At 67.9% G+C, this 115343-nt stretch carries 101 protein-coding genes and 1 tRNA gene (2 of these 102 only partly in view); 55 read left to right on the forward strand and 47 right to left on the reverse strand.

Annotated features, from left to right (window positions below; genetic code table 11):
- The 3 genes from glgX to N7I30_RS06675 all read left to right on the forward strand — a co-directional run.
- On the forward strand, positions 1 to 1857 hold the 3' portion of the coding sequence (gene glgX / locus N7I30_RS06665) for a glycogen debranching protein GlgX (protein WP_498637607.1). The gene continues 204 nt to the left of window position 1, outside the view; 1857 of the gene's 2061 nt are visible here — the last part of the coding sequence; the start codon falls outside the window, past its left edge; the stop codon is at positions 1855 to 1857.
- Between the two features lie 122 nt (positions 1858 to 1979).
- Positions 1980 to 3848 carry a DNA mismatch repair endonuclease MutL gene (mutL, locus tag N7I30_RS06670; protein ID WP_498637609.1) on the forward strand — a complete coding sequence of 623 codons (1869 nt, stop codon included), beginning with the start codon at positions 1980 to 1982 and terminating at the stop codon, positions 3846 to 3848.
- Positions 3849 to 3945: 97 nt separating this feature from the next.
- A complete protein-coding gene (locus N7I30_RS06675) occupies positions 3946 to 4158 on the forward strand; it encodes a DUF2093 domain-containing protein (RefSeq protein ID WP_040325093.1) in 213 nt (70 codons plus the stop codon).
- Positions 4159 to 4177: 19 nt separating this feature from the next.
- On the opposite strand, the gene lpxK is transcribed toward N7I30_RS06675, so the two are convergent.
- The 6 genes from lpxK to N7I30_RS06705 form a co-directional block, all read right to left on the reverse strand.
- Positions 4178 to 5206, reverse strand: coding sequence for a tetraacyldisaccharide 4'-kinase (gene lpxK / locus N7I30_RS06680; RefSeq protein ID WP_498637837.1), 1029 nt, complete (start codon positions 5204 to 5206; stop codon positions 4178 to 4180).
- Positions 5206 to 6534 carry a lipid IV(A) 3-deoxy-D-manno-octulosonic acid transferase gene (gene waaA, locus N7I30_RS06685; RefSeq protein ID WP_498637611.1) on the reverse strand — a complete coding sequence of 443 codons (1329 nt, stop codon included), beginning with the start codon at positions 6532 to 6534 and terminating at the stop codon, positions 5206 to 5208. Before waaA ends, lpxK begins: the two co-directional genes overlap by 1 nt.
- Positions 6531 to 7304: a lysophospholipid acyltransferase family protein gene (locus tag N7I30_RS06690; protein ID WP_498637613.1), complete on the reverse strand. Its 774-nt coding sequence runs from the start codon at positions 7302 to 7304 to the stop codon at positions 6531 to 6533. The genes waaA and N7I30_RS06690 overlap by 4 nt, the downstream gene beginning before the upstream one ends.
- A gap of 54 nt (positions 7305 to 7358) precedes the next feature.
- Entirely contained in the window at positions 7359 to 7595 is a 237-nt protein-coding gene (locus tag N7I30_RS06695; RefSeq protein WP_009208313.1) for a DUF4170 domain-containing protein, read from the reverse strand.
- Positions 7596 to 7705: 110 nt separating this feature from the next.
- A complete protein-coding gene (locus N7I30_RS06700) occupies positions 7706 to 8503 on the reverse strand; it encodes a 3'(2'),5'-bisphosphate nucleotidase CysQ (protein ID WP_498637615.1) in 798 nt (265 codons plus the stop codon).
- Positions 8500 to 9843, reverse strand: coding sequence for a TldD/PmbA family protein (locus N7I30_RS06705; RefSeq protein WP_498637617.1), 1344 nt, complete (start codon positions 9841 to 9843; stop codon positions 8500 to 8502). The genes N7I30_RS06700 and N7I30_RS06705 overlap by 4 nt, the downstream gene beginning before the upstream one ends.
- A 119-nt stretch (positions 9844 to 9962) precedes the next feature.
- Between N7I30_RS06705 and N7I30_RS06710 the strand changes: the two genes are divergently transcribed.
- Complete coding sequence (locus N7I30_RS06710) at positions 9963 to 11855, forward strand: monovalent cation:proton antiporter-2 (CPA2) family protein (RefSeq protein WP_498637619.1); 1893 nt, start codon at positions 9963 to 9965, stop codon at positions 11853 to 11855.
- Positions 11856 to 11919: 64 nt separating this feature from the next.
- On the opposite strand, the gene N7I30_RS06715 is transcribed toward N7I30_RS06710, so the two are convergent.
- The gene (locus N7I30_RS06715; protein WP_024349249.1) at positions 11920 to 12138 is read right to left on the reverse strand and encodes a hypervirulence associated TUDOR domain-containing protein; all 219 of its coding nucleotides are present in this window, start codon (positions 12136 to 12138) and stop codon (positions 11920 to 11922) included.
- A 176-nt stretch (positions 12139 to 12314) separates the two neighbouring features.
- Between N7I30_RS06715 and N7I30_RS06720 the strand changes: the two genes are divergently transcribed.
- Positions 12315 to 13445: a DNA topoisomerase IB gene (locus N7I30_RS06720; protein WP_498637622.1), complete on the forward strand. Its 1131-nt coding sequence runs from the start codon at positions 12315 to 12317 to the stop codon at positions 13443 to 13445.
- Between the two features lie 16 nt (positions 13446 to 13461).
- On the opposite strand, the gene N7I30_RS06725 is transcribed toward N7I30_RS06720, so the two are convergent.
- From N7I30_RS06725 to N7I30_RS06745, 5 genes are all read right to left on the reverse strand, one after another.
- Positions 13462 to 14334 (reverse strand): patatin-like phospholipase family protein, encoded by an 873-nt coding sequence (locus tag N7I30_RS06725; RefSeq protein ID WP_498637624.1) that lies wholly within the window; start codon positions 14332 to 14334, stop codon positions 13462 to 13464.
- Positions 14335 to 14339: 5 nt separating this feature from the next.
- Positions 14340 to 15671 (reverse strand): M16 family metallopeptidase, encoded by a 1332-nt coding sequence (locus N7I30_RS06730; protein ID WP_498637626.1) that lies wholly within the window; start codon positions 15669 to 15671, stop codon positions 14340 to 14342.
- A 28-nt stretch (positions 15672 to 15699) separates the two neighbouring features.
- Positions 15700 to 17154, reverse strand: coding sequence for a M16 family metallopeptidase (locus N7I30_RS06735; protein ID WP_498637628.1), 1455 nt, complete (start codon positions 17152 to 17154; stop codon positions 15700 to 15702).
- A gap of 109 nt (positions 17155 to 17263) precedes the next feature.
- Positions 17264 to 17824 carry a 16S rRNA (guanine(966)-N(2))-methyltransferase RsmD gene (gene rsmD, locus N7I30_RS06740; protein ID WP_370195711.1) on the reverse strand — a complete coding sequence of 187 codons (561 nt, stop codon included), beginning with the start codon at positions 17822 to 17824 and terminating at the stop codon, positions 17264 to 17266.
- A 6-nt stretch (positions 17825 to 17830) separates the two neighbouring features.
- The gene (locus N7I30_RS06745; RefSeq protein WP_498637630.1) at positions 17831 to 19459 is read right to left on the reverse strand and encodes a pseudouridine synthase; all 1629 of its coding nucleotides are present in this window, start codon (positions 19457 to 19459) and stop codon (positions 17831 to 17833) included.
- 192 nt (positions 19460 to 19651) lie between these two features.
- Between N7I30_RS06745 and N7I30_RS06750 the strand changes: the two genes are divergently transcribed.
- Entirely contained in the window at positions 19652 to 20134 is a 483-nt protein-coding gene (locus N7I30_RS06750; protein ID WP_498637632.1) for a nucleoside deaminase, read from the forward strand.
- A 62-nt stretch (positions 20135 to 20196) separates the two neighbouring features.
- On the opposite strand, the gene N7I30_RS06755 is transcribed toward N7I30_RS06750, so the two are convergent.
- The 4 genes from N7I30_RS06755 to N7I30_RS06770 all read right to left on the reverse strand — a co-directional run bounded on the left by N7I30_RS06755 (position 20197) and on the right by N7I30_RS06770 (position 26200).
- Complete coding sequence (locus N7I30_RS06755; RefSeq protein WP_188075054.1) at positions 20197 to 20880, reverse strand: hypothetical protein; 684 nt, start codon at positions 20878 to 20880, stop codon at positions 20197 to 20199.
- 181 nt (positions 20881 to 21061) lie between these two features.
- The gene (gene ileS, locus N7I30_RS06760) at positions 21062 to 24073 is read right to left on the reverse strand and encodes an isoleucine--tRNA ligase (RefSeq protein ID WP_498637634.1); all 3012 of its coding nucleotides are present in this window, start codon (positions 24071 to 24073) and stop codon (positions 21062 to 21064) included.
- A 238-nt stretch (positions 24074 to 24311) separates the two neighbouring features.
- A complete protein-coding gene (locus tag N7I30_RS06765) occupies positions 24312 to 25292 on the reverse strand; it encodes a bifunctional riboflavin kinase/FAD synthetase (RefSeq protein WP_498637839.1) in 981 nt (326 codons plus the stop codon).
- Positions 25292 to 26200 carry a TIGR01459 family HAD-type hydrolase gene (locus N7I30_RS06770; protein ID WP_498637636.1) on the reverse strand — a complete coding sequence of 303 codons (909 nt, stop codon included), beginning with the start codon at positions 26198 to 26200 and terminating at the stop codon, positions 25292 to 25294. Before N7I30_RS06770 ends, N7I30_RS06765 begins: the two co-directional genes overlap by 1 nt.
- Before the next feature lie 282 nt (positions 26201 to 26482).
- Between N7I30_RS06770 and groES the strand changes: the two genes are divergently transcribed.
- The 11 genes from groES (at position 26483) to N7I30_RS06825 (ending at position 36476) form a co-directional block, all read left to right on the forward strand.
- Positions 26483 to 26779, forward strand: coding sequence for a co-chaperone GroES (gene groES / locus N7I30_RS06775; protein ID WP_024349261.1), 297 nt, complete (start codon positions 26483 to 26485; stop codon positions 26777 to 26779).
- A gap of 83 nt (positions 26780 to 26862) precedes the next feature.
- Complete coding sequence (gene groL / locus N7I30_RS06780; RefSeq protein ID WP_009208296.1) at positions 26863 to 28518, forward strand: chaperonin GroEL; 1656 nt, start codon at positions 26863 to 26865, stop codon at positions 28516 to 28518.
- Between the two features lie 133 nt (positions 28519 to 28651).
- Positions 28652 to 29071, forward strand: coding sequence for an RrF2 family transcriptional regulator (locus N7I30_RS06785; RefSeq protein ID WP_498637639.1), 420 nt, complete (start codon positions 28652 to 28654; stop codon positions 29069 to 29071).
- Between the two features lie 204 nt (positions 29072 to 29275).
- Positions 29276 to 30046, forward strand: coding sequence for a sulfite exporter TauE/SafE family protein (locus N7I30_RS06790; RefSeq protein WP_498637641.1), 771 nt, complete (start codon positions 29276 to 29278; stop codon positions 30044 to 30046).
- 95 nt (positions 30047 to 30141) lie between these two features.
- Positions 30142 to 30324 carry a CsbD family protein gene (locus tag N7I30_RS06795; RefSeq protein WP_187392159.1) on the forward strand — a complete coding sequence of 61 codons (183 nt, stop codon included), beginning with the start codon at positions 30142 to 30144 and terminating at the stop codon, positions 30322 to 30324.
- A gap of 272 nt (positions 30325 to 30596) precedes the next feature.
- The gene (locus N7I30_RS06800) at positions 30597 to 31055 is read left to right on the forward strand and encodes a (2Fe-2S)-binding protein (protein ID WP_009208293.1); all 459 of its coding nucleotides are present in this window, start codon (positions 30597 to 30599) and stop codon (positions 31053 to 31055) included.
- 4 nt (positions 31056 to 31059) lie between these two features.
- Entirely contained in the window at positions 31060 to 33216 is a 2157-nt protein-coding gene (locus N7I30_RS06805; RefSeq protein ID WP_498637644.1) for a xanthine dehydrogenase family protein molybdopterin-binding subunit, read from the forward strand.
- 26 nt (positions 33217 to 33242) lie between these two features.
- Entirely contained in the window at positions 33243 to 33926 is a 684-nt protein-coding gene (locus N7I30_RS06810) for an Isoquinoline 1-oxidoreductase subunit (protein WP_498637841.1), read from the forward strand.
- Positions 33927 to 34098: 172 nt separating this feature from the next.
- A complete protein-coding gene (gene fumC / locus N7I30_RS06815) occupies positions 34099 to 35487 on the forward strand; it encodes a class II fumarate hydratase (RefSeq protein WP_024349268.1) in 1389 nt (462 codons plus the stop codon).
- Between the two features lie 204 nt (positions 35488 to 35691).
- Positions 35692 to 36072, forward strand: coding sequence for a DoxX family protein (locus N7I30_RS06820; protein ID WP_035694448.1), 381 nt, complete (start codon positions 35692 to 35694; stop codon positions 36070 to 36072).
- Positions 36073 to 36185: 113 nt separating this feature from the next.
- Positions 36186 to 36476, forward strand: a complete 291-nt coding sequence (locus tag N7I30_RS06825) for a hypothetical protein (protein ID WP_498637647.1) — start codon at positions 36186 to 36188, stop codon at positions 36474 to 36476.
- A gap of 59 nt (positions 36477 to 36535) precedes the next feature.
- On the opposite strand, the gene hisG is transcribed toward N7I30_RS06825, so the two are convergent.
- The 7 genes from hisG to N7I30_RS06860 all read right to left on the reverse strand — a co-directional run bounded on the left by hisG (position 36536) and on the right by N7I30_RS06860 (position 42527).
- Positions 36536 to 37237 carry an ATP phosphoribosyltransferase gene (hisG, locus tag N7I30_RS06830; RefSeq protein ID WP_024349271.1) on the reverse strand — a complete coding sequence of 234 codons (702 nt, stop codon included), beginning with the start codon at positions 37235 to 37237 and terminating at the stop codon, positions 36536 to 36538.
- A complete protein-coding gene (locus N7I30_RS06835; protein WP_498637649.1) occupies positions 37234 to 38379 on the reverse strand; it encodes an ATP phosphoribosyltransferase regulatory subunit in 1146 nt (381 codons plus the stop codon). The genes hisG and N7I30_RS06835 overlap by 4 nt, the downstream gene beginning before the upstream one ends.
- Before the next feature lie 4 nt (positions 38380 to 38383).
- Positions 38384 to 39946 carry a histidine--tRNA ligase gene (gene hisS, locus N7I30_RS06840; RefSeq protein WP_498637651.1) on the reverse strand — a complete coding sequence of 521 codons (1563 nt, stop codon included), beginning with the start codon at positions 39944 to 39946 and terminating at the stop codon, positions 38384 to 38386.
- Between the two features lie 409 nt (positions 39947 to 40355).
- Entirely contained in the window at positions 40356 to 40643 is a 288-nt protein-coding gene (locus N7I30_RS06845) for a GIY-YIG nuclease family protein (RefSeq protein ID WP_024349275.1), read from the reverse strand.
- A gap of 322 nt (positions 40644 to 40965) precedes the next feature.
- Entirely contained in the window at positions 40966 to 41253 is a 288-nt protein-coding gene (locus tag N7I30_RS06850) for a GIY-YIG nuclease family protein (RefSeq protein ID WP_498637653.1), read from the reverse strand.
- 357 nt (positions 41254 to 41610) lie between these two features.
- Positions 41611 to 42267: a DNA-3-methyladenine glycosylase I gene (locus tag N7I30_RS06855; protein WP_498637655.1), complete on the reverse strand. Its 657-nt coding sequence runs from the start codon at positions 42265 to 42267 to the stop codon at positions 41611 to 41613.
- A 65-nt stretch (positions 42268 to 42332) separates the two neighbouring features.
- Complete coding sequence (locus N7I30_RS06860; protein ID WP_024349277.1) at positions 42333 to 42527, reverse strand: hypothetical protein; 195 nt, start codon at positions 42525 to 42527, stop codon at positions 42333 to 42335.
- 427 nt (positions 42528 to 42954) lie between these two features.
- Here N7I30_RS06860 and N7I30_RS06865 point away from each other — a divergent pair, with 427 nt between their 5' ends.
- Entirely contained in the window at positions 42955 to 43818 is an 864-nt protein-coding gene (locus tag N7I30_RS06865; protein ID WP_498637656.1) for a L,D-transpeptidase, read from the forward strand.
- Between the two features lie 148 nt (positions 43819 to 43966).
- Positions 43967 to 44701 (forward strand): L,D-transpeptidase, encoded by a 735-nt coding sequence (locus N7I30_RS06870; protein WP_228238449.1) that lies wholly within the window; start codon positions 43967 to 43969, stop codon positions 44699 to 44701.
- 65 nt (positions 44702 to 44766) lie between these two features.
- On the opposite strand, the gene glcF is transcribed toward N7I30_RS06870, so the two are convergent.
- The 4 genes from glcF to N7I30_RS06890 form a co-directional block, all read right to left on the reverse strand.
- Positions 44767 to 46110 carry a glycolate oxidase subunit GlcF gene (gene glcF / locus N7I30_RS06875; RefSeq protein ID WP_498637658.1) on the reverse strand — a complete coding sequence of 448 codons (1344 nt, stop codon included), beginning with the start codon at positions 46108 to 46110 and terminating at the stop codon, positions 44767 to 44769.
- A 63-nt stretch (positions 46111 to 46173) separates the two neighbouring features.
- Complete coding sequence (gene glcE, locus N7I30_RS06880; protein WP_498637660.1) at positions 46174 to 47415, reverse strand: glycolate oxidase subunit GlcE; 1242 nt, start codon at positions 47413 to 47415, stop codon at positions 46174 to 46176.
- Positions 47416 to 47417: 2 nt separating this feature from the next.
- Complete coding sequence (locus N7I30_RS06885) at positions 47418 to 48911, reverse strand: FAD-linked oxidase C-terminal domain-containing protein (RefSeq protein WP_187392085.1); 1494 nt, start codon at positions 48909 to 48911, stop codon at positions 47418 to 47420.
- 79 nt (positions 48912 to 48990) lie between these two features.
- Complete coding sequence (locus tag N7I30_RS06890) at positions 48991 to 50289, reverse strand: DUF3422 family protein (RefSeq protein WP_009208277.1); 1299 nt, start codon at positions 50287 to 50289, stop codon at positions 48991 to 48993.
- Between N7I30_RS06890 and N7I30_RS06895 the strand changes: the two genes are divergently transcribed.
- From N7I30_RS06895 to N7I30_RS06920, 6 genes are all read left to right on the forward strand, one after another.
- On the forward strand, positions 50279 to 51229 hold the full coding sequence (locus N7I30_RS06895) for a (Fe-S)-binding protein (protein ID WP_498637662.1): 951 nt from the start codon (positions 50279 to 50281) through the stop codon (positions 51227 to 51229). The genes N7I30_RS06890 and N7I30_RS06895 overlap by 11 nt on opposite strands.
- A 111-nt stretch (positions 51230 to 51340) precedes the next feature.
- Positions 51341 to 52777 carry a LutB/LldF family L-lactate oxidation iron-sulfur protein gene (locus tag N7I30_RS06900; protein ID WP_498637664.1) on the forward strand — a complete coding sequence of 479 codons (1437 nt, stop codon included), beginning with the start codon at positions 51341 to 51343 and terminating at the stop codon, positions 52775 to 52777.
- Positions 52774 to 53448, forward strand: a complete 675-nt coding sequence (locus tag N7I30_RS06905; RefSeq protein WP_498637666.1) for a LutC/YkgG family protein — start codon at positions 52774 to 52776, stop codon at positions 53446 to 53448. Before N7I30_RS06900 ends, N7I30_RS06905 begins: the two co-directional genes overlap by 4 nt.
- Before the next feature lie 134 nt (positions 53449 to 53582).
- Positions 53583 to 53954, forward strand: coding sequence for a VHL beta domain-containing protein (locus N7I30_RS06910; protein ID WP_498637668.1), 372 nt, complete (start codon positions 53583 to 53585; stop codon positions 53952 to 53954).
- 130 nt (positions 53955 to 54084) lie between these two features.
- Positions 54085 to 54750, forward strand: coding sequence for a LysE family translocator (locus tag N7I30_RS06915; protein WP_370193780.1), 666 nt, complete (start codon positions 54085 to 54087; stop codon positions 54748 to 54750).
- 92 nt (positions 54751 to 54842) lie between these two features.
- Positions 54843 to 55055: a hypothetical protein gene (locus N7I30_RS06920; RefSeq protein WP_024349289.1), complete on the forward strand. Its 213-nt coding sequence runs from the start codon at positions 54843 to 54845 to the stop codon at positions 55053 to 55055.
- Positions 55056 to 55168: 113 nt separating this feature from the next.
- Here the strand turns inward: N7I30_RS06920 and N7I30_RS06925 are convergent, their stop codons facing one another.
- A complete protein-coding gene (locus N7I30_RS06925) occupies positions 55169 to 55966 on the reverse strand; it encodes an SDR family NAD(P)-dependent oxidoreductase (protein WP_498637670.1) in 798 nt (265 codons plus the stop codon).
- Positions 55967 to 56095: 129 nt separating this feature from the next.
- Between N7I30_RS06925 and N7I30_RS06930 the strand changes: the two genes are divergently transcribed.
- The 4 genes from N7I30_RS06930 to N7I30_RS06945 all read left to right on the forward strand — a co-directional run bounded on the left by N7I30_RS06930 (position 56096) and on the right by N7I30_RS06945 (position 60944).
- The gene (locus tag N7I30_RS06930; RefSeq protein ID WP_498637673.1) at positions 56096 to 56842 is read left to right on the forward strand and encodes a 16S rRNA (uracil(1498)-N(3))-methyltransferase; all 747 of its coding nucleotides are present in this window, start codon (positions 56096 to 56098) and stop codon (positions 56840 to 56842) included.
- Positions 56843 to 56972: 130 nt separating this feature from the next.
- Positions 56973 to 58346, forward strand: coding sequence for a glutamate--cysteine ligase (locus tag N7I30_RS06935; protein WP_024349292.1), 1374 nt, complete (start codon positions 56973 to 56975; stop codon positions 58344 to 58346).
- A gap of 169 nt (positions 58347 to 58515) precedes the next feature.
- Positions 58516 to 59526, forward strand: a complete 1011-nt coding sequence (locus N7I30_RS06940; RefSeq protein WP_498637675.1) for a hypothetical protein — start codon at positions 58516 to 58518, stop codon at positions 59524 to 59526.
- 110 nt (positions 59527 to 59636) lie between these two features.
- Entirely contained in the window at positions 59637 to 60944 is a 1308-nt protein-coding gene (locus tag N7I30_RS06945) for a hemolysin family protein (protein WP_188075076.1), read from the forward strand.
- Between the two features lie 98 nt (positions 60945 to 61042).
- On the opposite strand, the gene N7I30_RS06950 is transcribed toward N7I30_RS06945, so the two are convergent.
- Positions 61043 to 61321 carry a DUF1127 domain-containing protein gene (locus N7I30_RS06950; RefSeq protein WP_187392073.1) on the reverse strand — a complete coding sequence of 93 codons (279 nt, stop codon included), beginning with the start codon at positions 61319 to 61321 and terminating at the stop codon, positions 61043 to 61045.
- Positions 61322 to 61496: 175 nt separating this feature from the next.
- On the opposite strand from N7I30_RS06950, the gene N7I30_RS06955 reads away from it, so the two are divergent.
- A complete protein-coding gene (locus tag N7I30_RS06955; RefSeq protein WP_024349296.1) occupies positions 61497 to 62450 on the forward strand; it encodes a LysR family transcriptional regulator in 954 nt (317 codons plus the stop codon).
- 31 nt (positions 62451 to 62481) lie between these two features.
- Here N7I30_RS06955 and N7I30_RS06960 read toward each other — a convergent pair whose 3' ends face one another.
- Positions 62482 to 63294 carry a pentapeptide repeat-containing protein gene (locus tag N7I30_RS06960; protein ID WP_498637678.1) on the reverse strand — a complete coding sequence of 271 codons (813 nt, stop codon included), beginning with the start codon at positions 63292 to 63294 and terminating at the stop codon, positions 62482 to 62484.
- A gap of 147 nt (positions 63295 to 63441) precedes the next feature.
- On the opposite strand from N7I30_RS06960, the gene xseA reads away from it, so the two are divergent.
- The 3 genes from xseA to N7I30_RS06975 all read left to right on the forward strand — a co-directional run bounded on the left by xseA (position 63442) and on the right by N7I30_RS06975 (position 67399).
- Complete coding sequence (gene xseA, locus N7I30_RS06965; protein ID WP_498637680.1) at positions 63442 to 65079, forward strand: exodeoxyribonuclease VII large subunit; 1638 nt, start codon at positions 63442 to 63444, stop codon at positions 65077 to 65079.
- A 215-nt stretch (positions 65080 to 65294) separates the two neighbouring features.
- Positions 65295 to 66062, forward strand: a complete 768-nt coding sequence (locus N7I30_RS06970) for a glycosyltransferase family 25 protein (RefSeq protein ID WP_498637682.1) — start codon at positions 65295 to 65297, stop codon at positions 66060 to 66062.
- Between the two features lie 32 nt (positions 66063 to 66094).
- Positions 66095 to 67399: an O-antigen ligase family protein gene (locus N7I30_RS06975; protein WP_498637684.1), complete on the forward strand. Its 1305-nt coding sequence runs from the start codon at positions 66095 to 66097 to the stop codon at positions 67397 to 67399.
- 107 nt (positions 67400 to 67506) lie between these two features.
- On the opposite strand, the gene N7I30_RS06980 is transcribed toward N7I30_RS06975, so the two are convergent.
- Positions 67507 to 67583: transfer RNA gene (locus N7I30_RS06980), tRNA-His, on the reverse strand.
- Positions 67584 to 67848: 265 nt separating this feature from the next.
- Complete coding sequence (locus N7I30_RS06985) at positions 67849 to 68310, reverse strand: phasin (protein WP_009208261.1); 462 nt, start codon at positions 68308 to 68310, stop codon at positions 67849 to 67851.
- A 322-nt stretch (positions 68311 to 68632) separates the two neighbouring features.
- On the opposite strand from N7I30_RS06985, the gene N7I30_RS06990 reads away from it, so the two are divergent.
- The 4 genes from N7I30_RS06990 to N7I30_RS07005 all read left to right on the forward strand — a co-directional run bounded on the left by N7I30_RS06990 (position 68633) and on the right by N7I30_RS07005 (position 76559).
- Complete coding sequence (locus N7I30_RS06990; protein WP_498637686.1) at positions 68633 to 72637, forward strand: PAS domain S-box protein; 4005 nt, start codon at positions 68633 to 68635, stop codon at positions 72635 to 72637.
- Between the two features lie 243 nt (positions 72638 to 72880).
- The gene (locus tag N7I30_RS06995) at positions 72881 to 73924 is read left to right on the forward strand and encodes a Fe(3+) ABC transporter substrate-binding protein (protein ID WP_498637688.1); all 1044 of its coding nucleotides are present in this window, start codon (positions 72881 to 72883) and stop codon (positions 73922 to 73924) included.
- Positions 73925 to 74066: 142 nt separating this feature from the next.
- Positions 74067 to 75758 carry an ABC transporter permease gene (locus N7I30_RS07000; protein WP_498637690.1) on the forward strand — a complete coding sequence of 564 codons (1692 nt, stop codon included), beginning with the start codon at positions 74067 to 74069 and terminating at the stop codon, positions 75756 to 75758.
- A 144-nt stretch (positions 75759 to 75902) separates the two neighbouring features.
- Positions 75903 to 76559: a hypothetical protein gene (locus N7I30_RS07005; protein WP_498637692.1), complete on the forward strand. Its 657-nt coding sequence runs from the start codon at positions 75903 to 75905 to the stop codon at positions 76557 to 76559.
- A gap of 87 nt (positions 76560 to 76646) precedes the next feature.
- On the opposite strand, the gene N7I30_RS07010 is transcribed toward N7I30_RS07005, so the two are convergent.
- Positions 76647 to 78608, reverse strand: coding sequence for an acetoacetate--CoA ligase (locus tag N7I30_RS07010; protein WP_498637694.1), 1962 nt, complete (start codon positions 78606 to 78608; stop codon positions 76647 to 76649).
- Positions 78609 to 78797: 189 nt separating this feature from the next.
- Between N7I30_RS07010 and N7I30_RS07015 the strand changes: the two genes are divergently transcribed.
- Together N7I30_RS07015 and N7I30_RS07020 are read left to right on the forward strand one after the other, a co-directional pair.
- Positions 78798 to 80666, forward strand: a complete 1869-nt coding sequence (locus N7I30_RS07015) for an AsmA family protein (RefSeq protein WP_498637696.1) — start codon at positions 78798 to 78800, stop codon at positions 80664 to 80666.
- A gap of 88 nt (positions 80667 to 80754) precedes the next feature.
- Positions 80755 to 81951 carry a hypothetical protein gene (locus N7I30_RS07020; protein WP_498637698.1) on the forward strand — a complete coding sequence of 399 codons (1197 nt, stop codon included), beginning with the start codon at positions 80755 to 80757 and terminating at the stop codon, positions 81949 to 81951.
- 33 nt (positions 81952 to 81984) lie between these two features.
- Here the strand turns inward: N7I30_RS07020 and N7I30_RS07025 are convergent, their stop codons facing one another.
- The 8 genes from N7I30_RS07025 to N7I30_RS07060 all read right to left on the reverse strand — a co-directional run bounded on the left by N7I30_RS07025 (position 81985) and on the right by N7I30_RS07060 (position 89413).
- A complete protein-coding gene (locus N7I30_RS07025) occupies positions 81985 to 82806 on the reverse strand; it encodes an ABC transporter permease subunit (protein ID WP_024349307.1) in 822 nt (273 codons plus the stop codon).
- A gap of 1 nt (position 82807) precedes the next feature.
- Positions 82808 to 83770: an ABC transporter permease subunit gene (locus N7I30_RS07030; protein ID WP_155898374.1), complete on the reverse strand. Its 963-nt coding sequence runs from the start codon at positions 83768 to 83770 to the stop codon at positions 82808 to 82810.
- A gap of 2 nt (positions 83771 to 83772) precedes the next feature.
- Positions 83773 to 84918, reverse strand: coding sequence for an ABC transporter ATP-binding protein (locus N7I30_RS07035; RefSeq protein WP_498637701.1), 1146 nt, complete (start codon positions 84916 to 84918; stop codon positions 83773 to 83775).
- Between the two features lie 110 nt (positions 84919 to 85028).
- A complete protein-coding gene (locus tag N7I30_RS07040; RefSeq protein ID WP_498637703.1) occupies positions 85029 to 86129 on the reverse strand; it encodes a polyamine ABC transporter substrate-binding protein in 1101 nt (366 codons plus the stop codon).
- A gap of 127 nt (positions 86130 to 86256) precedes the next feature.
- Positions 86257 to 86733 (reverse strand): GNAT family N-acetyltransferase, encoded by a 477-nt coding sequence (locus tag N7I30_RS07045; protein ID WP_498637704.1) that lies wholly within the window; start codon positions 86731 to 86733, stop codon positions 86257 to 86259.
- Positions 86734 to 86803: 70 nt separating this feature from the next.
- Positions 86804 to 87586 (reverse strand): aspartyl/asparaginyl beta-hydroxylase domain-containing protein, encoded by a 783-nt coding sequence (locus tag N7I30_RS07050; protein WP_024349312.1) that lies wholly within the window; start codon positions 87584 to 87586, stop codon positions 86804 to 86806.
- A gap of 143 nt (positions 87587 to 87729) precedes the next feature.
- Entirely contained in the window at positions 87730 to 89148 is a 1419-nt protein-coding gene (locus N7I30_RS07055; RefSeq protein ID WP_498637706.1) for a helix-turn-helix domain-containing protein, read from the reverse strand.
- A gap of 121 nt (positions 89149 to 89269) precedes the next feature.
- Positions 89270 to 89413 (reverse strand): hypothetical protein, encoded by a 144-nt coding sequence (locus N7I30_RS07060; RefSeq protein WP_154653355.1) that lies wholly within the window; start codon positions 89411 to 89413, stop codon positions 89270 to 89272.
- Positions 89414 to 89801: 388 nt separating this feature from the next.
- Here N7I30_RS07060 and aceA point away from each other — a divergent pair, with 388 nt between their 5' ends.
- The 9 genes from aceA (at position 89802) to N7I30_RS07105 (ending at position 101302) form a co-directional block, all read left to right on the forward strand.
- Complete coding sequence (aceA, locus tag N7I30_RS07065; protein ID WP_024349314.1) at positions 89802 to 91106, forward strand: isocitrate lyase; 1305 nt, start codon at positions 89802 to 89804, stop codon at positions 91104 to 91106.
- Between the two features lie 180 nt (positions 91107 to 91286).
- Positions 91287 to 91547: an SMc00767 family acetate metabolism repressor gene (locus tag N7I30_RS07070; RefSeq protein WP_498637709.1), complete on the forward strand. Its 261-nt coding sequence runs from the start codon at positions 91287 to 91289 to the stop codon at positions 91545 to 91547.
- Between the two features lie 212 nt (positions 91548 to 91759).
- Positions 91760 to 93301 (forward strand): glutamine synthetase family protein, encoded by a 1542-nt coding sequence (locus N7I30_RS07075; RefSeq protein WP_187392056.1) that lies wholly within the window; start codon positions 91760 to 91762, stop codon positions 93299 to 93301.
- 3 nt (positions 93302 to 93304) lie between these two features.
- Complete coding sequence (locus N7I30_RS07080; protein WP_498637711.1) at positions 93305 to 94588, forward strand: NAD(P)/FAD-dependent oxidoreductase; 1284 nt, start codon at positions 93305 to 93307, stop codon at positions 94586 to 94588.
- A gap of 112 nt (positions 94589 to 94700) precedes the next feature.
- Positions 94701 to 95090 (forward strand): response regulator, encoded by a 390-nt coding sequence (locus N7I30_RS07085; protein ID WP_370194175.1) that lies wholly within the window; start codon positions 94701 to 94703, stop codon positions 95088 to 95090.
- A gap of 117 nt (positions 95091 to 95207) precedes the next feature.
- Positions 95208 to 96695, forward strand: coding sequence for a glucose-6-phosphate dehydrogenase (gene zwf / locus N7I30_RS07090; RefSeq protein WP_498637713.1), 1488 nt, complete (start codon positions 95208 to 95210; stop codon positions 96693 to 96695).
- Positions 96696 to 96706: 11 nt separating this feature from the next.
- Positions 96707 to 97414 (forward strand): 6-phosphogluconolactonase, encoded by a 708-nt coding sequence (pgl, locus tag N7I30_RS07095; protein WP_498637715.1) that lies wholly within the window; start codon positions 96707 to 96709, stop codon positions 97412 to 97414.
- 31 nt (positions 97415 to 97445) lie between these two features.
- Entirely contained in the window at positions 97446 to 99263 is a 1818-nt protein-coding gene (gene edd, locus N7I30_RS07100; protein ID WP_498637717.1) for a phosphogluconate dehydratase, read from the forward strand.
- 77 nt (positions 99264 to 99340) lie between these two features.
- Complete coding sequence (locus N7I30_RS07105; RefSeq protein ID WP_498637719.1) at positions 99341 to 101302, forward strand: polysaccharide biosynthesis protein; 1962 nt, start codon at positions 99341 to 99343, stop codon at positions 101300 to 101302.
- A 107-nt stretch (positions 101303 to 101409) separates the two neighbouring features.
- Here the strand turns inward: N7I30_RS07105 and N7I30_RS07110 are convergent, their stop codons facing one another.
- Together N7I30_RS07110 and N7I30_RS07115 are read right to left on the reverse strand one after the other, a co-directional pair.
- Positions 101410 to 103356, reverse strand: a complete 1947-nt coding sequence (locus N7I30_RS07110; protein WP_498637721.1) for a GumC family protein — start codon at positions 103354 to 103356, stop codon at positions 101410 to 101412.
- A 179-nt stretch (positions 103357 to 103535) separates the two neighbouring features.
- Positions 103536 to 104498, reverse strand: a complete 963-nt coding sequence (locus N7I30_RS07115; protein ID WP_498637723.1) for an endo-1,4-beta-xylanase — start codon at positions 104496 to 104498, stop codon at positions 103536 to 103538.
- A gap of 230 nt (positions 104499 to 104728) precedes the next feature.
- Between N7I30_RS07115 and N7I30_RS07120 the strand changes: the two genes are divergently transcribed.
- On the forward strand, positions 104729 to 106042 hold the full coding sequence (locus N7I30_RS07120) for a lipopolysaccharide biosynthesis protein (protein ID WP_498637725.1): 1314 nt from the start codon (positions 104729 to 104731) through the stop codon (positions 106040 to 106042).
- Here the strand turns inward: N7I30_RS07120 and N7I30_RS07125 are convergent.
- The 3 genes from N7I30_RS07125 to N7I30_RS07135 are packed head-to-tail and all read right to left on the reverse strand — an operon-like array spanning position 106014 to position 108976.
- Positions 106014 to 106898, reverse strand: a complete 885-nt coding sequence (locus tag N7I30_RS07125) for a DUF6492 family protein (RefSeq protein ID WP_498637727.1) — start codon at positions 106896 to 106898, stop codon at positions 106014 to 106016. The two genes, N7I30_RS07120 and N7I30_RS07125, sit on opposite strands and share 29 nt — an antisense overlap.
- A gap of 27 nt (positions 106899 to 106925) precedes the next feature.
- A complete protein-coding gene (locus N7I30_RS07130; protein WP_498637729.1) occupies positions 106926 to 107723 on the reverse strand; it encodes a WecB/TagA/CpsF family glycosyltransferase in 798 nt (265 codons plus the stop codon).
- A complete protein-coding gene (locus N7I30_RS07135; protein ID WP_498637731.1) occupies positions 107723 to 108976 on the reverse strand; it encodes a glycosyltransferase family 4 protein in 1254 nt (417 codons plus the stop codon). Before N7I30_RS07135 ends, N7I30_RS07130 begins: the two co-directional genes overlap by 1 nt.
- Before the next feature lie 211 nt (positions 108977 to 109187).
- Here N7I30_RS07135 and N7I30_RS07140 point away from each other — a divergent pair, with 211 nt between their 5' ends.
- Complete coding sequence (locus tag N7I30_RS07140; RefSeq protein WP_498637733.1) at positions 109188 to 110168, forward strand: glycosyltransferase family 2 protein; 981 nt, start codon at positions 109188 to 109190, stop codon at positions 110166 to 110168.
- Positions 110137 to 111441: an O-antigen ligase family protein gene (locus N7I30_RS07145; protein WP_498637735.1), complete on the forward strand. Its 1305-nt coding sequence runs from the start codon at positions 110137 to 110139 to the stop codon at positions 111439 to 111441. The genes N7I30_RS07140 and N7I30_RS07145 overlap by 32 nt, the downstream gene beginning before the upstream one ends.
- On the opposite strand, the gene N7I30_RS07150 is transcribed toward N7I30_RS07145, so the two are convergent.
- On the reverse strand, positions 111431 to 112639 hold the full coding sequence (locus tag N7I30_RS07150) for an acyltransferase family protein (RefSeq protein WP_498637737.1): 1209 nt from the start codon (positions 112637 to 112639) through the stop codon (positions 111431 to 111433). The genes N7I30_RS07145 and N7I30_RS07150 overlap by 11 nt on opposite strands.
- Positions 112640 to 112848: 209 nt before the next feature.
- Here N7I30_RS07150 and N7I30_RS07155 point away from each other — a divergent pair, with 209 nt between their 5' ends.
- The 4 genes from N7I30_RS07155 to N7I30_RS07170 all read left to right on the forward strand — a co-directional run.
- The gene (locus N7I30_RS07155) at positions 112849 to 113316 is read left to right on the forward strand and encodes a DUF2948 family protein (protein ID WP_009208227.1); all 468 of its coding nucleotides are present in this window, start codon (positions 112849 to 112851) and stop codon (positions 113314 to 113316) included.
- Positions 113317 to 113407: 91 nt separating this feature from the next.
- On the forward strand, positions 113408 to 114700 hold the full coding sequence (gene hisD / locus N7I30_RS07160) for a histidinol dehydrogenase (protein WP_498637739.1): 1293 nt from the start codon (positions 113408 to 113410) through the stop codon (positions 114698 to 114700).
- Between the two features lie 7 nt (positions 114701 to 114707).
- On the forward strand, positions 114708 to 115196 hold the full coding sequence (locus N7I30_RS07165) for a UPF0262 family protein (RefSeq protein WP_370195330.1): 489 nt from the start codon (positions 114708 to 114710) through the stop codon (positions 115194 to 115196).
- A gap of 100 nt (positions 115197 to 115296) precedes the next feature.
- Positions 115297 to 115343, forward strand: the start of a protein-coding gene (locus tag N7I30_RS07170) for an arsenate-mycothiol transferase ArsC (protein ID WP_498637741.1). It continues 433 nt past the right edge of the window; only the first 47 of its 480 coding nucleotides appear in the window; it begins with the start codon at positions 115297 to 115299; the stop codon falls past the right edge of the window.

The raw sequence follows: 115343 nt of genomic DNA on the forward strand, positions 1-115343 counted from the left end.
CCGGGGCTGGCGGCCGGCGCCCGCTACGGCCTTCGTGCGCTTGGCCCCTACCGACCGATGGACGGCCATCGCTTCGATCCGTCCAAGCTCCTCGCCGATCCCTATGCGGTGCAGCTCGACCGCCCCTTCCTCTATCATCCGGTGCTGGCAGCGCCGCCCGAGCGCCAGCTCGACAGCGCGCCCTACATGCCGCGGGCGCTCGTCACCGCGCTCGATCGCAATGCCGCGCCCCTACCATTCGCCGCCCCCGGCCTGACCTACGAGGTGCTGGTCCGCGCCTATTCCCAGCGCCATCCCGATGTCCCGGCCGAAATCCGCGGCACCGTCGCCGCCCTCGCCGAACCGGTCTTCCTCGACCACATGGAAAAGCTCGGCGTCGAGACCGTCGAACTGATGCCCCTCGCCGCCTGGATCGACGAGGGCCACCTTTCGGCACACGGCCTGACCAATGCCTGGGGCTACAACCCGATCACCCACATGGCGCCCGACCCGCGGCTTGCGCCGGGCGGCTTTCCCGAGATCCGCCGGGTGGTCGATGCGCTCCATGCGCGCGGCATCAAGGTGCTGCTCGACGTGGTGCTGAACCATTCCGGCGAGGGCGACGAGGACGGGCCGACGGTCTGCTATCGCGGCCTCGACAATCTCCTCTACTACCGCCATGCCGAGGACGAGCCGGGCCTGCTCGTCAACGACACCGGCACCGGCAATACCCTCGCCACCCACCGCGAACCGGTGGCGCGGCTGTGCATCGACGTGCTGCGGACCTGGGTCGAGGCGACCGGCCTCGACGGCTTCCGCTACGATCTCGCCCCGGTGATGGGACGGCTGGACGACGGCTTCTCCACCGACGCGCCCTTCTTCCGCATGCTCGCCGCCGATCCCGTCCTGAAGCACCGCATCCATGTCGCCGAACCCTGGGACATCGGCCCCGGCGGCTATCAGGTCGGCCGGTTTCCCAGGCCCTGGTTCGAATGGCAGGACAAGTTCCGCGACGATGTCCGCCGCTTCTGGCGCGGCGATGCCGGCATGGTCGGGGCGCTGGCGACGCGCCTCGCCGGCTCGGCCGATCTCTACGACCGCGACGGCCGCCGTCCGTCGAGCGGCGTCAATTTCATCGCCGCCCATGACGGCTTCTCGCTCGCCGACATCGCCGCCTATGCCGACAAGCACAACGCCGCCAATTGCGAGGGCAATCGCGACGGCCACAACGACAACCACTCCTGGAACAACGGCGTCGAGGGCGACACCGACGATCCTGCGGTCATCGAGGCGCGCGGCAAGGACATCCGCGCCATGCTGGCGACGCTGATGGTCGCGCGCGGCACGCCGATGCTGGTGGCCGGCGACGAATTCGGCCGCAGCCAGGGCGGCAACAACAATGGCTATGCCCAGGACAACGAGATCACCTGGCTCGACTGGGCACGGGCCGATACGGATCTCGCCGCCTTCGTCGCCCGGCTGTCGCAACTGCGCCGTGCCCATCCGGCGCTGAATGCCGATCGCTTCCTCACCGGCCGCCCGGTCGAGGGCGGCGACGTCGAGGACGTCGTCTGGCTGCGCGAGGATGGCGCCCCGATGGAGCCCGGCGACTGGTCCGACCCGGAAAGGCGCTTCCTCGGCATGTCGGTCTATGCGCCGCGCGGCGCCGACGACATCGAGAGCGAGCGGGCGGTGATCTATCTCAATGCCGGCGACGCCGACATCGCGGTCACGCTGCCACCGCCGCGCGCCGACCACGCCTATTGCCTGCATCTCCAGTCGGACTGGCCGCATCTCGAACCCCGGCGCATCGACGCGGCGGACGGGCTGATCGTCCAGCCGCGCTCGGTGTTCGTCATCCTCGAGGAGCGGCTCTGATTGCCGCGCCGTCCACAGGCGTGGCACCGGACCGGTTTGCTGCGGCCCCGGCGAGCCGGTAAGAACGGCAGGCGCGCGGCGATGCTCCGCGCCCCCTTGACCGCGAACCGGGCCCGTGTCCCATGCCCATCCAGCAGCTCTCCGATGCCCTGATCGACCAGATCGCCGCCGGCGAAGTCGTCGAGCGGCCGGCCAGTGTCGTCAAGGAACTGGTCGAGAACGCCCTCGACGCCGGCGCAAGGCGCATCGAGATCGCCACGGCCGGCGGCGGCAAGAACCTCATCCGCATCAGCGACGACGGCTGCGGCATTCCGGCCGCCGAGATGCCGCTGGCGGTCCGCCGTCACTGCACCTCCAAGCTCGCCGGCGGCCTCGACGCCATCGGCACCCTCGGCTTTCGCGGCGAGGCCCTGCCCTCGATCGGCTCGGTCGGCCGGCTCAGCCTGAAGTCGCGGGCCGCCGGCAGCGACGAAGCCTACGAGATCTGCGTCGAGGCGGGGCGTCCGTCCGAGCTGCGCCCCACCGCCCTGTCGCGCGGCACGGTGATCGAGGTTCGCGATCTCTTCCACGCCGTGCCCGCCCGGCTGAAATTCCTGAAGAGCGACCGGGCCGAATCCGGCGCCATCACCGAGATCGTCCGGCGCATCGCCATCGCCTTTCCGGGCGTCCGCTTCGAGCTGTCCGGCCCCGATCGCACGACGACGGTGTTCGAGGCGGTGCCCGGCGACGCACCGCTGCCGCGCATCGCCGACGTCTTGACCCCGGACTTCGCCGACAATGCCATCCCCGTCGACGCCATGCGCGAGGACGTGCGGCTGCGCGGCTTTGCCGGCATCCCGACCTACAATCGCGGCAACGGCCAGCAGCAATTCTTCTACGTCAATGGCCGCCCGGTCCGCGACAAGACGCTGCATTCGGCCCTGCGCGGCGCCTATGCCGACGTTCTGGCCCGCGACCGCCATCCCGTCGCGGTCCTGTTTCTCGACCTCGACCCGGCCCTTGTCGACGTCAATGTCCATCCGGCCAAGGCCGATGTGCGGTTCCGCGATCCCGGGCTGGTGCGCGGCCTGATCGTCGGCTCGCTGCGCCAGGCCTTCAACGAAGCCGGCCTGCGTTCGGCGACCACCAACGCCTCCGGTCTGATGGCCCGCTTCCGGGGCGCCGCCCCGGCCGAGCCGGCACCGGTGACGCCCGCCCCGCGCCGTTTCGACGGCTTCGCGCCAGGCGGCTTCGCCGCGCCGCGCCAGGCCGCCTATGCCGCCGAGGCCTCGCCCTACCGGCCCCTCGATATGGGCGCCGATGCCGCGACCCTCGACCGCGGGCCTGACGCAGGCTCCGTTGCCACGACGGCGCCCGTCGCCTCCGCTGCCGCGGACACCGAGCCCACCGAGGACGGGGCGAACGGGGCCGACCACCCCCTCGGCGCGGCAAAGGCGCAGTTTCATCGGAATTTCATCGTGTCGGAGACCGAGGACGGCATCGTCATCGTCGACCAGCACGCCGCCCATGAGCGTCTCGTCTACGAGGCGCTGAAGACGGCCCTGCATGGCCGCCCGCTTGCCTCGCAGCTGCTGCTGATCCCGGAGATCGTCGATCTGCCCGAGGACGACGTCGATCGCCTCGCCGAGCAGGCGGAGACCTTCGCCCGCCTCGGCCTCGGCATCGAGCGCTTCGGTCCCGGCGCGGTGGCCGTGCGCGAGACGCCGGCCATCCTCGGCAGCGTCGATTGCCAGCGCCTGGTGCGCGATCTCGCCGACGAACTCGCCGAGGCCGGCACCGCCGACGCCGTGCGCGGCCGCATCGACCATGTCGCCGCGACCATCGCCTGCCACGGCTCGGTGCGCTCGGGACGGTTGATGAAGCCGGAAGAGATGAACGCGCTCCTGCGCGACATGGAGGCGACGCCCGGTTCGGGCCAGTGCAATCACGGCCGGCCGACCTTCATCGAGCTGAAGCTCGCCGACATCGAGAAGATGTTCGGTCGCCGCTGAGCGCGGCGCGGTGCCATTTGACGGCTCCCCGGCCCGGCGTTAGTCAGAAGCCGACCGACCGGCTGGCGATGCCGGTCCACCGACAGCGGAGACATCCATGAACCGCATGGAGAATGGCGGCGAGGCGAAGCTGCGCTACGGCACGCCCGATTTTCAGGTCGTGCGGCCCGGCGCCTATGTGCGCTGCGCCGTGACCGGGGAGGCGATCCCGCTCGACCTGTTGCGCTACTGGAGCGTCGAGCGCCAGGAAGCCTATGTCGACGGCGAGGCCTCGTTCCGCCGCGAAAAGGAAGTCGCCGGCAAGGGCTGAGACGGGCAGCTCCCGCCGGTCAGCCGAATTTGCGGCGGCGGAAGGCGCGCCGCGTGTCGCGGATGATGCGGGCGCCGAGGCTCTGCGGCGCAAAGCCGAGCGCCACGTCGAGCACCTCGCATTCCTTCAGGAACAGCTGCATGGCGGCGGATCCGGTCGCCAGCCGCACCGCATCCTTGCGCGTCGTCACCATCTGCAGGCCTTCGCGCCAGGCCGAGGCCGACAGATCGTCCATATCGTCGCTGGAAAAGACATGGTGGTCGGGAAAGTCGCGGGTCTCGACGATCTCGGCGCCGAGCGCGGTCAGGCTGGCGTAGAATTTCGCCGGATCGGCGATGCCGGCGAAGGCCAGCACCCGCAGCCCGGCAAAGCGGGCGCCGTTCTCCGGCTCCAGCGCCGCCTCGAAGATCGGCTTGTTGCCCCGCGCCGTCTGCCGGATGACGGCGTCGCCGGCGTCGCCTTCGCCGATCACCAATAGTGCGTCGGCAAAGCGGATCTGGTCGATAAGCGGCGCGCGCACCGGCCCGGCCGGCACCACGGCGCCATTGCCGAGACCGCGCCGCGCATCCACCGCGATCAGCGCGAAGTCGATCGCCAGCCGGGCGCTCTGGAAGCCGTCATCCATGATGATGAAGTCGACGCCGCGCTCGGCGAGCAGCTTTTGCGCGGCCTGCCGGCGGTTCACCGCGACGCAGGTCGGCGCGACGCTCGCCAGGAGCAGCGGCTCGTCGCCGACCTCGGCCGCGCTGTGATGCGCCGGATCGACCAGCACCGCGCCGCGGCTGGCCCGCCCGTGGCCGCGCGACACGAAGCCGGGGCGCAGCCCCTCGGCGAGCGCGGCGCGCCCGAGCGCCATGGCGGTCGGCGTCTTGCCGCCTCCCCCGACGGTAAAGTTTCCGACGCACAGTACCGGCACCCCGACATCGGCGCGCTCGCCGTGCTCCAGATTGCGCCGGGCCACGCGCCCGTAGACCGCCGCCGCCGGTGCCAGCATCAGGCTCTGCCAGGCTTTCGGCCGCCACCAGAAGGGCGGCGTCTCGGCCCGCATCATCGCGGCGCCGCCGGACGGTTGCAGCGGTCGAGGCCCACCGACAGCTTCAGCGGATGCAGGAACGGCTGCAGCGCCTGCATGGTCCGCGGCAGCGCGCCGCGCATCTCCTCTACCGTCGTCGCCGAGGCGCGCTTCATGCGGGCGAGCGCGGCGGGATCGTCGAGGATCTGCGCAAGGCAGGCCGCCAGCGTGTCGCTGTCGCGCACGATCTTGGCGCCGCCATTCTTCAACAGCCGCTGATAGGCGTCGCGGAAGTTCTGGACATAGCGGCCCGACAGGATCGCGGTGCCCAGCATCGCTGCCTCGAGCGGGTTCTGGCCGCCCTCGCCGGTCACCGACTTGCCGAGAAAGGCGATGTCGGTGAGCCGCAGATAGAGCCCCATCTCGCCCATCGTGTCGCCGAGCAGGATATCGGTGTCCGCATCGGGAAGGTCGCCGCGGCTCCGCCGCGCGACCTTGAGGCCGGCGCCGGTCAGTTCGGCCTCGATCTCGTCGCCGCGCGTCGTGTGGCGCGGCACGATGATGCTCAGAAGGCCGGGATGGCTTGCGGCCAGCTTGCGGTGCACCTCGCCGGCCAGCGTCTCCTCGCCGGCATGGGTGGAGAGCGCCGCCCAGCGTGGGCGCGCGCCCAGCGCCGCGATCATCTCGTCCAGCGCCGCGCCGGGGCTTGGCGGTGGAGCGGTATCGGCCTTCAGATTGCCCGCCACCGAGACCGCCCGCGCGCCCAGGAGATGGAAGCGCTCGCCGTCCACATCCGACTGGGCGACCACATGCGCCAGTGTTTCCATCAGCGCCTCGGCCAGCCACGGCGCCGACTTCCAGCGCTTGAAGGACCGGTCCGACAGGCGCGCATTGACCAGCACCTGCGGGATGCGCCGCCGGTTCAGCTCCATCAGCGTCGTCGGCCAGATCTCGCTCTCCGCCACGATCGCCACGTCCGGGCACCAATGGTCGAGGAAGCGGTGGATGGAGGGGCCGAGATCCAGCGGCACATATTGGTGGATGACGCAGTCGCCGAGCCGTTCGGCGACCAGCGTCGCCGAGGTCATCGTGCCGGTGGTCATCAGGACGGAGATGCCGTCGGCCGCGATCGCCCGCACCAGCGGCGTGACCGCGGCGCTTTCACCGACGCTCGCCGCATGCACCCAGACCAGCGGACCGGCCGGGCGCTCGACGCTGGCATGGCCGTAGCGTTCGCGGCGCCGCAAGGGGTCTTCCTTGCCCCGCGAGGTGCGGTAGCCGACATAGGGGCCGAGCAGCGGATAGACGAGCGTGCCCGCCGCCCGATAGGAGGCGAGTGCGGCGCGTGCCAGGAAATCGCTCACGCAACCCTCCCGACAAGCCGCTCGGCCGCGACATTCGCCGCCTCGATCGCCAGCGTGATCTCGCGGCGCTTGGCCTCCATCTCCTCCGCGTCGGCATCGGCCGCCACATGGATCGGATCGCCGACCACCACCGCAATGCGGCCGAAGGGCAGCGGCACCGTCGTCTTGTCCCAGGAACTCTCGACGACGTAGCGCCGGCTGGTGACCGCCGCCGACGGCAGGACCGGCCGGCCGGAAATCCGCGCCAGCGTGACGATGCCGAGCCCCGCGTCGCGCGGCACGCCCTTCGGCACGTCGGCGATCATGCAGACGCCGAATCCGCGGGCGAGATAGCGGCGCAGCGCGATCAGCGCCTTGGCCCCGCCCTTCTGGGCCCGCACCGGCCCGGCGCGTCCGCCCGAGCCGCGCACCGTCTCGATGCCGAAGCGCGCGACCACGGCAGCGTTCATCTCCGCGTCTGCATTGCGCGACAGGAGCGCGACATAGGGCAGTTCGGCCGGCCGGAAGAACGGCGCCAGGAGATGCTGCCCGTGCCACAGGCCGACGATGGCCGGATGCTCGGCGGTCAGCCGGGACCGCCAGTCGGTCGAGCCGGTGGCTTCCCTCTGGGTCGCATGGACGAGACGCAGGCCGCGATAGATCGCGCTGCCGCCGACCGCCATGGTCGCCGGGCTGCGGAGCAGGCGCCGGACGCGCTTGCGCCACGCGCGCAGGGTCCCCCGCGGGCGTTTCGGCGGAGCGCCGTCCTCGCCGGTTCGAGCCTGTGCCATCAATTCATCCGACATCGACGTCAGCCTGACCGCCTGTCCGGGGACAGACCGATCTCACTGCTTGTCCGGGTCCATCAGCCGGTGCATGTGGACGATGAAATACCGCATGGCGGCGTTGTCCACGGTCTGCTGCGCCTTCGACCGCCAGGCGGCCAGGGCCGAGGCGTAGTCGGGAAAGATGCCGACGATGTCGAGATTGTCGAGGTCCTTGAAATCGACGCTCTGGAGATCGTCCAGTTCGCCACCGAAGACCAGGTGAAGAAGCTGCTTGGGTTTCTGCTCTTCCATCATGTCCTCTTTCGTCCTGCACCGCGCCGCGCGCGGCGCAGACTGGGGTGTTGTTACCGGGTGCAGCCTTGTCCTGCACCAAAATACCGTCCGCTCCAAGGCGGCGGCGCCGTTCAGTCAGGAACGGCCTCGGCGAGCCTTTGCAGCCGCGGCATCGCCGCCAGCGAGGCGGCCATCAGGATCTCGTGCCGGCGCCCCTCGCTGCGATAGACGGTCGGCAGGCCGGCCCGGCCGCACAGAAGGCCGCCGGCCCGCTCGATCAGGAGATCGGCGGCGGCGATGTCCCAGTCGCTGGCGCGCGGCCGGATCAGCGTCCCGTCGAGCCGCCCGCAGGCCACCAGCGCCAGCCGGTAGGCCAGCGACGGCACGGCCTTCTCGCTGGCGAAGGCTTCGCCATCGGAGGCCTCGACGCGCTTGCGCATGGAATCGGGCATCGCCAGCCGCATCCGCTCGCCCGGTCCCGGCTCGGCGACAGCGCAAGGGGCCCCGTTCATCAGCGGCGTCCCGTCGGCGGTCACCTCGAAGATCTCGCCCATCGAGGGCGCCACGATGACGCCGACCACCGGGCGGCCGTTCTCGACGACGGCGATCGACACGCACCAGGTGTCCTCGCCGCGCAGATAGGCCCGCGTGCCGTCGATCGGATCGACCACGAAGAAGCGGCTGCCGGTGCCCTCCCTTGCGTCGCCCGGCTGCATCTCCTCCGACACCCAGCCATAGTCCGGCCGGGCGCCCACCAGCGTGTTGCGCAGCATCAGGTCGACGGCGAAATCCGCCTCGCTGACCGGCGAATTGCCCTCCTTCCACCAGACCTTCGGGTCGCGGCGAAAGAAGCCGAGCGCGATCTCGCCGGCCTCGACGGCCGCCGCCTTCACCAGTTCCAGATCGTCCTGGTAGCCCGACAAGATCACGCGCCCGCCACGGTCATGGAGCCGATCCGCAGGGTCGGCACCACGGTGGAGAACCGTTCGTCGAGATCGTCCGCCGCCGTCAGCGAGGCCAGCATGTCGGTGAGGTTGCCGGCGATGGTCAGCTCGGACACCGGCGTGGTCAGCTCGCCATTCTCGATCAGATAGCCCGAGGCGCCGCAGCTGTAGTCGCCGGTCACCAGATTGGTGCCGTGGCCGATCAACTCGTCGATATAGAGCCCCGTGCCGGTCTCGCGGATCAGCGCCTCGCGCGACATCTGCCCGGGCGACAGGAGGACGTTGCTCGACGAGGGCGACACGCCGTTGCCGCCGCGCGCTGCGCGGCCGTTGCTCTGAAGGCCGAGCTCCGTCGCCGTCGCCGTGTCGAGCAGCCAGTTGCGCAGGATGCCGTTCTCGACCAGCGCCATCGGCGCGCCGCGCACGCCCTCGCCGTCGAAGGGACGCGAGCCCGGCCGCCGCGGCAAGAGCGGGTTGTCGGTCAGCGTGAAGCTCTCCGGCAGGATCGCCTGCCCCATGCGGTCCTTCAGGAAGCTCGTGCCGCGGGCGATCGCGGCGCCGTTGACCGCGGCCACGATGCTGCCGATCAGCCCCCGCGCGATGCGCGGATCGTAGAGGATCGGCATGCGACCGGTGGCCGCCGTGCCGGGATTCAGGCGCCGCACGGTCCGCTCGCCGGCGCGCCGGCCGATGGCTTCGGGATCGTCGAGATCGGCGTAGTGGATGCGGGAATCGAAATCATAGTCCCGCTGCATGCCGACGCCGGTGCCGGCAATGACGCTGATCGAGCGCGAAAAGCCCGAGCGCATGCGATGGCCGGCAAAGCCCGACGAGGTCGCCAGCACGAGACCAGCCGCCCCCGCCGAGACCGAGGCGCCGCCGGAATTGGTCACGCCGGCAACGCCGCGCGCGGCCTCTTCCATCGCCAGCGCCTCGTCGATCATCGCCGTCGTCGCCAGATCGGTGTCGTCGTAGAGATCGAGACCGGGATCGTCGCGGCCGTCGGCCAGGCGGTCGGCATCGGCGAGCCGCGAGAAGGGATCTTCCGGCGAGACCTTCGCCATGGCGATTGCCCGCTCGACCAGCGGCTGCGGATCGCTGTGGATGTCTCCCGAGACGGTGGCGACGCGCCGACCGACGAAGACGCGGAGCGACATGTCCTCGCTCTCGGAATTCTCCGTATCCTCGACCGCGCCGAGCCGGACCGAAACCGATCGCCCGAAGGAGCGGACCACCGCCACGTCGCAGGCGTCGGCCCCGGCCTTTCGTGCGGTCTCGATGAGCCGCTCGGCGACCGAAAGGAGCCGCGTGCTGTCGTCGTCCATGAACCTGCCTGCTGGTGTTCGTCACCGAACCATTTATTGTGCGATGCCATAGCCATCAAGGCGTCATTGCACGCGATTGCAGCCGGCCGCGCGTGCAGCAACCGGGAACGGGAGCTTCGGTGGAGCACACAACCTCGATCTTTCTGGAAGTCGTGCTGCTGCTGGGCGGCGGAATCGTCGCAGGCACGCTGTTCCAGCGCATCGGGCTCGGCACGGTTCTGGGCTATCTGTTTGCCGGCATTCTGCTCGGCCCGGTCTTCCGCGTCGTCGCCGATGGCGAGGAGATCCTGCATATCGGCGAACTCGGCGTCGTCTTCCTGCTGTTCATCATCGGACTGGAACTGAAGGTCGGCCGCCTGTGGGCGATGCGGCGCCAGATCTTCGGCCTCGGTCTTGCCCAGGTGGTGCTGTCCGGCCTGGTGCTGGCGGGCGTCGCCTTCCTGTTCGACTTCTCGTGGCAGGCGAGCGTGCTGATCGGCTTCGGCCTCGCTTTGTCCTCCACCGCCTTCGGCCTACAATTGCTCGACGAGGCCGGCGAGACAAATACCCGCCACGGCCAGTCGGCCTTTTCGATCCTCCTGTTCCAGGATCTGGCGGTGGTGCCGCTTCTGGCCGCGATCCCCTTCCTGGCGCCGGCCTCGGGCGACACGGCGATCGACCCGACCGAGATCGCCATCTCGATCGGTGCGGTCGCGGCCCTGGTGGTCGGCGGGCGCTACCTGCTCAATCCGCTGTTCCGCCTCATGGCCACCTCCGGCGCCCGCGAGGTGATGCTCGGCGCCGCGCTCTTCGTGGTGCTGGGATCGGCCATGCTGATGGAGGCGGCCGGCTTCTCCATGGCCATGGGCGCCTTCATCGCCGGCGTACTCCTGGCCGAATCCACCTATCGCCACGAGCTCGAAGCCAATATCGAGCCGTTCCGCGGCCTGCTGCTGGGCCTGTTCTTCATGGGGGTCGGGCTGTCGCTCGATCTGGCCGTCGTCATGCGCGACTGGCTGGCGATCCTCGCCCTGACGCCGGCGCTGATGCTGGCGAAGGCGGCGATCATCTATCTCCTGTCGCGGGCCTTCGGCGAAACCGGCAACACCGCCACCCGCGTCTCCGGCCTGCTCGCCCAGGGCGGCGAGTTCGGCTTCGTGCTGTTCACCGCCGCCTCGGCGGGGCTGCTCATCTCCGAGGCGACGGCTTCGTTCCTCATCGCCATCGTCACCCTGTCGATGATGCTGACGCCGCTGACCACCTGGCTCGGACGCCGGCTCAGCGCCGAGGCGAATGGCGACGAGGAGGTGCTGGACGAGGATTTCGCCGGCGCCGGCGCCTCGGTGCTGATGATCGGCTTCTCGCGCTTCGGGCAGATGACGGCACAGGTGCTGCTGTCGAGCGGTACCGACGTGACCATCATCGATTCCTCGGCCGAGCGCATCCGCACGGCGGAGGCATTCGGCTTCCGCATCTATTTCGGCTCGGGGCTGCGCAAGGACGTCCTGGAAGCGGCCGGCATCCGCAAGACGCGGCTGGTCGCCATCTGCACCAACAAGCGCGAAACCACCGACCGGATCGTCGATCTGATCCGCGCCGATTTTCCCAATGTCCGGCTCTATGTGCGCGCCTATGACCGCAGCCACGCTTTGTCGCTGCGCGCCCGCGGCGTCGACTACGAGATCCGCGAGACGGTGGAATCTGCCCTCGCCTTCGGACGGGCGACGCTCGACGCCCTGGGTATCGAGGACGAGCTGGCCGACCGGATCACCGAGGATGTGCGCCGGCGCGATCTCGCGCGCCTGAAGCTTCAGGAGGCCGAGGGCTTCTATGCCGGCACCGACATGATCACCAACCGCGTCGTCACGCCCGAACCGCTGGTCAAGCCGCGCCCGGCCCTCAAGGACATCGAGCGCTCGCCGAGTGATGACGACGCCGGCGCGAGCCCGGAGGACGGGGCGCCGATCAAGCGCCGCCGCGGCCGCCCCTTCCGCGGGCGCCGTCGCGACTTCGGCAAGATCCAGTCGCGCTGACACGCGACAGGCCGAAGCATCACCCGCCGACCCCGACCCTGCGAGGCACCCGGGGAGCCGGAGCTCAGTCCGGCTTGGACAGCTCCGATTCCGACTTCAGCACCCGGCTGCCATCCTCCTGCTCGATCATGTAGGCGGGGTTGTCCGCGTCGGCATTGCGGGTGATCTCGCTGCCCTCGATCGTGCGCGTGACCTTTTCGGTGAAGGTGTCGCTGACCTTCCCGGTGCCGGTCCCGGCCCCCCAGTTCCATTCGACCCATTCGCCCTTGCGGTACTTCGCCATCGCTCGCCTCCTGTTGATTGGATAGGCGCGAAGCGATTTCGCAGCGGATGCGTTCCCGCAGGGCTTTACGTCCGGGCCGGCCAAATCGCCGCAGACCGGGCGCGGAACCGGAGTCCGAAGGCCGCCGTTTGCAGACTCGTCCCGGCCCTTGCGGCCTTCCATCCATCGGCCACGTCATGAACCCTCGCCTTGCCTATCACGCCGAACAATTCGGCCTCGCCCTCACCGATCCGCACCGGTTCGAGGTCGAGCGCCGCAAATGCGGCAAGGGGTTCAAGATCTGCTTCTCCAACGGCGAACCGATCGCCGACAAGCGCCTGCGCAAGCGGGTGAAGGCGCTCGCCATTCCCCCGGCCTGGACCGAGGTGAAGATCTGCATGGACGAGAGCGGTCACATCCAGGCGATCGGGCGCGACGAGAAGGGCCGGCTGCAATATCGCTATCACGACGAATGGGTGAATGTGCGCGACGCAGTGAAGACCGAGCGGCTGCTGCGCTTCGGCCATGCCCTGCCCCGGCTGCGCCGCCGGGTCGGGAAGGACATGCGACGCCGCAAGCTCGACCGCCTGACCACCTCGGCCATCGCCACCCGGCTGATCGACCTGACCGCCATGCGGCCCGGCCACGAGAAATATGCCAGCGATGGCGGGCGCGGCGTCGCGTCCCTGCGCAAGGACAATCTGCGCATCGTCAAGAAGGCGGCGGTGCTGAAGTTCGTCGCCAAGTCCAACAAGCCGCAGCGCATCGAGATCCTCGACCGGCCGATGGTCAAGTCGCTGAAGCGGGTCCGCAAGGGCAAGGGCAAGCGCCTGTTCCGCTTCCCCGATGCCCGCAAGGAGCAGCGCGAGCTGACCGCCAACCTCCTCAACGACTATCTGCACGAGGCCGCCGACGCGCCGGTCTCGGCCAAGGACTTCCGCACCTTCCACGGCTCGGCCGAGGCGCTGCGCTATCTGGTCGAGGATGCCGGGGACAAGGTGAACAGCAAGTCGAAGCGCAAGCGCGCCGTCGCCGCAGCCATGCGCTCGGTCTCCACGGTCCTGCGCAACACGCCGGCGGTTGCCCGCGCGTCCTATGTCCACCCGCAGATCGTCGCCGCCTTCGAGGCCGGCGAATTGTCGCCCGACCTCCTGAAGGGTCGCTGCCGCGAGGGTCTCACCCGCGTCGAGACCGGGCTGATGCGCTTCCTGGAACAGGCGGCTCGCAAGCCGGTCACGGCCGGGCAGGACGAGGCCATGAGCGAGGCGGAGGAAATGCCGCCGCAAACCGGGCGGCTGGACGAGCGGATTCTCGAAGCCGCCGAGTAGGCGGCGACGGCGCGGCCTATCCGGCCTTTACCGACGTGACCCCGTGCTGACGCCGGCCGCTGTTCCTGGACGAGAGCAGCGCGTCGAGCGACCGCTTGGTCTCTTCCTTCACCGGGCTGGTCTCGTCGAGGATCTGCTTGGTGCGCAGGAAGTCGAGGACGCCGTAATGTGACACCGGCGGGCAGATCAGGAGGTCCGGCGGATGCATGTGGACCTTGGTGTCGATGATCGACTGCATCATCAGCTGCGAGGCGCCGAACAGCGCCTCCAGCGGCGTCGGCATGATGTCCGGCCCGCCCTTCGGTCCGCCATTGACGTCCACGGCAATGATCTTGTCCACCTTGCCCTGCAGCCGGTCGAAGGGCAGCGGGTTGAAGATGCCGCCATCGATCAGGATCCGCCCGTCCCGGCGGACCGGCCGGAAGACGGCCGGCAGCGCAGCCGTCGCCGCCAGCGCGCTGAACAGTTCGCCGGAATCGATCTCGCATTCCAGCTTGCCGTAGAAATCGGTGGTCATCACCCCGAGCGGGATCTTCAGCTCGCTGAAATGCAGCGGCAGGTCGAGCGGCAGGAAGGCCCGCACGACACGCTCCGCATTGAGCTGGCCGAGACGCAGTCCGCCATCGGCGAGGAATTCCTGGAAGCTGCCCGGACGGGTGCGCCAGAGTCGCCCGAAGACAAGGCTCTTGCCGGCAAAGCAGTCGAGGACGAAGTCGCGGACGTCGCGGCCGCTCATGCCCGAGGCGCGGCCGGCGCCCATGATGGCGCCGATCGACGAACCGACGATGCGATCCGGCACGAGCCCAAGTTCGTCGAAGGCTTCGAGCACGTGGATATGGGCGAGCCCGCGCGCGCCGCCGCCGCCGAGGGCGAGCCCGAGCGTCGTCACCGCCGTCAGGCTCCCGCGGGACCGACGGTGATGATAGTCGGCGGCGCCGACAGCAGCGCCTCGGCCTGCGCCTTGACGTCGTCGAGCGTGACCGCGTCGATCAGGTCCTGGCGCTTGTCGATATAGTCGATGCCGAGATCGTCGAGCTGGATGCCCAGCAGCGTCGAGGCGATCGCCGCCGAGGAATCCAGATTGCGGATGGCATAGGCGCCCTTCACATAGGCTTTCGCTTTTGCCAGTTCCTCGGCCGTCGGGCCGTTTTCGGCGAGATCGGCCAGCTGCTCGCGGATGATCGCGATGCTCTCCTCGGCCTTTTCCGCCCGCGTCGCGGTGCTGATGCCGAGCACCGCCGCATGGTCGTAGCTGGCCAGGAACGAGCCGGCGCCATAGGCAAGGCCGCGCTTCTCGCGGATTTCCTCGTAAAGCCGCGACGTGAACGAGCCGCCGCCCAGGATATGGTTCATCAGATAGGCGGCGAAAAACTCGTCATCGTCGCGCATCACGCCCGGCAGGGCCATCTGGATCGTCGTCTGCGGTACCGCCAGGTCGACGGCCTCGGTCTTGCCGAGGACCGGCTGGACATCGGCGACGGGCTTCAGCTCGGGTGTCTCGGGCAGCGCGCCGAAGACCTCGTCGAGCCGCTTGCCGAGTTCGTCCGGCGTGATGTCGCCGACGACGCCGACATAGAGATTGTCCCGCGCGAAGATGCGCTTTCTGAACGCCTTGAGGTCGTCAGCGCCGACCGTTCCCAGCGTCTCCAGCGTGCCCTTGGTCGGCCGCGCATAGGGATGATCGGCGAAGACCGTGCGCGAGAACGCCTTGCCGGCGAGCTCGCCGGGGTCGTTCTGCTCGGCGAGGATCCCGGCCATGATCTGGCCGCGGATCCGCGCCACCGGCTCCTCGTCGAAGCGTGGATCGTTGATCGATGCCTTCAGCAGCGCGAAGGCGTCGTCATTGACCTCGGTGATGGTCCGGAAGCTGCCTGAGAAATTGTCGAGGCTGGCGTCGTAGCTCAGCGACACGCCGAGATCGTCGAGCCGCGCCTGGAATTCCTGGCTGTCGATGTCGCCGGCGCCCTCGTCGAGGAGACCGGACATCAGGTTCGCAGTGCCTTCCTTGCCGGGCTCGTCCTGGGTCGAGCCGCCGCCCTTGAAGGCGAATTTCATCGCGATCAGCGGATTGGTGTGATCCTCGACGAGCAGCGCCTTGATGCCACCGGGACTGGTGACCGTCTGGATATCGACGGCCTCGGCGGTGCCGACCGATGCGAAGGACAGGCTGAACGACAGGGCCAGGGCGGCGATCGTGCCACCGAGCGCGGGGACGAATGACTTCAACGGGGGATTCCTTCTGCGAAGGGGAAGATCAGGAGCGCGTGTCGGCATCCGGCTGGGCCTCGGGTCTGAGATAGCCGGTGACCGAGCGCTGCGGCCGCAGATATTTGCGGGCGACGGCGTTGACGTCCTCGACGGTCACCGCCTCGATGCGCTCGGGCCATGCCTCCACATCCTCGATGGTGCGGCCGGTGGCCAGGGCCGCGGCGTAGCGGCGGGCCATGGAGGTCTGGCTGTCGCGCAGATAGATCATATTCTTGCGCACCCGGTTCTTGGCCCGGTCCAGTTCCGCCTCGGTGACGCCGTCTTCGATCAGCGTCGCGATTTCCTCGTCGAGCGCCGCCTCGACGGCATCGAGGGAGGCGCCGTCGCGCGGCGTTCCATAGACCACGAACTGGGCCTCTTTGAGCGCCGTGCCGCCGTAATAGGTGCCGGTGGCGGCCGCCAGCGCCCGGTCGACGACCAGTCCGCGATAGAGGCGGCTGGTGGTGCCGCCGCCCAGAATGTCCGCCAGAATGTCCAGCGCCTCGGCCTCGCCGTTCTCGTCCGTCGTTTCCGACGGCACCAGATAGGCGGTCTGCAGCGACGGCTGTGTGACGCGCGGATCGGTCAGCGTGACGGTGCGCTCAGCCAGCGGCTCCGGCTCGACCGGACGGACCCGGTCGCCCGGATCGGCGCGCCGCTCGACCTTGCCGTAGGTCTCGGCGACGAGATCGCGGACCTCGGCCACGTCGACGTCACCGGCGATCAGCAAGGTCGCGTTGTTCGGCGTATAATATTTGTCGTAGAAGGCGATCGCGTCGTCGCGCGTCAGGCCTTCCATCTCCTGCCGCCAGCCGATCACCGGCGTGCCGTAGGGGCTGTTCTGAAACAGCGCCGCCTGCACGGCTTCCGAGAGCTGCGAGCCCGGATCGTTGTCGATCCGCATGCGGCGCTCCTCGAGGATGACGTCGCGTTCCGGCAAGACCGCCTCCTCGGAGAGAACGAGGTTCTCCATCCGGTCGGCTTCCATCTCCATCACCATCGCCAGCGCGTCGGCCGGCACCTGCTGGTAGTAGCCGGTGTAGTCGGAGGTGGTGAAGGCGTTCTCCTGGCCGCCGATATCGGCGACGCGGCGCGAATACTCGCCGGTGGGGTGATTCTTGGTGCCCTTGAACATCAGGTGTTCGAGGAAATGCGCGATGCCGCTCTTGCCAGGGGCCTCGTCCGCCGAGCCGACATGGTAGTAGACCATCTGGGTGACGATCGGCGCCCGATTGTCGGGCAGCACCACGACCTGCAGGCCGTTGTCGAGGGTGAAGGTGGTGAGATCCGGCCCGTTTTCGCGCGCCGCGGTCTCGGGCGTGGTCGGCGCCGTGTCGGACGGGTCGGTCACCTCGGCCTGCGCCGGGGCCGGCTCTGTCTGCGCACCAGCCGACAGCGTCAGGGGCAGCACGAAAGCGACGGCGAGCGCCGGCAGGCCGATGGGGCGGAAGTGATGCGTCATCGTTCGGTCTGATCCTCGTTGTTGCACCCTGTTGCAAGCCTCGCGACTATGCCGGATGCTGAGAATCCTTGCCAATTAAGGTTTGTTTAGGTCGCCGTGAGGATGGCAGTCAGCGGCCCGGGGCGACAAGAAAGCGCAGCACCGTCTCGCCCATGGCGCGCTCGTCCGTCTGCTCGAACCCGCCCGGCACTTCGAACGGCGCCGCCAGCGCTTCCTCGACGATCACCAGCGCCCCCGGCTTCAGCCAGCCGCCGTCGCGCGCCGAGACGAGCGCCGCCGTGCCGAGCCCGCGCCCATAGGGCGGATCGGCCACGACGCAGTCGAACGGCTCCATCGTTCCCACGATGCCGAGGCTGGTGGCGTCGCGCCGGAAGATTTTGGACCGCCCCTGCAGGCCGAAGGCCTCGATGTTCTCGCGGATAAGACCGCGGCCCTCGACGCCCTCCTCGACGAACAGGCAGAAGCGCGCGCCGCGCGACAGCGCCTCGATGCCGAGCGCGCCGGTGCCGGAGAACAGGTCCAGCACCCGGGCGCCGTCGAGCTGGAAGCCCGGCCGGTGCGTCAGGATGTTGAACAGGGTCTCGCGGTTGCGGTCCGTGGTCGGCCGGATCGTATCGGTCTTCGGGACGGCCAGCCGCCGCCCCTTCAGTTCACCCCCGACGATGCGCATGCCGGATCAGCCCTTGCGCGGCGGACGCGGCGGGCGCCCCGGACGCTGCGGCGCGTCGCCGCCGGAGCGCGGCGGACGACCGGCGGGCTTGCCAGCCCCACCACGCGGCGCCGACGGCCCGGACGGCCGTTCGCCGCGGGACGGGCCCCGGTCGGGCCGGCCGGCCTGCGAGCCCAGCGCCTTCTTGGTGCCCTGCGGACGCGCGCCCGGCGCCATCCAGACATTGGCGCTGCGCTTGGGCGCATCGATCGGACGTTTCGGCGGGCTTGCCGCGTCGTCGCGGCCGCCTGCGGCGTCGCGATCGCCATAGGGTTTCTTCGGGCCCTCGAAGCGCTTGCCCGGACGCTCGCCGAACGGCTTGCGATCGCCGCGCTCGGGCCGTCCGGCACGGGTATCGAGCCGGCCCAGCGCATCCTCTCGCTTGGCCTCGCGGACCCGCTTCTTGTTCGGCGCGGTCTCGCTGGCGGAAATCCACTCGTCGGACTTCTTCGGCCGCTCCGTGCGCTCCGCCTCGACCGGGCGGTTGGAGAAGGGCTTGGCCACCGGCGCGTCGAAATCGGCGCCCGATTCCTCGATCAGCCGCTCGCCGAGCTGGTCGCGCAGCATGCGGCCCTTGATCTCCTGCACCGAGCCTTCCTTCAGGTCACCGAGCTGGAACGGGCCGAAGGACAGGCGGATCAGCCGGTTCACCTCGAGGCCGAGATGCGCCAGCACCTTCTTGACCTCGCGGTTCTTGCCCTCGCGCAGGCCGAGCGTGAGCCAGACATTGGAGCCCTGCTCGCGGTCCATCGTCGCCTCGATGGCGCCGTAGAAGACCCCGTCGATGGCGATGCCCTGGCGCAGCTCGTCGAGGCGCGCCTGGGTGATCGCGCCATGGGCGCGCACGCGGTAGCGCCGCAGCCAGCCGGTCGCCGGCAGCTCCAGGATCCGGGCGAGTCCACCGTCGTTGGTCAGGAGCAGCAGCCCCTCGGTGTTGATATCGAGACGCCCGACGGTCAGCACCCGCGGCATGTCGCTGGGCAGGCGGTCGAAGATCGTCGGCCGGCCCTCCGGGTCGCGGTTGGTGGTCACCGTGCCGGCGGCCTTGTGGAACAGCCAGAGCCGTGTCCGCTCGATGGCCGGCAGCGGCGCATTGTCGATCTCGATCCGGTCGGAGGCCGTGACGACGACGGCCGGCGTGTCGAGGACCTTGCCGTTCAGCTTGACGCGGCCATCGGCGATCATGCCCTCGGCGTCGCGGCGCGAAGCGATGCCGGCGCGCGCCAGGCGCTTGGCGATCCGCATCTCGCCAACGGCGGATTCGGTCTCGGCGCGGGGCGCACGATCGTCGCGCGGCGCCCGCTTCGGCCGGTCGTCCCGCACCGGGCGGCGCTCACCGCCGGACCGCTCCGCGCGATCGCCTCTCGGCGCATCATGCTGCAGCCGTCCGAAGCTGCGGGGCTTGGCCCCCTCGCCCTTGTCGTCGCGCGCGCCGCCATGGGAGAACATGCCGCGGCTCTTCGGCGTGAAGGGCTTGCTGCCCTCGCGCGGCTTCGGCCGGTCTCCGCGCTCGCGGTCCCCGCCACCGGCGCCCCGTTTGCCACCGGGTCCGCGTCCGCGACCTTTTCCGTCGTCGCCGTTCGTCGTATCGCTCATGCAACTGCCTCTCATGCGGCGGCTATCTGCTCGGACCGGCGCTCGCGCCGGCTCACCACCGTCGAGATGGTGAAAGGATCGGCGGAGCGGTTCGCCCCTGAGGAGCTGGAACGCTTGCGCCGACCCGCGAATGGATTAGCAGGTGGCTCTACAGCATCGCCCGTCAAAGGGGAACGGGATTCGGACCGCGCCATGCGGCCGGATCGACAGACCAAGGAGCCGCCTCTGCCCCGCCCGACCTTCATGGACATCGCCCTCGAGGAAGCCCGGCTGGCAGCGGCGCGGAACGAAACGCCCGTCGGGGCGGTTATCGTGCGCGGCGACGAGGTCATCGCCCGCGGCGGCAACGAGACCCGCCAGCGCAGCGATCCCACCGCCCATGCCGAGATCGTCGCGATCCGTGCGGCGGGTGCCCGCCTCGGTTCCGAACGCCTGCCGGACTGCGATCTCTATGTGACGCTGGAGCCCTGCGCCATGTGTGCGGCGGCGATCTCCTTTGCGCGCATCCGGCGGCTCTATTACGGCGCGGCCGATCCGAAGGGCGGCGGCGTCGATGCCGGGCCGCGCTTCTTCAGCCAGCCCACCTGCCACCACGCGCCCGAGGTCTATTCCGACATCGCGGCCCGTGAAAGCGCGGAGCTTCTGCGCGGTTTCTTCCGGGCGCGGCGGTCCTGACCGCGTCCGCCGAGACCACATGCGCTTGTTTTAGAGGCGAACCGTCCGGCGAACGGGCGTGATCAGAACGGCAGGAGGTCGCGGATCTTCGAGCCGAGGCCCTCGCCGCTGCCGCGCAGGCGCCGTTCCTTGACGCTCTCGTCGACGCCCGGATCGCCGACCGGGGCGGTGGCCGCGGGCTGGCGATAGGCGACCGGCGGCTCGCTCAGATATTTGCGCTGCGCCGGGCTGCCCTGTGCGCGCTCCTTGAGGCGGGCACGCACGAGTTCGCCGCGACTGCGCAGCTGCTGCGGCGTCAACAAGGGCGCGTCGTCGTTGTTCTTGCCGAAATCGAAGCCGTCGCTGCTGGTGCGATCGAGATAGGCCTGCGTCACGCCTTCCTTGCGGGCGGTCGCGACATCGGCCGGGATCGGTCCGTCGCCCTGATAGGCGGCGGCCTGCAGGCGGGCGCTGCGCTGTTCGGGCGATTCCGGCCAGTTCGGATCACCGGTCGTGTTGCGCGCCGTCTGCGGCGCCGGCAGGACGCCGGTGTTCTCCGGCTTCACCAGCTCGGGGCGCGGCGCATAGGCGATCTCGGCGCTCTTGTTGTCGCTACCGAGGCTGACGACGTTGTTGAGATCGTCGAACAGCGTCTCGCCCTGCGACTTGCCGGTGCCGTAGGTCGGTCCCAGACAGCCGGTCAGCGCCAGGCTGGCCGCTCCGATAGCCGTAGCGCGAAGCGCATTGCGGACTGTCTTCGATGTCATCCGGTACGGCCCCCTAGCCGATCATTTCCGCCCCCCATACCGGCATGCGGCCGGTCGGGCAGACCCTGCGCATGTCACGGAAATCTGGCGAATTCCGGGCGCAGTTCTAGGCTGCTGCAATGGGTTCTGCAAGCGTGCGGCCACCGCCGGGGCCGCCGCACGCTGTGATTGACCGCCGCGTTCAGGCCGCCGTCAGCCGCCGCGCCGCCTTCAGCTCGTGCAGCGCCGCCGCATCGCGCGCCGACACGTCCGGGAAGGCCGGGTCGGAACCGACATCGCCGGTGATCTTCCACGAGCGGGCGCATTTGGTGCCCTCCGCCTTGCGGAAGACGACGGCGACGCCCGGCGTGTCGGCCAAGCGGAAGGCGTCCGCCGGGGCCGGCTCGGCCGAGATGACGAGACCCGAGGTGATGGCGATCTCGGCAAAGTCGACCGAGGCCGCCTCTGCCCGCAATTCGGCATCCTCGACATGGACCACTGGCGAGGCTTCCAACGACGAGCCGATCACCTTCTCGCGACGCTTTTCCTCCAGCGCGCCCATGACGACGCGGCGCACCCGGCGCAGCTTCTGCCAGCGGGCCGCGAGGTCGCCGTCGCGCCACGCCGGATCGACGTCGCGGAAGCTCTCCAGATGCACGGACTTCGCCTCCGGATAACGCGACAGCCATGCCTCCTCCATGGTGAAGGGCAGCATCGGCGCCATCCAGGTCACCAGGTGGTCGAACAGGATGCGGACCACCTGCAGCGAGGCCTTGCGGCGCGTCGAGGACAGCGGATCGCAATAGAGCGCGTCCTTGCGGATGTCGAAATAGAACGCCGACAGCTCCACCACGACGAAGTCGAGCAGCGTCCGGCTGATCCGCTTGAAGTCGAAGGAATCGTAGCCCTTGCGCACGATCTCGTCGATCTCGGCCAGCCGGTTCAGCATCAGCCGCTCCAGCTCCGGCATCTCGGCCAGCGGCACCGTTGCGCCCTCGTCGTGGGAGAGCGTGCCCAGCATCCAGCGCAGCGTGTTGCGCAGCTTGCGGTAGCTGTCGATGTTGGTCTGCAGGATCGTCTTGCCGAGTCTCAGATCCTCCGAATAGTCGGAGCTGACCACCCAGAGCCGCAGAATGTCGGCGCCGGACTGCTTGATGACATCCTGCGGGGTGACGACGTTGCCGAGCGACTTCGACATCTTGCGCCCCTCCTCGTCCATGACGAAGCCATGGGTGAGGACGGCGTCATAGGGCGCCCGGCCGCGGGTGCCGCAGGATTCCAGGAGCGAGGAATGGAACCAGCCGCGATGCTGGTCCGAGCCTTCCAGATAGAGGTCGGCCGGCCATTTCAGGTCGGGCCGCTTCTCCAGGCAGAAGGCGTGGGTGGAGCCGGAATCGAACCACACGTCGAGGATGTCGCGGACCATGGTCCACTTGCCGGCATCGTGCTCGTTGCCGAGGAAGCGCTCCTTGGCGCCGTCGGCGAACCAGGCGTCGGCGCCCTCGGCCGCGAAGGCTTCGAGGATGCGGGCGTTGACCGCCTCGTCCTTCAGCACCTCGCCATTCTCGTCGGCGAAGACGCAGATCGGCACGCCCCAGGCGCGCTGGCGCGACAACACCCAGTCCGGCCGGTCGGCGATCATGCCGCGCAGCCGGTTCTGGCCCGACGCCGGCACGAAGCGCGTCGCGTCGATGGCGCCGAGCGCGCGGGCGCGGAGGGTATCCTCGCTGCCGGCGTTTGCCGACTGGCCGTCGAGGCCGTAGCCGCCGAGGTCCTGGTCCATATGGACGAACCATTGCGGCGTGTTACGGAAGATCACCGGCTTTTTGGACCGCCAGCTATGCGGATAGGAATGCTTCAGCCGCCCGCGAGAGAGCAGATTTCCGGCCTCGATCAGCGCGGCGATGATCCGCTTGTTGGCGTCGCCCTTCTTGCCCTTGTCATCGATGACCCGTGCAGGCCCGCCCTCGGCGTCCGGGCCGAAGCCCGGCGCGTCCTTGGTGTAGAAGCCGTCGTCGTCGACGGTGAAGGGGATGGTCGTGTCGATGCCGCGCTTCTCGAGGTCGCGGCGCGCATCCATCCATGCGTCGAAATCCTCGCGGCCATGACCCGGCGCGGTGTGGACGAAGCCGGTACCGGCATCGTCGGTGACATGGTCGCCCTCAAGCAGCGGCACGGCGAAGTCGTAGCCACCGCCGACACCCTTCAGCGGATGATCGCAGACGAGGCCCGCGAGATCGCCGGCCGGAACGTCCGCGACGCGGCGATAGCCGTCCTCCGGCACCCGCGCCTTGGACAGGACGTCGGCGGCCAGTGCGTCGGCCAGCACCAGCCGGTCGCCGGCCTTCGCCCAGCGCGGATTCTCCGCGTCCTCGCCGGCGGTCACTTCGTAGAGGCCGTAGGCGATGCGCGGCGAATAGGCGATCGCCCGGTTGCCGGGGATCGTCCAGGGGGTGGTCGTCCAGATGACCACGGCTGCACCGGCAAGCGCCTCGCTGCCGCGCACCGGGAACTTGGTCCAGATCGTGTCGGACTCGTGGTCGTGATACTCGACCTCGGCCTCGGCCAGCGCGGTCTTTTCCACCACCGACCACATGATCGGCTTGGAGCCGCGATAGAGCTGGCCGGACATGGCGAATTTCAGGAGCTCGCCGGCGATCACCGACTCCGCCCCGTAGGCCATGGTCAGATACGGGTCCTTGAAGTCGCCCTCGACGCCGAGGCGGCGGAACTCCTCGGTCTGCACGCCCACCCAATGGGCGGCGAAGTCGCGGCATTCCTTGCGGAACTCGTTGACCGGCACCTCGTCCTTGTTCTTGCCCTTGGCCCGGTACTGCTCCTCGATCTTCCACTCGATCGGCAGGCCGTGGCAGTCCCAGCCCGGCACGTAATTGGCGTCGTAGCCGCGCATCTGGAACGAGCGGGTGATGACGTCCTTCAGCACCTTGTTCAGGGCGTGGCCGATATGGAGGTTGCCGTTGGCGTAGGGCGGCCCGTCATGCAGCACGTATTTCGGCCGGCCGGACGATTCCCGGCGCAGGGTGCCGTAGAGGTCCATCGCGTCCCACTTGCCGATCCATTCGGGCTCGGCCTTGGGCAGGCCGGCGCGCATGGGAAACGGCGTTTCGGGCAGGAACAGCGTCTTGGCGTAGTCGATCCCGGTGGCGGAACCGGCCGCAGTGTCGTTCTTGGTGTCGCTCATGAATTCAGCCATGTCGTCTGCCGCGGTCGTAACGGCGGCGCGAGAAAAGGAAGCGTGGTGGCGCAAATGGCCGGCAACCCGGACCTTCTCCGGCCTGGCCGGTCAGAAGGCCGGGCGACTAATTCGGCCCGGACGGAGTATTGCGCGTGGATCCAACATGGCGTGGCTTTAGCAACTCCGCGCCCGGATGGAAAGAACGCGGCAGGCGGCAGGCAGGCGGCGGGCCTGGTCGCGAGCTACAGGCAGTCGGTCAGAACGCCATGCGGCGGTCGAGGTCGCCGAGCGGCGCGACGCCGGCGAGCATCGCCCGGGCTTCGTCCGCGTCGCGATCCATCTGGGCAATCAGCGCCTCGGCGCCGTCGAAGCGCTCCTCGCCGCGCAGGAAGCCGAACAGCGACACCGAAACGGTCTCGCCATAGAGATCGCCGGAAAAGTCGAACAGGAAGGTCTCGAACAGCGCGGCGCCATTGTCGAAGGTCGGGCGACGACCGAAGCTCGCCACGCCATCATGCAGCGTGCCGTCGGCACGGCGCAGGCGCACCGCATAGATGCCGTGCTTCAACAGGCTGTCCGGCTCGATGACCATGTTGGCGGTCGGATAGCCGAGCGTGCGGCCGAGCCTGGCACCGCCGACCACCTCGCCGGCGATCGTCCAGCGGTAGCCGAGCAGCCCCGCGGCCTCGGCGACGGCGCCCTCCCCGAGGCGGTCGCGGATCCGGCTCGACGACACCGTCTCGCCGCCCTCGTCGACGAAGGCCGGCACCAAGGTGGCGCCGAAGCCATGCATCCGGCCCGCCTCGGCCAGCGTCTTGGGCGTGCCGCCGCGCTTGGCGCCATAATGGAAATCGAAGCCGGCAACCACGTGATGGGCGCCCATCGCCTCGACCAGCACGGTCTCGACGAAGGCTTCCGGCGCGAGGCCGGCAAACTCGCGGGAGAACCCCTGTTCGACCACCGCGTCGAAGCCGAGCATCTCCAGGAGGCGCGCCTTCATCGGCGCCGGCGTCAGCCGCGCCACCGGCTGGTCGGGACGGAACACCGAGCGCGGATGCGGCTCGAAGGTCAGGCAGACGAGCGGCCGTCCTTCGGCCGCCGCGATGGTCCGGGCCTCTCCCAGGACGGCCTGATGGCCGCGATGCACGCCGTCGAAATTGCCCACCGCCACGACGGCGCCGCGCAGATCCGCCGGCACGTCCGCGACCGAGCCGAGACGCGCGATCGCGTCTGGCATCATGTCAGGGCAGCCATGAAGTAGCGCGCCGTCAGGCCGCGTTCCGACAGGACGGCGGCGACGGTCTGCGTCGCCGAATCCGCCGACGCCAGTTCCTCGCCATGGATGCCGTCGGTGATCAGCAGCGCGTCGGCGCCGAAATCATTGGCGCCCTTCACGTCGGTCATCAGCCCGTCGCCGATCGCCAGCACCCGCGACGAGGACCCCAGATCGAGGACGCGAGACGCAACGTCGTAGATCGGCCGGTGCGGCTTGCCGGCAAGGCGCACCGTGCCGCCGATCAGGCCGTAGTCGCGCGCCAGTGCGCCGGAGCACGGGATCAGCCGTTCGCCGCGATGCACGACGATGTCCGGATTGGCGCAGATCATCGGCAGGTCGAGCGCCTGCAGCCGTGCCAGCATGTCGGCATAGTCCGCCGGCGTCTCGATCTCGTCATTGTAAAGGCCCGTGACGATCACGGCCCTCGCGTCGGCCTCACCGACCAGATCGACGTCGATGCCGGCGAAGAGGTCGTAGTCGCGCTCCGGTCCGATATGGAAGACGGGTCCCGCGACATCGGCGATCAGGGCGCGCGTCGCGTCGCCGGAGGTGACGATGGCGTCATAGGCGTCGTGGGAGAAATCCATCGTGCCGAGCTGCGCGACGACCCCGGCCGACGGGCGCGGCGAGTTGGTCAGGAGCACCACCTTGACGCCCGCCGCACGCGCCGCCGTCAGCGCCGCCTCGGCGGCCGGATGCTTGACGACGCCATTGTGGACGACGCCCCAGACGTCGCAGAAGATCGCGTCATAGTCGCCGGCGATCTCGGCCAGCGCGGCGATCGGCCGGACGTCCCGCGGCGGTCGGACGGTATCCGTCCCGCGGCCGGTGTCGGAGAGAGAAGTTTCCATCGGTGTCCACGCTGCCATTGCCTGTCCCGTGCCGATAGAGGCGGCCTGCCGACCGGTCAAGGCGAAGCGCTGTCGCAAGCGCCTGCACCTGCCGCGTCAACCCCGCCCAGGGATGCCGGGCCGATCCCGCACGGCGATTAACGAAACTTCGATGACGCGATGCGCCGACCGCTTGACACCGCGCCGGCTGCGACACTATCTCCATCGTCGTTAGCACTCGCCCCAGGTGAGTGCCAGTTGTTCACGCCGGATGCCGAAAAGCGGGTCCGGCCATATCCGTCAACGAAGGGTTCAACGAACATGGCAGCTGTGAATTTCCGTCCTCTGCACGACCGCGTCGTGGTCCGTCGGGTGGAATCCGAAGCCAAGACGGCTGGCGGCATCATCATTCCGGACACCGCCAAGGAGAAGCCGCAGGAAGGCGAGATCGTCGCCGTCGGTTCCGGTGCTCGTGACGATTCGGGCAAGGTCGTGCCGCTGGACGTAAAGGCGGGCGATCGCGTCCTCTTCGGCAAGTGGTCGGGCACCGAGGTCAAGCTGAACGGCGAAGACTTCCTGATCATGAAGGAATCCGACATCATGGGCGTCGTCGCCTGATCAGGCGCCTGCGATTTCCGTAATTCCACGAAACTTCGAAACGGCGCGGCCTGATCAGATGGCGCGCCCGGGAGAATACGAACATGGCAGCTAAAGAAGTAAAGTTCGGCCGCGACGCACGTGAGCGCATGCTGCGTGGCGTCGACATTCTTGCCGACGCGGTCAAGGTGACCCTCGGCCCGAAGGGTCGTAACGTCGTCATCGACAAGTCCTTCGGCGCCCCGCGCATCACCAAGGACGGTGTCTCGGTCGCCAAGGAGATCGAGCTCGAGGACAAGTTCGAGAACATGGGCGCCCAGATGGTGCGCGAAGTGGCCTCGAAGACCAACGACAAGGCCGGTGACGGCACGACCACCGCGACGGTTCTCGCCCAGGCGATCGTCCGCGAGGGTGCCAAGGCCGTTGCCGCCGGCATGAACCCGATGGACGTCAAGCGCGGCATCGACGCGGCCGTCCTGAAGGTCGTCGAGGCTCTCGGCGTTGCCGCCCGCTCGATCGACACCTCGGACGAAGTCGCCCAGGTCGGCACCATCTCCGCCAATGGCGAGAAGGAAATCGGCGAGATGATCGCCTCGGCCATGCAGAAGGTCGGCAACGAGGGTGTCATCACCGTCGAGGAAGCCAAGACCGCCGAGACCGAGCTCGAAGTCGTCGAAGGCATGCAGTTCGACCGCGGCTACCTGTCGCCGTACTTCGTGACCAACCCGGAGAAGATGGTCGCCGAGCTCGAGGATTGCTACATCCTCCTGCACGAGAAGAAGCTCTCCAACCTCCAGGCGCTGCTGCCGGTCCTCGAGTCCGTCGTGCAGTCCTCCAAGCCGCTCCTCATCATCGCCGAGGACGTCGAGGGCGAGGCCCTGGCCACGCTGGTCGTCAACAAGCTGCGTGGCGGCCTGAAGATCGCGGCCGTCAAGGCACCGGGCTTCGGCGATCGCCGCAAGGCCATGCTCGAGGACATCGCCGTCCTGACCGGCGGTACGGTCATCTCCGAGGACGTCGGCATCAAGCTCGAGAACGTCACCCTCGACATGCTCGGCCGCGCCAAGAAGGTCTCGATCACCAAGGAAAACACCACCATCGTCGATGGTGCCGGTGAGAAGACCCAGATCGAAGCCCGCGTTGGCCAGATCAAGGGTCAGATCGAGGAGACCACCTCGGACTACGACCGCGAGAAGCTCCAGGAGCGTCTCGCCAAGCTCGCAGGCGGCGTCGCCGTCATCCGCGTCGGCGGTGCGACGGAAGTCGAAGTCAAGGAGAAGAAGGATCGCGTCGACGACGCCCTCAACGCGACCCGTGCGGCCGTCGAAGAAGGCATCGTGGCCGGTGGTGGCGTCGCGCTGCTGCGCGCTTCGAACGCCGTCACCATCAAGGGCATCAATGCCGACCAGGACGCCGGCATCGCCATCGTCCGCAAGGCGCTTCAGGCTCCGATCCGTCAGATCGTCCAGAACGCCGGTGCGGAAGGCTCGATCATCGTGGGCAAGATCCTCGAGAACGAGTCCCTGTCCTTCGGCTACAACGCCGCGACGGGCGAGTATGGCGACATGATCCAGATGGGCATCGTCGATCCGGTCAAGGTCGTTCGCTCGGCTCTCCAGGACGCGGCATCGGTCGCCGGCCTGCTGGTCACCACCGAAGCCATGATCTCGGAGGCTCCGAAGAAGGAGTCGGCCGGCGGTGGCGGCGGCATGCCCGGCGGCATGGGCGGCATGGGTGGCATGGGCGGTATGGACTTCTAAGAAGTCCGAACCGGCCGGACATTCATCCGGACTATCGAGGGGCTCGGCATCGCCGGGCCCCTTTTTCGTGCGCCCTGCCCGCATCCGGCAGCACCGGCTTGCCCGGCCGCGCCCGCCTTGCGATAGACATGCCATGATCTCGCAGCGCGCCCGCTACGCCATCCGCTCCCTGAGGAACATCGCGCCGCGGGCCGCGCCCGTGTCGGCCGCCGTCATCGCCGCCGAAGAGCAGATTCCGCGCAAGTTTCTCGAAGCGATCCTGGCCGAGCTGAAACAGGCGGGCCTTCTCGTCAGCCTGCGGGGGGCGCGTGGCGGCTACCGCCTGGCGCGGCCCGGCGACGAGATCAGCTTCGCCGATGTCCTGCGCGTCGTGGACGGTCCGCTGGCGCTGGCCCCTTGCGCGTCCCGCACCGCCTATCGCCGCTGCGAGGATTGCCGCGACGTGGAGACCTGCGAGACCCGCACCGCGCTTCTGGCGGTGCGCGACGCCACGGCCGCCATTCTGGAAGCTAAGCATTTCGGCGATGGGGACCGGGCCGACGATCCCGTCTAGGCCGGGATGCGCCCCATCCGCCCCGGCGTCCGCCCAGGCATATGCGGTCACACCGCGCGCCGCGGGCGTCGAAGATGTCCGATCTCATGGGTCGGCGAAATACGCACAGGATGTGCGCGCGGCAGCCCCTCCGCCGAACTTCTATTCCTATCCACGAGATAGGAATAAGATAGCCTGATCCGGTCTCCAACGACCGGGTCTTCCATGAGCGACTTCCTCCTGTTTCTTGCCGTCGGCTTCCTCGCCCAGCTCGTCGATGGCGCGCTCGGCATGGCCTACGGCATCGTCTCCTCCACCGTGCTCCTGTCCTTCGGCGTCGCGCCCGCCGCGGCCTCGGCCTCGGTCCACACGGCCGAACTCTTCACCACCGCGGCGTCGGGCACCGCGCATCTCGCCAACCGCAATGTCGACTGGAAGCTGTTCTGGCGCCTCGTGCCCCTCGGCATTCTCGGCGGCGTTCTCGGCACCTACGTCCTGACCAGCATCTCCGGCAGTATTCTGCGCCCCTATGTCGGCGCCTATCTGGCGGTGATCGGCGTCTATCTCCTCGTCCGCTCGTTCCGGAAGATCCCCAGCAGGCCGGTCTCGCCCGCGACCTCCATGCCGCTGGCCGCCTGCGGCGGCTTCCTCGACGCGGTCGGCGGCGGCGGCTGGGGACCGATCGTAACCTCCGGCCTGCTCGGCGCCGGCGGCCAGCCGCGCTACGTCATCGGCACCGTCAACACGGCCGAGTTCCTCGTCACCCTCTCGGTCTCGCTGACCTTCGTCTTCGCGCTCGTCACCGGACATTGGGACGAGGCCGGCGATCTGACGACCCACGGCCTCGCCATTCTCGGCCTGATCGTTGGCGGCGTCGCAGCGGCGCCCTTCGCCGGCGTGATCGTGCGCCGGATCCCCGAGACGGCCCTGTTGCGCATCGTCGGCCTTCTCGTCTGCGGCCTGGCCATCACGCAGATCGTCGGCCTCATACGCTGAACCCGCCGCAGTTTTCCCGGAACAACCGCACCCGAAAGCCGTTTGGATATCGAAGCTTGGCAGACACTGCCGGCAACGAAGCAAAGGAATGTCCAATGGTCGACAAGAACGAAGTCAAGGGTGCCGCCACCGAAGCCGGTGGCAAGCTCAAGCAGGCTGCCGGCGACCTGACCGGCAACGAGCGCCTGAAGGGCGAGGGTGCGGCCGACGAAGTCGAAGGCAAGACCCAGAAGAATTACGGCAAGGTCAAGGACGCGGTTAACGACCAGACCAGCTGATCGCGCTACAAGCCGAAGACGCTTCGAGAGGCCGTCCCCATGGGGCGGCCTTTTTCATGTGCGGAATCCCGCCGCACGTCGCACCATTGGGCCCCGCGTGACGCACTGTGTGCGCCGCAGCAATTCCAACCCCTCCTCCCCTCTCGACGACGGTGCGGACACCCGATTGTGGTTGCCGTTTCCCGTTGTTCGGCTATTTTGGAATCAATCCAAATCATGACGGAGCCGCGTGGCGGCACCTGCCTGACCGGCCGCCCTGAAGGAGGCTTCCCTTGATCAGTTTCACACTCAACGGCGAACAGAAGACGTTCGACGGCGATCCCGACACGCCCCTGCTCTGGGTCATCCGTGACGCCGAGCGCCTGACCGGCACCAAATATGGCTGCGGCATCGCCCAGTGCGGCGCCTGCACCGTGCATCTCGACGGCATGACCCGGCGCTCCTGCATCACGCCGATCTCCACCGTCGACGGCTCCAGCGTCACCACCATCGAGGGCGTCGAGGGTGCGGAAGCGGAGGCCGTGCAGGCCGCCTGGACCGCCATCGACGTGCCGCAATGCGGCTATTGCCAGTCCGGACAGATCATGTCGGCCGTCTCGCTGCTGCAGTTCAATCCGACGCCGAGCGACGAGGACATCGACAACGCCATGGCCGGCAACATCTGCCGCTGCGCCACCTATCAACGCATCCGCCAGGCGATCCACGACGCCTCCGACACGCTGGAGGGCTGATCCCATGGGTATCCAGACCATCAACCCGACCCGCCGCAACTTCCTGATCGGCACCGGTCTCGTCATCGGCGTGGCGCTGGCCTCGCGGACGAAGGCCGCCGCTGCCCTGATCCAGGGCGCGCCGGCCGGTCCCGCCGGCCCGGCGAGCGAGTTCAACGCCTTCGTGCGCATCGCGCCGGACAGCACGGTCACGGTCCTGTCGAAGCATATCGAGTTCGGCCAGGGTCCCTATACGGGCCTGACCACGCTGGTCGCCGAGGAACTCGACGCCGACTGGAGCCAGATGCGCGCCGCCGCGGCGCCCGCGGACGAGACCTACAAGAACCTCGCTTTCGGCCTGCAGGGCACCGGCGGGTCCACGTCGATCGCCAATTCCTACGAGCAGATGCGCAAGGCCGGCGCCACGGCACGGGCCATGCTGGTCGCCGCAGCGGCCGAGGAATGGGGCGTACCGGCCGAGGAGATCACCGTCTCCAAGGGTCGCATCGCCCATGCGGCCTCCGGCAAGGAGTCCGGCTTCGGCGAACTCGCCGACAAGGCCGCCACCATGGATGCGCCGTCCGATCCGGCCCTCAAGGACCCGAAGGACTTCGTCCTGATCGGCACCGACCGGCCGAAGCTCGACACGCCGGAAAAGACCAACGGCAAGGCGGTCTTCACCCTCGACGTGCTCGCCGACAACATGATGATCGCCATGGTCGCGCATCCGGCCCATTTCGGCGCCACGGTGCAGAGCTTCGACGATACGGCGGCCCGCCAGATCCCCGGCGTCGTCGACATCCAGCAGATCCCGCAGGGCATCGCGGTCTATGCCGAGAACACCTATGCCGCCCTGAAGGCGCGCGATGCGCTGAAGATCGTCTGGGACCTGACCACCGCCGAGTCGCGCTCCAGCGAGGAGATCTACGAGGACTACCGCGCGCTGTTCTCCGGCGAAGGGCTCGAGGCGGCGAATGAAGGCGACGTCGACGGCGCCTCCTCGGCGAACGGCATCACCACGATGCACTCCGACCTCGTCTTCCCCTTCCTCGCCCATGCCCCGATGGAGCCGCTCGACGCGGTGCTGATCAAGCAGGAAGACGGCTCGATCGACTGCTACAACGGCTCGCAATTCCCCGGCCAGGACAAGGCTGCGATCGCCGAGGTCTGCGGCGTCGACGCGTCGAAGGTGCGGGTGAACATGCAGCTCGCCGGCGGCAGCTTCGGCCGCCGCGCCCAGTTCGGCTCGCCCTACATGCGCGAGGCGTCAGCCGCCTTCAAGGCGTCCGGCATGGACCGTCCGATCAAGCACATGTGGACCCGCGAGGACGACATCCGCGGCGGCTTCTACCGCCCGATCTACGTCCACGCGATCAAGGGCGCGATCGATTCCGAGGGCAACATCGTCGCCTGGGACCACAAGATCGCCGGCCAGTCGATCATGAACAAGACCGAACTCGACGAGACGACGGTCGAGGGCGCCTCGGACCTGCCCTATGCGATCCCCAATCGCCGGGTCTACGCGCATCAGACCGAGCTGCCGGTACCGATCCTGTGGTGGCGTTCGGTTGGCCACACCCACACCGCCTTCGCCGTCGAGACCTTCCTCGACGAGATGCTGGAAAAGGCCGGCAAGGATCCTGTCGAGGGGCGCCTGGCGCTGCTCGGCGAGCATCCGCGCCACACGGCCGTCCTGAAGAAGGTCGCCGAGATCGCCGGCTGGGGCACCCCCGCGCCGGAAGGCCGCCAGCGCGGCGTCGCCGTCCACAAGAGCTTCAACACCTATGTCGCGGAGATTGCCGAGGTCTCCATCGGCGAGGACGGGGCTCCCAAGGTCCACAAGGTCTGGTGCGCGGTCGATTGCGGCGTCGCCGTCAATCCGAACATCATCCGGGCCCAGATGGAGGGCGGCATCGGCTACGGCCTCGGCGCGATCCTCTACGACCAGATCACGCTCGGCGACGGCGGCCGCGTCGTCCAGTCCAACTTCCACGACTATCGTTCGCTGCGCATCAACGAGATGCCCGAGGTCGAGGTCGCCATCATCCCTTCCAGCGAGCCGCCGACGGGTGTCGGCGAACCCGGTACTCCGCCGATCGGCCCGGCCGTCGCCAATGCCTGGCGTCGCCTGACCGGCCAGCCGGTGCGCCGCCTGCCGATCGTCGGCAATCTCGTCTCGTGAACGACAGGACAGCATCTGTGACGTCAATGACATCCCTGGCCGGCCGCTTCGCCGGCATCCTCGTCGCCGCCGGCCTCGTCATGGGTCCGGCCGGTGCTCAGGAACGCGCGCCCGCGGCGCCCGAACCCTCGACGCCTGCCGTCGCGCCCCAGGCCGATCCCGAGCGGACCCTGAAGCCGGTCTCGGCCTTCGACGGGATCGCCGACGAGACCCAGCGCTCGATCGCCATCTTCGAGGAAACCGGCAAGGTGCTCCTGCATCCGCGCTGCGTGAACTGCCATCCGGCGGGCAACTCGCCGCTCCAGGGCATGGAGATGCGCGAGCACCAGCCGCCCGTCGTGCGCGGCGATTCCAATTTCGGCGCCCCCGGCATGATGTGCAACACCTGCCATGGCCCCGAGAATGTCCAGGTGGTGGCACAGGCCGAGGGCATCCGCTCGATCCCCGGCAATCCCAACTGGCATGTGGCGCCGATCGAGATGGCCTGGGAGGGGCGTTCGCTGGCCGAAATCTGCGTGCAGATCAAGGATCAGGACCGCAATGGCGGCAAGACCCTGGCCGAACTCGTCGAGCACATGGCCGCCGATGACCTGGTCGGCTGGGGCTGGAATCCGGGCCAGGGCCGCGAGAAGGTGCCGGGCACGCAGGAGCAGTTCGGCGCGCTCTACGAGGCCTGGGCCGCGACCGGGGCGCATTGCCCGGCCGGCTGACCGGCCACCATTCATGACGACAGCTTGCAGGCGGGTCCCCCGGGGCCCGCCTGTTTCGTTTGAGGCTTCGCCGCCGGCCTAAACCGATTTTACCCTGCGTCCGCCCCTTCCGATCCGGCGGCGCGCCCGGTAAGCCATGCCCGACCTGTACACGAGCTGCGAAGGGCAGAAGATGAGCACCCGTACCGAAACCGATTCCATCGGCGCCATCGAAGTCGAGGCCGACCGCTACTGGGGCGCCCAGACCGAACGGTCGCGCAACAATTTCCGCATCGGGGGTGACCGCCAGCCGCTGCCGCTGATCCACGCCCTTGCCCTCGTCAAGAAGGCGGTCGCCCGGGTGAACACCTCGATGGGCCGTCTCGACGGCCAGATCGCCGACGCCATCGAGAGCGCCGCCGACGAGATCGTTGCCGGCAAGCTCGACGACCACTTTCCCCTCGTCGTCTGGCAGACCGGCTCGGGCACCCAGACCAACATGAACGTCAACGAGGTCATCTCGAACCGGGCGATCGAGATGCTCGGCGGCACCATGGGCAGCAAGAAGCCGGTGCATCCCAACGACCACGTCAACATGAGCCAGTCGTCCAACGACGTCTTCCCGACGGCCATGCATGTCGCCACGGTGCTGGAGACCCGCCGCCTGCTGCTGCCGGCGCTCGACCGGCTGCACGGCTCGCTGGACGCCAAGGCGAAGCAATATGCATCGATCATCAAGATCGGCCGCACCCATACCCAGGACGCCACGCCGGTGACGCTCGGCCAGGAATTCTCCGGCTACGCCGCGGCGCTGGAGCTCTCCAAGAAGCGCATCAACGACGCTCTCGACGGTGTCCTGGCGCTGGCCCAGGGCGGCACGGCTGTCGGCACCGGCCTCAACGCCCCCGAGGGCTTCGATACGGCGGTCGCCGCCGAGGTCGCCAAGCTCACCGGCGAGGCGTTCCGCACCGCGACCAACAAGTTCGAGGCGCTGGCCTCGCATGGCGCGCTGACCTTCTTCCACGGCGCGCTCAATTCGCTGGCCGCCGACCTGATGAAGATCGCCAACGACATCCGCTTCCTCGGCTCCGGTCCGCGCTCCGGCCTCGGCGAACTCAACCTGCCGGCCAACGAGCCCGGCTCGTCGATCATGCCGGGCAAGGTCAACCCGACCCAGGCCGAGGCCATCACCATGGTCGCCACCGAGATCTTCGGCCACGACACCACCGTGACGGTGGCCGCCTCGCAGGGCCATTTCGAGCTGAACGTCTTCAAGCCGGTCATCGCCAACGCCGTCCTGTCCTCGATCCGGCTTCTGGCCGATTCCATGGTCAGCTTCGCCGAACATTGCGTCGACGGCATCGAGGCGAACGAGGAGCGCATCCAGAGCCTGATGGAGCAGTCGCTGATGCTGGTGACCGCGCTGGCGCCGACCATCGGCTACGATGCGGCCGCCAAGATCGCCAAGACGGCGCATCAGAACGGCACGACCCTGCGCGAGGAAGCCGTCGCGAGCGGCCTCGTCTCCGAGGCGGATTACGACCGGATCGTCGATCCGCGCACCATGATCGCGCCGGGCTGATCCACCTGACAGACGGCGACGATCGATGCCTGCCTATCGGTCGTCGCCACCAGAACTGCGATTGTATCGTTTTTGGTTGACGAATTGTCGGCGCCGGGCCGGGATGCAAGTTCCGGCGCGGCAGTTTACCTGTGCAACGGTTCAACCGACAAAGGCACTGCGGAACACCATCCACCGCAACGACGCCGCCCTGGAGACATCGCCATGAACGCCAATCTCATCCTTCTCGGCAGGGTTCTCCTGTCGATCATCTTCATCCTGTCAGGCTTCGGCAAGCTCGCCGGTGCCGCAGGCTTCTCGGGCTATCTGTCCAGCCTCGGCGTGCCCGCACCGCTCGTGATGGCCTATGTCGTCGGCGCCTTCGAGCTTCTGGCCGGCATCGCGGTCCTCGTCGGCTTCCAGACGCGGGCCGTGGCCATCGCGCTGGCCGCCTTCTGCGTCGCCACCGGTCTCCTCGCCCATATCGACGACCAGACCGCGCTGCTCAAGAACATCGCCCTCGCCGGCGGCTTCCTCGCCCTTGCCGGTGCAGGTGCCGGAGCGCTGGCCGTCGACAAGCCGAAGCGCGAAAGCCGCTACGCCTGATGGGCCCAAAGGTCTGAAGAACACTTCAGCCGCTCCGGTCGCAAACGCGCCGGGGCGGCTTTTTCGTGTGCGCTTCCCCGAACCGCACCCCCCTCCAAACCGACATCCGCCGAATGTGGATTCCTTTACGTCAGTTCTGTTGCCTTATCGAATTTTCTTCTTATAGCATCGCGGCGCGTGAGATTCGCCACGTGACGCCGGCCAGCAGGTTCGATGGGGGAAATATGACGGAACGTGTCAGTATCAATTCCGGCCAGGTCAGCCGGGAATACGTCGCCTGGATGTTGATGGAAAAGGTCATCCATTCGGAGGCCGACATCAGACGCAACAGTCCTGACCGGAAATATGTTCTCGATCTCTTCGTCGAATGCCTGCAGGCGACGGGCGGCCACAGACCCGGATAGTCCTGAGCAGAACAGACCGCCGCTTCCCCACCGGGAGCGACGGTGCCACCGGGCTGATGTCAGTCCGGCGCCGAACCGAACCGGGCGGCAAGGGCGTCCGCCTCGGCCACATCCTGCCGGTCGCGCGCAACCAGCGAGCGGATCAGGCAGGCCTGCGACCGCAAAATCACCCCATCGGACAGGATCTTGAGATGGTTCGCGGTCAGGGTGGAGCCGGTCGAGGTGATGTCGACGATGACATCCGCCGAGCCGGCCGCCGGCGTGCCCTCGGTCGCACCGAGGCTTTCCACGATGCGGTAGCTCTGGATCCCGTTGCGCCGCGTGAAGAAGCTCTGGGTCAGCCGCCAGTATTTCGTCGCCACCCGCAGGCGGCGCCCGTGGCGGGCACGATAGCCGCCGGCCACGTCGTTCAGGTCTTCCATCGTCTCCACGTCGACCCAGGCATCGGGCACGGCCACCACCACGTCGGCATGACCGAAGCCGAGGCGGGCGACCGTTTCCACCATTTGGTCGGGCTCTGCGATGGTCTCGCGGATCAGATCCTCGCCGGTGATGCCGAAATCGATCGCTCCGTCGCGCAGTTCGCGAGCAATCTCCGAGGCCGACAGCAGCAGCACTTCCAGTCCCGGCGCGCCGGTGACGCTGGTGCGGTAGCTGCGCGAATCCTCGGCCGACGCCACATGGATGCCGGCCCCGGCCAGCGCCGCGACGGCCTTGTCCTTCAACCGCCCCTTGGACGGGATCGCGAGGGTGAGCGTCATGCCGCGTCTCCCGTCCGGCTGGCGATGCGGTCGAGCCAGAGCGAAAAGCCGACGGCCGGCACGGGCCGCTCGGCGCCCAGTATGCTCAACAGCCGGTCATAGCGCCCGCCGCCCGCCAGCGGCTCGTTGGAACCCTTGCGGCGCGCCTCGAAGACGAGGCCGGTGTAATAGTCGATCGGCCGACCGAAGGCCGCCCGATAGCGCACCGCGGCGAGATCGACGCCGGCCGCCCGCAGCGCGAGATTGCGGGTCTCGAAGAAGGTCAGCGCCCGGCCGAGATCGAGCCCGGCCGCGCCGGCGAGATCGCCGATGACCGTGCCGGCCTCCGACAGGGGCGCGTCGATGGCCAGGAACCGGCGCAGAAGCTGCAGCGAGCCCTCGCTGAGCCGGGCTTCGGCAATCGCCACCTTCTCGATCAGCCGCGCCGCGACCTCGCCCGGCGAGCGCCCGGAATGGGGCGGCAGTCCCGCCTCCTCCATGCGTTCGCGGATCCTGAAGGTCAGCGCGCCCTGCTCGCCGAGACGGGCGAGTTCGGCAAACTCCGGGTCGAGCGTATCCAGCGCGCCGCTGCCGCCACGCGCCAGCGCAGCGAGCGCCGCTTCCAGCTGATCGTCATGACCGAAGGTGCGCACCAGCCGGCGCTGCCAGCCTTCCGGAAGGCCCAGCGCCCGCAGGAACGCCTCGAATAGGCCCTGGTCGCCGAGAACGAGATCGAGCTCTCTGGCTTGGAGACCGCAGGTCTCAAGCCCCGCCAGAGCGTCGGCCAGCGCCCGCGCATCGGCCGTCGCGGCGTTCTCCTCGCCCAGGTCCTCGATCCCGGCCTGGTAGAACTCGCCCGGCCCGGTCGGCCGCTGACGGAACACCAGCCCGGCATAGCTGTAGCGGCGCGGCAGCGTCGCGCCGTGGCCGACATGGTCGCGGCAGACGGGGATGGTGAAATCGGGCCGCAGGCACAGGGTCTCGCCGGCCTCGCCGCGGGTCAGGAAAATACGCCGGCGCAGCGCCTCGCCTGCCGTGTCGAGATAGGGATCGGCCGGCTGGATGATCGGCACGTCGACGCGCGCCGCGCCGCGGGCGGCGAACAGCGCGCCGAGCTCGGCTTCGTAGGGCGCGCCCGTTCCGGCGCGGGTCTCGGCGCTCACGGTCTCAGGCTCCGTTGCCGGCATCGCCGCCGGAACGGCCGTTCTGGCGCGCCAGGATCGCCTTCACGGCCGCGACCATGTCGGCCTCGTCGACCATTTCCTGACCGGCCCGCGCCTCGCGCCATTCGGCATTGTCGGTGATCTCGGCGGACAGTTCCTTGCCGAGCGCCAGATCCTTGACCTGCACCTTGCCGGCCGCCTTCTCGTCGCCGCCCTGGATGACCACCACCGGGGCATTGCGCCGGTCGGCATATTGCAGCTGCTTGCCGAACTGCTTGGGGTTGCCCTGGAACACCTCGACCGGCACCGGCGTCGCCGTCGGATTGCCGTTCGCGTCGGTGTTCAGCGCCGCGCGCAGCGTCGTCGCCATCGCCTGGTAGTCGGCCATGCGGTCGCGGTCCATCACGGTGACCACCACCGGCCCGGTCCGCTCGGCGGCATCGAGGCGGCCGAGATTCTTCAGCGCCGTCATCAGCCGGGAAACGCCGATGGAAAAGCCCGTCGCCGGCACCGGCTGGCTCATGAAGCGCGACACCAGCCCGTCATAGCGCCCGCCGCCGCCGACCGAGCCGAACTGGACCTTCTGGCCCTTCTCGTTGGTGACGTCGAACAGCAGCTCCGCCTCGAAGACCGGCCCGGTATAGTATTCAAGGCCGCGGACGACGGAAGGATCGATCGAAACCCGGCCCAGATAGCCCGCACCGTCCAGATACGCCTGGATATCGTTCAGTTCGGCAATGCCCTCGCCCATCCGTCCTTCGGCGGCCTGGCCGGGGAATATGCCGGCGAGCTCGTCGATCTTCGATGCGCCGACAAAGCCGAGGATCTTTCCCGTCTGCGCGTCGTCCAGCCCGGCGCCCGGCGTGAAATCGCCCTCGCCTTCCTGCCCGCCGTCCCAGCGTCCCTTGCCGAGCAGCAGCTTGACGCCATCGGGGCCGAACTTGTCCAGCTTGTCGATCGCCCGCAGCACGGTCAGGCGGCGGCCGGCATTCTCGTCGCCGCCAAGGCCGATCGCCTCGAGAACGCCGTCGAGCACCTTCCGGTTGTTGACGCGGATGACATACTGGCCGCGCGGGATGCCCAGCGCCTCCATCGTGTCGGCCATCATCATCGCCATCTCGGCATCGGCCGACACGTTCGGCGCGCCGACGATGTCGGCGTCGAACTGCATGAACTGGCGGAAGCGGCCCGGCCCCGGCTTTTCGTTGCGGAAGACATAGCCGGCGCGGTAGCTGCGATAGGGCTTGGGCAGGCTCTCGTAATTCTCCGCCACATAGCGGGCGAGCGGCGCCGTCAGATCGTAGCGCAGGCTCATCCACGCCTCGTCGTCGTCCTGCAGCGAGAACACGCCGGCATTCGGCCGGTCGGCATCCGGCAAGAACTTGCCCAGCGCGTCGGTATATTCGAACACCGGCGTCTCCACCGGCTCGAAGCCGTAGGTCTCGTAGACCCGGCGGATCTTCGCCAGCATGGCATCCTGGGCGCGCAGATCGCTGGCGTCGCGATCGACGAAGCCGCGCGGCACCCGTGCCTGGACCCTCGACGGTTTCTTCTTCTTGTCGGCCATGAATGCGCTGCGTCCAAACGGTTTGACGGGCGCTCAGATGCACCCTTTCCTGCGGGCGATCCCCTACCCCGTGCGCCCGATTTCGGCAAGGCAAGGCGGTTTTGCAAGGCGCGTGGTGGCGGCGTGCACAGCGAGGGGCGTAAACGCGGCCAACGACGCAGCTGAGATGCAGATCGGAGGGGTGGTCGGCAGCGTCAACGATTTGGCATGGGTCCTCGGGTCAAGCCCGAGGATGACGCCGAGAGGGAACGCTGCGGCCAGTCGCAGAAACAGCGGCATCCGGAGATCACGGCCGCCTCTGGAGGAAAGCGAAAACCTCCAACAAGGTCGTCATCCTCGGGCTTGACCCGAGGACCCATGCCTCGACGCAGCAACCTCCGCTCCGGTGACGATACCCCCGCGCAACACCTCACCACCCCATACCGCGATAGAGTTCGTTCCACTCCGGGTTCATTGCCTCGATCAGGTCGATCTTCCATTGCCGCCGCCAGCGTTTCAGCGATTTCTCCCGCTGGATCGCGCTGCCGATGTCGACATGATCTTCGTACCAGACCAGCCGCGTCACCCCATGAGCCTTCACGAAACCCCGGGTCAGGCCGCTCTTGTGCTCGTACACCCGTCGCGACAGGTCCGACGTGACGCCGATATAGAGCGTGCCGTTCTTCTGCGACGCCATGATGTAGACGGTGCCGGCCATGGGTGGAGCGTTGATGGTCGCGGTGGCGGCGTCAAGCGGGGGGATGTGTTCTGAGACGTATGTGGCAGCGGAACCGGCTTGGCATGGGTCCTCGGGTCAAGCCCGAGGATGACGACCTTGTTGGAGGTCTTCGCTACACTCCCAGCGGCTGTGGACTGTTTCAGCGCCTGCGGGCCTTTCGATGCCCCGGCCCCGGCGACTGCGCAGACGGTGGCGATTGGCGGCAAAGCTCAAATCTCGGCGTCATCCTCGGGCTTGCCCCGAGGACCCATGCCTCGGCGCCGCAACCGCCGCTCCGGTGCCGATACCCCCGCGCAACGCCTCACCACCCCATGCCACGATAGAGTTCGATCCACTCCGGGTTCATCGCCTCGATCAGGTCGATCTTCCATTGCCGCCGCCAGCGCTTGAGGGATTTCTCCCGCTGGATGGCACTGCCGATGTCGACATGGTCTTCGTACCAGACCAGCCGCGTCACCCCATGGGCCTTTACGAAGCCTTTGGTCAGGCCGCTCTTGTGCTCGTACACACGTCGCGACAGGTCCGACGTGACGCCGATATAGAGCGTGCCGTTCTTCTGCGACGCCATGATGTAGACGGTGCCGGCCATCGGTGGAGCGTCGATGGTCGCGGTGGCGGCGTCAAGCGGGGGTGTATTCTGAGGCGTGTGTGGCGGCGGAACCGGCTTGGCATGGGTCCTCGGGTCAAGCCCGAGGATGACGCCGAGAAGGAACGTTGCGGCCAGTCGCAGAAACCGCGGCATCCAGAGACCACGGCCGCCTCTGGAGTAAAGCGAAAACCTCCAACAAGGTCGTCATCCTCGGGCTTGACCCGAGGACCCATGCCTCAGCGCCGCAACCGCCGCTCCGGTGACGATCATCGTTTACCCCAGCCTCGTCACGATGCTGCGGCCGAACACCGACACTCCGGCCGCGATCATCACCAACACGGACGCATGATGTACCCCTCACCCCGGCGGCGTGAACGCGTCCCGCGCCGCTGCGCAATCGTCGCGCATGCAGCAGCCGTCGATGTGGTCGTTGACGAAGCCCAGCGACTGCATGAAGGCGTAGACGGTAGTCGGGCCGACAAAGGTGAAGCCGGCCTTCTTCAGGGCCTTCGACAGGCGCGTCGAGGCGGGGGTGACAGGGTTGGCGCGCAGCCATTCGGCGGTCACCATCGCCGGCCGCTCGTCCGCATCCGGCGCGTGGCCCCATAGGAAGCGTGCCAGCGAGCCGTGCTCGGCGCGCAGCGCATTGGCGCGGCGGGCATTGTTGATCGCCGAGACGATCTTGCCGCGATGCCGGATGATGCGGGCGTCGAGGACGATCCGCTCGACGTCCGCCTCGTCCATCGCCGCCACCCGCGCGATCGTGTAGCCGTGGAACAGTTCGCGAAAGGCCTCGCGCTTGCGCAGGATGGTCAGCCAGGAGAGCCCCGCCTGAAACCCTTCCAGGCAGAGCTTTTCATAGAGCCGGTCGTCGTCGGCGGTCGGCCGGCCCCATTCCTCGTCATGGTAGCGACGATAGAGCTCGTCGCCGCCGTGCCAGGCGCAGCGCAGCAGGCCGTCCGGGCCGCGGATCAGGCCGTCCGGCGGCGGCGCGTCGTGCATCGATGGGTCCATGGCGCAGTTTTCGCAGGCGCCCGTCGAAGTGGCAAGCTACCGTAGCGATGCGCCGCCTGCCGGCCTCAGGCGTTGGTCGAGCGGCCCGACGCGCAGCGATAGCGCTTCAAATGCCATTTCGGCCGCGCCTTCAGATGTTCGACGGCGGCAGCCTGGCCGAACAGGGCGCATTGCATGATGGAACCGTCGAAGGCGACCTGCTCGGGGCGGCAGTCGGCGGGGGCGGAGTTGAGGCAGACGATCAGGGTCAGAGCGATCATGGCAGGGCTCCTATGGCCGGTCCAGCGGCCATGGCGAAGGGGTTGCGATCGCAGCCTTGTGCGACCGGTTCATGCCATTGCGTGCGTTCGTCCCGCATCCGGGTTCTGGTGCCCGTCATGGCGCCTTTGGACGCCGGGATCGAATCTAGCAATTATGCTGCATTGCACAATGCCTGAAATTCCAGCGTGCGCTTTAATTCGGCACAGTGTGGCAGGCGTGCTGCATCTACGCCGAGCACCGCGCCGCGGCAGGCCCTACACGCGCCCTTAACCACGCCCCGAAACCGCTGCTTAACCTTATGAAACTGTTTCCGTTTTCGAGGGTGTTTCGGACCGGCGCGTTTACCATTCCCTTGCCCTTTGCAGCGAGGCTCGGTGTCGAGGCGGCAGGCGCAAGCCGGCCCCGATCCGGCAATCGAGGGACATCATGGCGATACCGATATCCGCCCGGCGCGCACTTGTCGGCCTGCTGGCGATTCTGGCCTGCCCCGCGGCGAGCGAGGCGCAGGAGCGATACCGCAGCCTGCCGCCGGTCGAGATCGCGCCCGATCTGGCCGACCGCTGGCTCCTGCAATTGTCGCCGGGTGACGGCGTCGCTCGCAGTTACCAGCGGGCCGCCGCGTCAGGTGTCGTCCTCGGCGGCCGCCGCGGCGCTGCAGCACCCTCGACCGGCGCCCGCGTCGTCGTGCGTCCTGGCTACGCCCAGCAGCGCGTCCGCGGCCAGGCGCCCGGCGTGCGGCCCGGCTATCTGCCCGGAACGCGCAGCGCCGCACCGGTGACCGGACATCAGCAGGTTGCGCTGGCGACCCGCAATCTTCCCGCCCCGAACGCCGTCGACCCGCAATTCCTGCCCCAGACCGTGCCCTACAACGGCCGCGAGCCGGCCGGCACCATCGTCGTCGATACCAGGGCGAAGTTCCTCTACCATGTCGGCCGCGACGGCACGGCGCGCCGCTACGGCGTCGGCGTCGGCAAGCCCGGCTTCGGCTGGAAGGGCCGGCATCCGATCACCCGCAAGGCCGAATGGCCGAGCTGGACGCCGCCCAAGGCGATGATCGCCCGCGAACGCAAGAAGGGGCGGATACTGCCGGCTCACATGAAGGGCGGCGAAGCCAACCCGCTGGGCGCCCGCGCGCTCTATCTCGGCTCCACGCTCTACCGGATCCACGGCACTAACCAGCCCTGGACGATCGGCCGCGCAGTGTCCTCGGGCTGCATCCGCATGCGCAACCAGGACGTGATGGATCTCTACGAACGGGTGAAGGTCGGAACCAGGGTCGTTGTGCTCTAACGGCAACAGCCCCGACTTTCCTCAACGGAATGCGGAACTCGATGCGACCAACGCGGCGAGAATGCGTTCAAACCATGGCACAATGACGACAACGAGGCGCGGGACACGGTGGGCTTTGCTCCGCCCCGCCAAACGAGAGGAGCCTCCCATGCAGAACTGGACACGATGGGCCGGAGCCGGCCTGACGGCGATCATGGCCCTGGCGGTGACCGGACAGGCCAGCGCCGAAGACGTGCGCCGCTACGACCACGCGACCAACAAATGGGTGACGGTCAGCGCCGAGCGCGTTGCCGCCCGCACGCAGCACCGGGCCCTCGCCCAGCGCGGCCCGGCGGCCCAGTATCATCGCCGGCAGGTGCGTATCGAGACGCGTGAGAAGCCGGGCACCATCATCGTCGATTCCCAGCGCAAATATCTCTACTTCGTCGAAGGCAACGGCATGGCGACGCGCTACGGCGTCGGCGTCGGCCGCGAAGGCTTCGGCTGGTCGGGTCGGATGAGCGTCGGCCGCAAGGCCGAGTGGCCGGGCTGGACGCCGCCGCCGTCGATGATCAAGCGCGAGCGCGCCAAGGGCCGCATCCTGCCGGCCCACATGAAGGGTGGCCCGGCCAACCCGCTGGGCGCGCGGGCGATGTATCTGTATCGCGGCGGTCGCGATTCGCTGTTCCGGATCCACGGCACCAACCAGCCCTGGACCATCGGCCAGAACATGTCCTCGGGCTGCATCCGCATGATGAACCAGGACGTCGAGCACCTGTATGAGCGCGTGCCGAACGGCACCAAGGTCATCGTCATCGGCCCCAGCGGACAGGGCCCGAAGAACGTCTATACCGAAGTCGGCGTCGTGCGTGAAAACGTCATCGCCTCGATCTTCGGCGGCTGAGCCCAGCGCCCGGTCGCTTCGACATCACGGCCCGCCGGCAACGGCGGGCCGTTTTGCGTTGGGGGTTACTCCGCCGCGACGAGGCCGGGCTCGCCGCGGGGTCGGACTGCGGCAAGGCTCGCCGGCCTCTCGCCGCCAAAGGCCCAGTCCAGCAATTCGATCGTGTGCAGGATCGGAATGCCGGTGCCCGAGCCGATCTGCGTCATGCAGCCGATATTGCCGGTGGCGATCGCCTGCGGCGCGATGCTCGCGATGTTCTTGACCTTGCGGTCGCGCAGGGTGGCGGCGATCTCGGGCTGCAGGATGTTGTAGGTGCCGGCCGAGCCGCAGCAGATGTGGCCTTCGGGCACGTCGCGAACGGTGAAGCCGGCCTGCGCCAGGAGCACTTTCGGGGCTTTCGTGATCTTCTGGCCGTGCTGCATCGAGCAGGCCGAGTGATAGGCCACCACCAGATCGGTCGCGTTGACCGGCAGCGGCAGTTCCAGCTCGGAGAGGAACTCGGTGACGTCCTTGGCCAGCCCTGAGACCCGTGCCGCCTTCTCGGCATAGGCCGGGTCTAGCCGCAGCATGTGGCCGTAATCCTTGATCGTCGTGCCGCAGCCCGATGCGGTGATGATGATCGCGTCGAGGCCGTCGGCGTCTGCCGTTCGCGACCAGACGTCGATGTTGCGGCGGGCGAAATCCAGTGCCGGCTCTTCCTGGCCCATGTGATGGACCAGGGCGCCGCAGCAGCCCTCGCCCTCCGGCACCACCACCTCGACGCCGAGCCGGTTCAGAAGCCGCACCGTCGCCTCGTTGATCTTCGGATCGAGCACCGACTGGGCGCAGCCGCGCAGCAGCGCCACCCGCTTCTTCCGCGGCCCCTCGGCCGGCCGCACGCCCGGCGCGTTGACCGGCGACTTCGCCGGCACGGCGCCCGGCGCCAGCTTCAACATCGCGGCCAGCGGCTTCAGCGGCTTGATCGCATCGAACAGCCCGGCGAAGGGCCGGCCGATGCGCGCCATGACGAGGCTCGCGCGGAACCGCTCGGGATAGGGCAGCGTCATCGCCAGGATCCGGCGGATCATCCGGTCGGCCAGCGGCCGCTCATAGGTCCGCTCGATATGGGCGCGGGCATGATCGACGAGATGCATGTAGTTCACGCCCGACGGGCAGGTCGTCATGCAGGCGAGGCACGACAGGCAGCGGTCGATATGGGTGACGGTCTTCTCGTCGGCCGGCCGGTCGTTCTCCAGCATCTCCTTGATCAGGTAGATGCGCCCGCGCGGGCTGTCGAGCTCGTTGCCGAGGGTGACATAGGTCGGGCAGGTCGCGGTGCAGAAGCCGCAATGCACGCATTTGCGGATGATCTGCTCGGAATGCGCGGTCTCGGGGTCGGCGAGCTGCGCGGGGGAGAAGGTGGTTTGCAAAGGTCTGGCCCATGAAAGAGTCTGGAAACGTCATCGATGCGAACCGCCGGCGCGGCAGCCCGCCTAGCCCATCCGCCCGGGATTGAGCACGCCGGCGGGGTCGAACTGCTGCTTCAGCCGGCTGGCGAGGCCCGCCAGCGGTCCCGGCTGCGGCTGGAAGACGGCGGTCGCCGCCCGCACGCTTTCGGCCGCGCGCACCAGCGTCGCATGGCCGCCGCCGAAGCGCCGAATCGTCTCGCGCACCAGCTCGGCCTCCGGCTCGCCTTCCATGCGCAGCCAGACAAGACCGCCCTGCCAGTCGTAGAAGGCGTCGATCGCTGCCTGCATGCGCAGGCTCATGACGATCTCGTGGCCGCGGGTCGGGGTGACGGACAGGCGCCAGACCGGCTTGTCGGTGCCGTCGACGAAAGGCCGGATATCGCGCACGTCGCGCCAGACGGCGCGCGATGCCTCGCCCTCCAGATGCTCGACCTTCCCGACCTTCTCCAGCGCGGCGCTGAGATAGGCCGAACGCGCCGCGACCGACGGGCCGAAGCCTTCCAGCCGGATCAGCGTTGCCGCGTCGTTGCCGAGATGGCCGTCGGCGACGCGCGAGGCGACATACATCGGCAGATGCGCCGCGCCCGAGGCCTCCGCCGACGAGCCCATCGCCGCCGCCATGGCGCCGGTCGCCGCGTCGTCGGCGAGACCGCGCAGCACGATCGTCGTCTCGGTCTCGGTCTTCGGCAGGACCTTCAGCGTCACGTCGGTCATCACCGCCAGCGTGCCGAAGGAGCCGGTGAGCCCCTTGGAGAGATCGTAGCCGGTGACGTTCTTCACCACCCGGCCGCCGGACTTGAACATCTCACCACGGCCCGAGACCGCATGGACGCCGAGAATATGATCGCGGGCCGCGCCGTGCTTCAGCCGCCGCGGCCCGGCGAGATTGCAGGCGACGACGCCGCCGATCGTGCCGAGGCCCGGCTCCAGCCCATGCAGCGGACCGTAGTCGAGCGGCTCGAATTCCAGGCGCTGGCCGGCCTCGTCCAGAAGCCTCTCGATCTCGGCGATGGGCGTGCCGACGCGTGCCGACAGGACCAGCTCTTCGGGTTCGTACAGGGTCACGCCGGCCATGGCCGACAGCGACAGGGTGCGCGCCGCCTGCACCGGCCGTCCAAGACCGCGCTTGGAGCCGGTGCCCTCGACCGCCAGCGGCTCTTCCTGCGACACCGCCGCCGCGACGATGTCGCGGAGCTGGATTGCGGTCTCGGGGCGCAGGATGGACGCGGCGGGGCCGGCCGCGCCGGTCGAACGCAACTCGCTCATGGTCAGAACCTCGGCAGGTCGGGAAAGGCCACCTGCCCCTTGTGGACATGCATCCGGCCGAGTTCGGCGCAGCGATGGAGCTGCGGGAAGACCTTGCCGGGATTGAGCAGATGCTTGTCGTCGAAGGCGCATTTGACCCGCTGCTGGTGGCGCAGATCGTCCTCGCTGAACATCTCCGGCATCAGGTCGCGCTTTTCCACGCCGACACCGTGCTCGCCGGTCAGGACGCCGCCGACTTCCACGCACAGGCGCAGGATGTCGTTGCCGAACTCCTCGGCCCGGTGCAGCTCGCCCTCCTTGTTGGCGTCGTAGAGGATCAGCGGATGCAGATTGCCGTCGCCGGCATGGAAGACATTGGCGACGCGCAGATCGTATTTTTCCGAGAACGCCTTCATCCCGGCCAGCACCCGCGGCAGCTCCTTGCGCGGAATGGTGCCGTCCATGCAGTAATAATCCGGCGAGATGCGGCCGACCGCCGGGAACGCCGCCTTGCGGCCCGCCCAGAACGACGCACGCTCTTCTTCCGAATTCGAGACCTTGGTGACGGTGGCGCCGTTGGCGTCGGCAATTGCCGCAACCTCGGCCAGGAGATGGTCGACCTCGGCGCCCGGCCCGTCGAGCTCGACGATCAGCAGCGCCTCGACGTCGCGGGGATAGCCGGCATGGACGAAATCTTCCGCCGCATGGATGGCCGGCCGGTCCATCATCTCCATACCCGCCGGTATGATGCCCTTGGCGATGATCGCGGCCACGCACTCGCCGGCCTGTTCGGAGGTGGGAAAGCCGATCAGCACCGCCCGCGCGGTCTCCGGCTTCTGCAGGATGCGGACCGTGACCTCGGTCACGACGCCGAGTAGGCCTTCCGAGCCGGTCATCAGGCCGAGGAAATCGTAGCCTTCGGCCTCCAGATGCTTGCCGCCGAGGCGCACCACCTCGCCCTCGATGGTGACGAACTCGATGCCGAGGACGTTGTTGGCGGTGAGTCCGTATTTCAGGCAGTGCACGCCGCCGGAATTCTCCGCGACATTGCCGCCGATCGAGCAGGCGATCTGCGAGGACGGATCGGGCGCGTAGTAGAACCCCTCGCCTTCCACCGCCTTGGTGATGCCGAGATTGGTCACGCCCGGCTGCACCACGGCGCAGCGATTGTCGTAGTCGATCTCCAGCACCCGGTTGAACTTCGACAGGACCAGGAGCACGCCGTCCTCGAGCGGCAGGGCGCCGCCGGACAGAGAGGTGCCGGAGCCGCGCGGCACCACCGGGATCTCGTTGGCGTGACAATATTGCAGGACACGGGCCACCTGCTCCACCGTCGACGGCAGCACGACCACCAGCGGCATCTGGCGATAGGCGGTCAGGCCGTCGGATTCGAACACGGCCATCTCGTTGGCTGCATCCACCACGCCCTCGCCCGGCACGATCGCGCGCAGGGCGTCAACGATCGACTGGCGGCGGCCGAGGATCGCCTCGGACGGCTTGGGCATCATCACGGACATCGGCTCACTCCCATTAGAGAGGCGAAACTAGGCGCCGCACGGGCCGGCGTCCACAGAAGGAACGATAGGCGTCTGCGGCTCAATGACCGTCCTCGCCGCCCTGCATGTGATGCTTGCGGATGCTGCGCACGACCAGCCAGACCCCGAGCAGCGCGATCGGCACGAAGCCGGCGACGAGCACCGTCGCGGAGACCGGCAGTCCCTGATATTCCAGCGCCTTGGCGACATAGCCGAACAGCCCGACGACGTAGTAGCCGATCGCCGCGACCGACAGGCCCTCGACGGTCTGCTGCAGCCGCAATTGCAGTCGCGCCCGCCGGTCCATGGAGGCCAGCAGGTCGCGGTTCTGGTGCTCCAGTTCCACGTCGATGCGGGTGCGCAAAAGGTTTGCGGCGCGGCTGAGCTTCTCCGACAGATTGGCCTGCCGCTCCTCGATGGCCCGGCAGGTGCGCATGGCCGGCCCCATGCGGCGCTTCAGAAAGGCACTCCAGCTCTCCTGCCCGGCGATCGGCTGCTCGCCCACGGAGGCGAGGCGCTCGCTGACGATCTCATCATAGGCCCGGCTGGCCCCGAACCGGTAGAGCACCGAGGCCGCGGAGGCCTCGACCTCGGCCGCCGCCAGGGTGATCTCCTGAAGCAGTTGCCGACTGTCCTCGTTGCCGCCCTTCATCTCCTCAGTGATCGACATCAGCCGGCTTTCGAGCGAGGCCACCATCGGCCCTACCGAATGGGCGAGCGGCAGTCCGAGCAGCGCCAGAGTGCGGTAGATCTCGACTTCCACCAGACGCATGGCGAGCGCGCCGGCGCGTTGCGGTGGCAGCCCGTCGTCCAGCACCAGCATCCGCGTCATGCCGTCGCCATCCTGGCGAAAATCCGTCGCCGCATGGGCGAGCCCGCTCTCCATGATCGAATGGCAGTAGCTGGACTTGTCGAAGCTCTCGAGCGCCGCCTGGCCGGCAGCGTCGTTCGGCCGCAACTCCAGATGGACACCCGCGATGAAGGGTCCCGGCGCCTGAAACTCGGCGCCGAAGGGATGGCCCTCGACCGGGTCGCCGAAATGTTCGGGCGGCGGCCCCTCCCAGGAATAGGTGCAGAATTCGGTGTGCCGCTCCCAGCGCAGCTTGCCCTTGCCGAAGGCGAAGGAATGGGTCCGCGCGTCCTTGGCGGGCGGCGGCACGCCGCGGCGCACCGACATTTCGGCGAGGATCGCCAGATCGCTCTCGCCGTGATCCTCGTTCATGAAGGCCAGCACCACGAGCGCCCGCGGCAGCTCGATCAGCGGAAACGGCCTGGCATGCAGTTCGCCGAGGACGGCCGCCCGGCGCGGATCGGTGGGAAAGCGGTCGAGCGACGCCTGGCGTAACGTGATGCGGCCCATCTTTTCCCCTTTGTGGTGCCGCTCTTGCTACCCGATCGGCCAAGTCCGGTCCAAGCAGGAATTGCGATTGTCGACAAACCGGCTCAGAACGTTTCCAAACTGCAACGTTGCCGACGCCGCCGCCAATGTGCGACGAAGGACGTACGAGGAGAAGCCATTGAGCGAGAATGCCGTTCGCAGCGAGACCCGTCCGCAAGTCGCGCTGTTCGTTACCTGTCTGGTCGACCTGTTCCGTCCGAGCGTCGGCTTCGCGGCCATCAAGCTTCTGGAAGAATCGGGCTGCGACGTCGTCGTCCCGACGGCCCAGACCTGCTGCGGCCAGCCCGCCTACAATTCCGGCGACCGGGGCGACACCCGCGCCATCGCCGAACAGGTGATCGCCACCTTCGAGGGCTTCGACTACGTGGTCGCCCCGTCGGGATCCTGCGGCGCCATGCTGAAGAAGCACTATCCCGAGCTCTTCGCCGGCGATGCCGAGTGGGAGGCGCGCGCCCTCGCCTTTTCCGACAAGGTGTTCGAACTCGTCAGCTTCCTGGCCGACGTGCGCGGCATGACCGGCGTCACCGCCAGGGTCGAGGGCACCGCCACCTATCATGATTCCTGCTCGGGCCTGCGCGAGCTCGGCGTCAAGGCGCAGCCGCGCATGCTGCTCGACAGCGTCGAGGGTCTGGAACTGACGGAACTGCGCGATTCGGAAGTCTGCTGCGGTTTCGGCGGCACCTTCTGCATCAAATATCCCGACGTCTCCAACGCCATCGTCACCAAGAAGGCCCGCAATGTCGGCATGACCGGCGCCGACATGCTGCTCGCCGGCGACCTCGGCTGCCTGATGAACATGGACGGCAAGCTCAAGCGCGAGAATATCGGCGTCGAGGTCCGTCACGTGGCCGAAGTCCTCGCCGGCATGACCGACGCCCCGCCGATCGGCGGCAAGCTGTGAGGCGTCAACGCCTGCAGCGAAGCGGCCGCGCAATCGTCCCGGTGGCCGCCGCCCCGTGGACGGCCGAGCAGCGCCGCGCCCCCGACTTCATGCCCGAATAGGCTCCGCCCCATGCAGATCACTTCGCATACGTTCAAGGCCAATACCGTCAAGGCGCTCGCCGATGTCGAGCTGCAGCGCGCCCTTGGCCATGTCGAGAAGGGTTTCATCGACAAGCGCCAGACCGCCGTCGACGCCCTGCCGGAATTCGACGCCCTGCGCGACAACGCCGTCGCCATCAAGAACCACACGCTGAAGCATCTCGACCTCTATATCGAGGCCTATGTGGCCAAGGTCGAAGCCTCCGGCGGCATCGTGCATTTCGCCGAGGATGCGGACCACGCCCGCAAGATCTTCCTCGACATCGCCCGCAAGCGGAACGCCAAGACCGTCACCAAGGGCAAGACGATGATCTCCGAGGAGATCGGGCTCAACGCCTTCCTGGAAGAGAACGGCATCGTGCCGGTCGAGACCGATCTCGGCGAATACATCATCCAGCTGCGCGGCGAGCATCCGAGCCACATCATCGCCCCGGCCGTCCACGTGACCCGCGACCAGGTCGAGGCGGATTTCCGCCGCGTCCATGTCGATCTCGACCCGAACCGCAATCTGGTGGAGCCGGAGACGCTGCTCGGCGAAGCCCGTCAGATCCTGCGCCGCAAATATGCCGAGGCCGATATCGGCGTGACCGGCGCGAACTTCCTGATCGCCGAGACCGGCTCGTCGGTCATCGTCACCAACGAGGGCAATGGCGACCTGACCCAGCTTCTGGGCAAGTGCCACGTGGTGCTGGCCTCGATCGAGAAGCTGGTGCCGACGCTGGAGGACACCGCCCAGATCCTGCGCATCCTGGCGCGCTCGGCGACCGGCCAGGACATGAGCGTCTACACGACGCTCTCGACGGGGCCGAAGCGGGACGCCGATCTCGACGGGCCGGAGGAATACCACGTCATCCTCCTCGACAACGGCCGCTCCAACATGCTGGGCACCGAGTTCGAGGAGATGCTGCGCTGCATCCGCTGCGGCGCCTGCATGAACCATTGCCCGGTCTACCACGCCGTCGGCGGCCACTCCTATGGCTGGGTCTATCCCGGTCCGATGGGCGCCGTGCTGACGCCGTCGCTGATCGGTGTCGACAAGTCCGGCCATCTGCCGAACGCCTCGACCTTTTGCGGCCGCTGCGAGAGCGTCTGCCCGATGCGCATTCCGCTGCCCAAGATGATGCGGCACTGGCGCGAGAAGGAATTCGAGAGCCATCTGCAGCCCAGGACCCAGCGCACCGGCCTCGGCGTCTGGGCGTTCTTCGCCCGGCGGCCGGCGCTCTACCGCGCGGCGGTGTCGATGGCGATGCCGCTCCTGAAGCTGGCGGCCGGCCGCAAGCGGCGCTTCACCTCGCTGCCGCTGGCCGGCGGCTGGACCAAATGGCGTGACCTGCCGGCGCCCGAAGGGCGCACCTTCATGCAGCAATACGCCCAGAAATCCCATGCGACGACGGGGGACAAACGATGAGCGCATCCACCCGCGAAGCCGTCCTCGGTCGAATCCGCCGCTCCAACGGTGCCCGCCCCAACGACCTCGAGCGCAGGCGCATCGTCGAGGAACGCATGGCCGGCGCGCCCGTCGGCATCGTGCCCCGGCGCGGCCAGCTGCCCCAGGACGAGCAGGTGGCGCTGTTCATCCGCATGGCCGAGCGGGCCAACGCCACCACCGCGCGGATCGCCGGCTATGGCGATCTGCCGGGCGAAGTCTCCCGCTGGCTGCGTGAGAACAATTTCCCCGCCGATCTCAGAATGTCCGAAGACCCACGCTTCGCCGACGCCGATTTCGACGCCACGTCGCTCACCATTCGCAAGGGCGTCAGCGACGGCGACGATCTCAACGGCCTCTCCCATGCCGAGACCGCCATCGCCGAGACCGGCACGCTGGTCCTCGTCTCCGGTCCGGAGAACCCGACGAGCCTCAATTTCCTGCCGGAAAACCACATCGTCGTGGTGAAGGCCGACAGCATCGGCGGCGAGATGGAAGCCGTCTTCCCCATGCTGCGCGCACGCTACGGCAAGGGCGAGATGCCGCGGTCGCTGAATTTCGTCACCGGCCCGTCGCGCTCCGGCGACATCGAGCAGACGCTGCTTCTGGGCGCCCATGGCCCGCGCGCCTTGCACATCGTCATCGTCGACTGACACGGCGGAGCACAGCCCGGACACGCCGCGCATGACGCTAGGGAAATATTTCTGCCGAGCGGGGTGAGCTTTCCCGCAAACCGGGCTAGGCTTTCCCTTCCGCGCCCGTACCGGCGCGGCCAAGGGAGGCGGCGATGACCGGATGGACTTGGACGGCCCTTGCGGCGATCGTGGTCACGGCAGCGCTTCCCATGGGATCCGCCAGCGCGGCGTCCTGCCGGGATTTTCCCGGCCTGCGCTCGCAGGAATCGGCACGGTCGGTCACGGTGACCTTCGTGAACCGCACCGAGGAATATCGCAGCGTCGACTGGCTCGACTTCGACGGACAGCCGGTCAGCTACGCCAGCCTCAATCCCGGCGAGAGCTTCCGGGTCGAGACCTATCGCACCCATCCCTGGATGCTGACCGACGGCCCCGGCAATTGCATCGAGATCTTCATGCCCGGACGCCGCGACGCGCAACGCTTCGACATCACAATTCCCTCGGATGGAAGCGGCGGCGACTGACGCCTCGCTAGCGGCGAAACCGGGCGCCGGCACCACATTCCGGATGGCCAGCCCGCGCCGACGCAACCCCGCTTGACGGCGCCGCCACCGAATGGCTCTCTTCCGCATCCCGGTCGCCAGCGGAGCGTTCATGCCCATCGATCCCGCCACGCTTGCCGCCTTCGCGCTGGCCTCGCTGATCCTTCTCGTGATCCCCGGCCCGACGATCATCATGGTCGTCGGCCAGGCACTGGCGCATGGGCGCAACGTCGCGCTGGCCAGCGTGCTGGGTGTGGGACTTGGCGATCTGGTGGCGGCCAGCCTGTCGCTGATCGGCGTCGGCGCGCTTCTTTCGGCTTCGGCCGCGGCCTTCGTCGTCCTGAAATGGGTGGGGGCGCTCTATCTGGTCTGGATGGGCCTGCGCATGTGGCGCAGCACCCTGTCGCGGGCTTCGCTGGCGCCGAACGATCTCGATCCCGCCGCCGCGGGACTGCCGGAGGCAGGCACGGTGCGGCCCACCCACATCTTTCGCGACGCTTTTCTGGTCACCGTCTTCAATCCCAAGGGGATCGTGTTCTTCGTGGCCTTCGTGCCGCAGTTTCTCGATCCCGGCCGGCCTTACTGGCCGCAGGCGACCATCCTCGTCGCGCTCTTCGTGCTGCTTGCGGCCGGCAACGCCTTTCTCTATGCGCAGCTCGCCGTGCGGGCCCGCGATCTCATCCGCCGCCCGTCGGTGATGCGCTTCGTGGTCCGCATCGGCGGCTCCTGCCTGATGGGCGCCGGCATTGCCGCGGCACTGGTCGCCCGGCCGGCCTGACGCGCCGGGCCGGCACCGGCAGAATTCGCTCCCGCGTGGAACAGGGTGCCGGTGACGCCGTTTCGTTGGCAATTCCGAATGGAGCATCCGAGATGAAGACGTTGAACGAATCCGCCATGGACAATGCCATGCATGCAGGCCCGCGCGACCGCGCCGAGGACAAGGATGCGAAGGACAACGCGGCCTCCGGTGGCGGCGACCGGCCGATGACCGACGAGGAAGAACTCGACGAGGCGCTGGACGAGACCTTCCCGGCCTCCGATCCGGTCGCGCCGAGCCGCATCGACGGTCCGATCAAGCCGTAACACCAGCAGACGCAAAAAAGCGCCGCGCGACCTTTAAGGCTGCGCGGCGCTTTTTCATGCGCGGTAAGAAAGAAGGCCGGCGGGGGCGATCCCGCCGGCCTTTGTCGGTCCGGTCAGTTCTGGACGGACTGCACCGAGCCGCCATCGACCCGCATGTTCGAGCCGTTGATGAAGGAGCCGCGCTCCGAGACGATCAGCGCGATCGCGGCGGCGACCTCTTCGGCCCGGCCGCGGCGCTTCAGCGCGATGCCCGGACGCTCTTCCTCCAGGAAGCTCTCGACCGCCTCCTCGAAGGAGACGCCGAGTTCCTTCGAGCGCTTCTCCATCATGCCGTCGGTCATCTGGGTCTCGATGAAGGCCGGCGACACGGTGTTGCAGAGAATGCCGTGCTCGGCTTCCTTGTAGGAAAGGTTCTTCACGAAGGCCGCCAGCGCCGCCTTGGCGGTGTTGTAGGTCGCCTCGTCCCAATAGGGCTGCACGGCGTTTTCCGAGGTGATGCAGACGAAGCGGCCCCAGCCATTCGCGCGCATGGTCGGGAAGGTCGCGCGCGCAACGCGCACCGCCGACATGAAGTCGATCTCCCAGGCTTCCAGGTAATCGGCGTCGGCGACCTCCAGCGGATGCCCCTTGGCGCCGGTGATGCCGGCCGTATGCAGGACGATGTCGATCCGGCCGAAGCGATCCAGCGCCTGCCTGGCCATCGCATCGACGGCTGCCTGGTCGGTCACGTCGGCGGCCACGCAGATATAGTCCGCGTCGAGGGAGGCGGCGTCCTTTTCGAGCCGCGTGATCTCCTTGTCGGAGAGCACCAGCTTGCAGCCTTCCGCGGCGAGGATGCGGGCGGTTTCGAAGCCCATGCCGTCGGTGGCGCCGGTGATCAGCGCGACGCGATCCTTGATCTGGAGATCCATGCGGTGTCCTTGCTTTGTGTCTGAGGGTTTCGCGTGACAATGACTGCGGGGAGATTAGGTTTCGCCGCCATGCGGACACGATGCCGCATCCGGGCCGTGCCACGGCCCGAGGGAAGGACAATTCGAGACATGCCCAACCACGACTTCAAGAGCCCGCGCCTGTATCTCGACGCGGATCTGGTCGCCGAGACCCCGGTGCCGGCCACGCCGGTGCAGGCCAACTACCTCCTCAACGTCATGCGGCTCGGCGAGGGTGCGCAGGTGCTGGCCTTCAACGGCCGCGACGGCGAATGGCGCTGCGATCTGGTCAAGGCGGCCAAGAAGAAGCTCGACCTCGTCCCGCGCGAAAAGGTGCGGGACCAGACCCCGCCGGCCGATCTGCATTACCTCTTCGCACCGCTCAAGCACGCCCGGCTCGACTACATGGTCCAGAAGGCCGTGGAGATGGGCGCCGGCGTCCTGCAGCCGGTGATGACCCAGCATGTGCAGGCGACCCGTCTCAACACCGAGCGCATGCGCGCCAATGCGATCGAGGCGGCCGAGCAATGCGGCATCCTGTCGATCCCCGAATGCCGGGAGCCGGTCAAGTTCAACGACATGCTCGATCGCTGGGACAGCGGCCGCCGGCTGATCTTCTGCGACGAACGGGCCGATGCGGCGAGCCCGATCGACACGCTGCGCGCGCTGCCCGAAGGCCCGCACGCCCTGGTGATCGGCCCGGAAGGCGGCTTTTCGGCCGACGAGCGCGAACGGCTGAATGCTGCCGACTTCGTCACCGCCATCTCGCTCGGCCCCCGCATCCTGCGGGCGGACACGGCGGCGGTGGCCGCCATGGCGGTGCTGCAGGCTGCGATCGGCGACTGGCGGCAAGGTTGAGGCACGCCGCACTGGCCACACCGTCAACACGAATTATGTTGCGGTCCGAGGGGAAAATCGGCAGTGCCGATATTCCCGTGGCGGGACTCCGCCTGCCGGCAGGACCGGCTGAACCATTCGAAGGACGAGCATGGCGCGCGATACGACCGATCTGACGCCGGTCACCTCGGTCGAGGATCTGACCGCTCATCTGGCGACAGGCGAGAAGCCGGCCTCGCAGTTCCGCATCGGGACCGAGCACGAGAAATTCGGCTTCTACACCGAAGACCTGTCGCCGGTGCCCTACGAGGGCGAGCGCGGCATCGGCAAGCTTCTGGAGCGCATGCAGGCGCTGTCGGGCTGGGAAGCGATCATCGACGACGGCCGCATCATCGGCCTGTTCGGCAGCGCCGGCCAGGGCGCGATCTCGCTGGAGCCCGGCGGCCAGTTCGAGCTGTCCGGCGCGCCGCTGGAGACGATCCACGAAACCTGCCGCGAATCCAACGCGCATCTCGCCCAGGTCCGCTCGGTCGCCAAGGAACTCGGCATCGGCTTCCTCGGCATCGGCTCGTCGCCGACCTGGACCCTCGACGAGACCCCGGTCATGCCGAAGTCGCGCTACGAGATCATGCGCCGCTACATGCCCAAGGTCGGCACCCGCGGCCTCGACATGATGTTCCGCACGGCGACCATTCAGGTCAATCTCGACTTCTCGTCGGAAGCCGACATGCGCCGCAAGATGCAGACCAGCATGAAGCTGCAGCCGATCGCGACGGCGCTTTTCGCCAATTCGCCCTTCACCGAGGGCAAGCCGAACGGCCTCTGCTCATGGCGCTCCGACGTCTGGTCCGACGTCGACAACCAGCGCTCCGGCCTTCTGCCCTTCGTCTTCGAAGAGAACTTCTCCTATCGCGACTATGCCGAATGGGCGCTCGACGTGCCGATGTATTTCGTCACCCGCGACGGCCGCTACACCGATGTCACCGATGTCACCTTCCGCCAGTTCATGGACGGCGCCCTGAAGGGCCGAATTCCCGATCCCGAGCCGCAGCTCGGCGACTGGACCAACCATCTGTCGACGCTGTTCCCGGATGTGCGGCTGAAGACCTTCCTGGAAATGCGCGGCGCCGATGGCGGTCCGTGGCGGCGCATCTGCGCCCTGCCCGCTTATTGGGTCGGCCTGCTCTACGACGAGGCGACGCTCGACGCCGCCGAGGCGCTGACGAAGGACTGGACCTTCGAGGAAGTCTCGGCGATGCGCGAAGCGGTGCCGCGCGACGGCTTCCGCACGCCGTTCCGCGATTCCAGCGTACTGGAACTGGCCCGCGAGACGGTCCGGCTGTCGCGCCAGGGTCTCGTTGCCCGCAACCGGCGCAACGAGGAAGGCAACGACGAGAGCCATTTCCTCGCCCCGCTCGAAGAGGTCGTTGCCCGCGGCACCACGTCGGGCGAAGAGCTGGTCCGGCTGTTCGAGGAACAGTGGGACGGTTCGATGGAGCGCGTCTTCAAGCATCTGACCTACTGAGCGCCGGCCGGCCGAACGGCCGCCGCCCCGCCCTTCGACTGTTCCCGCCTGTTGCAGCCCGACGCTGCAACAGGCGGTCTTGCTTTGTGATTGGCTTTCCCCCGGCGGTTTGACAGGATGATCGGTCTGTGCCCCGTTCTGCCTGGGCACGCCTGCGAGCGAGGTCGCCATGACGGACTTTTTCGACTGGTTGACGGTGAATGACGGCGGCCTCGGTACCGACAGGCTCGCCGATGCCTTCAAGCTGAGCCGCAAGGAGATCCGCCAGACCACGGAAGCCCTCGCCCCCGCCTTCACCCTGGCGCTGCAGCGGGCGATGTCGGACCCGAACGCCTGGTCCGAGGTGTCCCGGCACTTCCTGCCCTTCATGAGCGCCGTCGGCACGCCCGGGCCGGAGACCGCCCGCAGCCCGGCCGCCAAGCACCTCGCCGACAATCTGTTCGGCTCGCGCGACATCTTTCTGGAGGTGGCGCGCAAGGTCTCGACCATGAGCGACATCGCCCCCGACACGGTCGAGAAGCTGATGCGCAGCCTGTCGGTGATGAGCATCCAGACGATGATGCAGATGATGCTGGCCAACATGGCGCGCCAGCAGCCGGCCGGATTTTCCGAAGGCAACTACCCGGTCGCCATGGCCGAGATGATGCGGCGCAGCGCCAACGCCATGGAGGCCATGGGCCGGCCCTCCGACGAGCCGCACCGGCGTACCAGTCCCGGCGCGATGGGCTCGGACTATCTCACCGGCCTGTTTTCGGACGCGCTCAACGGCCGCCTGCCCTGGCTGCCGCCGAGCACCGGCGATGCGGGCTCACGCGCCCGGCCGGCGGACCGCGCGAGCGAGACGCCGGCGGCCTTCGACCCCTTCCAGCCCTTCGACGCGATGATGGCGCATTTCGCCAGCGGCATGTCCGGCGCGGACACGACCGGCAGCGCAGGCTCGCAGCAGCCCGCAGAACCCGAGGCCCGTACGCCCGCGCAGGAGCCGACGTCCGAAGCGACGAGCGAGACCGAGGCGTCGGCCGAGGCGGCGGGTGGCTTCGACGATCTCGCCCGGGCCGGCATGACCATGCAGGAAGAGTTCGCGCGGCAGATGCTCGATCTGTTCCAGGGCACAGGATCGGCGAACCCCGCGGGCGACGCCAGCGACGGACCGGCCTCCGGGGACAGCCGCAAGACCTAGCCGGCGGGAGAGCCGAGCTGGCGCTGCGTTTCCCTCGCGCCGCCGCGCGCTAGGTCACAGCGTCCAGGGCCGCCTACCCGGCGGCCCGCCCCGACAACACGGCCATCTCCTTGCTCATCTTCTACGCCTTCATCATCGTCCTTCTGGTTCTCATCAACGGCTTCTTCGCCATGTCGGAGCTCGCCGTGGTCTCGGCGCGAAAATCGCGGGTCGAGCAGATGCGCGACGAGGGCCGGCGCGGCGCCGCCAGCGCCCTCAAGCTGATCGAGGATCCCACCGGCTTCCTGTCGACCGTCCAGATCGGCATCACCCTTGTCGGCATCTTCGCCGGCGCCTTCGGCGGTTCGACCTTCGCCGGGCCGCTGGCCGGGATCATCGAGGACTGGCCGTTGATCGGCCCCTATGCCGGCACCGTCGCCTTCGTCGCCGTGGTCATGGTCATCACCTATCTGTCGCTGGTGGTCGGCGAACTGGCGCCCAAGCGCTTCGCCCTCAGCCGGGCCGAGGCGATCGCCATCAAGGTCGCCCCGATCATGGCGGTGATCGCCAAGGTCGGTGCACCCATCGTCTGGCTCCTGCGGGTCTCGACCAACGCCATCACCAGTATCTTCAGCGACGGCGAACGCGACGATGGCGTCACCGAAGAGGACGTGCGGGCGATGATCGCCGAGGGCACGCAGATCGGCGTCTTCAAGCCGAAGGAGCGCGAGCTCCTGGAGGGCGTGATCCGCATGGCCGACCGCAATGTGCGTTCGATCATGGTGCCGCGGCCGGGTGTCGTGTGGGTGGCGGTAGACGACGGTCCCGAGGCGGTCTTCGAGAAGATCCTGGAGGCCAACCATTCCCGCTATCCGGTGATCGACACGGAGACCGACGACGTCGTCGGCGTCGTCCAGACCAAGGACATGCTGGAGCAGCAGCAGGAGACCGGCACGGTCGATGTCGCCTCGGTGATGCGCGAGCCGCTCTATGTCCACGAGACGATGCCGATCTTGCAGCTGCTGGAGCGCTTCCGCGCGGCGCAGATCCACATGGCCATCGTTCTCGACGAATATGGCTCCTTCGAAGGCGTCGCCACGCCGACCGACATCCTGGCGGCCATCGCCGGCTCGCTGCCCGAGGGCGACGACCACGATCCGCATGTCGTCGAGCGCGAAGACGGCTCACGCCTGATCGACGCCGCGATCCCGATCCATCTTCTGGAGAGCGCCATCCCGGAGCTCGAATTCCCCAAGAAGCGGGATTACGAGACCATGGCCGGGCTGGTGCTGGACCGGCTGGGCCATATCCCCGAGGTCGGCGAGCACTTCCAGTGGAAGGGCTGGCGCATCGAGGTGGTCGACATGGACGGGCACCGCATCGACAAGCTCCTGATGATGGCGACGGACCAGGCACCGGCGAGGCCGGCCGAGGGCTGACCCTCTCCCGCCGGAACTGGCGGGCTGAACGCAAAACGCGGCGACCGGACTGGCCGGCCGCCGCGTGAATGTCTCGAAGAATATCGGGCGGGGTGGCCCTATTCCCAGTCGTAGCCACCGCGACGGCGCCGCGCGGCCGCGACGGCCAGCCGCCACGTCGGGTCCTCGCGCCAGTCGGTGTGGAGCGCCTCGTGAATATCGTCCCGCCGCAGGCCGATGTCCTTCAGCATGTAGTCGGACATCTCGCTCATCGCGCGGACCTTGCGGCGGTTGAGCATGGTTTTGACGATCGCACGCGCCGCCACGACGAACAGCTTGGCTGCCTGCGCCGGGTGAGCAAGGGTCGGGCTGAGCCGCGTCTTCGTTGTGATCGCCATGGCCGTGTCTCCTTTCGTGCCATTGGGGGATCGGGAAAAAGGCGGGAGGCCCTCCGCATGCGACGGACCGGCACTCCCAAGTTCTTCCTGACAGCCACGAAGATATGCGCCGGCTATTGATCAGACCAACGAATGTTAATAATCTCAGCCATCATCATCGGTGATGGGAAAAGCCATGAGCACGCCCCTCGATCTCGATCATCTGCGCACCTTCGTCGCCATCGTCGACGCCGGCAGCTTCACCCGTGCGGCGGACGACGTGTTCAAGACCCAGTCGGCCGTGTCGATGCAGATGCGGCGGCTGGAAGAGCGCCTCGGCGTCAGCCTGTTCGAGCGCAACGGCCGCACCATTCGCATCACCAGCGAAGGCGCCCGGCTGCTGACCTATGCCAGGCGGATGCTGGCGCTGAGCCAGGAAACCCTGTCGGCCTTCGACGACGAGGCCATGCAGGGTCATGTCCGGATCGGCCTGCCGGACGATTATGCCGAGCGCTTCCTGCCGGAAATCCTCGCGCGGTTCTCCCGCTCGAACCCGCTGGTGGAACTGCAGATCGCCTGCGAGCCCTCCTCCAACCTGGCCGAGCATATCGACAAGGGTCGCCTCGACGTGGCGCTGGTGTCGGATTGTTATCCCGGCGCCTCGCTACCGGAGATCGTGCGCCGCGAGCCGCTGCATTTCGTGACCTCGGCCTCGCACGACACCCATAACGAGGAGATCCTGCCCCTGGCGCTCGGCCGGCCGGACTGCGTCTGGCGCCGCGAGGGCTGCGAAGCCCTCGGCCGGATCGGCCGGCGCTACAAGGTGCTGTTCACCTCCTGGTCGGCGCAGATCGTCACCTCGGCCGTCCTCTCCGGCCTGGCGGTCAGCGTGCTGCCCGAATGCGCCCTGCGACCGGGCATGCGGGTGCTGGGCGAATATGAAGGCTTCCCGACCCTGCTCGACACAGAGATCGGCGTCGTGAAGTCGCGCAATGCCGACGGGCCGGTGATCACCGCGCTGGTCGAGCATATCCGCGAGAGCCTCGCCAATCTGTCGCCGCCCGACGGCAAGGCCCGCCCGTCGCGCCTGCCGGAACTGCGGCCCATGCGTCCGGCGTTGGGGAACGGCCGGTTGAAGGTCGCCGGCTGACGGCAAAGCAGCACGGCGCGAACCGGGCCGCCTAGCGGCGCAAATTCTTCGCCGTGCCGCGAATGTCGTCCAGCTTGGCCGATTGCAGTTCGGCGTCGGCAAAGTCGGCGCCTTCGACCATCGTGCCGTTGAAATCGGCGCCCGAGGCTTCGAAACGCGTGAGGTCGGCGCCCGATAGATCGGCGTCGGTGAAGTCGGCGAACTCGGCTGCGGCGCGCGACAGATTGGCGCCGGAAAGGTCCGCGCTGGTGAGATCGGCGGAGTTCAGGACGCCGCGCATCAGGCCCATCGACTGGTTGCGCATGTCGGCGGAGAAATCCGCGCCCTTCATGTTCGCCCGCACGAAGGAGGCGCGACTGAAGTCGCCGGCGATCCGCGCCTCCGACAGATCGGCGCCGTCGAAGGTCGCATCCTGCATCTGCGACTGGAACAGGCTGGCGCCGGACAGATCCGCCCCGGTGAAATTCGCTTTGAGGCCCCAGGCCTGGTCGAGCTTGGCCCCGGCGAGACGGGCGTTCGAGAGATCCGTGCCGTTGAGATAGGCGCTGGTCAGGTCGGCGCCGGCAAGATCGAGCCTTGAGAGATCGAGGCCGTTCAGTTCGGCCCGGCTGAGATCGGCGGGCTCGGCTTTCGTTGCCCTGGCCAGTAGCGCCTCGACCTCGGCCCGGGTCATCGCGGCTGCGGTCATGCGCGGCGAGGTCAGGTCGAGGCCGCGCATCATGTCCTGTCCCGAGGCCGGCACCACCAGCAGCGACACCGCCAGGAGAATGAAGAGAATCAGGGAGAAGACGGCCGGCCGCACATGGCGCCGCCGCCGCTCCGTCGCACCGGGCCGTTCCATCATGCGCTCCCAATCGGCCAGATCGTCAGACGACCCTGACACCCGACCTGCCCCAGGGTCAAAGCGCATCGCGGTGATCAGCCCGGCTTGGTATCCGGCATTCTCGGCACATTCGCTTGACCCGGGCGCCGTGGTCCTGACACTGGAGGCATGAGCCGCAGCCCCGAATCCGCCCCCATGTCGAACGTCGCCGAATACAGCGTCTCGGAAATCTCCGGTGCGCTGAAGCGGACCGTGGAGGAGCGCTTCGGCCATGTCCGCCTGCGCGGCGAGGTCTCCGGCTATCGCGGCCCGCATTCGTCCGGCCATGCCTATTTCTCGCTGAAGGACGACCGCGCCCGCATCGACGCCGTGATCTGGCGCACCGCCTTTTCCAAGCTCGCCTTCAAGCCCGAGGAAGGGCTGGAGATCGTCGCGACGGGCAAGCTGACCACCTATCCGGGCTCGTCGAAATACCAGATCGTCATCGAGCAGATCGAGCCGGCCGGCGCCGGCGCGCTGATGGCGCTGCTCAACGAACGCCGGCGCAAGCTCGAAGCCGAAGGCCTGTTCGCCGCCGAGCGCAAGCGGCCGCTGCCCTTCATGCCCCGCGTCATCGGCGTCGTCACGTCTCCGACCGGCGCCGTCATCCGCGATATCCACCACCGGATCGCCGATCGCTTTCCGGTGCATCTCCTCGTCTGGCCGGTGCGGGTGCAGGGCGAGACCTCCGGCGAGGAAGTCGCCCGCGCCATCGAGGGCTTCAACAGCTTTCCCGAAGGCGGCGCCATCGCCCGACCGGACCTGATCATCGTCGCGCGCGGCGGCGGCAGCCTCGAGGATCTCTGGGGCTTCAACGACGAGGTGGTGGTGCGGGCCGCCGCGGCCTCGGCGATCCCGCTGATTTCTGCCGTCGGCCACGAGACCGACTGGACACTGATCGACCATGCCGCCGACATGCGCGCGCCGACGCCGACCGGCGCCGCCGAGATGGCGGTGCCCGTGCGCGCCGATCTCGTCGCCGCGGTCGCAGCGCTCGCCGCCCGCCATTCGGGCGCGATCTCCCGCCGGCTCGACCAGGACCGCCGCGCCGTCGCCGCCACCGCCCGCGCCTTGCCCTCGCCCGACATGCTGCTGGCGCTGCCGCGCCGCCGGCTGGATGAAGCGTCGACCTCGCTCGGCCAGTGCCTGCGGGTGAACCTCTCGGAGAAGCGCCGGGCCTATGGCGAGGTGGCGACCCGGCTCGCGCCCTCCAGCCTCGAGGCGCTGCTGCGCGAAAAGCGCGCCGATCTGCGCCATCACCAGACCCATGCGGCCCATGCCGTAACCGGGCTCGTGCAGCGCAAACGCCAGCGTTTCGAACGCATCGCCGCCGACCTGCAGCCGCACCGCATCAATGCCCGGGCCGAGGCCGCGCGCCTGCGTCTCGGCACGCTCGGCGAGCGGTTGACCGCCGCGCAGACCCTGGCCGCGACTGGAAGGCGCCAGGCCCTCGCCTCCGCATGGCGGGTCGCCGACAGCCTCAACCCGATGCGGGTGCTGGAGCGTGGCTACACCATCGTGCGCGGACCGGACGGCGAGCCGATCGTGCGGGCGTCGGGGCTGGAGCCTGGCATGGCCTTCGAGGTGCAGTTCGCCCATGACCAGCGTCGTGGCGCGGTGGCGACAGGAGAGCCCGTTGCCGGTGTTACTCCGGCGGCCGCGGGCGATGCGGCGGCAGAGCCCGCGGAAACGGAACCACCGAAACCGCGGGCGAAGCGACGTCCGGTCGCCAAAGCCGCCGAAGAGGATCAGGGCACGCTGTTCTGAGTCCGGGCCGGAGCGCTTGGCGCAACAACGGCCCGAGGAACAGGACGCTGCCGGGTCGGGCGCTCCGGCTCTGGATTCATCAGCCGGAATCTGCTTTTCCACGCCCCGAGGCTTGCAGCGCGGCGGCAAACGGTTCCAACACCTTTTCGCGCTAGCACGGAACATGCGCTGAAGCGGCATGGGACCCGGCAGGGCGGTCAGATGCGATCCGCCGGATGCTGGCGCAGCATACAATCGAGGCGAAGGCACTGCGGTTTTTCGTTATCAATCTCGACCGGTCGACCGAGCGATGGCACGAGATCGGCCAGTCGGCGGCTGACATCGGCGTCGACGTCACCCGGGTTCCCGGCACCGACGGCGCGGCCATTCCGGTGGCCGAATGGCGCGATGTCGATCACGACCGCTTCCGCCGCAGCCACGGACGGATCATCCTTCCCGGCGAATATGGCTGCTATCGCAGTCACCTTGCGGCCCTGCAGGCGGTGATCGATTCCGGTGAAGCGGTCGCGGTGATCTGCGAGGACGACATCGTCCTGAAGCCCGAGACGCCTGCCGCCGTCGCCGCCATCCTCGAACAGAAGCCGGACCTGCACGTCCTCAAGCTCGCCAATCATCGCATCCGCGGCTTCATCTCCCATGGTGGCGAGGGCATCGGGAAATTCGGACGTTGCGTTCACGGCCCGCAGGGATCGGCCGCCTGCTACGCCGTCACCCGCGAGGGCGCACGAATCCTGCATGACGGCCTCCAGACCATGTGGCTTCCCTGGGACATCGCCTTCGAGCGGGGCTGGGCGCTGAACGCACGGATCTACACGGTTCCGCGCAAGGTCATCGGCTTCAGCAAGCTGAGCCGCGGCTCGACCATCACCACCAGCCGGAGTTCCGACTACAAGAGCTCGAAGATTCCCCTCTTCCGGCGCACGCCCACTCTCCTGTTCCGCGCCGTGGATTATGTGCGCCGCGCGGCCTACGCCTTGAGATGAGCGACGGCCTGACACGGGCAGCGCAGGCGGCGATGCCGACGCTCACGGCTCTCCTGATGCTCGGCCTGGTCTCGGCCGTCTGGGTGGAGAGCGACCTCTACCGCTATTGCGCGCCGTTTCTCCTGCTGCAGGCCCTTGTCACCTTCGTCAGATCCGACGAGCGGCCGGCAATCGGGATCATGGGCTGGCTGTGCATCGCCTGGGTGGTCTACATCCTCCTGCGCAATGGCGCCGTCCTCGTGATGACACCCGACATGGCCGGAGGCTCGGCCGAGGGGATCTATCTCTTCCCGCTGGTCTACCCGACGCTGGGCTACGCATTTTTCCTGAACTGGCAGCGGATGCCGGCGACAGCCTGGGCGTTTCTGGTAATCAGCCTGATCGCCCTTCTGCTGAGCCTCGAGCCGCAAACGATGCTCGCCGGCGATCGCGGGCCGCTGCTCTTCCACGGCAATCCCATCCACGCCTCGGTCGGCGCCGGCCTGATCGCGCTGGCGGCCATCTGCTTCGGCCTTTATCTCGCGCGGCCGGGACCGCACCACCGGGGTCTGCGGATCGGCGGCATCGCCCTTTGCGTCATCGTCGCCGGCCTGTGCTTCCTCGGCATTGCCGGCGCGTTTTCCAAGGGCGTCTGGCTGGCGCTGCTGGGCGCCCTGCCGGTCCTCTTTGCCATGGTCTTTACCGAGCGCACGCAATTGCGGCATTGGCTGCTCCTGGCCGCGGTCATGGTCGCCGCGGCAATCCCGTCGGTGTTGTTCTATCCGGAGATCTCGGCCCTGATCGCGCCGAACATCGCCACCGCCGTCGCGTTCGTCGCCGGGGCGACCGGCAGCGGCGACCCGCTTGCCGCGGTGGACGCCCTGATCGCCTCGGGCAATGTCCCGTTCAGTCTCCACGAGCGGCTGATGATCTGGATGAATGGCTGGGAGATCTGGCGCACGAACCTCGTCCTGGGAACCGGGATCGCCTGGGAGGCGCTCTGGGAGACGACAAGCTATGCGGGCGTCGGCTACCAGCTCATGCACAATGGCTATCTGGAGGTGGCCGTGCGCTACGGCCTCGTCGGACTCGGCTTCTATGCCGTTCTCATGGTCTGGAGCCTCGGCCAGGCCTTCGTCTGCCGCGCGCGTGGCCTGATCCCGTCATCCGCGCTGGTGCTCTACGTGACGGCGACGGCGTTCTTCGCGCTGACCATGCTGACCAATTCCAACAACCGGCTGGCGATCGGCGAATCCTTCATGCTGGTCGCGGCAGGCTTCGGCTTCTGCTGCTTCTACCGCCTGCAGCAGGCGGCGCGGGAGGCCAACTCCGCCGGGCGTGCAGCCAGGGCCGGATAGGCGCACATGCGCCCGCCGCCGCCATGGAAGGCAGCGCGCGCAGGCCTGATGCGCCGAGACGCAGCCATTTGCTGCGTCACCGAACCGATATCAATGTGGAAAAGAGATGGTACGGTTGGGTGGTCTCGAACCACCGACCTCCGGAGCCACAATCCGACGCTCTAACCAACTGAGCTACAACCGCACAACGGGATTTCGCCCGCGCAGTGACGAGATAAAATCTTTCGCCCCGCGGTGCAAGCCCGGATCGGAGCGAAGGCCGGAAAAGTCCGTCACCGGCTTTCGCCAATGGGACAGACCGGCTTTCCTGACCCCGCATGTGGCCGCGGGGCAGGCATCAGAGAACGCCCGGTGCCTATGAAGACGTCGGGCGCCTGTCGCCGGGACGATGCCCGGCCTCATCGCTCAGCCGGCGGAAGGCAGATGCCCCGCCGGCCCATGGCGAAGAATCAGCGGGCGTTCTTCGAGGCCTTCTCGAAGGCATCGCGGCCCGGCTTCATCATGTCCTTGGCGACCGACTGGGTCAGCGCCTGCATGTCCTTGGACTGATCCGTCGCCATCTCGATCTGCTTGCGGACATAGGCCGTCTGCATCTCGATCACTTCGGCGAAGGACTTGGCGGACATCATCTTGTCGAGGTGCTGGAAGCCGGCCTCGGCATTCGAGCGCATCGCGTCGATGGCCTTCTTCGACAGCTGGAGCGAACCCTGATGGGCGTTCTCCATGGTCGATTCCAATGCCTTGGTCGCCTCGTCGGCCGCCGACTTCATGCGGCTGTAGGCTTCCTTGGACTGCTCCATCGACTTCTGCGTCATGGCGCGGAAGGTCTCGTTCATCTGCGAGGGATCCATGCCCATCATCTGCGGGTTCGGCATGGCGAAAGGATCCTGGGAATTCTTGGCGTCGGCCATCTGGGTGTCTCCTCTATCTGGGTAACTATCATTTGGCCGCTGCGTCCCAAAACGCCTGCGACTGCCTTTTACTTAATCACTATTTTTGTGCAGTGCAACATTCAGCGTCCGGATATTCCGCAAACTGCCCACTCGTTAACCCTCAATCGCAACTCCTCGCCCCGCAAGCCGGAAGATTCTGGATTCGTCGGAAGCCGGCTATTATGAATCCATTCTTAAGATCGGCTCTGGAACCGTCCCTCACGACTCAACATATGAGCGTGAAGAATGTTTGGAAGCGTTGCTTATGGCGACATCAACGGTGCCAATCGCAGTGGCGATCATGGCCCATCGGACGCTGCGCGAGGCCAGTGACGCGGGCATGCCGCTTGCTGTCTTCACGTCCGACCTGACTCGTCTCCTGTGGGTGAACACCGCCGCGGCCGAGCTGCTGGGCCTGTCCGCGGCCGGGCCGCAATCCTCCGACGCCACGCCGAATTCCGCCATCATCCGCCAGATCCGCGCCTCCGGCCGCATGCTCGCCCGCACCGGCTCGGCAAAAGCGCGCGTCACCTCGCCGGCGCGGGCCGGGCTGGGCCGGCCGCTGAACGCCGAACTCGTCGCGATCACCGACGACACCTTCGGCGAGGCCGTGCTGGTGACGATCACCGATCCGTCCGCGACGACCCGAAGCGCGGAAGAGACCGCCCGCGACCTTCTGGCCGAAAGCGGCATGACCAACGCAGCGGTTGTCTCGGCCAGAGGTGACGTCGCCGCAGCCGGAGAGGATGCCGTGGACGTCGCGTTGGACGAGTCGCAGATCGCCGAATTCATCGCCTCGGCGGACGACCACCGCGCCATCGCTGCAAGCGACGGGAGCAGCACCGTCGTCGCGCGCCTTGCCGGCGACCACGTTCTGGCCTGGACGCAGAGCCCGTCCGAGGCTTCGGATTTTGACGCTTCGTCCACCGACGCCGACGAGATGATCCAGCCGGTCGCCGATGGACCGGAGGCCACCGCACCGGAGCTCGAGCTCCAGCCTCCCGAGCACGACCGCAAGATCGGTATGAGCGCGATCCTGCAGCGCTGGTACTTCCGCAACACCGGCGCAGCCGATGCGGAGCGCACGCAAGCCGCCGAACAGGCCGAACAGTCCGGGTCTCCCGGAGAAAGCGAATCCATGCCATCCGGCGACGATCGTATGGCGACGCCCGCCGAGACGCCCGGCCCCGGCCCGCAGCAGCCCTACGGCGCGCGCTCCGGCCACAGCGGGTCCATCGACCGCCCGGCGGACGCGGCCCCGTCCGAGCCCCGCCGCATGCGCTCCATCTGGGGCCCCGCGCCGACGCCGCCGACCGACGAGCGCGAAAGCGGGACGCCGACCGAGGCACAGGAAACGCCAGAGACGCTGGCGCCTGCAGCCGAGGGACCGGACGATGTGGAGTCGGAGGTTACGGAGTCGGCCCCGATGGCGACTGAGCCCCACTCCGAGGCTGTGGCCATTGATGCGCTCGACGCCGCGGCGCCGGCCATTCCCGACACAGAAGACGACGCGGCGGAGCCGGCAATGCCCGACGTCGAAGACGACACGGCCGATGAGGATGCGGCGCCAAGCCCGCCCGCCCCCCGCGGGGCCCGGCCGGTGCTGGCCTCCGATTTCCGCTCCTATCCCGACACCGGGAGCGCGGCGGACGGTTCCGGCGCCGCCTTCGAGCCGCGTTTCGACGTGGCGCCGGTGCGCTTCGTCTGGCGCATCGACAGCGAAGGCCGCTTCCGCTCGCTCTCGCCGGAATTCGCCGCCGCCGTCGGGCCGCGCTTTGCCGACGTGATCGACCGCCGTTTCGAAGAGGTCGCGGAAGACTACGGGCTCGATGCGGATGGCGACATTCGCCGGCTGCTCGCCAAGCGCGACACCTGGTCCGGGCGCACGCTGGAATGGCCGGTGGAGAATTCGACCCGGCGCGTCCCGGTCGAATTGGCCGCCCTCCCGGTCTATGCCCGCGACCGCAGCTTCGATGGTTTCCGCGGCTTCGGGATCGTGCGCCTTGCCGACGCGGTCGAGGCACCCGTCGCCGTGGCGCAGGAAGAGCGCGTCGAAGAGGCCGCGCAGGAGCGACAGGACCTGACGCTGGAGGGCGGGGCCCGGGCCCTCCTGAAGCGCATTTCGGCCGAAGAGCCGCCGGCACCCTTCGGGCGCCGCGATCCCGAGGCGCGACCGACACCGGAAACCGGCGACCGCGCCGAGAAGATCATTCGCCTCGAGGAGCGCCGCCGCTCCAAGGACAGCCATCTCAGCCAGTCCGAGGAAGCGGCGTTCCGCGCCATCGGCGAAACCCTCGGCGACGAGGATCGCATCGGCGGGCTGGAAGGCGCGATTCGCACCGCCAGCCGCCGCATCGGCGAATTCGAGGACGAGGCCCGCGACGCCGAGCCCGTCGAAGCTGCCCCGGACGCCAATGACGATATCGAGGCGATCGACGCACCCGACGCAATCCCTGCAGGCGACGATGACGCGCCGACTGCCGAGACCGGCGACGCGGCGTTGAACGCCGATCCCATCGATCTGTCCGAAGATTCCACCAGTGCGCCCGAGTCGGAGGACGCGAACGCGTCCATGCCGCTGCCCGAAGCACCGCGCGGCATCGCACCGGCCGAACAGCCGTCCCTGCCGGACGTCGCCGCGCAGGCCGACGACAACGAGCCAGCTCCGGCCGCACCCGTCGAAGCGTCGGTGCAGCCGGCCGAGGATGCGGCCGCGGAGCTGACCGTCACCGACGGCGCGGACGAACCGGCCGACCCTGTCGACGCAGACGAGGACGACACGGACGAACCCGAGCTGCCCGATCACGCCCAGCTCCTTGCCGATCTCGCCACCGTCTATGGCTGCCTGCCGCTGCCGGTCCTCGTCCAGATCCGCGAGACCCTGGTCTACGGCAATCGCGAATTCTTCGACCTGACCGGCTATGACGACATCCCCGCCCTTGCCGAGGCCGGCGGTCTTGCCCGCCTGTTCGACGGCGACGACCGGGCGGCGGGTTCGGGCGAGGTCGCGATCCGCCGGGTCACCGGCGAGACGCTGGTGGCGCGCAGCCACATGCAGCGTTCGACCATCGCCGGCCGTTCCTGCCTGGTCATGTCCTTCTTCGCCTCGCCCAGCCTCAGCGCCGCGGCGCTGCGTTCCGAGCCCGACGCTCCGCCGCAGGGCGACGCGGTCGAGACGGACGCCGGCCTGGTTGCCGAGGTGGAAGAGCTGCAGGCGGTCCTGTCGGCGGCCACCGACGGGGTCGTCCTGGTCGATCGGGAGGGCATGATCCGCTCCATGAACCGGGCGGCGCACGCCCTGTTCGGGATCGGTGCGGACGATGCGGCCGGTCGGCCGTTCGTCACGCTGCTCGCCCATGAAAGCCAGAAACCGACGCTGGAGCACATCGAGACGCTGCGCACCGCCGGCGCCACGGCGCCGCGCGACGAGGGACGCGAAGTCATCGGCCGCGTCGCCGAGGGCGGCTTCGTGCCCCTGTCGGTCAGCTTCGGCCGGCTGCCGGAAGAGCGCGGCTGGTGCGCCGTCATCCGCGACATTTCGAGAGCCAAGCGCGTCGAGCAGGAACTGATCAAGGCGCGCAGCGAGGCCGAGGCGGCCAGCCTGCAGAAGAGCCAGTTCCTGGCCAATGTCAGCCACGAACTGCGCACGCCCCTCAACGCCATCATCGGCTTTGCCGACGTCATCGCCACCGAGTGCTTCGGTCCCATCGGCAACGAGCGCTACCTGGAATATCTCGACGACATCAAGCGGTCGGGCCATCACGTGCTCGATCTGGTCAACGACCTTCTCGACATCTCCAAGATCGAGGCCGGCAAGCTCGAACTCGCCTTCGAGGCGGTGTCGCTGAACGAGGTGATCGGCGAGGTCGTGGCGCTGATGCAGCCGCAGGCCAATCGCGAGCAGGTCATCGTGCGCTCCAACCTGCCCTCCTCGGTGCCGCCGGTCGTCGCCGACCGCCGCTCGATGCGGCAGATCGCCCTCAATCTGGTCTCCAACGCGGTGCGCTTCACCCCGGCCGGCGGACAGATCATCGTCTCGACCAGCTATTCGCCGGAAGGCGACGTGGTGGTCCGCTTCCGCGACAGCGGCATCGGCATGAGCGAGGACGAGATCGAGATTGCGATGATGCCGTTCCAGCAGGTCAATCCGGGCAACCGGCGTCGCGGCGAAGGGACCGGTCTCGGCCTGCCGCTGACCAAGGCGCTGGCCGAAGCCAACCGCGCCGGCTTCGCCATGTCCTCGACGCCGGGCGAAGGCACGCTGGTGGAAATTTCGTTTCCGCCCCAGCGGGTTCTGACCGACTGACGCCGCTGCGACCGGCAGCTGGAACCGGGCCGTCGCCGACAGCCTAGTTTAGAATTCTTCTAATACATTGATTTTACTGGCCTATCGATCGGCAGGGTGTTGCGCTGGCCGGCGCCATCCGGCATAGGTGAGTGGCTGCCGCAAGATTTAGCGGCCATCGCCATTCAACGATCTCCGGATCGCCTGCCTGTCAACGTCGCGTTCGCCGGCTTTCGGCATCGCGCAGCATGGGAAGAGATTTTCATGATGCCCAGCATCTCCCGCCGCCTCGCCCTGTCGACGGCCGTTCTGGCCGCGGCCTTCGCGCCGGCTGTCGCCAGCGCCGCCGACGTCAACATCTACACCTCGCGCCAGCCCGAGCTGATCCAGCCGCTGCTCGACGCCTTCACCGAGGAGAGCGGCCTCACCACCGCGACGATCTTCATCGACAAGGGCCTGGAAGAGCGGATCGCGGCCGAGGGCGCCAATTCGCCGGCCGACGTGATCATGACCGTCGACATCGGCCGCCTCGACGCCGCCAAGCAGGCCGGCGTCGTCCAGCCGGTCGAGGACGATATCCTCGAGAAGAACATTCCGGAAGCCTATCGCGACAGCGAGAAGGAATGGTTCGGCCTGACCGCCCGCGGCCGCGTCGTCTACGCCTCCAAGGAGCGCGTCGATGCCGATGCGCTGACCTACGAGGAACTGGCCGATCCCAAGTGGAAGGGCCGGCTGTGCACCCGTTCGGGCCAGCACCAGTACAACATCGCCCTGATCGCGGCCTATATCGCCCATAACGGCGAAGAAGCAGCGCGCGAGTGGGTGACGGGCCTGCGCGACAATCTCGCCCGCAGGCCCGAGGGCGGCGACCGCGACCAGGCCAAGGCGATCTTCGCCGGCGAATGCGACGTCGCGCTGGGCAACACCTACTATGTCGGCAAGATGGCTACCAACGAGAAGGAGCCGGAGCAGAAGGAGTGGGCGGACGCCATCAAGGTGATCATGCCGACCTTCGAGAACGGCCTGACCCACGTCAACATCTCCGGCGTCGCGCTGGCCAAGAACGCGCCGAACCGGGACAATGCCGTCAAGCTGATGGAATTCCTGTCCGGCGACGAGGCGCAGAAGATCTACGCCGAGCTGAACTACGAATATCCGCTGGAGCCGGGCATCGAGGCCTCCGAACTGGTCAAGTCCTTCGGCGACCTGAAGCCCGATACGCTGCCGCTGGACGAGATCGCCAAGTTCCGCACCAGGGCCTCCGAGATGGTCGACGAGGTCGGCTACGACAACGGGCCGCAGAGCTGAGCCCATCTGACATGCTAACAGGACGGCGCCCGGGCGGGTTTTCCGCCGCGGGCGCCGCTCCGTTGTCTCCATACGGCCCGGCCGCGACGCGCCTTCATCCAGGTGCATTCGCGAGACCGGGCCTCATCGCGTCAAGCCCGCCATGTCCGCCACCGCCCCGCTCCTGAGACCCGGCATCCGGGCCCGGTTCCGCCTTCGGCGGGGGCGCGACCGTGGCTATCTGGTGGGTGCGGCAATGGTCGCGCTGACGGTGATCCTGCCGCTGATCGCGCTTCTGGTCATTGCCCTGTCGGGCACCTCGGCCAACTGGCGGCATCTGGCCGAAACCATCCTGCCGGAAGCCAGCCGCGTGACGCTGCTCCTGATGGCGGGCATCGCGATGCTTGCCGGTTCGGTCGGCGTCGTCACGGCCTGGCTGGTGGCGACCTTCCAGTTTCCCGGACGGCGGATCTTCTCCTGGGCGCTGGTGCTGCCGCTGGCGGTGCCGACCTACATCGCCGCCTATTGCTTCGTGGAATTCCTGCATTTCGCCGGCCCGATCCAGACCGCCATCCGCTCGGTCTTCGGCTTCCAGTCCTCGCGCGATTACTGGTTTCCCGAGGTTCGCTCGCTGCCGGGCGCCATCGTCATTCTCTCCTCGGTCCTCTACCCCTATGTGTTCCTGACCGTGCGCATGGTCTTCGTCATGCAGGGCCGCAAGGCCGGCGACGTCGCCCGTACACTGGGCGCCTCGCCCGCCGCGGTCTTCGGCAAGGTGCTGTTGCCCATGGCACGTCCGGCGATCGCCATCGGCGTCGCACTGGCGCTGATGGAAGCCGTCAACGACATCGGCGCGGTCGAGTTTCTGGGTGTGCGCACCCTCACCTTCGCGGTCTATTCGACCTGGCTGAACCGCGGCGATCTCGCCGGCGCGACCCAGATCGCTCTGTTCATGCTCCTGGTCATCGTCGCCCTCGTGCTGGTCGAACGCTTCGCCCGGCGCCAGCAGCGCTTCAGCATCCAGCGGGCCGACCGTCCGCAGACCGGCCGCGAGCATCTGGGCGGCTGGAAGGCGGCGCTGGCGGTGCTGGCCTGCTTCGTCCCGATTGCCGCCGGTTTCGGCGTGCCGTTGCTCGTCCTCGGCGATTTCGCGATCCACCGGCTGGACCAGCTCGCCGATCCGCAGCTGTGGCGGGCGCTACGCCATACGGTGACCATCGCCGCCGCCACCGGCGTCGTCACCGTGGCAGCCGGCTTCGCCATGGCCTACGGCATCCGCCTGACCGGCTCGAACCGCCTTGCCAGCCTCGTGCGGGTCGCCGCGCTCGGCTATGCGGTGCCCGGTACCGTGCTCGCCATCGGCATCCTTATCCCGCTCGCCGCCTTCGACAATGCCGTCGATGCGCGCATGCGCGAATGGTTCGGCATCTCCACCGGCCTGCTTCTGTCCGGATCGGGTTTCGCCATCGTCTATGCCTGCTTCGTGCGCTTCATGGCGATGGGCCACGGCGCGCTGGAAAGCGGCTTCTCCAAGCTGTCGCCGCATCTCGACATGGCGGCCCGCACATTGGGCCGCGGCCCCGGCGGCGCTTTACGACAGGTCCTGCTGCCGCTGATGCAGCCGGCGCTGCTGACCGCCTTCCTGCTGGTCTTCGTGGATGCCAGCAAGGAGCTGTCGGCGACGATCCTGCTGCGGCCCTTCGATTTCGAGACGCTGGCGACCTTCGTCTATGCCCAGACCTCGCGTGCCGCCTTCGAGGACGGCGCCATCGCGGCCCTCCTCATCGTGCTCGTGGGCATCCTGCCGGTGGTGATCCTCAACCGCTCGATCGTGCGCGAAACCGAGCGCGGATAGCCCGCCGCGCAACGCCTCCAATCTGCTTCGGCTTCCTGACGGAATTCCGTAACGGCATGATAAAAAACGATCATTCCTTACGGAACCTGCGCCCCGGCGCTCACGTTCTCTCCGCCAGTTGCCAACAATAGGAGGAAACAAGTCATGAAACGCATGTCTCTTCTGCTCGGAAGCGCCGCCCTTCTCGCCCTGCCGATCAGCGCGGCCTCGGCCGACTGTCGCGAGGAAATCGCCATGCTCGGCGGGACCGGTACGACGGCTTCCATCTCCGGCTCCGCAGGCGATATGGCCGGCTCGACCGGCGCCTCCGGCACGGCCGACGGCAAGACCACCAACTTCGAAACCGGCGCCGGCCTCAACACCGGCGATGGCGAGGTCACCAAGGACGGCAGCATGGCGCCGCTGCAGAGCGACGCGAACGCGTCTGCCACAACCGGCACCGGGACCGGCGGCGCCGCGAGCGCTGAATCCACGAGTTCTACCGCATCCGGTCAGTCCGGGGCTTCCGGCGGTGCGTCCGCCGGCGCAATCGCCAAGGACGGCTCGACCATGCCGATGGAGAGCGAGACCAGTGGTGACACCGCCATGTCCGGTCAGGACAGCGCCTCGCAGCAGGCCGGTGCCGAAACCGCGGCCAATGCCGCGGCCGGCACCGACCAGGCTGCGGGCGAGTCCTCTATGACCGCCGACGCCTCCGCAAGCGGCACGCCGCTGGAGCGGGCCGAGATGGCGCTGGCCAAGGGCGACGAGGAATCCTGCATGGCCGCGATCGAGGAAGCCAAGGCTGCCAAGGCGCAGTAATCTGGCCTCCTGAACATGACGAGGGCGCCGGCATCGCTGCCGGCGCCCTTTTTCATGGCCGTCACGGAGTTAGAACGCTGGCCCGCCTCAGGTCGTCAGCTCTTCCCGCCCCGCAAATTCCTCCAGCGCTTCGGGGTTGGCGAGCGCTTCCTTGTTCTTCACCGGCCGGCCCTCGACGACTTCGCGCACCGCGAGTTCGACGATCTTGCCGGATTTCGTGCGCGGGATGTCCTGCACCTGCAGCACCTTGGCCGGCACATGGCGGGGCGACGCCCCCTCCCGAACGACGCTCTTGATCCGCTTGATCAGATCCTCGTCGAGGGTCAGCCCCTCCGCCAGGCGCACGAACAGCACGACGCGCACGTCGTCGTCCCAGGGCTGGCCGATGCAGATCGCCTCGATCACCTCGTCCATCTGCTCGACGACATTGTAGATCTCGGCCGTGCCGATCCGCACGCCCTGGGGATTGAGCGTGGCGTCCGAGCGGCCGTGGATGATCATGCCGCCATGCTCGGTCCATTCGGCGAAATCGCCATGGCACCAGATGCCGGGGAAGCGCGCGAAATAGGCGTCGTGATAGCGCGAGCCGTCCGCATCGTTCCAGAAGCCGATCGGCATCGACGGGAAGGCCTTCGTGCAGACGAGGTCGCCCTTTTCGCCGCGCACCGGCTCGCCGTCGTCGTTCCAGACGTCGGTGGCCATCGCCAGCGCCGGTCCCTGGATCTCGCCGACATAGACCGGCAGCCAGGGCACGCCCATCACGAAGCAGGCGGCGATGTCGGTGCCGCCGGAGACCGAGGCGAGATGCAGATCGGGGCTGATGTCGGAATAGACATATTCGAAGCCTTCCGGCGACAGCGGCGAGCCGGTCGAGGACAGCACCTCGACCACCGACAGATCGTGGGTCTCGGCCGGCTTCAGGCCGAGCTTGCGCGAGGCGTCGATGAACTTGGCGCTGGTGCCGAAGAAGGTGGCCTTCTCCTCGGCCATGTAGTCGAAGATCACCTCCGGCTTCGGATGGAAGGGCGAGCCGTCGTAGAGCAGCAGCGTCGCGCCCGAGGCGAGCGCCGTGACCAGCCAGTTCCACATCATCCAGCCGCAGGTGGTGAAGTAGAAGAACCGCGCCCCCGGGCGCACGCCGCAATGCAGCTGATGCTCCTTCAGATGCTGGACCAGCAGCCCGCCCGCGCAATGGACGATGCATTTGGGCACGCCGGTCGTGCCGGAGGAAAACAGGATGTACAGCGGATGCGAGAAGGGCAGCCGCTCATAGGCGATCTCCCTTGGCGCGTAGGGCGCGATGAACGCGTCCAGCGAAACCCCGCCCGGCGTCGCACCGGCCACCTCCTCGGCCTTGCCGAGATACGGCACGATGATGGTTTTCGCAGCGCCCAGCTTGCCGGCGATGGCGGCCAGCTTGTCGGCGATCTCGATGGTCTTGCCGGCGTAGTAGTACCCGTCGCAGGCGATCAGCAGCTTGGGTTCGATCTGGCCGAAGCGGTCGAGCACGCCGCGCTCGCCGAAATCGGGCGAGCAGGACGACCAGACCGCGCCGATGGAGGTTGCGGCGAGCATCGCCGCGATGGTCTCAGGCATGTTCGGCATCATCGCCGCGATCCGGTCGCCGGCCACGATGCCCTCGGCGCGGAACGCCTGCGCAAGCCGCGACACCAGCGCCTCGAGCTCGCGCCAGCTCAGCCGGCGGCGCACCTTGTCCTCGCCGCGGAAGACCAGCGCATCGGCGTCAGGCCGGTCTCTAGCGTGCGCCAGAAGGTTCTCGGCGAAGTTCAGCCGCGCCTCGGGGAAGAACCGGTCGTCGCGCATGGTCTCACCGGCCACGAGGCTCGGCCCGGTCTTGTCGCCGACAACGCCGGTGACATCCCACAGAACGTCCCAGAAGGCCGCCCGGTCATCGACGGACCAGCGGTGCAGCGCCGTGTAGTCGGCAAAGTCCCGGCCGGTCCGCGCGCCGGCTTCCTGTGCGAAGCGCGTGAGCGGATGCTGCGCGACCCGCGCCGCGTCCGGTTTCCAAAGCAGCCGTCCAGCCATTCCCGCCTCCCAGTGATCGTGCCTTGCTGGTGCCACACCGCCTTGCCATTGGCAACGCTGGCGAAATCGCCGCCGGCGCCCGCCCGTCCACCGCCCGTATCCACATCCGAACGTTCCGTAAGGGCGCGCTCCCTCTGGTTTCGCGCGACGCCTTGGACTAGAACGGCTCGAAAATCTGAAAGGAAATCGGTGGCGCGCAATTTCTCCCTGGACCGGCTCGCGAAACGGGCTGATGCTCCCGGCGGGAGACGGCGGGGAACGAAACGACTGGCCGCTGCCGGCGTCATTCTCGTCACGCTGCTTCTGACGGCGTTTCTGACCCTCCCGCAGCTGGCGATCGACACCGATGCGGCGCGCGACGATCTCGTCGCGCGGCTCCAGACCATGACCGGCGAGACCGTCACGGTCGAGGGCGACGTCACCTTTTCACTCCTGCCACGCACCCGGCTCGTGGCACGTCATGTGCGGATCGGCACGGCCAACGCCTTTACCATCGACACCGTCGTTGCCGATCTCGATGCGGTGGATGCCCTGATCGGCACCGCCTCGATCGCGCGCGTCGTTCTGGTGCGGCCTGAGTGGCGCCCGCTTCCCGAGACCGAGCCGGCGCTCGAAACTGCCGAGCCTGTGCTTGTTCCGGCCGCCAACGGCATGGCGGCGCCGCACCAGGGCGGGCCGCTGGACGGCCCGCGACGTTTGGTGCGCACGCTGCTCGAGCGGTTCCACGATCTGGAAACGCTGGAAATCCGTTCCGGCGTGTACCGGCCGCGGGCCGGCGACAGCCGCGCCGGCATCAGCAACGCCAATCTGATCGTGGCGCAGGCCTCCTCCACGTCTGCGATCTACGTGTCCGGCTCCTTCATCTGGAACGGCCAGCCGAGCGAGCTCGATCTTCGCCTTGCCGCGCCCAAAGCGCTGCTGTCCGGGGACCCGAGCGAGGTCCGGATCGCCCTGTCGTCGCCGCCCCTCACCGCCAGCTTCGACGGCGAGGCGACCCTCGATCGCAACGCGACCATCTCCGGCGCGCTGCGCATCGATGCGCCGTCGCTCAGCCGCAGCATCGAATGGCTCGGCGAGTCGCGGCCCGACACGCCCGATATCGGCCCGGTCGCCCTCGACGGCACGCTGCTTCTGGCCGGCAGCCGCGCCAATCTGCAGGACACCCGCATCACCATTGCGGGCAGCCGCGGCCAGGGTGTGATGGAAGCCGAGTTCGGCGGCGACAAGCCACGGGTGCGGGGCACGCTGGCCTTCCAGACGCTGGATTTCGATCCCTTCACCCGATCCATCGCGCCATTGCCGCGCAACGTCCTCGACTTCAACCGTCCCATCGACCTCGCCTTTGCCGACGAGATCGACCTCGACGTGCGGCTGTCGGCGGCGCAGGCCAATTTCGCGCATGTGCCGATGTCCGAGATCGCTGCGGTGGTCGCCCTCGACGACGGAATCGCCAAGCTCGACATCGGCGACGCGCAGGTCTTCGGCGGTCGCGGCCAGGCCAGCCTGACCTTCCACTCCACCTCCGAACGCCCGACGGCGACGGGCAGCCTGACCCTCAGCGGGATCGACACCGACGCGTTTCTCGGCGCCCTCGACGTCACCACGCTCGGAGTCGGCGGCCGGTCGAATCTCTCCGTCAGCATGAAAACGCCGGTCAGCGACTGGGAGACGATCATCCGCCATGTCCGCCTGGAGGGTCAGATCAGCGCCCGTGGCGGCGCCATAAGGGGCCTCGATCCACAGGTCTTCGCAACCCCCGAAGCGCGGCCGCTGCTTGCCGGCACGGCGGGGGCGACGGTGCCCTTCGATACCATGGAACTGGGTCTGTCGGCCGCGGGCCCGCGACTGCGGATCGACGATCTCGCGATCGCCAACGGCGCCGGCCTTCTGACCGCCGTCGGCAGCGTCGCCCTCCATGACGAGGAGATCAGTCTGCGCGGCACCTACAATGCGGATGCGCAGCAGACCGCCTCGGCCGAGCGCGAATTCACCACATCGAAACCGGTTGCGTTCATCCTGCAGGGGCAATGGCCCAACCCGAGCGTCACGACGCGGTAGAGCCCTCCCCGGTCGGCCGACAAGGCGTATGAGGCACCGGTGGCGGCGATCCGCGGGTCCGCGCTCGGCCAGCAACGGACGCTCCGACATGCTTCGCGCACCGCTCACCCTCGTTTCTGCAACCCGCTGCTGGCGGCCGCTCCTGCCCCTCGCCGCCGCCCTGATGCTGTCCGCGACCGCCCATGCCGCGCCCGCCGCGGATGCCGGGACAGGCGACCGGCCGGACTGTGCGACTCGCTATCATTCGGCCCTGCAGACCATCCGCTCCGGCGCCTTCGCGGCGATCAAGCCGGCCCGGGCCATCGCCTTCAAGGGCGACGATTCGCTTCCCGATGGCCAGATCTTCCGCGCCTCCGCCAGGCGTGGCTCGGCCGAGGCGAAGGCACTGGCGGAAGCCGCCGGCATTGCCCGCAACCGCGGCCGCGCCAGCTGGGTGGGCAGCGCCAACGACCGCTGGATCGCCGATCGCATCGTCACCGATCTCGGCGAATATGTGAGCCAGGGCCCCTCGCCTTATCTGTGCAGCGGCGTGGCCACCTATCTCGAGACGCTGAAGAGCTACATGGACCGCATCGCGACCAGCCCGGCAAAGGCCGCCGGTCACCGTGCCGTCCAGACCGCGGCCTCGCAGGACAGCATCCGGGCCGCATTGGTCGCCATGGGCCCGGTGCCGACGCCCCGCTTCGCGCCGCCGCTGCGCGGCCATCCGCTGGTCTTCGACCTGCGGCAGTCCAAGGGCCTCGAACGGTCCGCGCAGACCGTCGCCTTCGGCCCGCATTTCGACCCGGCGCTGCCGCCGCTGGCGATGGCCGAGACCGCGGGTCCGGCCCTTGAGACCGATGCCGACCGGCTGGCCGTCCTCGACATGCTGGTCGACACTGCCCGGACCAACGGCTTCCTGGCCGCACCTTCAGCCCTCGCCAAGACGGCCGAAGACCCGGTTGCGGGCGCCCGGCCGAAGGCCGATCCGGCGACCACGGGCGCCATCGGCGGCGAGCGCGCGAAACGCCCGGTTCTGGCTCGTCTGGAAACGCTGCAGCCGCTGGTCGTCGGCCGCTCGGCCGAGATCGGCGACGCGCTGGTGCGCAGCGCCCTGACCGAAGCCTTCGCCGATATCGAGGCGCTCGACCATCTCGCCCACCGTCCGCGCGGCGGCTACGACCCGATGCTCGCCGCCATCGCCGCCACCATGGACGCGATCACCACGGCGCATGGCGAAGCCTGCGACTGCACCGGCGCCAACATGGCCGCCGCCACTGCCGGCACGGCGTCGGCGAACCGCTGAGCCTGTCGAATTGTCGCCCGGACGGCCGGCAGGTCAGCCGGCGGTCGCCGCCAGATGGGCGTCGCGGGCCTTCTGCACCTCGCGGCGCTTGTTGAGGATCGCCGCGATGATGACGCCGACCGAGACCACGGCGATCAGGAGCGTGCAGACGGCGTTGATCTTCGGCGTCACGCCCAGACGAACCTGGCTGTAGATCTTCATCGGCAGGGTCGTCGCGCCCGGCCCCGAGGTGAAGCTGGCGATGACCAGGTCGTCCAGCGATAGGGTGAAGGCGAGCATCCAGCCGGCGGCGACGGCAGGCCAGATCACCGGCATGGTGATCAGGAAGAAGGTCTTCCAGGGCGGGCAGCCGAGATCCTGCGCGGCTTCCTCGAGGCTGCGGTCGAAGCTGATCAGCCGCGACTGCACGACCACCGCGACGAAGCACATCGAGAAGGTGATGTGGGCGATCGTCACGGTCCAGAAGCCGCGGTCGAAATCCATCGCCACGAACAGAAGCAGCAGCGACAGGCCGGTGATCACCTCCGGCATGACCAGCGGCGCATAGACCATGCCGGCAAAGAGCAGCCGGCCGCGGAAATCGAAGAAGCGCACCAGCGTCGTCGCCGCCAGCGTGCCGAGGATCGTCGCGACGCTGGCCGACAGCAGCGCCACGCGCAGCGTCACCCAGGCCGCGTCGAGCAGCGCCTGATCGTTCCACAATTCGCGGTACCAGACGGTCGAGAAACCGGCCCAGACCGTGACCAGCCGCGAGGCGTTGAAGGAGTAGATCACCAGGAGAAGGATCGGCAGGTACAGGAAGGCGAAGCCGAACACGACCGAGACGATGTTGAAGGGCGACCAGTTCCGCGTCACGTCAGCCGTTCCCCGTTGTCTTGGCCTGTGCCCGCTGGAACCAGACGATCGGCAGCACCAGCACGATCAGCAGAAGGATCGCCACCGCCGAGGAGACCGGCCAGTCGCGATTGGAGAAGAACTCGTTCCACAGGGTCCGGCCGATCATCAGCGTGCGCGAGCCGCCGAGGAGATCGGGAATCACGAACTCGCCCACCGCCGGGATGAACACCAGCATGATCCCGGCCAGGACGCCCGGCCGCGACAGCGGGAAAGTGATCGTCCAGAACGCCTTCACCGGCGGACAGCCCAGATCGTTGGCCGCCTCGATCAGGCGGTAGTCCATCCGCTCCAGCGACGCGTAGATCGGCAGCACCATGAAGGGCAGGTAGGAATAGACGATGCCGATATAGACGGCGATATTGGTGTTCATGATGACCAGCGGATCGGAGATCACGCCGAGCCACATCAGGAACTGGTTCAGGAGCCCGTCGGTCTTCAGGATGCCGATCCAGGCATAGACGCGGATCAGGAAGCTCGTCCAGAACGGCAGGATGGTCAAAAGGATCAGCACCGGCCGCAGGCCGCCCGGCGCCCGCGCGATGCCGTAGGCCAGCGGGTAACCGATCAGCAGCGTGATCGCCGTGGCGATCCCGGCGATCTGCAGGCTGGACAGATAGGAATTGATGTAGAGCGGGTCCGACGTCAGCCAGACATAATTGTCGATCGTGAACTGCTGGAGATTGTCCCAGAAGGTCGACAAATTCTCCAGCGAGAAGGACGGCACATAGGGCGGCTGCGCCAGCGCGATCTGCGACAGCGAAATCTTGAAGACGATCAGGAACGGCGCCAGGAAGAACACCAGCAGCCAGACGAAGGGAACGCCGACGACGAGGCTGCGATAGAGCCGCGCGCCGCGGCTGCGCAGCTTGTCCCGTGCAGGTTCCGGTGGCGCGTCGGCCGGGATCAGGGGTTCTACCGCCATGACTAGCCGGCCAGGACGATGCCGGAATCCGGCGCGAAGGTCAGCCAGACCGCCTCGTCGTAGCCGATCTGCTCGGACGCCCCGCGGACCGAGTTGAGCGTCGCGGCGCGCACGATGTCGCCGCTCTCCAGCCGGACGTTGAACAGGGTCATGTCGCCGAGATAGGCGATGTCCCAGATTTCGCCGTGGAGCGCGTTGATCGACACGTCCGCCGGCTTCTGCCGGGACAGCCGCATCTTCTCGGGGCGAATGGCGAAGAACGCCTCGCTCCCGGTGGCAAGATCGCCGGCGGTCTCCGCCTCGATGGTCACGCCGCTGGTGGTGGCGATCCGGGTGGTGCCGCCGGTGCTGCTCTCGATCGTGCCGGCGAGGATGTTCACCGAGCCGATGAAGTCCGCCACATAGCGGGTGGCCGGTGCCTCGTAGATGATCTCGGGGGTGGCGACCTGGACGATGCGCCCCTGGTCCATGACGGAAATCCGGTCGGCCATGGTCATGGCCTCTTCCTGGTCGTGGGTCACGATCAGGAAGGTCAGGCCCATCTCCTGCTGCAGATCCATCAGCTCGAACTGGGTCTCCTCGCGCAGCTTCTTGTCGAGGGCGCCCAGCGGCTCGTCGAGGAGCAGCACCTTCGGTCGCTTGGCCAGCGAGCGGGCGAGCGCCACGCGCTGCTGCTGGCCGCCGGACAATTGCTGCGGCTTGCGCGCGGCGAAGCCGTCGAGCTTGACCAGCTTCAGCATCTCGGCGACCCGGTCCTCGCGCTCCGACTTCGCCATGCCGTCCTGCTTCAGGCCGAAGGCGATATTGCCAGCGACGTCCATATGGGGAAACAGCGCGTAGCTCTGGAACATCATGTTGACCGGCCGGCGATGCGGTGGAATGCCGATCAGGCTCTGGCCGTCGAGGCGCACGTCGCCCTGGCTCGGCTCCTCGAAGCCGCCGAGCATGCGCAGAAGGGTGGACTTGCCGCAGCCGGACGGTCCCAGCAGCGCGTGGAACTCGCGCCGGTAGATGCCGAGCGACAGGTCGTCGACGGCCTTGAACTCGCCGAAGCGCTTGGTGACGCGATCGAACTCGATAACCGGCGACTGCGTCGCGTCGGCCCAGGGCGCGAAGCTGCGACGGATGTTGCCGAGGGATTTCTGCACCGTCGCCACCTCGTCCGTGAATCGACCCGTTGCACCGCCCGGTGATCATGGCGATGGCCCGCTCCCGGCCAGAGGCCGGAAGCGGGTGCGCTCATGTCGGGCGAAGCGCCTTACTGACCGGTCTGGACCGTCGTGAAGGCGCGGTTGATGAGCCGCTGCGTGCGGGCGTCGTAGGCTTCCTTGGTGTACAGATTGGCGAGAACCTCGTCGCTCGGATACACCGCCGGATCGTTGATGATCGCGTCATCGACGAATTCCTGGCTGGCCTTGTTGCCATTGGCATAGACGACGTAATTGGTCGCCTTGGCGATGACCTCGGGGCGCATCAGATAGTCGATGAAGGCGTGGGCGTTCTCCGGATGCGGCGCGTCGGCCGGGATCGCCAGCTGGTCGAACCACATGCGGGCGCCTTCCTTGGGGATCGAATAGGCGATCTCGACGCCCTGCCCGGCTTCGGCCGCGCGGTCGCGGGCCTGGAAGATGTCGCCCGAATAGCCGTAGCCGACGCAGATGTCGCCATTGGCCAGCGCGTTGATGTATTCCGACGAGTGGAACTTGCGCACGAACGGGCGCACCTTCAGCAGCATCTCCTTGGCCTGCTCGATCTCGCCCGGATCTGTCGAGTTCGGATCAAGGCCGAGATGGTTGAGCGCCGCCGGCATCACCTCGGTCGGTGCGTCGAGCATCATGATGCCGCAATCGGCCAGCTTCTCGGCATATTGCGGATCGAAGATCAGGTCCCAGGAATCGGTCGGCGGATTGTCGATCCGCTCCTCGACCATCTGCTTGTTGTAGCCGATCCCGGTGGTGCCCCACATGTAGTTGACCGAGTAGTCGTTGGCGTCGCCATATTCGCCGACGCGATCGCTGATCACGTCCCACATCTTGTCGAGATTGCTCAGCTTCGACTTGTCGAGCTTCTGGATCAGGCCGGCCTCGATCTGGCGGACCAGATATTCGGAGGACGGCACGACGACGTCGTAGCCGCTGCCGCCGGCAAACAGCTTGGTGTCGAGGATGTCGTTGGAATCATAGACGTCGTAGACGACCTTGATCCCGGTCTCCTCGGTGAAGTCCGCCAGGATGGAATCGTCGATATAGTCCGACCAGTTGTAGACATTGACGACCTTCTCTTCCTGAGCGGTCGCCGTTCCGGCGCCTATGGCGAGGGTCGCGGCAGCAGCCCCCAGCATCGCGATCAGTCGTGTCATTCGGTCAGGACCTCCATAAGATGTGTATCGGAAGCGGGCATCGTCCCCGCCGGGTGTCGGCGCCAAGTTAAGAACATCGGCGCGCCAATTCCTAGCCCTTGCCCTTCCGGCGTGTTGCCGGGCCGCTTCAGCTTTCCCGTGGGCGGATCATGAAGCGGGCGTCGCTGCCATAGTCCGCAAGGGCCCCGGCCGGCAGCGTGTCCGACGCATCGAGGAAGCCGAAGCGGGCCCAGAAGGGCACCGTGCCATAGACCGAGACCAGCGCCGCCGACGGATAGGACGCGGCCTGTTCGAGCAGCAGTTCGACACCCGGCGCGGCCAGGCCCTGCCCACGCATTTCGGGCGCCACCACCACGTCGTGGATGAAGAACCGGTCGGCGGGCGTCGGCAGCGAGCCGAGCAGCGTGTTCAGCTTGGGCGGCGGGCCTTGTGTCCAGGGATGGGCGAGCGTGTAGCCGCAGACGAGGCCGGCCGGGTCGGCGAGAACGAGGCAGCCTGCCGGACAGAGATGCAAGCGGTCGGTGAAGACCGCCTCCTCCTCCGGCAATCCGGGGTGAACCCGGTCGGCCAGCGCGATCGCGGCGCGCAGATCGGAGCGCGCCATGGGGCGCCACCGGGCCGTGTCGTTCCGCGCCGTCATCCGCATGCCGTCCCGTCCTACAGCCGACCGCCGGTCAGCGGTGCTTCGTGCCCTCGCCGTAGAACAGCTTTTCCCACGCCTTGTGGGCCTTGTAGCCCTCGCGGATGAAGGGCGTGAAGACCGCCATGTTGAGGACCGCCTTGTTGGTCGTCTTGGCCGGCTGCTTCAGGGGCTTCTCGAAATCGACGAACAGCACCACCCGCACCTTGTCGGAATGATTCCAGGCCTCGTGCTCATAGGCGTCGTCGAAGATCAGCGCCTTGCCCTCTTCCCAGTGGCAGGTGCGGTCGGCAACCCGGATGCCGATCTTGTCCGGCTCGTCGGGGACCAGCAGGCCGAGATGGAAGCGCAGGACGCCGTTATACGGACCGCGATGCGGCGGCAGGTGCTTGCCCGGCTCGAAGATCGAGAACATCGCCGATTTCATGCCGGGGATCTTCTGCAGGATGCGCCAGGTCTCGGGACACTGGCGGATCGCCTCCTCCGACTTGATGCCGTAGCCGCACAGGAAGAAGGTCTTCCAGTTCTGGTCCGACGAGATCGAGCGCACTTCCGACGAGATCTCGTGGAACGCCGGCAGTTCGCCCTTGCGCACCAGGACATTGTCGAGCTCGGCGCGGATCGCCTTCCACTCGGCCTCGACTTCGCGCGCCCATGGAAAGTCGTCGGTCTCGAAGACCGGCGGATTGCCGACGGCCGAATGCTTCAGATTGAGCTTCTCGGCGCCGTCGACGAGCCGCTGCACCGAGCGTGCGACGAAGCCGTCGCGGGTCATCGTGTCGTCCAGACCTTCGGTCTTCTGCTTCTGCTGGCTCACAGGCTTGTCTTTCGTTGTGTTCGCATTCCCGCCGGCCACCGCCGGGCGATGTCCGTCTTCGCCGCAGGTCGCCGCGCTCGCCCGCTAATTGTGACGGTACGCTGACACCTGCAAGGGCGCGTCGCGCTGCATCTGGCCCCTGTTCACTGGAAATCAAATGCCGACAGGCCGGTGACCATTTCGTCGAGCCCCAGCGGGCGGGTCAGCGGCGGCTCGGCGCGGGCAAGGCACGCCTGCCGCTCGCACAGCCGGCAGGCCGGGCCGATGCCGACCGTGGCGGGCTTGGTTCCCAGATGCCGGCCATAGACCGTCTCGTCCTTGTAGCCGATGTCGCAGCCGATCAGGATGGCCGTGCGCCGCGGACGCTCGGCAAATCCGGCCTGCAATCCTTCCAGCGTCCGCGCGACGAGCAGGAACTCGGCGCCATCCGGCATTTCGGCGCTTTCCACCAGGATCTGCCCCGGCTGGGCAAAGGCCGCATGGATCGGCAGCTTGGGACAGCCGCCGCCGAAGCGCTGCACCGGAAAGCCACGCGCGCCGGCCCGGCGGAAGCGATTGCCGGCGTTGTCGACCTCGAGCAGGAAGAACGGCACGCCCGGCGCGCCCTGGCGCTGCAGCATGGTCAGCCGGTTGGCCGCCTGCTCGAAGGACACCTGGAAACGGCCGCGCAGGACATCGATGTCGTAGGCCGAACGTTCGGCCGCGGCCTGGAAGGCGGCATAGGGCATCATCAGCGCATGGGCGGCGTAGCGCAGCAACTCGAACCGGGCCAGCCGGCGCGCCTCGTCGCTCGAAAAGGCGAAGGTCGCGGCCTCCGCCGAAATCACCTCGCCGAAGGCCAGGAGGCAGGATTCCAGCGCCACCTCGCGCAGCCGGTCGGCCGGGGCGAGACGCTCGGACAGGAACAGCCGGCGCGAGTGCCGGTCGAAGCGGCGGCGCCAGTTCGGCATGGTCTGCACCGGCAGCACCCGCACGGAAATGTCGTGCTCCTTGCGCAGCCAGGTCTTCAGCGCCCCCATCAGATCGTCGCCGGCGGCCAGCGTCTGGTGCAGGGTCTCGGCGGCACTTTCCAGCGCGGCGAAATAGTTCGGCCGGGTCTCGAACACCTCGCGGACCTCGTCGATCGGCAGCCGCGCGCCGGCCAGCCCGGTGCCGCGCCCCTCCCGCGCCAGGAGATCGGACAGGTCGGAGAGCCGCCCATGCTGCTCGCGATAGGCGCGATAGAGCTTGATCACGCCGGCCGCCGCGTTCGGCGCGGCTTCGGCGATCTCCAAGAGTTCCTGCTCGCCGGGAAGTTCGCCGGCGAGCAGCGGGTCCGAGAAGACCCCGCGCAATTCGGCGACGGAGCCCTGCTGCTCGCCCCGCAGATCGCCTATATCCACCTCGTAGGTCTGCGACAGCTTGAGGATGAGCTGCACTGTCAGCGGGCGCTGATTGCGTTCGATGAGGTTCAGATAGGATGGCGAGATGCCGAGTTCCTCGGCCATCGCGGTCTGGGTCAGGCCGAGACCGTTGCGGATGCGGCGGATGCGCGGACCCGCGAAGATCTTGTTCTCGGCCATCAGGCGCCTCGCGGGAAGACAGAGCGCGCCGGATCGTCAGGGGCTAGGGAATCGTCAGGGGTAAGGGAGTGGAAGGGGTGCGGCCGGGTAGTACGCCGGCCACCGGGTGCGGAACGGCCGTTCAGGCGCCCAGATGCGTGCCGCCGCCCTGCATGCGACGCAGGCAGGCAGGGCCCGGTCCGCGCATGTAGTGACGCTCGGGATGGTAGGCCGCCAAAGCGTTGCTCAGGCCCAGAAGACGCAAAACCACACGCACCGCACTCATCGTCCGCTCCAAATCTCGACCGGTCGTCCGCCGACAATTGGCAGCATGACCGGGAAAGGTTTCGATTGATGGAATCCAAGGCGATATTGTGTTGGTGGATCATGTCTTTCACGAAAATCCATACCCCTGTGACGCCACTGCAACGGCTTTGAGCGCCCCGCGCCAGCGGCCATTCACGGCCGCAATGCACCATGCCGGCCTATGACAAATTTTACATCGTGACAATCGCAGCCTGTGAAGGTCCTGACAAGACGACCCGAATAAGCCTGCGATCCGACCGCCCGGCGCTTCTCAGCACATACCGGCGATGTCATGTCTCTCCCCAGGCACTGCCGGTCACTTGTCACAGTCGCATCGGCAGCCGGAATTCAGGAGAGGATCGACCGCCATGACCGATTTTTACAATCTCGTCCCGTCTGCCCCCGAAGGCCGTTTCGACAATGTCGAGCGCAACTACACGCCCGAGGACGTCCAGCGCCTGCGCGGTTCGGTCCAGATCCGCTACACGCTGGCCGAAAACGGCGCCAACCGGCTCTGGGAGCTGATCCACTCGGAAGACTTCGTCAATTCGCTCGGCGCGATGACCGGCAACCAGGCCATGCAGCAGGTCCGCGCCGGCCTGAAGGCGATCTACCTCTCCGGCTGGCAGGTCGCCGCCGACTCCAACACCGCCTCGTCGATGTATCCGGACCAGTCGCTCTATCCGGCCAATGCCGCGCCCGAGCTCTGCCGCCGGATCAACCGCACCCTGCAGCGCGCCGACCAGATCGAGCATGCCGAAGGCGCGAAGTCCGTCGACACCTGGTTCGCCCCGATCGTCGCCGACGCCGAGGCCGGCTTCGGCGGCCCGCTCAACGCCTTCGAGATCATGAAGGCCTTCATCGAGGCCGGCGCCGCGGGCGTCCATTTCGAGGACCAGCTCGCTTCGGAAAAGAAGTGCGGCCATCTCGGCGGCAAGGTGCTGATCCCCACCCAGGCGCATATCCGCAACCTCACCGCGGCGCGGCTGGCGGCCGACGTGATGGGCGTGCCCTCGCTGGTGATCTGCCGCACCGACGCCGAGGCGGCCAAGCTGATCACCTCGGACATCGACGAGCGCGACCAGCCCTATGTCGATTATGACGGCGGCCGCACGCCGGAAGGTTTCTACCGGGTCAAGAACGGCCTCGAGCCGTGCATCGCCCGGGCGATCGCCTGCGCGCCCTATTCCGACCTGATCTGGTGCGAGACCTCCAAGCCCGACCTCGAACAGGCCCGGCGCTTCGCCGAAGCGGTGAGGAAGGAGCATCCGAACCAGCTCCTGGCCTACAATTGCTCGCCGTCCTTCAACTGGAAGAAGAACCTCGACGACGCGACCATCGCCAAGTTCCAGCGCGAGCTGGGAGCCATGGGCTACAAGTTCCAGTTCATCACCCTAGCCGGCTTCCACCAGCTGAACCACGGCATGTTCGAACTGGCCCGCGGCTACAAGGATCGGCAGATGGCCGCCTATTCGGAGCTGCAGGAAGCCGAGTTCGCCTCCGAGGCCGACGGCTACACGGCGACGAAGCACCAGCGCGAGGTCGGCACCGGCTATTTCGATGCCGTCTCCATGGCCATCACCGGCGGCCAGTCCTCGACGACCGCCATGGGCGAATCCACCGAGAGCGCGCAGTTCAAGAAGGACCAGCATCTCAGCGTGGCAGCCGAGTAACCCCCTCGCGCAAGTCGGTTGGCCAACCTCCGGCCCCTTGCGCAAACGGAGCGGGACACGCGCGGAAGTTTCTCTTCCCGCTTCCGCGGCCCCCAGTCTCCCGCTCCCCCGGAACGCTCCCCCGAGCGGCGTTCCGGGACCCCACGACACCGACATGACGACCAACCAAGGAGACAGACGATGAGTGCAGTCGCTATCGACGAAAGCCGCCCTCGCACCCGCGTCAAGGAGCGGGCCGAGGAGCAGTCCTCTTCCATGGACGAGGCCCAGCAGGCCGCGATCCGCATGCTGGCCAACGACCTTCACCGGCTGAACCAGTCCGTGATGAAGGCGGTCGAGGCCGGCGTCTCCGTCGAACTCGTGCGCTCCGCCCGCCACCATTCCGGCAACGGCAATTGGGGCGACCTGCTGATCCCGGTCGTGGTCAAGACCGGGAGCTGAGCACCCGGCGGGCGCCCGCAGAAAGGTGCCAGCGGAAATCACCCAAGCGCCCGTTCCCTGCACAGCCGGGGAGCGGGCGCTTTGCGTCGGGATGCTGGGCCGATCATCGCCGGAGCAGAGCATCCCGGCTCGGGCCCCGCCTTCCCTCACCCCCGTCCGGCGGGCTACACTCCGGCCCAATCCGCCCGAGAGGCGCTTCCCCGCAGGATGGCATGACCAGCACGAAACCTCCGAAATCGCCGCGTCCGAGCGGACCCGCACGGATCGATTACGGCCGCAAGACCGGCCGCGTCGGCGGCAACGAGGCCAGCGCCGTCAAGGGCGCGCCGAACGCCAAGCGCGACCCGGCCCCAGTCAAGGTGCCGGCGAATGACGGCGCCCATCTGGAATCCAAGCGCGGCGTCGCCTCCATGCACGAGGCCTCGGGCTGGCTTGCCGCGCGCGGCATCGACGATCTGGAATGCATCACGCCGGATCTGGCGGGCGTCGCCCGCGGCAAGATGATGCCGGCCAAGAAGTTCACCGCCAACACCTCGCTGGCGCTGCCGTCGGCGCTGTTCATGCACACGATCTCCGGCGAATACCCCGAGGAAAGCGGCGAGTTCCGCTATTCGCCCGGCGACGGCGACCTCAAGCTCGTGCCCGACCTGTCCACCCTGTGCCGGGTCCCGTGGGAGAGCGACCCGACCGCCCAGGTGATCTGCGATCTCGTCGACCAGAACGGCGTCGCCGTCGGCTACACGCCGCGCAACGTCCTGAAGCGGGTGATGGCGCTCTATGACGCCAGGGGCTGGAAGCCGGTCGTCGCACCGGAGATCGAATTCTATCTCGTCTCCAAGAATGTCGACCCGGACTATCCGCTGGTGCCGCCGATCGGCCGCTCGGGCCGGCAGATCCAGTCGGGCCAGTCCTATTCCATCGGCGGCGTCAACGAATTCGACGAACTGATCGACGACATCTACGACTATTCCGATGCTCAGGGGCTGGAGATCGACACGCTGATCCACGAGGAGGGCGCCGCCCAGCTCGAGATCAATCTGCGCCATGGCGACCCGCTGGAGCTCGCCGACCAGGTCTTCATGTTCAAGCGCACCATCCGCGAGGCGGCGCTCGGCCAGGACATCTACGCCACCTTCATGGCGAAGCCCATTCAGGGCCAGCCGGGCTCGGCCATGCACATCCACCAGTCGGTGATCGACAAGGAAACCGGTCGCAACGTCTTCTCCAACGAGGACGGCTCGGCCTCCGACCTGTTCTTCGCCTTTCTCGGCGGCATGCAGCGCTACGTGCCGGCAGCGCTGATCATGATGGCGCCCTATGTGAACTCCTATCGCCGGCTGACCTACGGCATGGCCGCGCCGACCAACACCGCCTGGGGCTATGACAACCGCACCACCGCCTTCCGGGTCCCGACCTCGGATGCCGCCGGCCGCCGCGTCGAGAACCGCCTGCCCTCCTCCGACACCAATCCCTATCTCGCCATCGCGGCCTCGCTCGCCTGCGGCTATCTGGGCATGGTCAACAACCTCACGCCCGAGGGCCCGACCGACCGGACCGTCAACGAGGACGGCGTCATCTCGCTGCCCCGCGGGCTCCTGGAAGCCCTGGCGATCTTCGAGGCCGAGAAGGATTTCGACACCGTCTTCAGCCCGGAATTCGTCGGCACCTATGCCGGCATCAAGCGCGGCGAGCACGAGACCTTCATGCAGGTGATCAGTCCCTGGGAACGCGAGTTCCTGCTCCTGCAGGTCTGAGCCTTGCCCGCCTATCAGTCTCCCATCGCCCCCGGCCGGTCCTGGTACGAGGACAGCGTCGAGCGACCGACCTTTCCGGCCCTGGACGGCAGCCGCAAGGTGGACGTCCTGGTCGTCGGCGGCGGCTTCACCGGCCTGTCGGCGGCGCTGCATCTCGCCCGCACCGGCGTCGACGTGGCGGTGCTGGAGGCGCATCGCTTCGGCGATGGTGCCTCGGGTCGCAATGGTGGACAGATGGGAACCGGCCAGCGGCTCTGGCCGATGGAGATCGAGGCGGCCTACGGCTTCGAGCGATCCAAGGCCCTGTTCGATCTCGCCGAGGAGGCCAAGGCCCATCTGACCGAGTTCATCACCGCCAACGGCATCGACGCCGACTACCGCGAAGGCCAGCTTTCGGTCGTCCACAAGCGCCGCTACCTGAAGGACTACCGCGCCCAGGTCGAGGAGCTGACGACCCGCTACGCCTATCCCCATGTCAGCTTCATGGATGCCGACGAGACTGCCGACCGGCTCGGCTCGCGTCGCTATTTCGGCGGCATTCGCGACACCGGCACCGGCCATATCAACCCGATGAAGCTGGTCGTCGGCAGCGCCCGGGTCGCGGCCGAAGCCGGGGCGCAGCTCTTCGAGAACAGCCATGTCGAGCGGCTCGACCGGCGTGATGGCCGGTTCGTCGCCGTCACCGCCCATGGCGAGGTCAGCGCCGAGCGCGTTCTGATCGCCACCAACGCCTATGGCGGGGGCCTCGACCCGCAGGTCGACGCCCATGTCATGCCGATCGGCTCCTTCATCGGCGCGACCGAGCCGCTGACCGACCCCGACGCGGTGCTGCCCGGCGGCGAATCCTGCGACGATTCCCGCTTCGTCGTGCGCTATTTCCGCAAGAGCGGCGACGGCCGGTTGCTGTTCGGCGGCCGCGAGGCCTACACCTCCGCCACCGGCGACATTGGCCGACACATCCGCAAGCAGATCGCCGAAGTCTATCCGCATCTGGCCGATGTGCGCCTCAGCCACGCCTGGGGCGGCTCGGTCGGCATCACCATGGAGCGCCTGCCCTATGTGCGCAGCCTGGCGCCGGGGATCACCACCATTGGCGGGTTTTCCGGACATGGCGTCATGCTCGCGAACTTCGCCGGCCGCCTCTATGCCGAGCGCGTCAACGGCAATCGCGACCGCCTCGCCGACTTCGAGGCGCTGCGCATTCCCGCCTTCCCGGGGGGGCGGCGACTGCGCGCGCCGCTGCTTTTCCTCGCAATGACCTGGTTTTCCCTGCGCGACCGCTTCTAAAACCCGGCACGCGCGACATATTCGGATCGTGCGCGGCCGACCCCTTCGCCCGCAGCCGGCAGGCAGGCAGCCCAACCGACGCACCATGACGGCCCCAGGAGCAGACGACACGATGCCAGATCTCGACATTCTCAAGGACCGCACGGGGCTGATCGTCGAGGACAACATGATCATCGCGCTCGATGCCGAGCAATTGCTGCTCGACAACGGCATGGCGCGGATCCTGACCGCCGCGAATGTCGCCGAGGCGCTGCGCCTGATCGAGACCGAGACGATCGATGTCGCGCTGCTCGACGTCAATCTCGGCTCGGAGACCAGTTTTGCGCTGATCGCGCCCCTGAATGCGCGGAGCGTGCCCTACATCTTCGTCACCGGCTACGGCGAGAATCTCGATCTGCCGCCGGAGGCCGGCGCCAGCGAAGCGATCAACAAGCCCTATGACGACGTCCGCATGCTGGAGGCGGTCACACGTGCCTTTGCCAGGCGCGAGGCCGCGGCCTGAGCGCCCGGCGCGAATGATCTTCGCCGGCCCGCCGCGGCTATGGAATAATTCAATCGATTAGATTACACAGCGGACGGAACGGCTTCCCCCGCTCATTGTCTTGCAGAGGGACGATACATGTCCAGCCAGATCATTCCCGTCGACCCGTTCGACTATGTCGTCTTCGGCGGCAATGGCGACCTTGCCGAACGCAAGCTGCTGCCGGCGCTCTATCATCGCGATCATGACGGGCAGATGCCGCAGGATTCGCGGATCATCGGCGCCTCGCGCACCCATATTTCCGACGAGGAATACCGGGCCTTCGCCCGCGAGGCGATCGCCAAGCACGTCAAGCCCGAGGACACCCACACGACGTCCGTCGAGCGTTTCGTCTCGCGCCTGCACTACCGCCAGGTGGATGCGCGCGCCGACGAGGGCTGGGGCGAGCTGAAGGCGCTTCTGGAAGGCGCCGAGGACGGCAACGGCACGCGCGTGCGCGCTTTCTACCTGGCGGTCGGCCCGGCGCTGTTCGCCGATCTCGCCTGCCGCATCGGCGAAAAGGGCCTCGTCCACGCCAACACCCGGCTCGTCGTCGAGAAGCCCGTCGGCCGCGACCTGGAATCGGCCCGCGAACTGAACGACATCATCGGCCGCTACTTCACCGAGGACCAGGTCTTCCGCATCGACCATTATCTCGGCAAGGAGACGGTGCAGAACCTGATGGCGCTGCGCTTCGCCAATGCGCTGTACGAGCCGATCTGGAACTCCGCCCATATCGACCACGTCCAGATCACCGTGGCGGAATCGGTCGGGCTGGAAGGTCGCGCCGGCTATTACGACAAGGCCGGCGCGCTGCGTGACATGGTGCAGAACCACATCCTGCAGCTGATGTGCCTGGTCGCCCTCGAGCCGCCCCCGACGCTGGACGCCGACGCCCTGCGCGACGAAAAGCTGAAGGTGCTGCGCGCTCTCACCCCGATCGATGCCTCGAATGTCGAAAGCCGCACCGTGCGTGGCCAGTACAAGGCCGGCGCCTCCGATGGCGCCGCCGTGCGCAGCTATCTCGACGATCTCGGCGAGGCCCAGAGCGACACCGAGACCTTCGTCGCGATCAAGGCCGAGATCGGCAACTGGCGCTGGGCCGGCGTGCCCTTCTACCTGCGGACCGGCAAGCGGCTGTCGGAGCGCATGTCGGAGATCGTCGTCACCTTCCGGCCGATCCCGCACTCGATCTTCGCCGGCCTCTCGGGCAGCATCCAGCAGAATCAGCTGGTCATGCGGCTGCAGCCCAATGAGGGCGTCAAGCAGTGGGTGATGATCAAGGACCCCGGTCCCGGCGGCATGCGCCTGCGCCACGTGCCGCTGGACATGAGCTTTGCCGAATCCTTCCGGGTGCGGAACCCGGACGCCTATGAGCGGCTGCTGATGGATGTCATCCGCGGCAACCAGACCCTGTTCATGCGCCGCGACGAGGTCGAGGCGGCGTGGAACTGGATCGATCCGATCCCGCAGGCCTGGGCCGAGAAATCCATGAAGCCGCAGGGCTACACGGCCGGCACCTGGGGCCCCTCCTCCGGCGTGGCGCTGATCGAGCGCGACGGCCGCACCTGGCACGAACCCGACTGAGGCGATCCGGAATGAGCACAGCCCCCGTCCTGCACCGCTACCGCGATGGCGACGCCCTGGCCGAGGCCCTCGCGGTCGGCGTGGCCGCCGTCCTCGCCGGCGCCATCGCCACCCGCGGCACGGCGACCCTGGCGGTCTCCGGGGGCTCGACGCCGAAGCGCTTCTTCGAGCGGCTGTCGCAGGCCGAGATCGACTGGCCGAATGTCAACGTGCTCCTGGTGGACGAACGCTGGGTGCCGGCAACGAGCGATCGCTCGAACGCCGCGCTGGTCGCCGACAAGCTCCTGAAGAACCGCGCCGCGGCGGCGCATTTCATTCCCTTCTATCTCGACGCAGAAACGCCGGAGGACGCGCGCGAGGATCTCGCCGAGCGCTTCCGGCGGCTGGCCCGTCCGCTCGACGCCGCCGTGCTCGGCATGGGCACGGACGGCCATACCGCCTCGTTCTTCCCGGCCGGCGACAATCTCGATGCCGCCATCGATCCGCAGACCACCGAGCCGGTCGTCGCCATGCGTGCGCCCGGGGCCGGCGAGCCCCGCGTCACCCTGACCCTGCCGATGCTGGTGGAAGCGCGGCTCCTGGCGATCCACATCGAAGGCGAGGAAAAGCTCGCCGTCTACGAAAAGGCATTGGCCGGCGGCCCCGTCGAGGAACTGCCGATCCGGGCGGTCCTCGAAGCACCGCGCAAGGACCCGGCCAACGTCTTCTGGTGTCCCTGACGCCCCTTTCACCGTCCAGGAGGTCAATCCCATGACCGTCGATCCGCGCATTGCAGAGATCACCGACCGCATCCGGGAGCGTTCCGCGCCGACGCGCGAACCCTATGTGGCGCGCATCATGGCGAAGGGCGCCGAGGGACCGAAGCGCTCGACCCTGACATGCGGCAACCTCGCCCATGGCTTCGCCGCCTGCGGCCCGCTGGACAAGTCCCGCTTGTCGGGCGACCAGACGCCCAATCTCGGCATCATCACCGCCTATAACGACATGCTCTCGGCCCACCAGCCCTTCGAGCGCTATCCCGAACTGATCCGCGAGGCGGCCCGGGCCATGGGCGGCACCGCCCAGGTGGCGTCGGGGGTTCCGGCCATGTGCGACGGCGTCACGCAAGGCCAGGCCGGCATGGAGCTGTCGCTGTTCTCGCGCGACGTGATCGCCATGGCGACCGCCGTCGGCCTCTCCCACGACATGTTCGACGCCGCCGTCTATCTGGGCGTCTGCGACAAGATCGTGCCGGGCCTGACCATCGCTGCTTTGACCTTCGGCCATCTGCCGGCGATCTTCGTGCCGGCCGGACCGATGACCTCGGGCCTGCCCAATGACGATAAGAGCCGCATCCGCCAGCTCTACGCCGAGGGCAAGGTCGGGCGCGAGGAACTGCTTGCCGCCGAATCCCAGTCCTATCACGGCCCCGGCACCTGCACCTTCTACGGCACCGCCAATTCCAACCAGATGCTGATGGAGATCATGGGCCTGCACACGCCGGGCTCGTCCTTCGTCAATCCGAACACGCCGCTGCGCGATGCGCTGACGCGGGAAGCGGCCAGGCGCGCCCTGTCGATCACCGCGCTGGGCAACGAATACACGCCGGCCGGGCTGGTGGTGGACGAGCGTGCCGTCGTCAACGGCGTCGTCGGGCTGCACGCCACGGGCGGTTCGACCAATCACACCATGCATCTGGTGGCGATGGCCGCGGCCGCCGGCATCAAGCTGACCTGGCAGGACATTTCCGACCTGTCGGACATCACGCCGCTGCTCGCCCGCGTCTATCCGAACGGCCTCGCCGACGTGAACCATTTCCAGGCGGCCGGCGGCATGGGCTTCCTGATCCGCGAACTGCTCGATTGCGGCCTGCTGCACGAGGACGTGCGGACCGCATGGGGCCATGGCCTGCGCGCCTATACGGTCGAGGCGCGGCTGGCGCCGGACGGCGAGACCGTGCTGCGCGAAGCTGCCCCCGCCCACAGCGGCGATCCCAAGGTGCTGACCACAGCCGACCAGCCCTTCTCGTCCAATGGCGGCCTGCGCATGCTCAAGGGCAATCTCGGCAAGGCCGTCATCAAGGTTTCCGCCGTCCGGCCCGAACGCCGCATCGTCGAGGCGCCGGCGAAGATCTTCCACGACCAGAACGACATGAAGGCCGCCTTCGATTCCGGCGAGCTCAACCGCGATTTCGTGGCTGTCGTCCGCTTCCAGGGCCCCAAGTCCAACGGCATGCCGGAGCTGCACAAGCTGACGCCGCTGCTCGGCGTTCTCCTCGACCGCGGCCACAAGGTGGCGCTGGTCACCGACGGGCGGATGTCGGGCGCCAGCGGCAAGGTGCCGGCGGCGATCCACGTCACGCCCGAAGCCAAGGCCGGCGGGATGATCGCCAGGCTGGTCGATGGCGACATGGTGCGTCTCGATGCCGATGGCGGCACGCTGGAGATCCTCGTGGACGCCGACGAGCTGGCGGCGCGCCCCCTCGCCGACCCCGATCTCAGCGGCAACGAATTCGGCATGGGCCGGGAATTGTTCGCCACCTTTCGGGCGGCGGTGGGCACGGCTGACGCAGGCGCCAGCGTCTTTTGACGGCTTCCGCAGCGCGCGTTCGCATGATAGCGCACTAAATGGTCTGCCCGAGGAGGCGGAACCATGGATTCCTGTTGATGAATTTCGCCAAGAGCATGCTGGCCATCTCCCTGCGACAGCTCGGTATCGTCCACGACATCCTGATCGCCGCGGTATCGATGACCATCGCCATGTCGATCGCCTGGGGATGGCAGCCGCTGTTCAGCGTCTGGCAGATCTGGCTTCTGATCGGTGCCTATACGGCACTGAGCGCGGTCTGCTTTCCGTTCTTCTCGCTCAACAGCGGCGCCTGGCGCTATGCCTCGCTGCTCGACGTGCTGTCGATCGTCAAGGCGGTCACCTTCATCAACCTGGCCTTCCTGCTGCTGCATTTCCTGCTGTTCCGCGGTGCCTTCCTGCCCCGCTCCACGATCGTGATCTCCTGGTTCATCATGATCGTCGGCCTGGGCGGCCCCCGCCTCGCCTACCGGCTGATGAAGGAGCGCCGCCTCGACCGCCGCAGCCTCGCCGCCTCGGCCATCGCCGGCACCAAGCGCGACCTCCTGCTCTACGGCTTCAACGACAATGCCGACCTGTTCATCCGCAACAGCCGTCGCAACCGTCGGCAGGACGCCATCGTCGGCATCATCGACGAGAAGTCCAAGAACCGGCGCCGGCAATTGCATGGCATCCGCGTGCTCGGCACGCTGGCCGAACTGGAACAGACCATCGCCTGGGCCGAGAAGCGGGGCACGCCGGTCGGCGAACTGGTGGTCACCGAGGTCGACATTCCGGCCGCGCGGCTGTCGCGCATCGTCGCCACCTGCGCGCCGCTGGGCGTGACGGTCAAGCGGCTGCCCGACATCAGCCAGACGGGCATCGTCGACGAGAACCGCCCGATCGAGCCGCTGCCGATCGCGCTGGAAGATCTCCTGGGGCGCCAGGAGGTGGATCTCGACATCGCCGAGGTCGAGCGGCTGATCAAGGACCGGCTGGTCATCGTCACCGGCGCCGGCGGCTCGATCGGCTCCGAACTCGTGCGCCAGATCGCGCGCTTCGCGCCGCGCCGTCTCGTCCTCGTCGACAATTCCGAGTTCAATCTCTGGTCGGTCACCCGGCAGATTTCCGATGAATTCCCCGGCGTTCCGATCCTGCCGCGGATCGTCGACGTGCGCCACGGCAACCGCATCCGGGCGCTGTTCGCCGAAGTCGGCCCCGACGTCGTCTTCCACGCCGCCGCGCTCAAGCACGTGCCCATCGTCGAGGACAATCCGGTCGAGGGAATCGACACCAACCTCCTGGGCACTCGCAACGTCGCCGATGCCACCCTTGCCGCCGGCGCCTCGGCCTTCGTGATGATCTCGACCGACAAGGCGGTGAACCCGTCCAACGTCATGGGCGCGACCAAGCGGGCCGCCGAAGCCTATTGCCAGGCACTGGATCTCGATCAGGACGCGACCCGCTTCATCACGGTGCGCTTCGGCAACGTCCTCGGCTCGACCGGCTCGGTGATCCCGCTGTTCCGCTCGCAGCTGGAAAAGGGCGGGCCGCTGACGGTCACCCACCCGCACATCACCCGCTTCTTCATGACCATTCCCGAGGCGTCGCGGCTGATCTTGCATGCGGCGGGCCACGGCATGACCGACACCCGCGCCAAGGGCCAGATCTTCGTGCTCGACATGGGCAAGCCGATCCGCGTCGCCGAGCTCGCCGAGCGGGTGATCCAGCTGGCCGGACTGAAGCCGCATATCGACATCGACATCCGCTTCGTCGGGCTGCGCAAGGGCGAGAAGCTCTACGAGGAACTGTTCGGCGAGGGCGAGACGCGCGAGGAGACCGGCCGCGCCGGCCTGCTCATCGCCGGCTCGCGGGTCAGCGACGTGAAGCTCCTGTCGCGCAGCTTCGCCAATATCGAGGGTGCTGTCGCAGCCGGCGATGCCGAGCGCGCGCTGGACATTCTCAGGCGCATCGTGCCGGAATACCAGCCGGCCATCATCGACGACGATACCGGCGCCGACCCGGCGCGTCTGGCCCAGCCGACACCGCCGGCACCGGCCTGATCCGCATCGCAGCATCATCGCGACGCGCTGGCTGAACGGACTGCGGCCTGCAGTATCGCGCGGTCATGGCCGCGCTGCCGTCGATCCGCGCTGACCGCGTGCCGGGACTACAGCGCCAGGCGGCGGCCGCGAATGTCGGCGATGTGCTTCTTCACCGCGGCAATGTCGTTCTGCAGCCGCACGACTTCCTCGTCGTCGCCCGCCTGCGGCGTCTCGCTGTCGGCGGGATCGGGAAGATCGCCGCCCAGCGCACGGATGCGCTCGCGCAGCGTCCGGCGCCGCGCGGCCGGCGGCAGCGTCTCGTCTTCGCCTGCATTGGCCGCGTCCGACGCGTCCTGCGCGGGGGCCGCGGCATCCTCTGCGTCATTCGCCGGAACCGGGCGATCCTCCGACGCATCGGTCCCGACCGGTGCCGGGTCGGCCTCGTCGGACACGGGCTCTTCGGCAACCGGCATTGCCTCGGCCATGCGCCGTTGATCCTGCGCGCTCGCATGGACCGACGGACGGAAGTCGTCGCCTGAGGCCTCGGTGCCGGCGGTCATGGCGCCGTCCCCGGGGGCCAGAACGATGGCCGTGGAATAGCCGCCGCCATTGCCGAAACGACCGGTCGCGGCGGAGCCGTAGGAGGTGCTGAAGCCCGTTGGGCGTGGCCGTGCGGCCATTTCCGCCCGCATCCGCATGGCGTTGCGATACTGTTCCGAGATCGCACCGACACCGGCCAGGAACACCCCGGCCAGAAAGCCCAGCATGCCGCCGGCCCCGACCACCAGGCGCCGTGACAGGCTGGAGGGCCGCAGCGGCGGGGTGGCTTCCGAGATCACCCGGACATTGGCCGTGTTGATGCCCTGCTGTTCACCGGTTTCCCGGGCGCGCAGCAGGTAGGATTCATAGACTGCCCGCGACGCCTCGACCTCGCGCTGCAATTCGCGCAGCCGCACGAAGGAACCGCTCGTCGCCACCTGATCGGACTTCAGCTCGTCGAGCTGCCGGGTGAGATCGCTGTTGGTGCGCTCGGCGCGGGCGAGATCGGTCTGTGCTCCGGCGACGATCCGGGCGAGCTCGGAGCGGATGGCGTCGCGCGCCGAGGCCAGCGACTGGCGGCTGGCGATGAGCTGCGGATGCCGGGGGCCGAGAGTGGCCGCCAGCGATGCGGTCTTCTGGGCGAGGTCCGAATAGGTGGCGCGCAGACGCGTCAGCGCATCCGAGGTCAGTTCTTCGGGAAACGCGCCTTCGACCACGTCGTCGACACTGGCCCTGGACATCTGCTCGGCCTTGACCCTGAGGGCGGTCACGTTGGCCCGGCCGCGCGACAGTTCGTCGTTGATCCGCAGGATGTAGCTGTCGTCGACGAGCTGCCCGCCGACGCCGACGAGCTCGTTCTCGGACTTGTAGTCCTCCACCGCCCGTTCGGCGGCCGAGACCTTCTCGCGCAGTTCGGCCAGGCGCGAGGAGAGCGCATTGGTCGCCCGCCCCGCCGTATCCGACTGGACCTCGGCCAGATGGTCGATGAAGGTATTGGCGACCAGACGCGACAGCCGGGCGGATTTCTCCGGGTTTTCGGTCGTCACCGAGATGTTGAGGATGAAGCTCTTGGCATCGCGCGAGACCCCGGTCACCTCGCGCAGATTCTCCATCGTCAGCAGGAAGCGTTCGTTGGTCGATGCGGTGGTGGGGCTGGTGAGGCCGAGGCTTTCCAGCGACGGCAGCAGCGACTCGCCCTGGCCGTTGAACTCGGGATCCGACGTCAGGTCGGCGCTCTCGACGATCTTGGCCATCATGTCGTTGGAATTGATGACCGCGATCTGGCTCTCGATCAAAGCGAGGGTCGCCTCCGTCGGCAGGCCGTTCGGCGTGACCTCGTTCTGCACCACCTTGATGTCGCGGGGATCGGCGAAAATCTGCGAATAGGCGGTATATTTCTTCGGCATCGACAGCGCGAAGGCGACGCCGAGCAACAGCCCGAAGATGGTCGTCAGGATGATCAGCCGCCGCGCCGACCAGACCGACTGGAAGACATGCACCGGGTCGATCAGCGAGCCGTTGGAATCCTGCATCTGCGGTCCTGACGGGCGCGCGGCATACGGTGCGTTCGGGTTCGTCTCGGATGAGAACATAGCCATATCGATCCGCAGAATAGCCGTCCGGATCAAGTGCCGGAGCTTGCCGACCGACTCTGGGCAATCATGGCTAATGAACGGTTAAGACGCACGTCCCTAGCGGAACTTTCCGTCGGTCAGCCGGTCCGCAGGCGTGATTTCAGCAGCTCCATCCATGGTTTCGGGCGCAGGTCGCGGTCGAGCGGAAGCGGCCGGTCGGGATGGCCGTCCGGCCGTGGCAGCACGTCCGGCACCCAGCTGTAGCGATCGGTGATGCCCCACACCGTCACTGCCTGCGGCGGCTTCCAGGCGAAGATCGCGTCGAGAAGGTCGGAGACCAGCCCATAGGCGGTCTCGTCCTGCGCCGCGTTGCTCGGCGGGGTTTCCCAGTCGATGATATCCAGCTCGGTGACCATCAGCCCGACGCCGAGCCGGTCCAGCTCCTTGTGGAAGCGTTCGAGCCCCGCCTTGTCGATCTGACGGCCCGCATACAGATGCCCCTGCATGCCGACGCTGTGGACTGGCACATTGCCGTCCTGCAGCTGGCGCACGATGCCGAGCATGATCTCCCGGCGGGCGTCGAAGCGCGGGCCGACGAACTCCAGATCGTAATCGTTGATCACCAGCCGCGCCTGCGGATCGGCCCGGGCCGAGGCCGCAAAGGCGATGGGGATGTGCTTCGGCCCCAGCTTGTCCAGCCAGACGGTCTGGCGCAGCGGGCCTTCGGTCGCCGGATCGTTGGCGATGACCTCGTTGACGACGTCCCACCCGGTCAGCCGGCCCTTGTAGCGGTCGCCGATCCGTTCGATGTGGTCGACCAGCGCGGCCTCCGCCGCGGCCGGCGTGTCGAGCCGCTCCACCCAGTCCGGGGTCGCGCCCCACCAGACATGGCAGGTGCCCCGGCTGAGCCGGTCGTTCTGCAGGGCGAAATCGACCACCCGGTCGGCGGGCTCGAAATTCCACTGGTCGGGCGCGGGATGGACGAGGCTGAACTTCAGCCCGTTCATCGGCATGATCAGGTCGCAATGGTCGAGGAACGCCTGCTTGTAGCCGGGGTCGACCTCCATGAACTCGGCCTGGATGGCGCCGCCCAGCGGCACGCCGCCAGCCGCTCGCGCACCCGTTCCGGCGGCCGATGCCGCACCCGGCGCCAAGGCCAGCGCGGCCCCGGCGCCCAGAAGGGAACGGCGCGTTAAACTTCCCGCGCTAGTCGGGGACGAGCCGCCGGGCGCCGCCGCTTCCGGCTGGTGCACGCTTCGCAGCTTGGAACGTGCATCGCGCCCGCGGTGGTGTATCGTCATCTGCCTATCGCTCTCCCGAAGGTTGGAGCATGCCACGCACAGCAGTCTGGATCGAAAGCTTTAAGGGCAACCTAAGCGTGATCCGCGATTACGCCTGGTTGCTCAGCGGATCCGCCGGCCGGCTGGTCCTGTCGCTCGCCTATTTCGTCAGCATCGCCAACGGCCTGTCCGTCGGCGATTTCGGCCTGTTCGCCACCGCGTCCGCCACCGGCATCGTCCTGTCGCGCATCGGCGGCTTCGGCTTCGTCTCGCCGCTCTACCGGGTCGCGACGGTGCGCCAGCGTCTGGTCGGCACCTACACGGCCGGCCTGCTCGTCGCCTTCCTCCTGTCGCTGCCCGTCGTCGCCATTGCCGCCGCCGGCTTCTATGCCGCCTTCTTCGACGGCGAGATGGGCATTGCCGCCTTCGTCGCCGTGGTCACCGCCGAAATCCTCTTCTGGCGGGCGCTGGAAGTGGTGGTCATCGTCAATAACGGCCTCGGCCGCTTCGGACGGGGCGCCAGCATCGTCATCGCCGGTTCGGCGATCCGCGCCGCTGCCGCTGTCGGCTTCGTCCTTGTCGGCAGCGGCACCCTGCTGGAATGGTCCTGGATCTACATGACGGCCAATGCCGTCGCCGCGCTCTTTGCCATTGTCGGCTTCTACCCGCGCCAGCGGCTGCGCTTCCGGCCGGCGCTCTATCTGGCGCGCTGGCGCGACAGCCTGTCGGTCGCCGGCGCCGAGATCATCTTCTATCTGCAGTCCGAGCTCGACAAGCTGCTCGTCCTGTCGCTGGGCGGACCGCAGATGGCCGGCATCTACGCCATCCTGATGCGGCTGATCGACCTGACGGCGCTGCCGATCCGCTCGGCCAACACGATGATCGTCCAGAAGCTCATGAAGAGCCCGGGCTGGATCGCCGACTGGAAGAGGCGCTGGGGACTGGAAGCGATCGTCGCGGTCGTCTCGGTCGCCGGGCTCGCGGTCCTCGGCGGCATCCTGCACCTCTACCCCACGCTCCTCGGCCGCAATGTCGCCGACGCCGCGCCGTTGGTCCTCGTCGCGCTGTTCGTCCCGGCCTTCCGCAATCTCATCGAATACGAGAGCGAGCTGCTCTATGCGCGCGGCAAGACCGGATTGCGCGCGCTGATCCTTGCCATTGTCGGCCTGATCAAGGCGGGCCTTCTGGTGGTGCTGCTGCGCGCCGCGCCCGACACCGAACGCTGGATCCTCGGCCTGAACGGGCTGTTCCTGGTATTGTGGATCGTCTCGGCGTCCTCGACCTACGCCGCCTTCGACTGGTCGCGCCCGCGCCGCCGCCGGTCGCGCCGCTGGCTCAGATCAGCCCCACAGCCCGGCGAATGAGCGCCGGGTCCGTCCCGGTGAAGGACTGGATACCCGCCGCGACCTGATGCGGTGCGAGCCCGCGCGAGAAATCGGCCAGCGCCTCGGAATCCAGCGCCGCGCCGTTCCAGTACATGTGGCAGAGTTCGACATCCGTCGGGGCATGCCGATCGGGCCGGTTCTCCAGCTCGGCGACGAAACGGCCATAGAGCGTGCACTCCGACAGTGCCCGCCCCCCGGCCAGGGTGCTCATCCAGGAGCGGCCACCGACCGTCTCCATGCGGGCTTTCATCTCGCGCACCGTGTCCGTTCGCCACGGAAGCAATGTCCCGATATAGCCCTCGTCGGTCGTTGCCGGCGCGTCGATCCCGAGCATGGCCCCGGCCCGGCGCGACCAGGCGCGGTGTTCGCTGCGGGCCGGTTCGTCGAGGAAGGCCACGGAGCCTGGACGCCGGAAGAAGTCGACACCGCCGTTGCGGTGAAACCAGCCGAGATCGAAGGGCCGCAGGAAGACGACGTCGGAATCCACCGACACGACGACCTCCTCGTCGAGCAGCGCGGAAATCGCGAGACGGCGCAGTTGCTGCACATGCCAGCCCCGCAGCGGCGGCCCTTTCGGCGTCAGCCAGATGCGGCGACGGCCGAGCGACAACGGATCGGGAAACGGCCGCAGCCATCGCGGCAGCAGATCGCGTTCGTCGACGATCTCGCGGCGCGGACCGGCCAGTTGCCGGAACAGGGCGACATCGGCCCCCTCGACCATGATCAGATGACGGCGATGGCCGGTGACGCGCTGGTCCATGCTTTCGCACAAGAGGCGGCAGCGCTCGAAATCGCCGCGATAGCTCGACGTCACAATGGCCGACTGCAAGGTCATCGTCTCCGTCCCGCGGGCCTCAACACATCAGCCGATCGGGTGACGCGGCGCGAACCTATCGCGCAGAATCCCGAGGAGAAAGGCTGGATTGCCGAGAATGTAGCGCCGCCACAACCGTGCCGGTTCGAGCCCCAGGCGCCATACCCATTCCATGCGCAACCGGCGCACGAGCGCCGGGGCGCGCGACACGTTTCCGGCGTAGAAATCGAACAGCGCGCCGACCCCGACGAACAGGCGGCCGTGACGTGAATTCAATGCGTTGACCAGGAAGAGCTCCTGCGCCGGCACGCCCATCGCCACCAGCACAATGTCCGCATCCGCATGCTCCAGCGCGGTCAGGATGACGGCCTGACCCGCCGCATCGAAATAGCCGTCGGAGATGGTCACATAATCGTGGTGGGGCGCGATCTCGCCGAATCGTCCTGCCGCACGCTCGGCAACGCCCGGCGCGCCGCCGATCAGCGCCACGCGCAGCGGCCGATCCAGCGCTGACAGAAGCCGCGGGACGAAGTCGGTGCCGTTGAGGTTTTCGCGAAAGCGCGCGCCGTAGAGAAGCCGCGCGGCGATGTCGACGCCGATCCCGTCCGGCAGGACCAGGCAGGCGGCCAGCGCCTTCCGGTAGTCCGGGTTCGCCCGCACCAGATTGACGCAATGGGCATTGAGGAAGGCAAGCCGCGTCGGGCCGGTCTCGCTGCTAAAGGCCGCGTCCAGCCGGCGAATGGCATCCGCTCCGGTGATATCGGCCACCGCAATCCCGGCGATCCGGCGCTCGGGCATCGCCGCGTCCGGGGATGCCTCTCGGGGCAGGTGCTGGCCGCCGTCCATCAGGCTGGATCCCGGCCGGCCATGGCGATCGGCCCGGCTTCGTCAGCCATGTGCGCAGTGTCCCGCTGCCCCGTGCCGTTCGCCTGGCGGGCCAATGCCGTGCGCAGCATATCGAGACCGGCGGCGATGCCGGCATCCAGCGCGGCGGTCTGCGACTGCACGAAATCGGCGCCATCCATGCGCACGGCCTCCCCGGCGCGCTCGGCTGCCACCAGCTCGACCAGCCGGTCGGCGAAATCCTGCGGATCGTCGGCGGTGCGGACATTTGCCGGCACGGCACCGACCCCGCGCAGCGCCTGCGGTGTCGCGACGGCCGGCATGCCCTCCTCGAAGGTCTCGATGGTCTTGAGCTGGATGCCGGTGCCGCCCCTCGTCGCCAGCGCCAGCACCCGCGAGGCGCCGACGAAGGCCTGTGCGTCAGCGACCCGGCCGAGGAAGGAGACGTTGCCGGGCAGCGCCGGCGGCGTGCCGTCGAAGTTGCCGGCGATGGCGACGCGGATGTCGGACGGCAGGCGCGGCACGACATGCGCCAGGAACCAGTCGAGACCGACGCGGTTCGGCGCCCAGCTCCAGGTGCCGATCAGCCCGACGTCGTGGGTCCGCACGCCGTCGTCGGCGCGGGGCGAGCGTCCCGTCGTCAGGGCCAGCGGCCGGCAGCGGGCGGTCCCGGCGAGGCCCAGCGCAGCGCGATCCTCCTCGCTCAGCGTGTGGATGACCGCCGCGTCGCGGCAGATGCAGTGTTCGACCCGGCGCAAGAGCGCGGCCTCGCGGGCGTAGAGCGCCCGCGTGTGGAAACGGCCGGCATTGCGGGCATTCTCGGCAGCCGAGCGATGCTCGACATTGTGGGCGATGAAGATCGACGGCTTCTCCCGCGCCAGAAACGGATAGGCGGCGGGCATCTGCACCGAGCTCAGCACGTAACCGTCCACCGGCCCCGCCTCGGCCAGCCGCGCGCGCAGCCCGTCCCGCGTCAGCCCGGCGACCTTGGCAGCCGACACCGGCAGGTTGCGCAGCGTCGCGGCGCCCACCCAGCCGATCTTCTGCGACAGCGACGCCGCGGCGTTCTCGATGGCCAATTCGCCAAGACAGATCTCGTCCGCGCCCGGTTGCCGGCTGCCGGGCCGGCGAAAGCCGGCGAAGGTGAGCCGCACGCCCTGCCGCCGGTAGGACTGCGCGATCGCATGATTGGCGATCTCGAATCCGGTCGACGGCCGGCCGTCCGGCAGCAGCGAGGAGAGAAACAGAAGATGCATCCGACAAACCAGGGGTGTGCGCTGCAAGGAGCGGAATGCTGGCATGGAAGGATTGAAGGAATATCAATCCGCCGGATCAAACCCGGCGGGTTCGGTCCGAAAACGAGGATTTCCCCGTCCGACGGCGCGCGATCTGAGGGAAATCGATCCTTTCTTCACCTTTCTCTGGTCTGCTCGCGCCGAACCGCGGACAATCGCCCGAGCGAGATCGATGACCGACGCCATCACCATCGCATGTGAATCGCCCGGCCTCGATGGCGACGCCTTCGCGATCGTCGTCACCCTTCCGACCTTCCGCCGGCCCGAGCATCTCCTGAAGACGCTTGCCTCGCTGGCCGCGCAGCGGACCGCCCGTCCCTTCGCCGTGATCGTCATGGAGAACGACGCCGAGGGTCGTGCCGGGCTGGATGCCGCGCGCCCCCTGTTTGCCGACGGTCAACTGAACGGCCTGATCCTGATCGCCCATGAGCGCGGCAATTGCGCCGCCTACAACGCCGGCTGGCAGACCGCGCTGACGCGGTTTCCGGCCATGCGCCATCTTCTGGTGATCGACGACGACGAGATCGCCGATCCGGACTGGATCGACCGTCTCGTGGCCACCTCCGACAGGCTCGATGTCGATATCGTCGGCGGGCCGCAGGTGCCGGTCTTCGAGGACGGGGCCAGCACCCGCTACGCGCGCCATCCGGTGTTCACGCCGCATTACAGCGAGACCGGGGCGGTCCCGATCCTGTATTCCTCGGGCAATGTCGCGATCCGCCGCAGGGTGCTCGAGACGATCGGCGCGCCCTTTCTCGACACCGCCTTCAACTTCATCGGCGGCGGTGACAGCGACTTCTATACGCGCTGCCGCCAGCGCGGCTTTTCCTTCGGATGGTGTGCCGAGGCGCCGGTTCTGGAGACGACGCCGGCGCGCCGCACCGAGTTTTCGTGGCTGAACGCCCGTGGCCTGCGCAACGGCGCGATATCCTCGATCATCGAGCGCCGGCAGACATCGGGCCGGCGCAACGGGCTGCGCCGCGTCGCCAAGAGCGCCGCCCTGCTGGCGGCCTCGCCGCTGCGCTCGGCAGGGCTGGCCCTGCGCACGCGCTCGCCGGTGATCGGGCTTTATCACATGCAGGTCGCCATCGGCCGGCTGATGGCGGAATTCGGATGGGTGAATGAGCAATATCGCCGTCCAGAACAGAACTGACTTTCGCTCCTTCGGCGACACCCGGTGGTGGACGGATACCGTCCGCATGCTGCTGGGCGCCGGAATCTTCACGGCGCTGCTGGTCACCGTCACGCCCTTCGCCGTCACCTTCACCGGCGATCAGGACGCCGGCAGCCTGGCCAACCAGCTGGGCTACGCCTCCATGGCGCTGGTCGTCTTCGCCGGGCATGCCCTTCTCACCGACCGCACGACGCTGCTGGCGCTGGCCCGCCCCATGTGGCTCATCATGGCGGCGTGGCTGCTGGTCAGTGCCCTGTGGGCGGACAGTCCGGAAAACGCCCTGCGCGGCGCTGCCTTCACGCTGCTTGCGATGGCGACCGTCAGCGCCATCCTGTGCTTCCCCAAGGATGTGCGCGCCTTCCGCACCGCGCTGACGCTTGCCATGCTGGCCGTGCTGGCGCTGTCCTATTTCGGCGTCATTGCCATGCCGGGCCTTGCCCTGCATGACGGCTCGGGCTCGGAGCCCCAGCATGCGGGCCTGTGGCGCGGCGCCTATTCCCACAAGAACGTCGCCGGCGCGGTGTTCGCCGTGGTGTTCTTCTGCGGTGTCTATCTGTTTCGCTGCGGCCAGCGCTGGTCCGGTTTCGCCATTGCGCTCCTGGCGGCCTTCTTCGTTCTGAAGACCGGTTCCAAGACGTCGATCACGCTGCTGCCGGTAGTCGCCGCCATCGTCATCATCGGTTCGCTCACCGGCCGCTGGCTGCTGACCATCGGCATCGCCCTGACCTTGACCGTGATGGCGTTCCTGACGATCGGCACGGTCCTGTCGCCGCTGTTCGACCAGATCGTCCAGACGGTGGTGCCGGGCACGACCTTCACCGGCCGCATGGATCTGTGGCGCTTTGCCCTGGAAGTCTTCGAAGGGCACGAATGGACCGGTTTCGGCCTCAACGCCTTCTGGCAGAGCCAGGTCGTCTACGGCACCGAGCGCAATTTCGAACTGTCCTGGGATCCGCGCGGCAGCCCCAATGCCCATAATGGCTATCTCGACATCGCCATCTCGATGGGCCTGCCCGGCCTAGTCCTCGCCGTCATCGTGCTGGTCGTCCTGCCGCTGTGGGATTTCACCCGTGTCGGACGCGACCGCGAGAGCCAGCGGCTCGGCCAGCTCTTCCTGATGGTCCTGGCCTATCTGCTGCTGAACGCGTTTCTGGAGAGCTTCCTGTTCGACCGGGCCAACCCGATCTGGATGGCGGTCTGTTTCGCGGTCATCGGCCTGCGGCTTTTGTCGCGCCACTCTGTCAGGGCGTAGAGCCGTCCGCGACAGGCTTGTCGGCCGGATGTCCGGAGACCGGAGCAGGCTTGCGTGACAGGCGCTTCTGGCCATAGGCCATGCCCGGCCGCTCGATGAGCCGCCAGGTGATCGCGCTCATGACGATCGTGCCGGCCAGGATGATCGCCAACGCCGTCAGCGACTGCCATTCCGTGCTGCCCATCAGGCGCTTGCCGTCCGCCGCCGCCGAGAAGATCGGCCAGCCGGTCCTGTCGCCGAGAATCGTCGCGACGTTCTCGGTGCGCGAGATGACAAAGGCGTGGGTCATGTAGACCGAGTAGGAGATCGCCCCGAGAAAGGCGATCGGCCCGGCCTTCAGGAGGCGGCTCACCGCGCCGCCCTCATGGCCGAAGACATAGATGGCGAAGGCGAAGACCAGGGGGGCGGCCACCGACAGCACCGATCCGCCGAGCTCGCTGACGAAGACCGCGACCAGCAGGACGCAGGCGAGTTCGGCCAGCGTCCAGGCGGTGCCCCCGACCGCAACCCGCCCCCCGGCCCGTGGCCAGATCACCAGCCGCAGGACGGCGCCGAGCGAGAAGCCGGCGAGACAGCGCAGCCAGCCGAAGCGAACCGTCGTGTCCATCGTCCCCTCGACCAGCGCGATGACGATAAGCCCGGCGACGATGGTCACCGCCATCAGCGGCAGTATTGCGCGCGGCGCGCGGATGACCAGGAGCGCGAACAGGCCATAGGCCAGAAGCTCGGCCGAGATGCTCCAGCTCGGATAGTTCCAGCCGAGCGAATCCACGGTGCCGAAGGAATGGCTCATCAGGAGGTTGTGGACGAGGGCCACCACCGAATTGCCGCCGACGAAGGCCTCCGACGGCCCCTTGGTGACCAGCATCAGGCACTCGAAGGCGACGAACAGCGCCAGCATGAAGAGATGCAGCGGATACACCCGGAACAACCGCAATCCGAAGAAGCGGCCGAAATTCTGCTCTCCACGCAGCCGGTCGTAAAAGGCGTGGGCAATGACGAAGCCCGACAGGACAAAGAAGAAGTCGACGAAGAGATAGCCGTGCCGGAAGAAGGCGGTCTCGTGGACGATGCCGGCGACCGGGGCGTGGAACAGGACGACCAGCAGCGCGCAGATACCGCGCCAGCCGTCCAACGCTTCGAACCGTGCCGGCTGGCTGCGATCCTGAACGGCGGCTTCGCGCTGTTCGTCGTGCATGGCAATCCCCCCGGATGCCCGCGCCGATCGGCGGCGCCGTCGGCTCTCGCGGTCGTTGGACCCGGCCATAATGCGCCGGAAACGTTAAGCTTTTGGTCATGCCTCGGTGCAGGGCGCGGCGATGCGCCGGATGTCGGGCCAAGATGCCGTTGCGGTCGGTGCCGGCGCGCCCTAGGTTCCGCGCTGCCAACACGGAAAGAACCCTTCGCATGACCGACCGCCTGCGCCTCCTCGCCGTCGACACCGACGACCTGGCGATCATCTCAGCCTATTGTCAGGACGCGGTGGTCAAGCCGAAGGACTGCCAGCACCGGGCCGCCGCCGGCCAGTTCATCGTCGAGATGAACCGCTTCGTCTGGGAGACCTCGCAGGGCGTGTCCCGCTTCCGCCTGTTCAAGAAGGCCGAATATGAGCGCCGCCGCGCGGTCCTGCATTTCGACCGGGTCACCGAGGTCAAGCATACCGGCCTCGCGCCCGCCTCCGACGACGTGCTGGTTCTCCTCGCCATCCGCTTCACTGTGACGGAAGCGCCCTCGGGGATTGTCGAGCTTGTCTTCGCCGGCGGCTCCGCGATAAGGCTGACCGTCGAGGTGATCGAGGCGCAGCTCGCCGATATCGGCGGCTCCTGGAGCACCGGGTCGAAGCCGGACCACAACCGGCCAGACCGGATCAGCTGACGGCCGCATGGCTGGCGCGCCCTGCCGCAAGGCAGGTGGAACCGCGACGGCCCGACGGCGTCCGACGAGAGTGACGGAAGGGGTTCACAGAGTGCCGTCGAGGCTCAATACCGACGATTCCGGTTTCGAGGCGGAGTTTCGCGCTCTGCTCGGCGCCAAGCGCGAGCAGGCGGACGACGTCGATTCGGCGGTCCGCCACATCATCGCGCGGGTGCGCGAAGAGGGCGACGCCGCCCTGATCGATCTGACGCGCCAGTTCGACGGGCTCGACCTGACCCCCGAAGTGCTGCGGGTCGGCCAGGACGAGATCGACGCCGCCCATGCCGCAACGCCCGAAGAGACGCTGGCCGCGCTGACCACGGCCCATGATCGCATCTCCAGCCACCATGCCCGGCAGATGCCCAAGGACGACCGCTATGTCGACGCGATCGGCGTCGAGCTGGGCAGTCGCTGGACCGCGGTGGATTCGGTCGGCCTCTACGTTCCCGGCGGTCAGGCGAGCTACCCCTCCTCCGTGCTGATGAACGCCGTGCCGGCCAGGGTCGCAGGTGTCGAGCGCATCGCCATGACGGTGCCCGCCATGCGCGGCGTCCTCAACCCGCTGGTCCTTGCCGCGGCGAAGATTTGCGGTGTCAGCGAAATCTACCGGCTGGGCGGGGCCCAGGCCGTAGCCGCCTTCGCCTATGGTACCGAGACCATCGCACCCGTCGCCAAGATCGTCGGTCCGGGCAACGCCTTCGTGGCTGCCGCCAAGCGGCAGGTCTTCGGCACGGTCGGCATCGACATGATCGCCGGCCCGTCGGAAATCCTCGTCATCGCCGACGGCCGGAACGATCCGGACTGGATCGCCGCCGATCTGCTCAGCCAGGCCGAGCATGATGCCGCCGCACAGTCGATCCTGATCACCGACGATGCGGGCTTTGCCGACGCGGTCGAGGCCGCCGTCGAGCGGCAGCTCAAGACCCTGTCGCGCAGTGCGACGGCCGCGGCGAGCTGGCGCGACCACGGCGCCATCATCCTCGTCGGCTCGCTCGACGAGGCCCCGGCCCTGTCCGACCGGATCGCACCGGAGCATCTGGAACTGGCGGTCGACGATCCCGAAGCCCTGTTCGCCCGGCTGCGTCACGCCGGCGCGGTCTTCCTCGGCCGGCATACGCCGGAAGTGATCGGCGACTATGTCGGCGGCTCGAACCATGTCCTGCCAACCGCCCGCTCGGCGCGCTTCTCCTCCGGCCTGTCGGTGCTCGACTTCGTCAAGCGCACCTCGATCCTCAAGCTCGGCCCGGACCAGTTGCGTGAGCTCGGCCCGGCGGCGATTGAACTCGCCCGTGTCGAAGGGCTCGACGCCCATGGCCGGTCTGTCGCGATCCGGTTGAACCTTTGAGGATGGCATGAGCGAAGCGGACGGCACGGGCGATGGCCATCTGATCGACGTCGAGCTCGACGACACGATCGGCCGGGCGACGCCCGACGTCGAGCACGAACGTGCCGTGGCGATCTTCGACCTGATCGAGGAGAACGTCTTCAATCCGGTCGGCGCGCCCCGGGGCGGCCGCTTCAAGCTGAAGCTCTCCCTGGCCGACAAGCGTCTGGTCTTCGACATCCGCGACGAGAACGATGCGCCGCTGGTCGCCCATATCCTGTCGCTGACCCCGTTTCGCCGGGTCATCAAGGACTATTTCCTGATCTGCGACAGTTATTACGAGGCGATCCGCTCGGCCACGCCCCAGCATATCGAGGCCATCGACATGGGCCGGCGCGGGATTCACAATGACGGCTCCCAGACCCTCATGGAACGGCTGAAGGGCAAGATCGACGTCGATCTGGATACGGCGCGGCGGCTGTTCACCCTTATCTGCGTTCTCCACTGGCGGAGCTGACCCCGGCCATGGCGTGGCGAGTGACGGCATCGGGGCGAGATCAGGATGCGGGGTCCAGTGGGACCCGGCGCGGTTCCGCTGCCTCCGGGAGGCCCTGCCCATGAGCGCGGCCGGCGAAGGCGGCGACAAACGGCGCATTTCCTCGGT

Origin of the sequence: Aurantimonas litoralis, assembly GCF_026153195.1 — a bacterium.
Classification (GTDB): Bacteria; Pseudomonadota; Alphaproteobacteria; order Rhizobiales; family Rhizobiaceae; genus Aurantimonas; species Aurantimonas coralicida.

Bases quoted from the DNA above. Each gene is read 5' to 3' on its own strand.
- N7I30_RS07120 (WP_498637725.1), top strand. From the start codon at position 104,729: ATGCCACGCACAGCAGTCTGGATCGAAAGCTTTAAGGGCAACCTAAGC.
- N7I30_RS06770 (WP_498637636.1), bottom strand. From the start codon at position 26,200: ATGGCAGCGTGGACACCGATGGAAACTTCTCTCTCCGACACCGGCCGC.
- pgl (WP_498637715.1), top strand. From the start codon at position 96,707: ATGAGCACAGCCCCCGTCCTGCACCGCTACCGCGATGGCGACGCCCTG.
- N7I30_RS06810 (WP_498637841.1), top strand. From the start codon at position 33,243: ATGACATCCCTGGCCGGCCGCTTCGCCGGCATCCTCGTCGCCGCCGGC.
- N7I30_RS07030 (WP_155898374.1), bottom strand. From the start codon at position 83,770: ATGGCGGTAGAACCCCTGATCCCGGCCGACGCGCCACCGGAACCTGCA.
- N7I30_RS06795 (WP_187392159.1), top strand. From the start codon at position 30,142: ATGGTCGACAAGAACGAAGTCAAGGGTGCCGCCACCGAAGCCGGTGGC.
- N7I30_RS07040 (WP_498637703.1), bottom strand. From the start codon at position 86,129: ATGACACGACTGATCGCGATGCTGGGGGCTGCTGCCGCGACCCTCGCC.
- N7I30_RS06825 (WP_498637647.1), top strand. From the start codon at position 36,186: ATGTGGATTCCTTTACGTCAGTTCTGTTGCCTTATCGAATTTTCTTCT.
- N7I30_RS07165 (WP_370195330.1), top strand. From the start codon at position 114,708: ATGAGCGAAGCGGACGGCACGGGCGATGGCCATCTGATCGACGTCGAG.
- N7I30_RS06970 (WP_498637682.1), top strand. From the start codon at position 65,295: ATGCTGGCGCAGCATACAATCGAGGCGAAGGCACTGCGGTTTTTCGTT.
- N7I30_RS07130 (WP_498637729.1), bottom strand. From the start codon at position 107,723: ATGGACGGCGGCCAGCACCTGCCCCGAGAGGCATCCCCGGACGCGGCG.
- N7I30_RS06870 (WP_228238449.1), top strand. From the start codon at position 43,967: ATGCAGAACTGGACACGATGGGCCGGAGCCGGCCTGACGGCGATCATG.
- N7I30_RS07150 (WP_498637737.1), bottom strand. From the start codon at position 112,639: ATGCACGACGAACAGCGCGAAGCCGCCGTTCAGGATCGCAGCCAGCCG.
- N7I30_RS06735 (WP_498637628.1), bottom strand. From the start codon at position 17,154: ATGACGCATCACTTCCGCCCCATCGGCCTGCCGGCGCTCGCCGTCGCT.
- N7I30_RS07010 (WP_498637694.1), bottom strand. From the start codon at position 78,608: ATGGCTGGACGGCTGCTTTGGAAACCGGACGCGGCGCGGGTCGCGCAG.
- N7I30_RS06920 (WP_024349289.1), top strand. From the start codon at position 54,843: ATGAAGACGTTGAACGAATCCGCCATGGACAATGCCATGCATGCAGGC.
- N7I30_RS06785 (WP_498637639.1), top strand. From the start codon at position 28,652: ATGATCTCGCAGCGCGCCCGCTACGCCATCCGCTCCCTGAGGAACATC.
- N7I30_RS07140 (WP_498637733.1), top strand. From the start codon at position 109,188: ATGACCGACGCCATCACCATCGCATGTGAATCGCCCGGCCTCGATGGC.
- ileS (WP_498637634.1), bottom strand. From the start codon at position 24,073: ATGGCTGAATTCATGAGCGACACCAAGAACGACACTGCGGCCGGTTCC.
- N7I30_RS07020 (WP_498637698.1), top strand. From the start codon at position 80,755: ATGCTTCGCGCACCGCTCACCCTCGTTTCTGCAACCCGCTGCTGGCGG.
- N7I30_RS06805 (WP_498637644.1), top strand. From the start codon at position 31,060: ATGGGTATCCAGACCATCAACCCGACCCGCCGCAACTTCCTGATCGGC.
- N7I30_RS06955 (WP_024349296.1), top strand. From the start codon at position 61,497: ATGAGCACGCCCCTCGATCTCGATCATCTGCGCACCTTCGTCGCCATC.
- N7I30_RS07155 (WP_009208227.1), top strand. From the start codon at position 112,849: ATGACCGACCGCCTGCGCCTCCTCGCCGTCGACACCGACGACCTGGCG.
- N7I30_RS06895 (WP_498637662.1), top strand. From the start codon at position 50,279: ATGCGGCCCATCTTTTCCCCTTTGTGGTGCCGCTCTTGCTACCCGATC.
- N7I30_RS06885 (WP_187392085.1), bottom strand. From the start codon at position 48,911: ATGTCCGTGATGATGCCCAAGCCGTCCGAGGCGATCCTCGGCCGCCGC.
- groES (WP_024349261.1), top strand. From the start codon at position 26,483: ATGGCAGCTGTGAATTTCCGTCCTCTGCACGACCGCGTCGTGGTCCGT.
- N7I30_RS06715 (WP_024349249.1), bottom strand. From the start codon at position 12,138: ATGGCGAAGTACCGCAAGGGCGAATGGGTCGAATGGAACTGGGGGGCC.
- N7I30_RS06855 (WP_498637655.1), bottom strand. From the start codon at position 42,267: ATGGACCCATCGATGCACGACGCGCCGCCGCCGGACGGCCTGATCCGC.
- N7I30_RS06930 (WP_498637673.1), top strand. From the start codon at position 56,096: ATGCCCAACCACGACTTCAAGAGCCCGCGCCTGTATCTCGACGCGGAT.
- N7I30_RS06865 (WP_498637656.1), top strand. From the start codon at position 42,955: ATGGCGATACCGATATCCGCCCGGCGCGCACTTGTCGGCCTGCTGGCG.
- N7I30_RS06960 (WP_498637678.1), bottom strand. From the start codon at position 63,294: ATGATGGAACGGCCCGGTGCGACGGAGCGGCGGCGGCGCCATGTGCGG.
- N7I30_RS06950 (WP_187392073.1), bottom strand. From the start codon at position 61,321: ATGGCGATCACAACGAAGACGCGGCTCAGCCCGACCCTTGCTCACCCG.
- groL (WP_009208296.1), top strand. From the start codon at position 26,863: ATGGCAGCTAAAGAAGTAAAGTTCGGCCGCGACGCACGTGAGCGCATG.
- N7I30_RS06755 (WP_188075054.1), bottom strand. From the start codon at position 20,880: ATGACATCGAAGACAGTCCGCAATGCGCTTCGCGCTACGGCTATCGGA.
- N7I30_RS07085 (WP_370194175.1), top strand. From the start codon at position 94,701: ATGCCAGATCTCGACATTCTCAAGGACCGCACGGGGCTGATCGTCGAG.
- N7I30_RS06790 (WP_498637641.1), top strand. From the start codon at position 29,276: ATGAGCGACTTCCTCCTGTTTCTTGCCGTCGGCTTCCTCGCCCAGCTC.
- N7I30_RS06995 (WP_498637688.1), top strand. From the start codon at position 72,881: ATGATGCCCAGCATCTCCCGCCGCCTCGCCCTGTCGACGGCCGTTCTG.
- lpxK (WP_498637837.1), bottom strand. From the start codon at position 5,206: ATGCGGGCCGAGACGCCGCCCTTCTGGTGGCGGCCGAAAGCCTGGCAG.
- N7I30_RS06705 (WP_498637617.1), bottom strand. From the start codon at position 9,843: ATGGACGACGACAGCACGCGGCTCCTTTCGGTCGCCGAGCGGCTCATC.
- N7I30_RS06675 (WP_040325093.1), top strand. From the start codon at position 3,946: ATGAACCGCATGGAGAATGGCGGCGAGGCGAAGCTGCGCTACGGCACG.
- N7I30_RS06985 (WP_009208261.1), bottom strand. From the start codon at position 68,310: ATGGCCGACGCCAAGAATTCCCAGGATCCTTTCGCCATGCCGAACCCG.
- mutL (WP_498637609.1), top strand. From the start codon at position 1,980: ATGCCCATCCAGCAGCTCTCCGATGCCCTGATCGACCAGATCGCCGCC.
- N7I30_RS07055 (WP_498637706.1), bottom strand. From the start codon at position 89,148: ATGGCCGAGAACAAGATCTTCGCGGGTCCGCGCATCCGCCGCATCCGC.
- N7I30_RS06695 (WP_009208313.1), bottom strand. From the start codon at position 7,595: ATGATGGAAGAGCAGAAACCCAAGCAGCTTCTTCACCTGGTCTTCGGT.
- hisG (WP_024349271.1), bottom strand. From the start codon at position 37,237: ATGACGCTCACCCTCGCGATCCCGTCCAAGGGGCGGTTGAAGGACAAG.
- aceA (WP_024349314.1), top strand. From the start codon at position 89,802: ATGACCGATTTTTACAATCTCGTCCCGTCTGCCCCCGAAGGCCGTTTC.
- N7I30_RS07105 (WP_498637719.1), top strand. From the start codon at position 99,341: ATGAATTTCGCCAAGAGCATGCTGGCCATCTCCCTGCGACAGCTCGGT.
- rsmD (WP_370195711.1), bottom strand. From the start codon at position 17,824: ATGCGCATCGTCGGGGGTGAACTGAAGGGGCGGCGGCTGGCCGTCCCG.
- N7I30_RS06845 (WP_024349275.1), bottom strand. From the start codon at position 40,643: ATGGCCGGCACCGTCTACATCATGGCGTCGCAGAAGAACGGCACGCTC.
- N7I30_RS06935 (WP_024349292.1), top strand. From the start codon at position 56,973: ATGGCGCGCGATACGACCGATCTGACGCCGGTCACCTCGGTCGAGGAT.
- zwf (WP_498637713.1), top strand. From the start codon at position 95,208: ATGTCCAGCCAGATCATTCCCGTCGACCCGTTCGACTATGTCGTCTTC.
- hisS (WP_498637651.1), bottom strand. From the start codon at position 39,946: ATGGCCGACAAGAAGAAGAAACCGTCGAGGGTCCAGGCACGGGTGCCG.
- N7I30_RS07060 (WP_154653355.1), bottom strand. From the start codon at position 89,413: ATGAGTGCGGTGCGTGTGGTTTTGCGTCTTCTGGGCCTGAGCAACGCT.
- N7I30_RS07075 (WP_187392056.1), top strand. From the start codon at position 91,760: ATGACCAGCACGAAACCTCCGAAATCGCCGCGTCCGAGCGGACCCGCA.
- N7I30_RS06745 (WP_498637630.1), bottom strand. From the start codon at position 19,459: ATGAGCGATACGACGAACGGCGACGACGGAAAAGGTCGCGGACGCGGA.
- N7I30_RS06850 (WP_498637653.1), bottom strand. From the start codon at position 41,253: ATGGCCGGCACCGTCTACATCATGGCGTCGCAGAAGAACGGCACGCTC.
- N7I30_RS06690 (WP_498637613.1), bottom strand. From the start codon at position 7,304: ATGGCACAGGCTCGAACCGGCGAGGACGGCGCTCCGCCGAAACGCCCG.
- N7I30_RS06990 (WP_498637686.1), top strand. From the start codon at position 68,633: ATGGCCCATCGGACGCTGCGCGAGGCCAGTGACGCGGGCATGCCGCTT.
- N7I30_RS06820 (WP_035694448.1), top strand. From the start codon at position 35,692: ATGAACGCCAATCTCATCCTTCTCGGCAGGGTTCTCCTGTCGATCATC.
- xseA (WP_498637680.1), top strand. From the start codon at position 63,442: ATGAGCCGCAGCCCCGAATCCGCCCCCATGTCGAACGTCGCCGAATAC.
- glcE (WP_498637660.1), bottom strand. From the start codon at position 47,415: ATGAGCGAGTTGCGTTCGACCGGCGCGGCCGGCCCCGCCGCGTCCATC.
- N7I30_RS06765 (WP_498637839.1), bottom strand. From the start codon at position 25,292: ATGCCAGACGCGATCGCGCGTCTCGGCTCGGTCGCGGACGTGCCGGCG.
- N7I30_RS07110 (WP_498637721.1), bottom strand. From the start codon at position 103,356: ATGCAGGATTCCAACGGCTCGCTGATCGACCCGGTGCATGTCTTCCAG.
- N7I30_RS06940 (WP_498637675.1), top strand. From the start codon at position 58,516: ATGACGGACTTTTTCGACTGGTTGACGGTGAATGACGGCGGCCTCGGT.
- N7I30_RS06890 (WP_009208277.1), bottom strand. From the start codon at position 50,289: ATGGGCCGCATCACGTTACGCCAGGCGTCGCTCGACCGCTTTCCCACC.
- N7I30_RS06910 (WP_498637668.1), top strand. From the start codon at position 53,583: ATGACCGGATGGACTTGGACGGCCCTTGCGGCGATCGTGGTCACGGCA.
- N7I30_RS07000 (WP_498637690.1), top strand. From the start codon at position 74,067: ATGTCCGCCACCGCCCCGCTCCTGAGACCCGGCATCCGGGCCCGGTTC.
- N7I30_RS06860 (WP_024349277.1), bottom strand. From the start codon at position 42,527: ATGATCGCTCTGACCCTGATCGTCTGCCTCAACTCCGCCCCCGCCGAC.
- N7I30_RS07005 (WP_498637692.1), top strand. From the start codon at position 75,903: ATGAAACGCATGTCTCTTCTGCTCGGAAGCGCCGCCCTTCTCGCCCTG.
- N7I30_RS06750 (WP_498637632.1), top strand. From the start codon at position 19,652: ATGCGGCCGGATCGACAGACCAAGGAGCCGCCTCTGCCCCGCCCGACC.
- fumC (WP_024349268.1), top strand. From the start codon at position 34,099: ATGAGCACCCGTACCGAAACCGATTCCATCGGCGCCATCGAAGTCGAG.
- N7I30_RS06975 (WP_498637684.1), top strand. From the start codon at position 66,095: ATGCCGACGCTCACGGCTCTCCTGATGCTCGGCCTGGTCTCGGCCGTC.
- edd (WP_498637717.1), top strand. From the start codon at position 97,446: ATGACCGTCGATCCGCGCATTGCAGAGATCACCGACCGCATCCGGGAG.
- N7I30_RS06905 (WP_498637666.1), top strand. From the start codon at position 52,774: ATGAGCGCATCCACCCGCGAAGCCGTCCTCGGTCGAATCCGCCGCTCC.
- N7I30_RS07045 (WP_498637704.1), bottom strand. From the start codon at position 86,733: ATGGCGCGCTCCGATCTGCGCGCCGCGATCGCGCTGGCCGACCGGGTT.
- N7I30_RS06925 (WP_498637670.1), bottom strand. From the start codon at position 55,966: ATGGATCTCCAGATCAAGGATCGCGTCGCGCTGATCACCGGCGCCACC.
- N7I30_RS06915 (WP_370193780.1), top strand. From the start codon at position 54,085: ATGCCCATCGATCCCGCCACGCTTGCCGCCTTCGCGCTGGCCTCGCTG.
- N7I30_RS06900 (WP_498637664.1), top strand. From the start codon at position 51,341: ATGCAGATCACTTCGCATACGTTCAAGGCCAATACCGTCAAGGCGCTC.
- N7I30_RS07135 (WP_498637731.1), bottom strand. From the start codon at position 108,976: ATGCATCTTCTGTTTCTCTCCTCGCTGCTGCCGGACGGCCGGCCGTCG.
- N7I30_RS07145 (WP_498637735.1), top strand. From the start codon at position 110,137: ATGAGCAATATCGCCGTCCAGAACAGAACTGACTTTCGCTCCTTCGGC.
- N7I30_RS07070 (WP_498637709.1), top strand. From the start codon at position 91,287: ATGAGTGCAGTCGCTATCGACGAAAGCCGCCCTCGCACCCGCGTCAAG.
- N7I30_RS07125 (WP_498637727.1), bottom strand. From the start codon at position 106,898: ATGACCTTGCAGTCGGCCATTGTGACGTCGAGCTATCGCGGCGATTTC.
- N7I30_RS06720 (WP_498637622.1), top strand. From the start codon at position 12,315: ATGAACCCTCGCCTTGCCTATCACGCCGAACAATTCGGCCTCGCCCTC.